Source organism: Marinobacterium sp. BA1, from assembly GCF_041155135.1.
Taxonomy (GTDB): domain Bacteria; phylum Pseudomonadota; class Gammaproteobacteria; order Pseudomonadales; family Balneatricaceae; genus Marinobacterium; species Marinobacterium iners.
This window is the reverse complement of the sequence record NZ_BAAFHC010000001.1, coordinates 3,263,255-3,377,935: the sequence shown is the minus strand read 5'-3', so window position 1 is coordinate 3,377,935 and position 114,681 is coordinate 3,263,255. Positions and strand designations below refer to the sequence as shown.

The 114,681-nt window shown below is 53.6% G+C and carries 110 protein-coding genes, 2 pseudogenes and 2 riboswitches (2 of these 114 only partly in view); of the genes and pseudogenes, 46 read left to right on the top strand and 66 right to left on the bottom strand.

Features of this window, described 5'->3' with window-relative positions; genetic code table 11:
• From ACAM29_RS16470 to ACAM29_RS16445, 6 genes are all read left to right on the top strand, one after another.
• Positions 1-142 carry the 3' portion of a response regulator gene (locus ACAM29_RS16470; RefSeq protein WP_369624763.1) on the top strand. It extends 557 nt beyond the left edge of the window, so only the last 142 of its 699 coding nucleotides appear in the window; its start codon lies beyond the left edge, outside the window; the stop codon is at positions 140-142.
• Positions 136-924, top strand: coding sequence for a PAS domain-containing protein (locus tag ACAM29_RS16465; RefSeq protein WP_369624762.1), 789 nt, complete (start codon positions 136-138; stop codon positions 922-924). The genes ACAM29_RS16470 and ACAM29_RS16465 overlap by 7 nt, the downstream gene beginning before the upstream one ends.
• Before the next feature lie 121 nt (positions 925-1,045).
• Positions 1,046-2,419 (top strand): NAD(P)-binding domain-containing protein, encoded by a 1,374-nt coding sequence (locus tag ACAM29_RS16460; RefSeq protein ID WP_369624761.1) that lies wholly within the window; start codon positions 1,046-1,048, stop codon positions 2,417-2,419.
• A 48-nt stretch (positions 2,420-2,467) separates the two neighbouring features.
• Entirely contained in the window at positions 2,468-2,824 is a 357-nt protein-coding gene (locus ACAM29_RS16455) for a cupin domain-containing protein (RefSeq protein WP_091827159.1), read from the top strand.
• Between the two features lie 544 nt (positions 2,825-3,368).
• Positions 3,369-3,701, top strand: a complete 333-nt coding sequence (locus ACAM29_RS16450; RefSeq protein ID WP_369624760.1) for a multidrug efflux SMR transporter — start codon at positions 3,369-3,371, stop codon at positions 3,699-3,701.
• Between the two features lie 134 nt (positions 3,702-3,835).
• Positions 3,836-4,876 carry an ATP-binding protein gene (locus ACAM29_RS16445; RefSeq protein ID WP_369624759.1) on the top strand — a complete coding sequence of 347 codons (1,041 nt, stop codon included), beginning with the start codon at positions 3,836-3,838 and terminating at the stop codon, positions 4,874-4,876.
• Between the two features lie 73 nt (positions 4,877-4,949).
• Here ACAM29_RS16445 and ACAM29_RS16440 read toward each other — a convergent pair.
• Both ACAM29_RS16440 and ACAM29_RS16435 read right to left on the bottom strand, forming a co-directional pair.
• Positions 4,950-5,929 (bottom strand): annotated as a pseudogene (locus tag ACAM29_RS16440) (IS5 family transposase).
• 136 nt (positions 5,930-6,065) lie between these two features.
• Entirely contained in the window at positions 6,066-6,593 is a 528-nt protein-coding gene (locus tag ACAM29_RS16435) for a transposase (protein WP_369624758.1), read from the bottom strand.
• A 213-nt stretch (positions 6,594-6,806) separates the two neighbouring features.
• Between ACAM29_RS16435 and ACAM29_RS16430 the strand changes: the two genes are divergently transcribed.
• Positions 6,807-8,014, top strand: a protein-coding gene (locus ACAM29_RS16430) for an IS3-like element ISMaq2 family transposase (RefSeq protein WP_369624422.1) whose coding sequence is annotated in 2 segments (ribosomal slippage) — positions 6,807-7,134 and positions 7,134-8,014 — 1,209 coding nt in all. Because the reading frame shifts where the segments join, the coding sequence is not laid out codon by codon here.
• Between the two features lie 13 nt (positions 8,015-8,027).
• Here ACAM29_RS16430 and ACAM29_RS16425 read toward each other — a convergent pair.
• Positions 8,028-8,345, bottom strand: coding sequence for a transposase (locus ACAM29_RS16425; RefSeq protein WP_369624757.1), 318 nt, complete (start codon positions 8,343-8,345; stop codon positions 8,028-8,030).
• Between the two features lie 280 nt (positions 8,346-8,625).
• Here ACAM29_RS16425 and ACAM29_RS16420 point away from each other — a divergent pair, with 280 nt between their 5' ends.
• Both ACAM29_RS16420 and ACAM29_RS16415 read left to right on the top strand, forming a co-directional pair.
• Positions 8,626-9,159 (top strand): hypothetical protein, encoded by a 534-nt coding sequence (locus ACAM29_RS16420; protein WP_369624756.1) that lies wholly within the window; start codon positions 8,626-8,628, stop codon positions 9,157-9,159.
• 99 nt (positions 9,160-9,258) lie between these two features.
• Complete coding sequence (locus ACAM29_RS16415; RefSeq protein ID WP_369624755.1) at positions 9,259-9,618, top strand: hypothetical protein; 360 nt, start codon at positions 9,259-9,261, stop codon at positions 9,616-9,618.
• A 104-nt stretch (positions 9,619-9,722) separates the two neighbouring features.
• Here ACAM29_RS16415 and ACAM29_RS16410 read toward each other — a convergent pair whose 3' ends face one another.
• A complete protein-coding gene (locus tag ACAM29_RS16410; RefSeq protein WP_369624754.1) occupies positions 9,723-10,217 on the bottom strand; it encodes a DUF2938 domain-containing protein in 495 nt (164 codons plus the stop codon).
• Positions 10,218-10,294: 77 nt separating this feature from the next.
• Between ACAM29_RS16410 and ACAM29_RS16405 the strand changes: the two genes are divergently transcribed.
• The 3 genes from ACAM29_RS16405 (at position 10,295) to ACAM29_RS16395 (ending at position 11,705) form a co-directional block, all read left to right on the top strand.
• The gene (locus ACAM29_RS16405; RefSeq protein ID WP_369624753.1) at positions 10,295-10,753 is read left to right on the top strand and encodes a helix-turn-helix domain-containing protein; all 459 of its coding nucleotides are present in this window, start codon (positions 10,295-10,297) and stop codon (positions 10,751-10,753) included.
• Positions 10,754-10,776: 23 nt separating this feature from the next.
• Positions 10,777-11,187, top strand: a complete 411-nt coding sequence (locus ACAM29_RS16400) for a hypothetical protein (RefSeq protein ID WP_369625151.1) — start codon at positions 10,777-10,779, stop codon at positions 11,185-11,187.
• 80 nt (positions 11,188-11,267) lie between these two features.
• Positions 11,268-11,705 carry a hypothetical protein gene (locus ACAM29_RS16395; protein ID WP_369624752.1) on the top strand — a complete coding sequence of 146 codons (438 nt, stop codon included), beginning with the start codon at positions 11,268-11,270 and terminating at the stop codon, positions 11,703-11,705.
• A 397-nt stretch (positions 11,706-12,102) separates the two neighbouring features.
• Here the strand turns inward: ACAM29_RS16395 and ribB are convergent, their stop codons facing one another.
• Entirely contained in the window at positions 12,103-12,759 is a 657-nt protein-coding gene (ribB, locus tag ACAM29_RS16390; RefSeq protein ID WP_369624751.1) for a 3,4-dihydroxy-2-butanone-4-phosphate synthase, read from the bottom strand.
• Between the two features lie 104 nt (positions 12,760-12,863).
• Positions 12,864-13,023: riboswitch (FMN riboswitch) on the bottom strand.
• Between the two features lie 373 nt (positions 13,024-13,396).
• On the opposite strand from ribB, the gene ACAM29_RS16385 reads away from it, so the two are divergent.
• The 4 genes from ACAM29_RS16385 (at position 13,397) to ACAM29_RS16370 (ending at position 15,848) form a co-directional block, all read left to right on the top strand.
• Positions 13,397-13,897: a GNAT family N-acetyltransferase gene (locus tag ACAM29_RS16385; protein WP_369624750.1), complete on the top strand. Its 501-nt coding sequence runs from the start codon at positions 13,397-13,399 to the stop codon at positions 13,895-13,897.
• Between the two features lie 29 nt (positions 13,898-13,926).
• Entirely contained in the window at positions 13,927-14,394 is a 468-nt protein-coding gene (locus tag ACAM29_RS16380; RefSeq protein ID WP_369624749.1) for a nucleotidyltransferase, read from the top strand.
• A 46-nt stretch (positions 14,395-14,440) separates the two neighbouring features.
• On the top strand, positions 14,441-14,809 hold the full coding sequence (locus ACAM29_RS16375) for a hypothetical protein (protein ID WP_369624748.1): 369 nt from the start codon (positions 14,441-14,443) through the stop codon (positions 14,807-14,809).
• 544 nt (positions 14,810-15,353) lie between these two features.
• The gene (locus ACAM29_RS16370) at positions 15,354-15,848 is read left to right on the top strand and encodes a hypothetical protein (RefSeq protein ID WP_369624747.1); all 495 of its coding nucleotides are present in this window, start codon (positions 15,354-15,356) and stop codon (positions 15,846-15,848) included.
• An 87-nt stretch (positions 15,849-15,935) separates the two neighbouring features.
• Here the strand turns inward: ACAM29_RS16370 and ACAM29_RS16365 are convergent, their stop codons facing one another.
• Positions 15,936-16,376, bottom strand: a complete 441-nt coding sequence (locus ACAM29_RS16365) for a helix-turn-helix domain-containing protein (RefSeq protein ID WP_369624746.1) — start codon at positions 16,374-16,376, stop codon at positions 15,936-15,938.
• Positions 16,377-16,444: 68 nt separating this feature from the next.
• On the opposite strand from ACAM29_RS16365, the gene ACAM29_RS16360 reads away from it, so the two are divergent.
• Together ACAM29_RS16360 and ACAM29_RS16355 are read left to right on the top strand one after the other, a co-directional pair.
• Positions 16,445-17,878, top strand: coding sequence for an MFS transporter (locus ACAM29_RS16360; protein ID WP_369624745.1), 1,434 nt, complete (start codon positions 16,445-16,447; stop codon positions 17,876-17,878).
• Positions 17,871-18,677, top strand: coding sequence for an SAM-dependent methyltransferase (locus ACAM29_RS16355; RefSeq protein ID WP_369624744.1), 807 nt, complete (start codon positions 17,871-17,873; stop codon positions 18,675-18,677). The genes ACAM29_RS16360 and ACAM29_RS16355 overlap by 8 nt, the downstream gene beginning before the upstream one ends.
• A 183-nt stretch (positions 18,678-18,860) precedes the next feature.
• Here the strand turns inward: ACAM29_RS16355 and ACAM29_RS16350 are convergent, their stop codons facing one another.
• The 8 genes from ACAM29_RS16350 to ACAM29_RS16315 form a co-directional block, all read right to left on the bottom strand.
• Positions 18,861-19,745, bottom strand: coding sequence for a hypothetical protein (locus ACAM29_RS16350; protein WP_369624743.1), 885 nt, complete (start codon positions 19,743-19,745; stop codon positions 18,861-18,863).
• Positions 19,742-20,581: a phosphonoacetaldehyde hydrolase gene (phnX, locus tag ACAM29_RS16345; RefSeq protein WP_369624742.1), complete on the bottom strand. Its 840-nt coding sequence runs from the start codon at positions 20,579-20,581 to the stop codon at positions 19,742-19,744. Before phnX ends, ACAM29_RS16350 begins: the two co-directional genes overlap by 4 nt.
• A gap of 28 nt (positions 20,582-20,609) precedes the next feature.
• Positions 20,610-21,755, bottom strand: a complete 1,146-nt coding sequence (locus tag ACAM29_RS16340) for a 2-aminoethylphosphonate--pyruvate transaminase (protein ID WP_369624741.1) — start codon at positions 21,753-21,755, stop codon at positions 20,610-20,612.
• Positions 21,756-21,845: 90 nt separating this feature from the next.
• Positions 21,846-23,540: a putative 2-aminoethylphosphonate ABC transporter permease subunit gene (locus tag ACAM29_RS16335; protein ID WP_369624740.1), complete on the bottom strand. Its 1,695-nt coding sequence runs from the start codon at positions 23,538-23,540 to the stop codon at positions 21,846-21,848.
• The gene (locus tag ACAM29_RS16330) at positions 23,540-24,709 is read right to left on the bottom strand and encodes a putative 2-aminoethylphosphonate ABC transporter ATP-binding protein (protein WP_369624739.1); all 1,170 of its coding nucleotides are present in this window, start codon (positions 24,707-24,709) and stop codon (positions 23,540-23,542) included. The genes ACAM29_RS16335 and ACAM29_RS16330 overlap by 1 nt, the downstream gene beginning before the upstream one ends.
• A gap of 60 nt (positions 24,710-24,769) precedes the next feature.
• Positions 24,770-25,792, bottom strand: coding sequence for a putative 2-aminoethylphosphonate ABC transporter substrate-binding protein (locus tag ACAM29_RS16325; protein WP_091828214.1), 1,023 nt, complete (start codon positions 25,790-25,792; stop codon positions 24,770-24,772).
• A 121-nt stretch (positions 25,793-25,913) separates the two neighbouring features.
• Positions 25,914-27,146: an NAD(P)/FAD-dependent oxidoreductase gene (locus ACAM29_RS16320; RefSeq protein ID WP_369624738.1), complete on the bottom strand. Its 1,233-nt coding sequence runs from the start codon at positions 27,144-27,146 to the stop codon at positions 25,914-25,916.
• 108 nt (positions 27,147-27,254) lie between these two features.
• Entirely contained in the window at positions 27,255-27,977 is a 723-nt protein-coding gene (locus ACAM29_RS16315; protein WP_091828212.1) for a UTRA domain-containing protein, read from the bottom strand.
• A gap of 273 nt (positions 27,978-28,250) precedes the next feature.
• Between ACAM29_RS16315 and ACAM29_RS16310 the strand changes: the two genes are divergently transcribed.
• The 3 genes from ACAM29_RS16310 to ACAM29_RS16300 all read left to right on the top strand — a co-directional run bounded on the left by ACAM29_RS16310 (position 28,251) and on the right by ACAM29_RS16300 (position 31,358).
• Positions 28,251-28,937 carry a DUF4336 domain-containing protein gene (locus ACAM29_RS16310; protein WP_369624737.1) on the top strand — a complete coding sequence of 229 codons (687 nt, stop codon included), beginning with the start codon at positions 28,251-28,253 and terminating at the stop codon, positions 28,935-28,937.
• A 386-nt stretch (positions 28,938-29,323) separates the two neighbouring features.
• On the top strand, positions 29,324-30,301 hold the full coding sequence (locus tag ACAM29_RS16305; RefSeq protein WP_369624736.1) for a putative oxygenase MesX: 978 nt from the start codon (positions 29,324-29,326) through the stop codon (positions 30,299-30,301).
• A 28-nt stretch (positions 30,302-30,329) separates the two neighbouring features.
• Positions 30,330-31,358: a methionine synthase gene (locus tag ACAM29_RS16300; protein ID WP_369624735.1), complete on the top strand. Its 1,029-nt coding sequence runs from the start codon at positions 30,330-30,332 to the stop codon at positions 31,356-31,358.
• Positions 31,359-31,554: 196 nt separating this feature from the next.
• Here the strand turns inward: ACAM29_RS16300 and ACAM29_RS16295 are convergent, their stop codons facing one another.
• Positions 31,555-32,166: a DNA-3-methyladenine glycosylase gene (locus tag ACAM29_RS16295; RefSeq protein ID WP_369624734.1), complete on the bottom strand. Its 612-nt coding sequence runs from the start codon at positions 32,164-32,166 to the stop codon at positions 31,555-31,557.
• Positions 32,167-32,303: 137 nt separating this feature from the next.
• On the bottom strand, positions 32,304-32,954 hold the full coding sequence (locus ACAM29_RS16290) for a DMT family transporter (RefSeq protein WP_369624733.1): 651 nt from the start codon (positions 32,952-32,954) through the stop codon (positions 32,304-32,306).
• Between the two features lie 184 nt (positions 32,955-33,138).
• Here ACAM29_RS16290 and ada point away from each other — a divergent pair, with 184 nt between their 5' ends.
• On the top strand, positions 33,139-34,203 hold the full coding sequence (gene ada, locus ACAM29_RS16285) for a bifunctional DNA-binding transcriptional regulator/O6-methylguanine-DNA methyltransferase Ada (protein WP_369624732.1): 1,065 nt from the start codon (positions 33,139-33,141) through the stop codon (positions 34,201-34,203).
• Positions 34,204-34,475: 272 nt separating this feature from the next.
• Here ada and fabG read toward each other — a convergent pair whose 3' ends face one another.
• From fabG to ACAM29_RS16260, 5 genes are read right to left on the bottom strand one after another with little or no spacing between them, the layout of a single operon-like run.
• Positions 34,476-35,234 carry a 3-oxoacyl-ACP reductase FabG gene (gene fabG / locus ACAM29_RS16280; protein WP_369624731.1) on the bottom strand — a complete coding sequence of 253 codons (759 nt, stop codon included), beginning with the start codon at positions 35,232-35,234 and terminating at the stop codon, positions 34,476-34,478.
• A 37-nt stretch (positions 35,235-35,271) separates the two neighbouring features.
• Positions 35,272-35,598 carry a multidrug efflux SMR transporter gene (locus ACAM29_RS16275; RefSeq protein WP_091827683.1) on the bottom strand — a complete coding sequence of 109 codons (327 nt, stop codon included), beginning with the start codon at positions 35,596-35,598 and terminating at the stop codon, positions 35,272-35,274.
• 13 nt (positions 35,599-35,611) lie between these two features.
• On the bottom strand, positions 35,612-36,631 hold the full coding sequence (locus tag ACAM29_RS16270) for a DUF3445 domain-containing protein (RefSeq protein ID WP_091827684.1): 1,020 nt from the start codon (positions 36,629-36,631) through the stop codon (positions 35,612-35,614).
• A gap of 11 nt (positions 36,632-36,642) precedes the next feature.
• Positions 36,643-37,593: a 2Fe-2S iron-sulfur cluster-binding protein gene (locus tag ACAM29_RS16265; RefSeq protein ID WP_369624730.1), complete on the bottom strand. Its 951-nt coding sequence runs from the start codon at positions 37,591-37,593 to the stop codon at positions 36,643-36,645.
• On the bottom strand, positions 37,593-38,138 hold the full coding sequence (locus ACAM29_RS16260; protein ID WP_369624729.1) for a dimethylamine monooxygenase subunit DmmA family protein: 546 nt from the start codon (positions 38,136-38,138) through the stop codon (positions 37,593-37,595). The genes ACAM29_RS16265 and ACAM29_RS16260 overlap by 1 nt, the downstream gene beginning before the upstream one ends.
• A 414-nt stretch (positions 38,139-38,552) precedes the next feature.
• On the opposite strand from ACAM29_RS16260, the gene ACAM29_RS16255 reads away from it, so the two are divergent.
• The gene (locus ACAM29_RS16255) at positions 38,553-39,692 is read left to right on the top strand and encodes an aminomethyltransferase family protein (RefSeq protein ID WP_091827687.1); all 1,140 of its coding nucleotides are present in this window, start codon (positions 38,553-38,555) and stop codon (positions 39,690-39,692) included.
• 78 nt (positions 39,693-39,770) lie between these two features.
• Here ACAM29_RS16255 and ACAM29_RS16250 read toward each other — a convergent pair whose 3' ends face one another.
• Positions 39,771-40,382, bottom strand: coding sequence for a TetR/AcrR family transcriptional regulator (locus tag ACAM29_RS16250; protein WP_369624728.1), 612 nt, complete (start codon positions 40,380-40,382; stop codon positions 39,771-39,773).
• A gap of 106 nt (positions 40,383-40,488) precedes the next feature.
• On the opposite strand from ACAM29_RS16250, the gene ACAM29_RS16245 reads away from it, so the two are divergent.
• Complete coding sequence (locus ACAM29_RS16245) at positions 40,489-41,598, top strand: efflux RND transporter periplasmic adaptor subunit (protein ID WP_369624727.1); 1,110 nt, start codon at positions 40,489-40,491, stop codon at positions 41,596-41,598.
• A complete protein-coding gene (locus ACAM29_RS16240; RefSeq protein ID WP_369624726.1) occupies positions 41,595-44,705 on the top strand; it encodes an efflux RND transporter permease subunit in 3,111 nt (1,036 codons plus the stop codon). The genes ACAM29_RS16245 and ACAM29_RS16240 overlap by 4 nt, the downstream gene beginning before the upstream one ends.
• A gap of 72 nt (positions 44,706-44,777) precedes the next feature.
• On the opposite strand, the gene ACAM29_RS16235 is transcribed toward ACAM29_RS16240, so the two are convergent.
• From ACAM29_RS16235 to purU, 14 genes are all read right to left on the bottom strand, one after another.
• Positions 44,778-46,043: an ammonium transporter gene (locus tag ACAM29_RS16235; protein ID WP_369624725.1), complete on the bottom strand. Its 1,266-nt coding sequence runs from the start codon at positions 46,041-46,043 to the stop codon at positions 44,778-44,780.
• 481 nt (positions 46,044-46,524) lie between these two features.
• Entirely contained in the window at positions 46,525-48,252 is a 1,728-nt protein-coding gene (locus ACAM29_RS16230; RefSeq protein ID WP_369624724.1) for a choice-of-anchor D domain-containing protein, read from the bottom strand.
• A 266-nt stretch (positions 48,253-48,518) separates the two neighbouring features.
• Positions 48,519-49,223: a response regulator transcription factor gene (locus ACAM29_RS16225; RefSeq protein WP_369624723.1), complete on the bottom strand. Its 705-nt coding sequence runs from the start codon at positions 49,221-49,223 to the stop codon at positions 48,519-48,521.
• A 94-nt stretch (positions 49,224-49,317) separates the two neighbouring features.
• The gene (locus ACAM29_RS16220) at positions 49,318-51,111 is read right to left on the bottom strand and encodes an EAL domain-containing protein (protein ID WP_369624722.1); all 1,794 of its coding nucleotides are present in this window, start codon (positions 51,109-51,111) and stop codon (positions 49,318-49,320) included.
• Positions 51,112-51,218: 107 nt separating this feature from the next.
• Positions 51,219-52,076 (bottom strand): bifunctional methylenetetrahydrofolate dehydrogenase/methenyltetrahydrofolate cyclohydrolase FolD, encoded by an 858-nt coding sequence (gene folD, locus ACAM29_RS16215; RefSeq protein WP_369624721.1) that lies wholly within the window; start codon positions 52,074-52,076, stop codon positions 51,219-51,221.
• A 114-nt stretch (positions 52,077-52,190) separates the two neighbouring features.
• A complete protein-coding gene (locus ACAM29_RS16210) occupies positions 52,191-53,519 on the bottom strand; it encodes an FMN-binding glutamate synthase family protein (protein ID WP_091827731.1) in 1,329 nt (442 codons plus the stop codon).
• Between the two features lie 76 nt (positions 53,520-53,595).
• Entirely contained in the window at positions 53,596-54,279 is a 684-nt protein-coding gene (locus tag ACAM29_RS16205) for a protein glxC (RefSeq protein ID WP_369624720.1), read from the bottom strand.
• Positions 54,280-54,303: 24 nt separating this feature from the next.
• A complete protein-coding gene (locus tag ACAM29_RS16200) occupies positions 54,304-55,203 on the bottom strand; it encodes a glutamine amidotransferase family protein (RefSeq protein WP_091827695.1) in 900 nt (299 codons plus the stop codon).
• A gap of 27 nt (positions 55,204-55,230) precedes the next feature.
• A complete protein-coding gene (gene glnT / locus ACAM29_RS16195) occupies positions 55,231-56,565 on the bottom strand; it encodes a type III glutamate--ammonia ligase (RefSeq protein ID WP_091827696.1) in 1,335 nt (444 codons plus the stop codon).
• Positions 56,562-57,062, bottom strand: a complete 501-nt coding sequence (locus ACAM29_RS16190; RefSeq protein ID WP_369624719.1) for a hypothetical protein — start codon at positions 57,060-57,062, stop codon at positions 56,562-56,564. The genes glnT and ACAM29_RS16190 overlap by 4 nt, the downstream gene beginning before the upstream one ends.
• A complete protein-coding gene (locus tag ACAM29_RS16185) occupies positions 57,062-59,971 on the bottom strand; it encodes a 2Fe-2S iron-sulfur cluster-binding protein (protein ID WP_369624718.1) in 2,910 nt (969 codons plus the stop codon). The genes ACAM29_RS16190 and ACAM29_RS16185 overlap by 1 nt, the downstream gene beginning before the upstream one ends.
• A complete protein-coding gene (locus ACAM29_RS16180; protein WP_091827699.1) occupies positions 59,955-60,221 on the bottom strand; it encodes a sarcosine oxidase subunit delta in 267 nt (88 codons plus the stop codon). Before ACAM29_RS16180 ends, ACAM29_RS16185 begins: the two co-directional genes overlap by 17 nt.
• Positions 60,222-60,231: 10 nt before the next feature.
• The gene (locus ACAM29_RS16175; RefSeq protein ID WP_091827700.1) at positions 60,232-61,473 is read right to left on the bottom strand and encodes an FAD-dependent oxidoreductase; all 1,242 of its coding nucleotides are present in this window, start codon (positions 61,471-61,473) and stop codon (positions 60,232-60,234) included.
• Between the two features lie 9 nt (positions 61,474-61,482).
• Positions 61,483-62,355 (bottom strand): formyltetrahydrofolate deformylase, encoded by an 873-nt coding sequence (purU, locus tag ACAM29_RS16170; protein ID WP_369624717.1) that lies wholly within the window; start codon positions 62,353-62,355, stop codon positions 61,483-61,485.
• 241 nt (positions 62,356-62,596) lie between these two features.
• Between purU and ACAM29_RS16165 the strand changes: the two genes are divergently transcribed.
• Positions 62,597-63,190 (top strand): helix-turn-helix domain-containing protein, encoded by a 594-nt coding sequence (locus tag ACAM29_RS16165; protein WP_091827702.1) that lies wholly within the window; start codon positions 62,597-62,599, stop codon positions 63,188-63,190.
• A gap of 36 nt (positions 63,191-63,226) precedes the next feature.
• Here the strand turns inward: ACAM29_RS16165 and ACAM29_RS16160 are convergent, their stop codons facing one another.
• The 16 genes from ACAM29_RS16160 to ACAM29_RS16085 form a co-directional block, all read right to left on the bottom strand.
• A complete protein-coding gene (locus tag ACAM29_RS16160; protein WP_369624716.1) occupies positions 63,227-64,507 on the bottom strand; it encodes a diguanylate cyclase in 1,281 nt (426 codons plus the stop codon).
• Positions 64,494-67,070 (bottom strand): EAL domain-containing protein, encoded by a 2,577-nt coding sequence (locus ACAM29_RS16155; RefSeq protein ID WP_369624715.1) that lies wholly within the window; start codon positions 67,068-67,070, stop codon positions 64,494-64,496. The genes ACAM29_RS16160 and ACAM29_RS16155 overlap by 14 nt, the downstream gene beginning before the upstream one ends.
• 56 nt (positions 67,071-67,126) lie before the next feature.
• Positions 67,127-67,876, bottom strand: coding sequence for an adenosylcobinamide-GDP ribazoletransferase (cobS, locus tag ACAM29_RS16150; RefSeq protein WP_369624714.1), 750 nt, complete (start codon positions 67,874-67,876; stop codon positions 67,127-67,129).
• Positions 67,873-68,427: a histidine phosphatase family protein gene (locus ACAM29_RS16145; RefSeq protein WP_354411073.1), complete on the bottom strand. Its 555-nt coding sequence runs from the start codon at positions 68,425-68,427 to the stop codon at positions 67,873-67,875. The genes cobS and ACAM29_RS16145 overlap by 4 nt, the downstream gene beginning before the upstream one ends.
• Positions 68,424-69,473 (bottom strand): nicotinate-nucleotide--dimethylbenzimidazole phosphoribosyltransferase, encoded by a 1,050-nt coding sequence (cobT, locus tag ACAM29_RS16140; RefSeq protein ID WP_369624713.1) that lies wholly within the window; start codon positions 69,471-69,473, stop codon positions 68,424-68,426. The genes ACAM29_RS16145 and cobT overlap by 4 nt, the downstream gene beginning before the upstream one ends.
• A complete protein-coding gene (gene cobU / locus ACAM29_RS16135) occupies positions 69,470-69,997 on the bottom strand; it encodes a bifunctional adenosylcobinamide kinase/adenosylcobinamide-phosphate guanylyltransferase (RefSeq protein ID WP_369624712.1) in 528 nt (175 codons plus the stop codon). Before cobU ends, cobT begins: the two co-directional genes overlap by 4 nt.
• A gap of 59 nt (positions 69,998-70,056) precedes the next feature.
• Positions 70,057-71,043, bottom strand: coding sequence for a patatin-like phospholipase family protein (locus ACAM29_RS16130; RefSeq protein WP_354411081.1), 987 nt, complete (start codon positions 71,041-71,043; stop codon positions 70,057-70,059).
• Between the two features lie 98 nt (positions 71,044-71,141).
• Positions 71,142-71,699, bottom strand: coding sequence for an ATP:cob(I)alamin adenosyltransferase (locus tag ACAM29_RS16125; protein ID WP_091827709.1), 558 nt, complete (start codon positions 71,697-71,699; stop codon positions 71,142-71,144).
• Complete coding sequence (locus ACAM29_RS16120) at positions 71,696-72,439, bottom strand: ABC transporter ATP-binding protein (RefSeq protein WP_369624711.1); 744 nt, start codon at positions 72,437-72,439, stop codon at positions 71,696-71,698. The genes ACAM29_RS16125 and ACAM29_RS16120 overlap by 4 nt, the downstream gene beginning before the upstream one ends.
• On the bottom strand, positions 72,430-73,404 hold the full coding sequence (locus ACAM29_RS16115) for an iron ABC transporter permease (RefSeq protein ID WP_091827711.1): 975 nt from the start codon (positions 73,402-73,404) through the stop codon (positions 72,430-72,432). The genes ACAM29_RS16120 and ACAM29_RS16115 overlap by 10 nt, the downstream gene beginning before the upstream one ends.
• Positions 73,401-74,198, bottom strand: coding sequence for an ABC transporter substrate-binding protein (locus tag ACAM29_RS16110; protein ID WP_369624710.1), 798 nt, complete (start codon positions 74,196-74,198; stop codon positions 73,401-73,403). The genes ACAM29_RS16115 and ACAM29_RS16110 overlap by 4 nt, the downstream gene beginning before the upstream one ends.
• Before the next feature lie 13 nt (positions 74,199-74,211).
• A complete protein-coding gene (locus tag ACAM29_RS16105; protein WP_369624709.1) occupies positions 74,212-76,089 on the bottom strand; it encodes a TonB-dependent receptor in 1,878 nt (625 codons plus the stop codon).
• Between the two features lie 21 nt (positions 76,090-76,110).
• A riboswitch (cobalamin riboswitch) is annotated at positions 76,111-76,342 on the bottom strand.
• 271 nt (positions 76,343-76,613) lie between these two features.
• Complete coding sequence (locus ACAM29_RS16100; protein ID WP_369624708.1) at positions 76,614-78,785, bottom strand: TonB-dependent receptor family protein; 2,172 nt, start codon at positions 78,783-78,785, stop codon at positions 76,614-76,616.
• 187 nt (positions 78,786-78,972) lie between these two features.
• Positions 78,973-79,776 (bottom strand): class III extradiol ring-cleavage dioxygenase, encoded by an 804-nt coding sequence (locus ACAM29_RS16095; protein ID WP_369624707.1) that lies wholly within the window; start codon positions 79,774-79,776, stop codon positions 78,973-78,975.
• A 22-nt stretch (positions 79,777-79,798) separates the two neighbouring features.
• On the bottom strand, positions 79,799-80,200 hold the full coding sequence (locus tag ACAM29_RS16090) for a hypothetical protein (protein WP_354411104.1): 402 nt from the start codon (positions 80,198-80,200) through the stop codon (positions 79,799-79,801).
• A 64-nt stretch (positions 80,201-80,264) separates the two neighbouring features.
• Positions 80,265-80,627 (bottom strand): gamma-glutamylcyclotransferase family protein, encoded by a 363-nt coding sequence (locus ACAM29_RS16085; protein WP_354411106.1) that lies wholly within the window; start codon positions 80,625-80,627, stop codon positions 80,265-80,267.
• A 70-nt stretch (positions 80,628-80,697) separates the two neighbouring features.
• Here ACAM29_RS16085 and ACAM29_RS16080 point away from each other — a divergent pair, with 70 nt between their 5' ends.
• From ACAM29_RS16080 to ACAM29_RS16070, 3 genes are all read left to right on the top strand, one after another.
• Positions 80,698-81,222, top strand: a complete 525-nt coding sequence (locus tag ACAM29_RS16080; RefSeq protein ID WP_369624706.1) for a lipocalin family protein — start codon at positions 80,698-80,700, stop codon at positions 81,220-81,222.
• 106 nt (positions 81,223-81,328) lie between these two features.
• On the top strand, positions 81,329-81,589 hold the full coding sequence (locus ACAM29_RS16075) for a type II toxin-antitoxin system prevent-host-death family antitoxin (protein WP_354411111.1): 261 nt from the start codon (positions 81,329-81,331) through the stop codon (positions 81,587-81,589).
• Positions 81,586-81,873: a type II toxin-antitoxin system RelE/ParE family toxin gene (locus ACAM29_RS16070; protein WP_354411113.1), complete on the top strand. Its 288-nt coding sequence runs from the start codon at positions 81,586-81,588 to the stop codon at positions 81,871-81,873. Before ACAM29_RS16075 ends, ACAM29_RS16070 begins: the two co-directional genes overlap by 4 nt.
• On the opposite strand, the gene metE is transcribed toward ACAM29_RS16070, so the two are convergent.
• Positions 81,870-84,200: a 5-methyltetrahydropteroyltriglutamate--homocysteine S-methyltransferase gene (gene metE, locus ACAM29_RS16065; RefSeq protein WP_369624705.1), complete on the bottom strand. Its 2,331-nt coding sequence runs from the start codon at positions 84,198-84,200 to the stop codon at positions 81,870-81,872. The genes ACAM29_RS16070 and metE overlap by 4 nt on opposite strands.
• A gap of 102 nt (positions 84,201-84,302) precedes the next feature.
• On the opposite strand from metE, the gene ACAM29_RS16060 reads away from it, so the two are divergent.
• On the top strand, positions 84,303-85,199 hold the full coding sequence (locus tag ACAM29_RS16060; RefSeq protein ID WP_354411119.1) for a LysR family transcriptional regulator: 897 nt from the start codon (positions 84,303-84,305) through the stop codon (positions 85,197-85,199).
• A 23-nt stretch (positions 85,200-85,222) separates the two neighbouring features.
• On the opposite strand, the gene ACAM29_RS16055 is transcribed toward ACAM29_RS16060, so the two are convergent.
• Together ACAM29_RS16055 and ACAM29_RS16050 are read right to left on the bottom strand one after the other, a co-directional pair.
• Positions 85,223-86,818: an alpha/beta hydrolase-fold protein gene (locus ACAM29_RS16055; RefSeq protein ID WP_369624704.1), complete on the bottom strand. Its 1,596-nt coding sequence runs from the start codon at positions 86,816-86,818 to the stop codon at positions 85,223-85,225.
• 66 nt (positions 86,819-86,884) lie between these two features.
• Positions 86,885-88,795 (bottom strand): TonB-dependent receptor plug domain-containing protein, encoded by a 1,911-nt coding sequence (locus ACAM29_RS16050; RefSeq protein ID WP_369624703.1) that lies wholly within the window; start codon positions 88,793-88,795, stop codon positions 86,885-86,887.
• A gap of 279 nt (positions 88,796-89,074) precedes the next feature.
• Between ACAM29_RS16050 and ACAM29_RS16045 the strand changes: the two genes are divergently transcribed.
• Together ACAM29_RS16045 and ACAM29_RS16040 are read left to right on the top strand one after the other, a co-directional pair.
• A complete protein-coding gene (locus tag ACAM29_RS16045) occupies positions 89,075-89,896 on the top strand; it encodes an NAD-dependent protein deacetylase (protein ID WP_091827722.1) in 822 nt (273 codons plus the stop codon).
• A gap of 125 nt (positions 89,897-90,021) precedes the next feature.
• On the top strand, positions 90,022-92,208 hold the full coding sequence (locus ACAM29_RS16040) for a diguanylate cyclase (RefSeq protein ID WP_369624702.1): 2,187 nt from the start codon (positions 90,022-90,024) through the stop codon (positions 92,206-92,208).
• Between the two features lie 17 nt (positions 92,209-92,225).
• On the opposite strand, the gene ACAM29_RS16035 is transcribed toward ACAM29_RS16040, so the two are convergent.
• The 4 genes from ACAM29_RS16035 to ACAM29_RS16020 form a co-directional block, all read right to left on the bottom strand.
• Positions 92,226-92,849, bottom strand: a complete 624-nt coding sequence (locus tag ACAM29_RS16035) for a 2'-5' RNA ligase family protein (RefSeq protein WP_369624701.1) — start codon at positions 92,847-92,849, stop codon at positions 92,226-92,228.
• A gap of 96 nt (positions 92,850-92,945) precedes the next feature.
• A complete protein-coding gene (locus ACAM29_RS16030; RefSeq protein WP_091827725.1) occupies positions 92,946-93,152 on the bottom strand; it encodes a cold-shock protein in 207 nt (68 codons plus the stop codon).
• 288 nt (positions 93,153-93,440) lie between these two features.
• The gene (locus ACAM29_RS16025; RefSeq protein WP_091827726.1) at positions 93,441-93,650 is read right to left on the bottom strand and encodes a cold-shock protein; all 210 of its coding nucleotides are present in this window, start codon (positions 93,648-93,650) and stop codon (positions 93,441-93,443) included.
• 271 nt (positions 93,651-93,921) lie between these two features.
• Complete coding sequence (locus ACAM29_RS16020) at positions 93,922-94,071, bottom strand: hypothetical protein (protein ID WP_175527703.1); 150 nt, start codon at positions 94,069-94,071, stop codon at positions 93,922-93,924.
• 539 nt (positions 94,072-94,610) lie between these two features.
• Here ACAM29_RS16020 and ACAM29_RS16015 point away from each other — a divergent pair.
• The 13 genes and pseudogenes from ACAM29_RS16015 to ACAM29_RS15955 all read left to right on the top strand — a co-directional run bounded on the left by ACAM29_RS16015 (position 94,611) and on the right by ACAM29_RS15955 (position 106,700).
• On the top strand, positions 94,611-95,387 hold the full coding sequence (locus ACAM29_RS16015) for an HNH endonuclease (protein WP_369624700.1): 777 nt from the start codon (positions 94,611-94,613) through the stop codon (positions 95,385-95,387).
• Positions 95,388-95,554: 167 nt separating this feature from the next.
• Positions 95,555-96,316: an ankyrin repeat domain-containing protein gene (locus tag ACAM29_RS16010; RefSeq protein ID WP_369624699.1), complete on the top strand. Its 762-nt coding sequence runs from the start codon at positions 95,555-95,557 to the stop codon at positions 96,314-96,316.
• Positions 96,317-96,446: 130 nt separating this feature from the next.
• Positions 96,447-97,126: pseudogene (locus tag ACAM29_RS16005) on the top strand (integrase core domain-containing protein).
• Between the two features lie 247 nt (positions 97,127-97,373).
• Positions 97,374-97,604 (top strand): DUF2798 domain-containing protein, encoded by a 231-nt coding sequence (locus ACAM29_RS16000; protein ID WP_242530050.1) that lies wholly within the window; start codon positions 97,374-97,376, stop codon positions 97,602-97,604.
• A 281-nt stretch (positions 97,605-97,885) separates the two neighbouring features.
• Positions 97,886-99,424, top strand: a complete 1,539-nt coding sequence (gene ahpF / locus ACAM29_RS15995; RefSeq protein ID WP_369624698.1) for an alkyl hydroperoxide reductase subunit F — start codon at positions 97,886-97,888, stop codon at positions 99,422-99,424.
• A 272-nt stretch (positions 99,425-99,696) separates the two neighbouring features.
• Positions 99,697-101,031: an acetamidase/formamidase family protein gene (locus ACAM29_RS15990; RefSeq protein WP_369624697.1), complete on the top strand. Its 1,335-nt coding sequence runs from the start codon at positions 99,697-99,699 to the stop codon at positions 101,029-101,031.
• Between the two features lie 13 nt (positions 101,032-101,044).
• Positions 101,045-102,253 carry an SRPBCC family protein gene (locus tag ACAM29_RS15985; RefSeq protein ID WP_206837212.1) on the top strand — a complete coding sequence of 403 codons (1,209 nt, stop codon included), beginning with the start codon at positions 101,045-101,047 and terminating at the stop codon, positions 102,251-102,253.
• 1 nt (position 102,254) lies between these two features.
• Entirely contained in the window at positions 102,255-102,599 is a 345-nt protein-coding gene (locus tag ACAM29_RS15980) for a hypothetical protein (RefSeq protein WP_206837215.1), read from the top strand.
• 18 nt (positions 102,600-102,617) lie between these two features.
• Positions 102,618-103,097, top strand: a complete 480-nt coding sequence (locus tag ACAM29_RS15975; protein WP_206837217.1) for a nuclear transport factor 2 family protein — start codon at positions 102,618-102,620, stop codon at positions 103,095-103,097.
• The gene (locus ACAM29_RS15970) at positions 103,094-103,432 is read left to right on the top strand and encodes a non-heme iron oxygenase ferredoxin subunit (RefSeq protein ID WP_206837220.1); all 339 of its coding nucleotides are present in this window, start codon (positions 103,094-103,096) and stop codon (positions 103,430-103,432) included. Before ACAM29_RS15975 ends, ACAM29_RS15970 begins: the two co-directional genes overlap by 4 nt.
• Complete coding sequence (locus tag ACAM29_RS15965) at positions 103,425-104,417, top strand: 2Fe-2S iron-sulfur cluster-binding protein (protein WP_369624696.1); 993 nt, start codon at positions 103,425-103,427, stop codon at positions 104,415-104,417. The genes ACAM29_RS15970 and ACAM29_RS15965 overlap by 8 nt, the downstream gene beginning before the upstream one ends.
• 170 nt (positions 104,418-104,587) lie before the next feature.
• Complete coding sequence (locus ACAM29_RS15960) at positions 104,588-105,202, top strand: response regulator transcription factor (RefSeq protein ID WP_369624695.1); 615 nt, start codon at positions 104,588-104,590, stop codon at positions 105,200-105,202.
• The gene (locus ACAM29_RS15955) at positions 105,195-106,700 is read left to right on the top strand and encodes a PAS domain S-box protein (protein ID WP_369624694.1); all 1,506 of its coding nucleotides are present in this window, start codon (positions 105,195-105,197) and stop codon (positions 106,698-106,700) included. Before ACAM29_RS15960 ends, ACAM29_RS15955 begins: the two co-directional genes overlap by 8 nt.
• A 39-nt stretch (positions 106,701-106,739) precedes the next feature.
• Here ACAM29_RS15955 and ACAM29_RS15950 read toward each other — a convergent pair whose 3' ends face one another.
• The 7 genes from ACAM29_RS15950 to ACAM29_RS15920 all read right to left on the bottom strand — a co-directional run bounded on the left by ACAM29_RS15950 (position 106,740) and on the right by ACAM29_RS15920 (position 113,948).
• Positions 106,740-107,663, bottom strand: a complete 924-nt coding sequence (locus ACAM29_RS15950; RefSeq protein ID WP_369624693.1) for a catechol 2,3-dioxygenase — start codon at positions 107,661-107,663, stop codon at positions 106,740-106,742.
• Positions 107,664-107,701: 38 nt separating this feature from the next.
• A complete protein-coding gene (locus ACAM29_RS15945; RefSeq protein ID WP_369624692.1) occupies positions 107,702-107,965 on the bottom strand; it encodes a SemiSWEET family sugar transporter in 264 nt (87 codons plus the stop codon).
• Between the two features lie 7 nt (positions 107,966-107,972).
• Positions 107,973-108,752, bottom strand: coding sequence for an SDR family oxidoreductase (locus ACAM29_RS15940; RefSeq protein WP_206837247.1), 780 nt, complete (start codon positions 108,750-108,752; stop codon positions 107,973-107,975).
• Positions 108,733-110,262: a flavin-containing monooxygenase gene (locus ACAM29_RS15935; RefSeq protein ID WP_369624691.1), complete on the bottom strand. Its 1,530-nt coding sequence runs from the start codon at positions 110,260-110,262 to the stop codon at positions 108,733-108,735. Before ACAM29_RS15935 ends, ACAM29_RS15940 begins: the two co-directional genes overlap by 20 nt.
• A 156-nt stretch (positions 110,263-110,418) precedes the next feature.
• A complete protein-coding gene (locus ACAM29_RS15930) occupies positions 110,419-111,489 on the bottom strand; it encodes a porin (protein WP_369624690.1) in 1,071 nt (356 codons plus the stop codon).
• A complete protein-coding gene (locus tag ACAM29_RS15925) occupies positions 111,486-112,904 on the bottom strand; it encodes a cytosine permease (RefSeq protein ID WP_206837257.1) in 1,419 nt (472 codons plus the stop codon). Before ACAM29_RS15925 ends, ACAM29_RS15930 begins: the two co-directional genes overlap by 4 nt.
• Before the next feature lie 147 nt (positions 112,905-113,051).
• Positions 113,052-113,948, bottom strand: a complete 897-nt coding sequence (locus ACAM29_RS15920; RefSeq protein ID WP_206837259.1) for a LysR family transcriptional regulator — start codon at positions 113,946-113,948, stop codon at positions 113,052-113,054.
• A gap of 160 nt (positions 113,949-114,108) precedes the next feature.
• On the opposite strand from ACAM29_RS15920, the gene ACAM29_RS15915 reads away from it, so the two are divergent.
• Positions 114,109-114,681, top strand: partial view of an S-(hydroxymethyl)glutathione dehydrogenase/class III alcohol dehydrogenase gene (locus ACAM29_RS15915; RefSeq protein WP_369624689.1) — the 5' portion only. Its footprint extends 543 nt past the window's final position; 573 of the gene's 1,116 nt are visible here — the first part of the coding sequence; the start codon lies at positions 114,109-114,111; its stop codon lies off the right edge, out of view.

Sequence of the window (114,681 nt, the reverse complement as noted above, 5' to 3'; positions counted from 1 at the left end):
GATCGCCCGCGAGATGGGCATTAGTGACAGCACCGTCAAGGTGTATGTCAAAAGTCTGCTGCGCAAGCTGCACCTGCATTCCCGACTCGAACTTGCCGCATGGGTGCACACTAATCCACTGCCGGATAACATCCTATGCTGAGCCAAATGCTGGATCTTATTCGCCCCTCGGGCCGATCTGCACAGGCGAGCGGATACGAGCCTGAGTACGTATTGAACAACCTTGAAACAGCCATTTTGGTCATCGATGCCAATGGCCGCATTCTGCAGGCCAATCGATGCTGGAAGGAACTGAGCCGTGGCAACCTCAGCATGCTCTTTCACGAGTACCTGCACCCGGGCGACCGTGCTCAGTGGCAACAAGCATTGATCCGGCTGGAGCGTTCGGTCTGCCTGCGACTGCTGACCACCGAACAGCGCACGAGCCGCTGGTTTGAGCTGAAACTCTCGGCCCTGAACCCGGAGACGGGCTGGCCGCTCACCATCACCTTGCTGGACATCAGCGAGCGCATGGACGAGTCACGCCAGCGGGAGGCGCACTGGCGCAGCCTGCATCAATTGCTGCAGCACCTGCCCGCGATGCTCTACCGAGGACGCAACAATCGTCACTGGACCATGGAGTATGTCAGCGCAGGCTGTCGTGAACTTACGGGGTACAGCCCGGAGGTACTGACCAACCAGTCTTGCCTCAACTACGGCGACCTGATCCATCCGGATGACTCCGGCCCTGTCTGGGAGCAGGTTCAGGAAGCCCTCAGCCGATGCAGCGAGTTTGAGCTGCACTATCGGTTGCAGCATGCGGATGGGCATTTTGTGCCGGTCAGCGAGAAAGGCTGTGGGCTGTATGCCGACAACGGCTCAATACTGGGGGTTGAGGGTATTGTCGTAGCCTTTGCCACCCCACTGGACTACCCCCGAATTTAACCCGACGGGGGTACCTTCAACGGGGAATTTTTCCCAACGGTTCACGCGGGTAATTTGGTTATCAAGGGTCACGCTGATGTGGCCGCTCTGATCCCGACAACAGGATTCTGTGGAGATAACCATGAAGAAACGCGTAGCCATTATTGGCGCAGGCCCGAGCGGTCTGGCCCAACTGCGAGCCTTCCAGTCAGCCGAAGCCAAGGGTGCCGACATACCCGAACTGGTCTGTTTCGAGAAGCAGTCCGACTGGGGTGGCATGTGGAACTACACCTGGCGTACCGGCCTAGACGAAAACGGCGAGCCGGTCCACGGCAGCATGTACCGTTACCTCTGGTCCAACGGTCCCAAGGAATGCCTGGAATTTGCCGACTACACCTTCGAGGAGCATTTCGGACGTCAGATCGCCTCCTATCCGCCGCGCGAAGTGCTCTGGGATTACATCAAGGGCCGCGTCGACAAGGCCGGCGTGCGCAAGTACATTCGCTTTAACACCCCGGTTCGTCACATCAGCTTCGATGCCGACAGCAAGATGTTCACCGTGGAAGTTCAGGACCACAGCACCGGCAACACGTACAGCGAAGAATTTGACCATGTAGTATGCGCCAGCGGTCACTTCTCCACCCCGAAAGTGCCTGAGTTTGACGGGTTCAAAACCTTCGGCGGCCGCATCCTGCACGCCCATGACTTCCGCGATGCGCTGGAATTCAAGGACAAGGACATTCTGCTCGTCGGCGCCAGCTACTCTGCTGAAGATATCGGCTCTCAGTGCTACAAGTACGGTGCCCGCTCCATCACCAGCTGCTACCGCACTGCACCCATGGGCTTCAAGTGGCCGGACAACTGGGAGGAGAAACCAAACCTGACCCACGTTGACGTGGACACGGCGTACTTCCAGGACGGCAGCAGCAAGAAGATCGACGCCATCATCCTGTGCACCGGTTACCTGCACCACTTCCCCTTCCTCGATGACGAACTGGCCCTGAAAACCGACAACCGCCTCTGGCCGCTGAACCTGTACAAAGGTGTGGTCTGGGAAGATAACCCGCAGTTCTTCTATATCGGCATGCAGGACCAGTGGTACTCGTTCAACATGTTCGACGCCCAGGCCTGGTACGTGCGCGACGTTATTCTAGGTCGCATCGCCTTGCCCGCCAAAGAGGACATGACTGCCGACAGTCTGGCGTGGCGCGAGCGGGAACTGGCACTGGAAACCGCTCAGGAGATGTACGAGTACCAGGGTGCCTACATCCTCCACCTGATCGAACAGACCGACTACCCCACGTTCGACATTGATGGCGTCAACCGTACCTTCCTCGAATGGAAGCAGCACAAGAAGGACAACATCATGACCTTCCGCGACCACTCCTATCGCTCGCTGATGACCGGCACCATGGCGCCCCCACACCATACCCCGTGGCTGGATGCACTGGACGACTCGATGGAAGCCTACCTGGCCGACGCTCCGTTGCAGGAAACCTCGCGCAAGGCCAGCTGATTATCCACCCGGTGCTGGCCTGGCCGGCACCGTATAGAGGACTCTGACATGAGCAACACCCCCGTTACCCGTTTGCCCAACCGCCAGGCCAAGTCGATCACCGACCCCTTGCCGGGTTGGACCGCCGTGGCCGGCGACCCCAGCATGACCACCTGGATCGAATACACCGCCGATGACGGCAGCATGATCAGCGGCTGGTGGGAAGCCACCCCCGGCACCTGGCATGCCAAATATGAAAGCTGGGAATTCATTCACCTGATGGAAGGCTCGGCGATCATCACGCCAGAAGGCGGCGAGCCCGTGGAAGTAGGCCCCGGCGACGCCTTCGTCATCGAAAAGGATTTTGTTGGTACCTGGGAAATTACCGCCCCGATCGTCAAGCACTTTGCGATCAAACTGAAATAAGCGCTCACCTGTTAAAGCCCGACCGCCCGGCAGCAGGACCACACACCTCTACCGGGCACCCTTACACTTCGTTGTTCCTCTCTTATGTGCCGCTTGGCTAATTGGCCAGTCATTCCGAGTACCACGGTACCTGTGGACAAGCTGCCTTAAGTTTCTGTGGTTACATACAGTGTATTGAAGGCCTTGAGCCGATGGTGCTTGTTTTGTCACGTGACTGTGCTTATTTGTGACTGGCAACAGGCGGGAAAATCGTTCAGTATCAGGAAACTATGGATCGGCCGTTGCAGGATACTGCGCACGGCATAGCTGCAAAACGCGCATGCTCGTTTTCACCGGAAGAGAATGACTGTGGTATCTCGACTTATCCTTTCTCTTCAGATAGTTACAACAGCTCTACAGTCTCCGGCTGAGAGCAAATATGCGCATGCGCAGTACTATAATGTTAAATTTCTCCGGATTTTGCTCATAGATAATAATACATAACAAGTCTGAAGATTTTATTATTTATGTAGTAGCATAATCCTTTATTGCTAGGAGGATTCAAATGAAAAATTGGTTATTTCTTTGTGTTGCAATTTCTTCTGAAGTAGTGGCAACCTCTAGTTTGAAAGCTAGTGAGGGCTTTACAAAGTTCTGGCCTAGCCTGCTAGTAATTTTAGGATATGCAGTTTCATTCTATTTTCTTTCTCTTTCACTAAAAGCTATACCTGTTGGTATTGCTTATGCCATATGGGGTGGTTTAGGAATTGTACTGATTTCTGTAGTAGGCTGGGCATTTCTTGGCCAAAAATTGGATTTTCCGAGCTTGATAGGCATTTTCCTAATTATTGCAGGAGTAGTAGTTATTAACGTATTCTCCAAGGTCAGCATGCATTAGTATTTAACAAACGGCTGTTGTCGCCCCTTCGGGGCTGGGACGGCCTTTCCGCCGCTTTGCGGCTACAAGGTCGCCCCAAAGCTGGGCGTTAACTCGATGCGAAAATTCTAGCTTAGATCAAATAAGGAAAGTTTATGGATTACTCAGTCACATACGAGGATGGGTTCCTTATACGAGAGATTGGTTCAATAGCTACTAAAGCAGATGTGGCAATTACAGAGCTAATAGCTAACGCTCATGATGCAGGTGCTTCTGAAGTTAAAATCATATTCCCTGAGGAAAAGGGAAGCATCATAACTGTAGAAGATGATGGTCTTGGCCTAACAGAAGCTCAGTTTGAAAATAGATGGTTGAAACTAAGGTATGACAGAAGAAAGCATCAAGGGGCTTTTGTAGAAATACCAGAAGATAATAAATTATCTCAAAAACGACTCGCATTTGGCCGGAATGGTGTAGGACGACACGCTGGGTTGTGTTTTGACGATACCTATGTAGTCGAAACATGGCGAGACTCTTTCAAAAATTCATACGAACTAGAACTTACCTCTGGAAAGCAGCCAATTAAAGTAAAAGAGCACAACAAAGACCCTTCTACTGGACATGGTACACGCATAAAAGTCATAGCAAATCGAAACCTGATGCCTATTGATGAGTTAAAGGAAATTATATCAGCTCGTTTTTTATTTAATCCTGAATTCAAGGTTTATATCAATGGAAAGTTAATAACGCTATCGGAGCATCCGGGTATAGTTAAGGAAACGGAAATAAACCCGGTAGGCAATATTAAGATAAAGTTAACGCTTGTTGACTCATCAACAGTATCAAGAACAGCAGGTCAGCATGGTGTTGCGTTCTGGCTGGGAGGGCGGCTTTTAGGCAATCCATCTTGGTCAATAAATGGAGAGCAGGTATTAGATGGAAGAAGGTCTTTTGCAAAGCGTTATACTCTGATAGCTCAATCTGATGATTTATTTGATTACATTGAGGCGGATTGGTCTGGATTTAAATCTGATTTTTCAGCTTTATCATTAATTACAAACGAGATATCTACTTTTGTTAAAGCATGCTATCTAGAACTTTCGAAAAGTGAGATAGAAAATGCGAAGCGCTATGTTATTGATACTCATAAGGCCGATATTAAGGAAGCTACGAATAAGTCCGATCCAAGGCTCTGAAATGTCGTTATTACCGCCTCAGAGGCGGAAATTCAACACTTTTAACCCTTTTTAACCGGCTGCAACCACCTTTTCAGGCAGTGCAGGCAGATTGCCCCTGTGCTCTCAACATCTGGTCCACTCGCATAACATTGGCCAGCGCGAACAGCATGGCCAACTTGCAGTCGTTTTTCTTCAGGCCACGGTAGCGGGCTTTTACAAAACCAAACTGGCACTTGATGATCCGGAACGGATGCTCAACTTTCGCACGGATACTGGCTTTCAGATACTCGGTGCGGATTCTGACCTTATTGATCCGAGGGTGTTTTTTGAGTGTCTTCAGCGTCCCTGGCTGTTCGGCGATGTACCAGTCTGCGCTGACATCTTTCAGCTCATCTCGCTTTTCGGCGCCCCGGTAACCCGCATCAGCAAAGATGAATGTTTCTTCACCGTGCAGAAGCTGGTCGGCCTGATTGAGGTCGTGTTCGTTTGCCGCAGTTGTCGTGAAACTGTGCGTGATGCCGGTGCGGGCATCAACCCCGATGTGAGCCTTCATCCCGAAGTGCCATTGATTCCCTTTTTTAGTCTGGTACATCTCGGGATCGCGTTCGCCCGTTTTGTTCTTGGTGGAGTTGGGAGCTTCGATGATGGTGGCATCGACCAGTGAGCCCTCTTTCAGCAGAACTCCGGCTTCAGACAGCCATTGGTTTACCTCTTCAAAAATCTGTCGAGCCAGACCGTGGCGCTCCAAAAGATGACGGAAGTTCAGGATAGTGGTGTGATCGGGGATGGCCTTGTCCAATGACAATCGAGCAAACAGCCGCATGGACGCGATCTCATACAGCGCCTCTTCCATGGCGGGGTATACCACTGCTGCATGCAGTGAATGCGCAACATGGTGGACAAGGGGTACGGTCGACGGCCGTTTCCAGCCTTGGGATAGTGAGGCTCGATAACGGCTTCGAGACGCGCCCATGGAATCAGCTTGTCCATTCGGCCCAGGAACTTCTCCTTGCGGGTCTGACGGCGCTTGTTGCTGAACTCGCTGTCGGCAAATGTAAGTTGCTGATCCATCGGTGCGTCCTCAATCGTGTGCAGCGGGCATTATCCCATGCGGCGGACTTATTCGCAGCTTCCCTAGGTGAATCCAATGTCAAAACCGCGAAGCTATTCCATCGCTAACAAGTGACTGTGGTGTCTAGTTAAATATTTAAGCCATATTTTCGCCCCATCGTGTCTCATTCTTGAGCATGGTGTTGAGCACCACGATCAGCTTGCGCATGCAGGCAATGATGGCCACTTTAGGCAGTTTGCCCTGGGCTTTCAGGTGCTCGTAGAAGCGTTTGAACACAGGGTTGCATTGGATCGATGACAGCATCGCCATGAACATGACCGTACGGATACGGTGCCGGCCTCCACGGATGCGCCGTTTGCCATTCCAGGAGCCGCTTTCTCGGTTCATGGGTGCCACACCGACGAGGGCGGCGATCTCTTTGCGGTTGAGCTTGCCGAGTTCAGGCAGTTCGCTGAGCAAAGTGTAGGCGAGCACTTTACCGACGCCCGGCACACTGGTCAGGATCTCGGTTTGGGTGCGCCAATGCTTGACCTGCATAACGGCTTCGTCGATCTGTTTGGTGATAGTCTTGATCTGCGTTTCCAGCGAGCGCAGCAATGTTTTGATAGAAGGGTGCAGGGCTTTGGGTAAGACCTGGAGGCGATTTTTCTCCATGGTCTGCATTTCGAGCAACTGAGTACGCCGAACAAGTAAGTCCTTGATCAAACGAGATTGTTTGTCCGCGATAGGTTTAATTTTAGGCTGGATAGTTGCTGCATAATGGCGATGAGATTAGCATCGACCTTATCTGTTTTGGTGTAGTAGCCCCCATTTAAACCGGACACCTTTGTAGAAGCAAAGGCCTAGGCATAGACCTAGTGCAAAGGAGTGTCCAAGGTGGAGAGAATCGAAGTCATAACCGGAGTGCAACGCCGTCGCCGCTATTCCGCGCAGGAGAAAGCATTCATGGTTGCAGAGTGTGAGCAGCCAGGCATGTCGGTGTCGCTTGTGGCCCGGCGTCATGGTATATCAGCTAGTCTGTTATTCCGTTGGAAGAAGCTGATGAAAGACGGTGGCATGTCCGCGATTGAATCCGGTGATGAGGTTGTCAGTGCATCCGAGTTGAAAGCTCTGAACAAGAAGGTTCGGGAGCTGGAGCGGATGTTGGGTCGCAAGACGATGGAAGCTGAAATACTCCGGGAAGCCCTGGAGGTGGCCCAGTCAAAAAAGTTGATCTCGCGCATGCCGTTGCTGCCACCGGACGATACCCTCTGAAGCGGGTTGCGGAAGTGCTGAAGGTATCGCGCTCCAATCTTCTGGATCGTCTTCATGGTCGCCAGAAAGGCCGAAGCCCGAGATACAACAAACAGGACGATGACCGGCATTTGCCGTTTATCCGTGAGCTGTGCGATGCTCGTGCTGCCAATGGCTATCGAAGGATCACGGCTCGACTGAATCGATTGCTCGCAGCCAACGATGAGCGAGTGAACCATAAGCGCGTGTACCGACTGATGAAGCAGGATGGGTTGCTGTTACCCCGGTATACGGGGCGACCTCAAGAGCGCTGCCACAACGGCCAGGTCATTACGTTGAAGCCTGACCTTCGCTGGTGCTCGGATGGCTTTGAGATCCGCTGCTGGAACAAGGAGGTCGTTCGTGTGGCCTTTAGCCTGGACTGCTGTGATCGCGAGCTGATGCGCTATGTAGCGACCACGGGTGGCATCACCGGTGAGATGGTTCAGGACTTACTGCTGGAAAGCCTGGAATACCGGTTCGGCCAGTCAGAGCGAGTGCCTCATCCGTTGGAATGGCTGACGGATAATGGCAGCTGCTACATTGCCAAGGAAACACGATCCTTCGCGTCTTCTTTAGGCTTTGTGGTGTGTACCACGCCCGTGAGAAGCCCTCAGAGCAACGGCATGGCTGAGGCCTTCGTAAAGACATTCAAGCGGGACTATGTGTACCTGAACGATCTTCCTGATGCTGCGACTGTTATGACCAGGTTGCCAGAATGGATCGAGGACTATAATCGCAGCCACCCACATAAGGGGCTGAAAATGAAATCGCCCTGGGAGTACCGGGCGGAACTGGCATCAAACGAATGAGGTGGTGTCCGGTTTAGCGGGGGCAACTACATTTGGCAAGTATACCGATGACCTGAGCGTAGCGTCTGACACTGATGGGGTTGACGACAACAATGGGAAGATTGGCCTGGTCACAGGCGAACACGAAGGCGTGCTCATAGCGCCCGATGGCTTCGACCACAATGCGTTTGATATTGCGCTTTTTCAGTACGTGAATGACCTTGAGAATGTTTTCCTCGTCGTTTGGAATTTGGAAATGGAGGTCCAGCGGATGCAGGACGATATCGAGTTTGGATTTGCCGACATCAACGCCGACGTTGATTTCAATTTGGCTTTCTGTGTGTATGGTCATAAGCTAACTCTGCCTTGCTATGCGGGCTCGGGGCCTGTGATGCCCTTTGGGTGCCGATGACTGTTCGAGTTATCGCTAACGAGTCATGCAGCGCTACACACTTGTTATCGGTCTCTCGAAAGAGGAGCCGGCGCTACACCGAGCTGCTGCATGAAGGCCCTCAATGGCCGTTGAGGGTGGGTCCCAATTTACCCGGAAAACACACGGAATTATCCATACAAATCGATTCAGCGGATGCTTCGCAGCGCCGCTCGAAGCGTTTATACCTCAAGGAGGTGAAATGAAAACAGGTGTTCTTTCAATAATACTATTGTTTTACCCTAGTATTTCACTTGCCTCATTTATTGGGCCTGATCAAAAGCCTTTGCCTGAAACCGAGTTTAGAAAGTGCACTCCAGATTTTTGTGTTGAGTTAGTTCTTACCAGTGACTCAGAGTTGGCATTAAGGAATTGGAATACACCCTCTAAAGGAGTTTATTTTCCAACAAAAAAGGATATTAAAAAGGGACAGATGATTTCAGTCTTTATAATATTTAAGGCTTGTACAACTACGGAGCAAGGTTATTGCCGGTTAACTCAAAAATTAACTATTTATCAACCTGACGGAAAGGTATATAGCAACATACCTGAAAGCGAGGTGTGGTACAACAAAAAATCTCCGGAAGGAGAATCAATTGGCCTCAGTGTTGACTATGTAAAATTGATAGTCGAACCAAATGAGCAAGTAGGTACCTACACCTTTAACGTTACAGTTAAGGATTATGTTTCAGACACTACTGCTTACTTGAGTAAATCAATTAATGTTACCGAGTAAGGTATAACAAAGCGTTGAAAATCGTTCGCTTTGATCGCTGGGACCTCAAAAGCTACGCTCTTTTCGGCCCTTTAACGCGGCGTTATGCATAAGGTTTCTATGACTGACGAAGAGTTGGAAATAATTGGCAATGAAGTTGTTGATCTTCTCAAAAGCAGAAGATTTGAAAAGATCGGCTCTATGTACGGTTACGCTCTCAGGGCGGACCGTTCTGCCGCAGAGGCTATAGAGGAAGACCTCGATATCGCCATCACTGAATGCTCCGGCAATATGGCACGCTCCAAACCAAAAATTACTGTTAGTCATTTTGAACCAAATGAAACTGGTCTCGGGTCACTGATCGAGTGTAATTTACCGTTGCGTACGTCCGTAGGGGTTCTGGTTGAACTAATTTTAAACGATAGTGGTTCAATATATTTGGAGCAAATATCAAGCTACGGAGAGACACTAAATGCATAACAAAAAACTCAAGCCACCCGCGAGCAGGCTGGGACCTCAAAAGCTACGCTTTTTCGGCCCCTTAATTGAGCGTTAGAGGCGCCTCCTACCTGACGTTGCAGCGATCATGATATTGGGTAAATCAGTTGTATTGCCCACCCTGATGCATATAAGCCGAGCCCAAAGACCGTATGGGTTATGAGGCTCTGCAGGCGTGCGGTGCCCGGTTGCTTTGTCCTGGAGGCTGCCACTCCAGCCCCCATGCCCGGCTGCATTAACAGAAAGGGGGCTGCAACCGTACCTATGCCAACTGTGAGTGCGGGGCCAATAGTCGGGCTCTGCATCCATGATGCTCCCCAGATGGCGATTAGTAAGGCAGCGAATGCGATGCCTATCAGGTAGTGAGCTGTCCATCCTATGATGCTCTCTCCTCGCATAGGGCTAGATACAGCAATGTCGTCATGACGAAACTGGCCGTGTGTCATGTGGGCTATCCAGCGTCCCACCATCCCGTAGTTTGGGAGAGGGACGCCGAGCATTGGCTTGCGCAAGATGCTCCATACATCCATCACTGCAGTTGCTCCAATGCCGATGGTTAATATGAGTAGTATGTCATTCATAACACTCTCCTTCGCTCGTCTTGATTGCCAAAGAATGATAGTGTGCAACTTAAAGTCGACTTGAGGTCAAGGGGGTTATGGACATCGCTGCAGTAGCCAAACATTCGGGGGTTCCAGCCTCAACGTTGCGCTTCTATGAGGAAAAAGGGTTAATCAGCTCTGTCGGCAGGCAAGGGTTACGCAGGGTTTTTAGTGACAATATATTGGAGCGGCTAGCGCTGATTGCACTGGGGCGTGCAGCAGGCTTTTCTCTAGATGAGATTGCCCACATGATAGGGTCTAAAGGAAATCCTAATATTGACAGAGATTTACTGGTAAATAAGGCAGATGAACTTGATCAAACCATTAAAACGCTGTCAGCGATGCGAGACGGTCTCCGGCATGCAGCCGTTTGTTCTGCCCCAAGCCACATGGAATGCCCAAAGTTTCGACGCCTGCTTGGGTTGGCAGCTTCTGGCGCTATTAGTAGCGAAGGCCTGAAGGTGGCTCCCCAGAAACAGCGCTCTAACCAAGCGTTGCACCGGACAAACCGGTGAACGCGGCGTTGATTGGTAGAGACATGGAACCAGTCATCCAGGAAGAAACAACGGGTTGTGGCATTGCAGCAAGCGCTGCTCTCGCGGGTGTCAGCTATGCTGAGGCCAAGCGGAAGGCCAACGCTCTGGGTATTTATGCCGCAGATACAGCGCTATGGTCAGAAACTGAGCACGTCCGAAAGCTTCTGCGGGAATTCGGTATCTCGGTATCGCCCAAAGAAGCTCCCTTCGAGTCTTGGGAGCGCCTCCCAAACAAGGCTCTCATGGCTATCAAATGGCACACGGAACGGAGTAAGCCATTCTGGCATTGGGTGGTGTTTATCCGAGAGGGCGGCGAGGCAAAGGTGCTGGATTCCAAAAAGGCTTTGAAATCAAACGTCCGCCGGGATTTCGGGCGCATTAAGCCCAAGTGGTACATTGAGGTATCCAATTAACAAGGCACAGCAGTACGCGGCCGATGGTCGCCGCTGTGCTCAGCATTATGCATCTTTAAGTTAAGGGAGTAACTAATCGAATGAACGTGATTATCGTTGCCGCTTCTGGCACAGTTTTGGTGGGCTTGTATAAAGCAGTGATGAAGCCCAATCCGCCCCAAAGTCCCGCTGCTTGCGGAGCTGGCTTTTTCGTTTCAACCGCGGGGGTTGCCTCCGTGCTTTATTTGCTGTCCCTCATTCCATCATCCTTAGTTTATCAATTCGCGAGTGTATTCGCGTTGCCCCTTCTGGCGCTTATTGCTGGATACACTGCGGCGAGAACTACAGAAGATACTTCGTCAATGAACGCTAAAATCGTCGCAGGTGTCGGATTCATTCCCTACATCATCATTTGCATGCTTTTCTTGTCGGGTCTTCCGGGCTGGGTCCTCATCTTTGCAGTACTATCTTTTGTGCCCAGTGTGTTAATCGGACTGAAGGTATATCAAAAACGGAGTCCCAAGTTTGAGAGTGCATAACAAGGCGCTTGAGTTTGTTCCGGCCTGCGGCCTCCACCGGACGCACTTGTCAGGGCGCCGCTCAGCTTCGCGTTATGTAAATCGGCCAGTTTGTGGTTTTATGGTTACCATAGCTGAATGATGCGGCAGCTGCGAAATCGTGCCAGCGTTCTCGGTGCGGTCTACGCCTTGTGAAGTAATCGAGGGCTTTGGGAGGTTCCGACCTTGAAAGCTTCGGTTCTGATTCAGCGGCTGCGTCTGCTTGATCATATTAACCCGGCGGCAATTTAGGTCTGCCAATCTTGGCTAGGAGCCCCGTCATAGCTGGGACTTCTCCGACAGAAACTGCCGCCGAGTTAATTGAACAGACAGAGGAAACACTTTGGCGTCCCTCTGTTCTCTGTCGTTTAGATACGTGTTAGGCCCGCTTCTGCTGGTACTGTTGGTGATACTGTGCAATATCTTCGATGGTAAGCACAGGCATCTGGTGAAGGTGGGCAAAAGCAACGATCTCAGGGGTTTTGGCCATGCTTCCATCGGGGTTGGTAAGTTCACAGAGAACCCCTGCGGGCACTAACCCCGCCATCTGCATCAGGTCTATTGTGCCTTCGGTATGGCCGCGGCGGGCTAAAACGCCACCGGGACGCGCCCGGAGTGGAAATATATGCCCGGGACGAGCAAGGTCACTGGGTTTGGCGTCGGCGTAAATTGCGGTTTGAATGGTGGTCACCCGATCTTGAGCGGAGACACCTGTGGTTACTCCTTCTCGTGCTTCAATTGAAACGGTAAAAGCGGTCTGATTTTGGCTATTGTTGACAGTTACCATCGGAGGCAGCTCTAGCTGATCGGCTTGGGCATCGGTTAAGCATAGGCAGACAATTCCACTGCATTCACGGATCATCAGCGCCATCTGAGAAGCGGTTAGGCTCTCTGCTGCATAAATAATATCCCCTTCATTCTCACGGTCTTCATCGTCTAAAAGCAGTACGCCTTGACCTTGTCGAAGGGCTTCAAGGGCACGTTCAACACGCAGAATAGGATCACCAAACTCGGCAAGTAGAGAAAACTGATTCATGGTATAGCTCCTAAAGTTTAACCAGAATCAGGGCTGTTTTTGAGGAATTCAAAGCGACACCAAGAATCGGGCAGACGTGACCGCCCACACTTCATATTTGATGTGTTCATTCTCTCTCATCCGGACTATTACCGTCGGCTCTGGCATTGGACCAGATCTGCTGACCTCGACGAATCGAGCGCTCGTGGGCTTACTTGGTGACTGCCTATAGGCAGTGCCATGTCTACCACCGGTGGGGAATTGCACCCCGCCCTGAGAATTTTAATCACAAATTTTTAAGCGGCAAAAATTGCCGACTGGGCGCTGTAACTAAACAAGCAACGATCATGTTAATTCTTTATGATACAGAGATGAAGTCGAATCTGGTGAGGTCGCTGTCGAGTACCTCGAATCCGGTCCAACAGCTCCCCTGATTGGTCACATCAACTCTGGTGCCCTTAGTTGGTGTATCAGGCTTAGCGATCACAAACTGGCCGGCGTGGGGCGGCTTGAAACAGGGAAAGACCGGTGATTTGGTTCCCCGTTCTTTTCCTCTATTTGTCGAACCTAGTATGGAACTTGATTTCCATACAAGTCGCAGCAGTACGCGGCCGATGGCTGCCGCTGTGCTCAGCGTTATATCGCAAGGAGAGTGAAGTTGTTTGAGGTAGTAAGAGCTGTTTTTCCTAATGATTTAAGAGATGTTCTTGATCTGTATTATGAGTATGTTAACAGCACCTCGGTAGATCTTTCTTTCCAAGGTAATGATCAGGAATTTAACCGTTTGCCTGAAAAGTACAGCTCTGAAGAATCAAAGATATTTTTGGTGAAGAAAGACAGCAAACCTGTTGGATGTGCTGCATTTCGGAGATTGGATGAGTCTGTCTGTGAAATGAAGCGAGTTTATATCCAACCATGTGTTCGTGGCCACAATATAGGTAAGCTGCTAGTTGATAGAGTTTTGCAAGAGGCTGTTATCAGTGGCTACAGTAAAATATGTTTAGATGTCCTTCCAGAGTTTAAAACTGCCTTGAAATTATACAGGTCGTATGGATTTGTTGAGCATCCACCCGTAACGAAAAATCCAGTTCCAGGAACACACTTTTTAGGTTTGGACTTAGAGCAGTATAACCAAGAATTGCAGCGGACAAACCGCTGAATACAGCATTATGCGCAAAAGGAGGAGGCATGCATCATTTAGCAGCCCAATGGATTGTGGGGCTACTGAAAGATAGGAATATCCCATTTCTGATCTGTGGGGGACTCGCTGCTAAGGGATATGGCTCTGAGCGTGACCTGAATGACCTCGACCTTTTCGTCCCTGGCAAACACTTCTCGTCAGTGGTTCAGGATGGTCAGGAATTTGTATCCAAGGCAGCCGCTCACCGTCAGGAGGAAGGCTGGGACCTAACCTACGTCCAGTTCAAGTATGAAGGCATTAAAGTGGAGGTAGGTAGCGCTGACGGTCCGCAAATATTTGATGCGGGCAGCGAGACGTGGGTTCCGCTCAATATAGATTTCTCTCGCTATAAAACAGTCAATTTGCTGGGCTTAGAGCTTCCCCTTATGCTGAAAGAAGATCTGGTCCGGTATAAATCTGCACTCTCACGGTCGGTGGATATCGAGGATATTCGTGCCATCCGAGAGAGCGCATAAGCAAGCCATCACCAGTGGCGGGCGTTAGCCAAATATGGAGGGAACCATGAAAAAATTTTCCATTCTATTAATCTTCTTTCTTTCGACTGAAGCCTCAGCTGAAAAAGATGACATATTGAAAATATATGAGCATTTCACGTTGTCTAGTGCCGCTGCTGGAAAATGTATAAACCCAAAAAAAGAAGAGCTAACATCTTTTTTAGCAAACTATCAGATGGTATCTGTTTCTGCGTTAACCGAGCTTAGAAAGCGAAAGCCTGATATTTCAAACGAAAAAGCCCAAGAAATACTAAAATTCGGTGGAGAAAAGCTTACAAAGGCAGTATATGAAGTTATTGAAACAGAAGGTTGTGAAAGCTCAAAAATCCAAGATTTAATAACCCGCTTTCATATGCAAGCTGAATGGAAGCCGTAATTATAGCTAGCAATGGTAGATCAATGAAATATTTAATAACCGCATTACTCCTATTTTTATCGCCTCTATGTGTGGCAGAAAACGAAATAGCCTATCTTAAGGGACTAGACGCTAAAGCATCTGAGTATCGTATGATGGCCATTGAGTGTGTTACTGACATGAAACTAACGAAAAGGAAAGCGCAGGAAATAAATTCTTGTAAGTCTTTTTTTCAGTTTGTTCAATAAGATTATCCCAAGCTGAAATCAGACCTGGAGTCAGCTGAATTAAAAGCTAAAGATCAAGGAAATTCTGAGGGGCTTCAATCAGAAAATCTTCGAGAGAGGCTTGTTTTGATCATGTCGGTTCGTTCCCACATGAATATTGCGGGTACAGTGTCCAAAGCGATAGGTGAATAAATGTATAATAGTCAGCAGTACGTATGTCCAGTAAAACGCACCGGGCCGGACGTTAGAAGCATAAAGTCATGAGATACAGGTTAATCATATTCTTACTACTCATTTCAGGAGCCGCATTCGCCAATCCGTATGATGGGGAGGTGTCTATGTTCGATAACGGCAAAGAAGTGACAAAGACTTACCATCAAATGCTACGCGAGAAATCACTTGAGGGATTGTCTCCATTATCAAAGCAGGTTCATGAACTGGCGCTTCAGGTATTCGACAATCCAAACTCGGCTGACGCAAAGAAACGTTACTTTGAAAGTTTCCCCAGGTCTTTTGGGTCATTTATGGATATATTTCAGCCTAACTCATTTGGTGAACTCTATGATGGGTATATTTATATACATCTAATTGACTCGCTCGCCAGTGAATACCCAGAGACGGTTGGCAGCATTTACCTAAAAATCGCGAGTAAAGCCTGTTTAGATGCTGATGCTCCAAGCTATTTAAGGCATAACCTTGTTGCTTTTGAGGGTCGTTATCCTGAGGTTTACAAGAAATACTACAACAACCTTACATCAGATCAGCAGCATAATGTTGAGCTCTTTAAAAAGGCTTCAATACATAGTGGTGGCAAAGGTGTATGCAACTTCTAACACAGCGCTCAAAATTAACGCCCATTAGCTGCTCTATGTATCGTGTGATGCCTGGTCCACGTGATGGCTCTGCCCTGAAGTGGAATATCAGGCGTCACTCCCAATGACAGCTTGACGCAATACGTCCCTGGCCGCTTCAGTGGGACAAGCAGCTCGCAGCAACTTCTGAAATTTGAAGCACTCCAGATGTGAAGGCGCGGGGCATTCTGCAACGTGCCGAAGCATGTTGCTCAAGGTCTTCAGTTTGCGTGCCTGGCGATCGAGTTCATCAGCACGCTCACTCAATGTTGGTCGAGGAAGGTTTGGCTTTCGATCCTTGTCGAACATGCTACCAATCTCTTCCAAAGAGAACCCTGCGCTCTTGCCCAATGAAATCAAGGCCAGCTGTACGAGCGTGTCCCTGTGGTATTGCCGGCGCAATCCGTTTCTGGCGACGGACTTGATCAGGCCAATTTCCTCATAGTAGCGAAGTGTCGATGTGGCGACACCACTGGCTTTCGCGAGGACGCCGATATCGATGAGATTCATGCTTGACCTCAAGTTGACTTGAAGTTGCATACTAGTTGGCAACCAAGCTTCGATCAAGGGTCAAACACATGAATGAACCTATCCTTCCACCCAGGTACAAGCTGGCTTTAGCCGCAATGGTGGGCTCCATCATGCTGGCTTCGCTCGGTATCAGCGTCACGACAGTGGCGCTCCCGACGCTGGTTTCGGCACTTTCTGCACCGGTACAGCAGGTGCAATGGGTCGTGCTTGCCTATCTGGTATCGCTGACGGTGGCCATCGTATCCGCAGGCCGCATGGGCGACCTGTACGGATGTCGCCGTGTGTTGCTATTGGCTCTGGGTCTCTTCACTTTGGCCTCGCTCGTCTGTGCTGTGGCACCGAACCTGAGCTGGCTGATAGCAGGCCGGGTTGGGCAAGGCCTGGCTGCCGCCGTCCTGATGTCATTGCCGATGTCGCTCGCCAAAAGCTTGATCGCCAAGGAGCGAATGGGGGTGGTGATGGGGTTGTTGGGTACCATGTCGGCTATCGGTACTGCACTGGGACCGTCTCTAGGTGGCGGTTTAATCGACCTACTGGGGTGGCGCTCGATCTTCGTTCTGTTGCTTTTGTGCGCACTTGGCATGATAGCCATTACTGTGATGGGAGTACCCAAGGAGAAAGGACAAGCAACCACGACAGCTCGCTTGGATTGGACGGGAAATCTTTGGTTGTGTCTGACCCTGTTGTTGTTCTCGATTGCCGCCACAGGCGGCAAGGGTGGAGTTGCCATCCCTGTTTGGATGCTACTTGCCTCGGCTACCGTCGCACTGGCGATGTTTGTTGTCACCGAGATGCGAGCGACTCACCCACTGGTGCCCTTGGCACTGCTTGGTAGTCGAGCCCTTGCACCATCATTGATCATGAACCTCATTGTCAGCGCCACCATGATGTCAACTCTGGTGGTTGGGCCCTTTTACCTGGCGTTTGGTCTTGGCCTGAGCGAACTGATGATGGGTACTGTAATGGCGGTAGGCCCTGCCACTGCCGCGCTGTTCGGTGTGCCCGCAGGCCAGCTCACGGACCGGTTCGGAACCGACCGCGTCTTGTTTGCAGGCCTGGTGTTTGCGACGGGAGGGTTGATCTGCTTCGCACTGCTGCCGGTCAGATTCGGAATTCCTGGCTACGTGGCTGCGCTAATACTTACAACACCGGGCTTTCAACTGTTCCTGGCCGCGAACAACACTGCCGCGATGACAAGTACACCTGACGCACAGCGTGGCATGGTCTCCGGGCTGATTGGACTATCGCGCAATTTAGGGTTCATGACCGGTGCATCACTTATACCGCTGCTGTTCGCTACATTGCTGGGTGATCAGTCTATAGCCTTGAGCTCCCCGTCAGTTGTCGGCGAAGCCTTCTCACACACGTTTCTATTGGCCGCAGCTTCGTTCGGACTTGCCATGGTGACCTTCTTCTTGGGTAAGAAACGCCAACCGTCAATGCCGATTTTATCTACTAATCAAGGAGTTAATCATGACTGATGCACACTCACATCCTCATGCCATTCAAACAGTTGGGGCACCTCTGCCGTCTTATCGCAGCAGTCGGTTCCATTTAGTCAGCACGGGCATCGGCGATGCAGGAAACATCACTGTGAACGCTCAGGAGATACTGCGAAGCGCCGACATCGTGTTCGGGACCTCAAGTTTGCTGGAGAAGTTCGCAGATCTTCTCAAGGGCAAGGAGCTCCATGATGCCGGACATGGTCTTTTCATGGATCTAATACGCAGGGACTATCCAGCTGAGAAAGCCGATGCGATGGAGGCTGAAGCCAGACAAATCATTCGGCACGCAGCTGAGCACGGCAAACGAATCGCCGTAATTGACTATGGCGACTCCATGATTTTCGGGCCGCAGGCGGGCTTCATCCAGGAATTCAGAGACCTCAATCCGGTAGTTATTCCAGGTGTATCGAGCTTTAATGCCGCAAATGCGGCTTTGGCATGCGATGTCATGAACGGAAGCACGAGCAGATCGGTCATCCTGGCAGCCGCTTATGATGCCCGTGAGGACTATGACGGCACCGATACCTTGGAGCGTCTGGCACAGACGGGCTCCACGCTGGTTTTCTTTGCGATGCGATCAAGGTTCGTGCAACTGACTGAGCAGTTGAAACGTGTTCTGCCTGGTTCAACCCCTCTCGCGGTTGTCTGTCACGCCGGTCGAAGTCAGCAGCACACGGTTGTGCTCGCGACACTCGACACCGCTGTCACAGCGCTACAAGGGCGTGAAGTGCCATTCGAGCATCTCGTCTATGTGGGTGACTTTCTTTCTTATTAGTGGCTTGTTCATATCAAGACGCCAACGAATGCCCAGCAAAGCCGGGCTGGGCTTCATATTGCTTCGCGGCTTATAGCCTGTTACTGCGCCGCTCCTTTGACCCATCTACTGTAATCCTGGTCATGGAGCAGCCGCGAAGCTTCGAGGATTGGAAAGTGGGAAGCAGGTCATTATCGCTGTTGCTCAAAGTGAAACGAGGAACAGGCCTGCCACCATCACCACAAGTCCCTGCAACCTCGGCAAGCTGACGGGCTCACGTAGCCAGATCACGCCGATCAGCACACCCAGGGGAATACTCACCTGACGTAACGCCACCACATAGCTGACTTCGCTCACCATCGACATGCTGACCAATATCAGCAGATAGGTGCCGATAATGAAGCTGCCCGCCAATAGCGTCCAGCCGAAGTCCGGCACGACCCTCAGTGACTCGCCAAAGCCCCATCGCACCAGTGGCAACATCCATATCAGACAGGCTGCTGCCTGTAATACGACAAAACTGCTGCCAGCGGCAAAAGCATCCATCCCCTGCTGCTTCATAAGCTGAATGGCGGCACTGTCGAGCACCGAGTATCCGGCCGTGGCGCACGCCGCCAAAAGTACCCAAGCGATAGCCGGGGTCCTGTAGTCGCGCCAGTGCCAGTCACGCCAACACACCAATGGCAGTGCCAACGAACCCAGTATGATCAGGCACATGCCGATCAGATCCGCCGCCTGGAGTTGACTTTGGCCATATGTAATCAGCACCACTGCCGGCACGATCAATACCGGCAGCGCCCGCGCCAGTGGGTAGACGATATTCAGGTTGCCGTGTCTGTAGGCTTTGGCCAGACCAGTCAGGTAGAGGGTTTGGCAAAGACCTGAGGCCAGCAGCAGCCACCAGAAAGCAGAGGGCAACGCAGTTACTTCCGGCCAGACGCGCAGCAGTAGTGGGCTGAAAATCAACATGCCCAGCCCCATGGCCCAAGCATAAAAACGCACCGTCTGAGCAGTGCGCTTGCCGATCAGGTTCCAACCCGCATGCAGCAGAGCCGAAACCAGGATCAATCCGATAGCGGCAGGTGTCACGGTTTCTCGCCCATCGCCAGTCGTGCCGCGATCTCTTCCAGGCAGGGAATGACATCGGCAATGCTGTCGATGACATAATGAGCGCCACTGCCGATCATGCGCTTGTAGGCCACCGCGCGACGGGTGTCCTGCTCCACTTCTCCCAATGCCTGCCAGGCGTCCAGGCTCATGCCCACTTCGTTGCCGCTAACGGCGACGCCGATGGTCCACATACCCGCGTTCAAGCCTTCTTCGATACCGGTGAGAGTGTCATCGATTTTTACGCAGGCACAGAGGTGCTGTACGCCCAGATCCATGGCATTTTTCAGGCTCATATGCGGATAGGGACGCCCCTTGGGCACTTCCGTGGCGCAAACATTGCTGTCCGGGGTGTAGCCCTGCTCGGCAGCTCGGGCCACCAGGCCTTCAATCATGCTGCCCGCATACCCGGTGTTGGCACCGATGCGGATTTCATTGGCACGCATCCAATCCAGCGCCTCGGTCAGGCCTGGGATAAGCTCGGCAGTTTGTGCAATGGCATCAATCTGCAGAGGTACGAAGTCGTCATACAAGCGGTCAATATCGGCTTCACCCGGGTACTCTCCTTTCACGTCTTTCCATGCATCACGAATACGGGGATGAGTACACAGCTGGCGGATATGTTCACGCTTTTCGGTGCCCATGGGGCCGCGCGCTTCAGCTTCGCTGATCGGCACGCCTTCATCGGTAAATAAACGTTGAAAAGCGCGGATCGGCGCCATGGAACCAAAATCCACGGTGGTGCCCGCCCAGTCCATGATCACGGCTTCAATTGGGCCTGTGTAACGGCGTTCAAACTGGTAAATCGGTGCAGTCATAACAATTTCTCCGTTGAATTCAGTTGGGTCAGGCGGTTGCCGCCGCGTTAAGAGCATGGATGGGCGCGCCGTTCGGTATCTGCAGCTCGTCCAGCACGGCGGCAACGGCAGCGAGGACAGCATCGATCTGCACATCATGCAGCTGGCCGATACAACCCAAGCGGAAGCTGTCAGCTTCGGTTAACTTTCCCGGATAGATGATGAAACCGCGGGCTTTCATACGATCGTAGAAGCCCTGGAAATCGAAGTTCGAGTGGCCCGGCGAAAAGAAGGTGATGATGATCGGGGACAGCCACTCATCGCTGAGCAGGGTTTCAAACCCCATGCGGCGCATGCCGGCGACCAGACGCTGCTGGTTGCGCTGATAGCGCGCATGACGACCGACGATCCCCCCTTCCGTTGCGTGTTCCTTCAGCGCCTGCAGGAATGCTGCTACCACGTGGGTGGGCGGGGTGTAGCGCCACTGGCCGGTTTTGGCCAAGTACTGCCACTGATCCAGCAAGTCCAGACTCAAAGAGTGTGCGTTACCTTTGGAAGCGTCCAGCGCACTCTGGCGGACCAGGCTAAAACCGAAGCCGGGCACACCTTCGAAGCATTTGTTGGCAGAAGAGATCAGTGCATCGAATTGAACGGTTTTGGCACTGATTGCTACAGCACCAAAGGCGCTCATTGAATCGAGGATCAGGCGTCGTCCCTGACGTGCTACTGCTTCGGCGATCTCTTCCACCGGGTTGAGAATGCCGGAGCTGGTTTCGCAATGAACCAGGGCAACGTGAGTGATTGCAGGATCAGCGACCAGTATCGCTTCCACTTCTTCACCACGGGGTGGCTCATAGTCACCCTTATCCAGGGCAACATAGTCACGACCCAAGTAATCCATGATCTTGCCCATACGCTGACCGTAGGCACCGTTCATGAGGATCAATAACTTGCCATCTTTTGGTACCAATGTCGCAAGCGTTGCTTCAACGGCAAAGGTGCCGGAGCCCTGCATCGGTACGCAAACGTGGCTGTCTTCACCGTCGATCAGGGCAACCAACTGCTGGCACAGCCGGGCAGTCATGGCACGGAAGTCACCATCCCATGAGCCCCAATCTTGCAGCATTGCCTGTTTAACGCTGAGGGTTGTATTGATGGGACCGGGAGTCAGCAGATAAGGCTGTTCTGTTTTCATGATCTCTCTCTTTCTGGTCTACACCAGTGTTTTTGAGCAAAAAAAATTGCTCCTTTTCTATCCAGGGCACCCCTCAGGTACCCGCCTGCATCAGCGCTGTCGCCAGCGCTGAGTGCGTTGCAGAATGCTATGGCTGATCAGCCAGTGAAGCCCTTTTGCCACCAGCGATGTCAACATCAGCAAGACAGCCATGGCTGCAGCCGGTGCTGTGTCCCCTGCCTCATCCATATGCATTACCGCTACAGAGGCCAGCGTGGTTTCTGCGGAGTAGAGGAAGATGACGGCCGAAACCGTGGTCATGGCGTTGACGAACAGGTAAACGGAGATATCAAGCACCGCAGGCAGTGCCAAAGGCAGGGTTACCCGGCGCAGAGTGGTATAAAAGGGAACTTTCAACGAAGCTGAAACCGCCTCGAATTCATTGTCGATCTGCTTCAGGCTGGTTACAGCGGTCAGATGACATACTGTGTAGAAATGTACCAATGTATTCAGGACTAGAATCGCCATGGTGCCGTACATCAGATTCAGAGGATTGTTTGGTTGGTTGAAGAAGAAGATATACGACAACCCCAGTACGATGCCTGGCACTGCCATCGGCAGCATGGCCAGCAGTTGTAAAAATTTACGCGCAGTTGGCATCGGCTTGATCTTCTCGCTCATGTACGCCACGAGGAAGACTACCGCGGTACCAATTAATGCCGTCCAGGCAGACATCTGTACCGAGTTGAAGTAGGACGCCCAGCCGCCTCCGTCCATCATGTCAAAATTGTAATTCTTGAGCGACAACCCCATGTTGTACGGCCAAAAGGTGATGAAGGAGGCATACACTGCCATACCCACCACCAACAGAAGAAAGCCGCACACGATAAAACAAAACAACGTCAGTAGAAGGTCACGCAACATCGATCTGTTGGGTTGCAGCGGCACGGCGCGGGCCGACAGCTGGGATGACTGATGGCGCTGCACCCGACGCTCGACGATAAAGGACACCAGCGCCGGCAGCAGCAGGATGACGCTGACCACCGCGCCCATCTGGAAGTTCTGCTGCCCCACCACCTGCTTGTAGATATCGGTAGCCAGCACGTTGTACTGCCCGCCAATCACCTTGGCAACGCCGAAATCGGTGATGGTCAGGGTGAAGATCACGAAGATGGTATTGATCAGGCCGTAGCGCACCGACGGCAGGGTCACGGTCAGGAACACGCGCCAGGGCGGTGTTTTCATCGACTTGGCTGCTTCGTATAGACGTGCATCGCTGTTGCTGAAGGCGGTGATAAGGATCATCAGTGCATGGGGAAAGGCCCAGAAGCTCAGCCCAATGACGATGCCCACCGGACCGTAGATGCTGTCCACCGGCAGCCAATCCTTGAGAATGCCCTGGTTGCCGAACAGGTAGATCATGCTCAGCGCCGGCAGCAGCGAGGGCGCAAACAGCGGCAGCATGGTCAGCAGACGGAAGCCTTTCTTGCCCACCATGCCGCTGCGAGTCAGGGCATAGGCGAAGACAAAGGCGGTCGAAACCACGATCAGCGTGGTCCAGACGGCGATATTAAGCGAGTTCAGAATCGACTCGGTCAGTGCCGGGTTGCTGAAATAGGCGATGAAGTTGCTAAGGCCAATATACTCGCCGGCCCCGTTCTGCAGGCTCTTGACCAGCATGGTCAGCAGCGGGAACAAAAGCGCCAGCAACAAAAACACCACACCGCCTACAACGATAGTGCGTTGCACCCAGATTTCGGTATCAAAGCCGCGTTTGGTGGCCAGACTTGGGATCGCGGACATCATCAGGCTCCAGCCACCTGCATGGCCGCGACACTCAGGTCCCTGCTATCGCTGCACCCCACTTTTGTGACAGGGTTTTGGCCTTGGTCTTCTTGCGGATAGAATTTGAGTGCCGCCGCCGGCACACTCAACCAGTACGATGCACCTACCGCCGGGTTCAGGCTATGCAGCTGCTCCACCGGCAGGTCTACATGGATCTGCGGCAACCCAATATCAAAGCTCATCTCAAGTCGTACGAATGCGCCCATGAAGTGAATGTGGTCCAGCCGAGCCTGGAACACGAACTGCTCATTGCGGTCCAGCCCCCAGGGAGCGGCATGCAGCTGCACGCTCTCGGGACGGAAGCCCAGCGTGCCTTCGTCACAGGGCGGTAGTATTAGAGGCACCTGTACATCCTTGTGTCCCAGCATCAGCTGGTTGTGGCCGAGAACACGAGCCGGCAGCAGGTTCATGCTGCCGACAAAGCGAGCAACAAATTCAGTGGCTGGCTGGAGGTAAATGTCTTCCGGGGTGCCAATCTGTGCGATGCGACCGTGATCCATCACCACGATGCGATCGGCCATGGTCAGCGCTTCATCCTGGTCATGGGTCACCATGATCGTGGTAATGCCCAGCTTGCGCTGCAGGCTGCAGATCTCATTTCGCAGATGCAGGCGCACGCGAGCATCCAGCGCAGACAGTGGTTCATCCAACAACAGCAAACCGGGTTCGGTCGCCAGCGCACGTGCCAGTGCCACCCGTTGCTGCTGACCACCCGAAAGCTGACCCGGAAACTTGTTGCCAATATCAGGCAGGTGAATCTGATCCAGCAACAACTGGACTCTCTGTTCCCGCTCACGGCGGGGTATCTTCATGTTGGCCAGGCCGTAAGCAATGTTCTCGTTCACAGTCAGGTTTGGAAAAAGAGCATAGGACTGAAACACAATACCGAAATCACGCTGCTGCGGAGGCAAAGTTGAAACATCGCACCCAGCCTGCACAATACGGCCCTCTTCCTGCTGCTCCAGACCGGCAATCGCTCTCAACAGTGTGGTTTTGCCACAGCCGGAGGGCCCCAGGAAGCAGATGAACTCACCCTCGTTGATTTCCAGGGAAATATCATCCAACGCAGTGAAGCTGCCAAAGGACTTGCGCAGGTGCTGAATCTGCAGGTAAGCGGGTGTGGTCTTCATGCTCTATCTCCATCAAAACTGTGAGGGCTGAATCTCAGCCCTCCGAGGTGGCGCAGCTGATCAGTTTTTAGCTTCGCTCTTGCCGTCGTAACGACGCTGCCACTCTTTGAGAATGCGCTCACGGTTTAGCGCAGCCCATTCAAAGTCGTTATCGATCATGCGATCGGCGATATCCGCAGGATAATTTTCTACTGGCTTAGCAACGCCCGGCATGGCAACAACTGCAAAGTTGTCGTTGTAGAGCGTGTTGGCATCACGTGTAACAGCCCAATCCATTAATTTCTGGGCCGCGTCCAGGTTTTTGGTGCCTTTAACGATGGCGGCCGCTTCCATGTCCCAACCCAGCCCCTCGGACGGGAATGCAAGATCAACAGGAGCCCCTTGGCTGATCAGCTTGGCACCACGGTAGGCAAAGGAAATGCCGATAGGCGTTTCACCGGAAGCAGCCATCTTGCAGGGTTTTGAGCCAGAGTGTGTATAGCGGTCGATGTTCTGATGCAGGTCGTCCATGAATGCCCACCCCTGCTCTTCACCAAAGGTCTGCAACCAGCTGGTGACATCCAGATAGCCTGTTCCGGAAGAGTTGGGGTTCGGCATGACTACATGGCCCTGATACACCGGCTTTGTCAGGTCTTTCCAGCTTGTCGGTAATGGCAGGCCATGTTTCTCGGCCTCGATGCGGTTATAGCAGATTGAAGCAACCCAGGCGTCCATGCCCACCCAAGAGGGGGTTGCATCCTTGTCTACAAACTGTTCACTCAATGCTTCAACACCCTTTGGTTTATAGGGCTGAAGCATCTGATGATCTTTCAATACCAACAGGCTTGTGGCGGCAACGCCCAGAATGGCATCGGCCTGAGGATTTTCTTTTTCCGCCAGCAAGCGCGCGGTGATGATGCCGGTTGAGTCACGTACCCAACGGATCTTGACATCGGGGTTGGCCGTTTCAAATCCTTTGGTGTAGGACTTGAGCTGGTCTGCTTCCAGGGCGGTATACACGGTCAACTCAGTGGCCGCGTTGACCGACGTGGCCGCTAAGGCGACAGCCGCCGCCAACAGGGTCTTTTTCAGGTTAAGCGTCATAGCGAGATCCTTATATCCGTTAAACAAGCGTTGAGATCCAGATTGCAATGCGTCTGGTATAGACCAGATGAAGTTTCACAGCATTCTGTTGCAAAAAAATGAAGATAAGATTGCATGTTGTTTAACCGGATATTTTTTGGCTGCGTGCCAGGGCACATTGAATACGAAAAGCTTCACTGAATGAGTCAACCTGGCCAAACCGATCAACCCTGAAGGGCTTCACATCAGTAAAAGGCTCTCTTCCAAGGGCAATTTCTGCCAGCATGCGGCCAATACCACCAGACAAAGCAATGCCACCTCCAGAGCAGCCACTTGCCACCAGGAGCCCCGGCAACTCTGTAGTGCCAAGCAAGGGTTTGCCATCCGGGGTGTAGCTGGAAATGCCACTGATATAATGCGCGATGCCCACCTGTTCCAATGCGGGAAAAATTCCAGCAAGCGAACTGTAGCCAGCTTCAAGGCAGTCCCAACCATCAGGATCACAGTTGAACAGATAGCCATGAATGTCTTCCGGCAAGTTTGACGCGTCACCGTAGACAGCCTGCTTATCACGCAGGCCGAACAACAAACCACCGACTTCCGGACGTGCATAGGCATTAATATCCGGCAGGATCACCATAGGGCTATTGACGGGGAAGAGTTTCGGATTCGCTTCGCTGATCCAGTAGTGGCTGCGAACGGGCGCCATTGCCATTGAAATGCCGTACTGTGCCAGCAGTGCAGCTGACCAGGGACCGGCACAACAGATGATTGTTTCAGCGTGCGTTTGGCCTTTTAGTGTCTCAACACCAACCGCGCGGCCTTGTTCAACCAGTAATCGTTCAACACGGCAGTTTTGTATGACCTCAACGCCAAGCCGTCGAGCTGCTGTGAGATAGCCTTGTGCCAGTTGCACGGGGTCCATGTAACCGTCCTCGGCAACAAACAGTGCAGTCCCGTCACTTCCTGGCTCCAGCCATGGTGACAAGGAGCGGATCTGGTCAGCAGAAAGACGGTCGGATGCCAGACCTAACTGACGTGCTGTGTTGGCTGTTTGCTGAAGATAATCACGTCCCGTTTCATCAGTCGCCAGATGCAGGCTACCCACCTGACGCAGTGGCAGGGGCTCATCGAGTACAGAATTTAATTCATCAATGGCTGCAAAGGTTTGAGCAACCATAGCCGCCATGGCTGGATCAGGACGAACTCTGGTAAGCAGTGCAGCCGCCTGACTCGTCGTGGCAGTTGAAACCATCCCGGCTTCAACCAGACGAATGCGAGCGCCTGCAGGAACCCTTTGTGCAAGTGCCCAGGCAGTCGCAGCACCAAGGATACCACCGCCGACAATGAGAAAGTCTGTAGAAGAATGATGCATATTGCTCAACCTTAATCTGGTATAGACCAGATTATCGAGCTACATCATGACATGTCGGTGACAGAAATGTTTCATCAGATTTGCTTTGCACCACAGCCTCGGCTGCGGTCAGTGACGATCGCCAATGCGTACCGAGATTTTCAACGCATCGTGCAGCCAGTATTCCCGGTCCAGTTCCAGAAACTCGCCACGCTGATCAAAACTTAGACGTTGAATGTACAACCCTGCAGCACCTGGATTGACGCTCAAGGAGTCCGCTTCAAGCCCCTTCAGGGCAAGCGGGTATATCTCAATGTCACGGTGCTCAGGTCTCAGGTCATATTTGTCACGCAGCATCTGCCATATCGACAGATCGGTACTTTCACCCAGCAAGCCCGGGCAATGGGCAGGATTAATATAGTTGTGCTCAACCAGCAACCCGCGTTCATCTACATAACGGCGACGGAATACGTGATACACCGGCGCTCCGACTTCAAGACCACTGGCCTCGCTCAGCCAGGGAGACACCTCGGTCAGCTGCTTGAAAAGGGTTTCAGTACGCGGTTTGAACCCCTGTTCTGTCACATATCGATTAAAACCCACATCTCGGCTGGGGTCATAGCGAAGGCGCTCGGGGGTGATGTACCAGCCACGACGGTTGGACCTGAAAATCAAACCTTCCGCTTCAAGCTGTGACAGCGCCTGACGAATTGTGACGCGCGTGGTGTGGAAGCGCTCAGAGAGTTCCCGTTCGGAGGGGAGCCGTTGTTGGCTACTGAGCTTCTCAGCTTCAATCCAGGACCATAACTGATCACGAAGCTGAAGGTACACTGGGTAATCAAATCGCGACATTATTTCTTCTCAATAAAAGCCAGTATTCCAACAAGTGAGTATGACGATTAGATTACCATCAGTTGCGGCGCGAAGCTTGAGGATAGATGGTGGCTATGAAGCCAAAGGCTTTGAGCGAGAACGAGCGGATTCGAACGCTTGAGAAACACGGATCTACCGCGCTTGAAGAGCAAATCGATGAGCACACTGGACATCCTGAACTCGTTATGGAATATCACTCGTAACAAGATGTAGCTCTACATTCGTTATGAACCAAAAGGATTGCAGATAAACATGAAAAAATTAGCGCATGATATATGGATATTTGATGGTGAACCCGTTCAGTTCTTAGGGTTGCCTTTTTCCACTCGAATGACGGTTGTCAGACTCTCCAGTGGAGATCTATGGGTTCATAGTCCAATCAAATTATCTGAATCAATTACAGAGCAAATTGAAAGTTTGGGCTGTGTTAAATATTTAATTGCCCCCAATCATTTACATCATTTGTTCTTATCTGCATGGATTGCAGCCTATCCAAACGCAGAAGTCTATGGCACAAATGAGGTGATCAAAAAGCGTAGCGATATCTCTTTTCATGCCTCACTCAATAACTCGAAAAGCTATGCTTGGAGCCCAGATATTGAGCAAGAACTGTTCTCTGGGTCTCCATTAATGGAAGAATGTGTGTTTTACCATAACAGTTCAAGTACGTTAATTGTTACTGATCTGGTTGAGAACTTTTCTGGCGAAGGCTTTAACCGCTTCCAACGGGTGGTGGCTAAAGGTGTTGGTATACTCGCCCCTAATGGAAAAATGCCTTTGGATTGGCGTCTAAGCTTCATGCTTGGTAAGGCGGATGCACGGAAGCACCTCAATAGGATGCTGTCTTGGAAACCGCAAATATTGGTTATGGCGCACGGTGAAATCGTCACTGAAAATGCAGAAAAATTCTTACAACAGTCATTCAAATGGTTGATATGAGAAGCCCTTGAGAAAATCACGCCAATACCGCTGAGTTTTCATTGGCACCAGTTATAGGCATCACCGCTAACACCCCGCGACCATACATGCTTCCTCATGCGCGAAATACCGGCGACGACGCTGCACTCCGGTTATGAGTTCGACTCTCTCCAGCTTGGACACTCCTCTGCAATAGGTCTACACCCAGGCCTGTTCTGACTGACACCGCAATCCATGAGAATAACTCATGGATTTATTATAAAAAATCAATATTTCTCATCTAAATACAGCTGTATAAATCTCACTTTATTTCATCTGCTCCTACTTCTCGGCTACGAACAAGCTCGAAAAGTGAACAGAGCGACAAAAGTCAGGCTTTATCTTAAGAATCGGAACACGAAATAATCATGAGTCATAATTTTACATACAGCATTAAAAACATTCGGTTTGATCAACATTATCAACCATCAAGTGACACGCGTCTTACCACTAACTTTGCCAACCTGGCTCGCGGCGAAAAGCGGCAAGAAAACTTATACAGAACCATCAGCATGATCAATAATAGTTTTAACTCGCGTGTACACTGGGATAATCCCGGCGGTGATAGGTATTCAGTCGAGCTTGAAATTATTCATATCGACGTTGATATCGAAGGAAATGGCAAAAGTTTTCCTACGATCGAGTTTTTGAAAACCTATATTGTCGATCATAAAAAGAATAGACGTATCGAAGGTATTGTTGGCAATAACTTCTCGTCCTATGTGCGCGACTATGATTTTAGTGTCTTACTTAAAAATCACAACAAAGGACGAAATCAGTTTTCCGTGCCTGATGGTTATGGTGATTTGCATGGGAAGATGTTTAAAGACTTTATTAAATCTTCTAATTACAAAGATAATTTTAATAAACTTCCGGTTATATGTTTAAGCGTATCAGATAATAAAACCTATTATCGAACCAGCAATCAACACCCTGTATTAGGTATTGAATACATACCTAATGAGCCATCTTTGACTGAAAGATATTTCAAGAAAATGGGCATGGACGTACGCTATTTTATGCCGCCAAATAGTGTTGCGCCTTTCGCTTTTTATTTCTTTGGCGACTTGCTGAACGACTATACCGATTTAGAGCTAATCAGTACCCTCAGCATTATGGAGACCTTCCAGAAAATTTATCGGCCGGAAATCTATAATGCACACTCCGTTGCAGGCGAAGAGTATAAGCCAAGCTTGAAAAACGAGGACTACTCATTGACGCAAGTGATTTATGATCGAGAGGAACGCAACCTTTTGGCGGTAAAACAAGGAAAATGGTGCGAAGATAACTTTATTCAACGTTATCAGCCTATCCTGGAAAAATGGGCTACAGAATTTGCCGCATAATTAATTACGCTACTGAATGGAATTTTTTATGAATAAACTACTTCCCACATCCACCGCTGGAAGTTTGCCTAAACCTTCATGGTTAGCAGAACCTGAAAAACTCTGGTCTCCCTGGAAATTAGAAGGTGATGAACTCGCTAAAGGAAAGCAGGATGCACTGCGTGTTACCCTGCAAGAGCAAATAAATGCTGGTATTGATATCGTCAGTGATGGTGAACAAACCCGTCAACATTTTGTAACAACATTTATCGAGAATTTGAGTGGCGTTGATTTCAAAAACAAAAAAACCGTCAGAATTCGAGATCGCTACGACGCTAGTGTTCCCGGTGTCATAGGCCCTGTCAGCCGTCAAAAACCTGTATTTGTCGAAGACGCAAAGTTTCTTCGATCTCAAACTAGCCAGCCCATTAAATGGGCACTTCCGGGCCCTATGACCATGGTAGATACACTCTACGATGATTTTTACCAGGACCGTAAGGAGCTGGCTTTCGAATTCGCCAAGGCTCTGAACGAAGAAGCTAAAGAACTCGAAGCCGCGGGTGTCAACATCATTCAGTTTGATGAGCCTGCTTTTAACGTATTCCTCGATGAGGTTAGTGAATGGGGTATAGAAGCGTTAGAAAAAGCGACTGAAGGACTTAAATGCGAAACGGCGGTTCATATTTGTTATGGTTATGGTATCAAAGCCAATACTGACTGGAAAAAGACCCTGGGAACAGAATGGCGTCAATATGAGCGGACCTTTCCTGCAATTCAGAAATCAAGCATCGATATTGTTTCTCTAGAGTGCCATAACGGCCGTGTGCCATTGGAAGTGCTGGCGCTGCTTAAGGGTAAGAAAATCATGGTCGGTGCTATCGATGTAGCAACTGACACCATCGAAACGCCTGAAGAGGTTGCTGCGACCATTCGCGAAGCTCTTAAATATGTAGATGCGGATAAGATTTACCCATGCACTAATTGTGGTATGGCACCACTTTCACGAGAGCTGGCCAGAGGTAAATTGAATGCACTGGCTGCTGGTGCAGAAATTGTTAGAAAAGAGCTATCTAAATAGTTTTCGGTAATACTCTAACAGAGAGCACATAATTGGGGCTTTAATAGCCCCATTATTTATTCAATATAAAGATATCAATTAATGAATGTCATATATTTTCCAACGAACAACATAGCGACCATTTTAGCACTAGCTGTAACTGGGGTATTAGCAGGTGTTTTGGCAGATTTGTTGGGTGTAGGTGGTTGTATATACGTCACGTAGGGGCACCTCGATAGTAGTGCCAAAGAAACAGAGACCCAACACTTCGCCAAGGTGACCAATGCTCGACCAGATCACGTGCTTGCTTGGGTGTGGGCCTAGCAGAAAGCCCCTTCAAGCGTCCCAGAGCAACTAGTAAAGCTAGATCGTCGGCAGGAAAAATATCGCTTCGTTTCAAAGAGAACATCAGATAAATCTCAGCGCTCCAGCGGCCAAAGCCTCGCAATTCCATTATTGCTTCAATTGCCTTTTCATCACTCAAATCAGCAAGCCCGTCAACATCAAAACGTCCCGAGTAAACAGCCTCAGCCAAGCCTTTGGCATATTCAATCTTTCGCCAGGATAACCCTGCATCACGTAACGCTTGGTCATCCACATGTAGCAATCCAGTGGCTGTCATATCGGGCATCAGAGCTGTTACTCGATCCATAATGACACGCGCGACTTCCGTCGAAATTTGCTGGCTTATAATGGTCGATAGAAACGTCTCAAAACCTTGTGGCCGATGGCGCGGAGGTGGCGGCCCCAGCTCTGTTAATGCATATTCAATATCCTTATCGATAAGGGCAAGAGCCTTCATTCCACAATCTATATCCTGTGCATTCATAAAGCTGCTCTTCACTTCAGGTTTTGAAAGACAAATTACTTGGCTGGCCAAGCAGTGGCAGCATAGCTCTATTCGTTCCCAAATAGCTCGCAGGTACCCGCGTTGCCAGCTTGCTTGAAAGCTCGGTGCAGCAGCCGTTAGGCTTTCGCTGTCACCCTGCGCCGCCAAAGCCGCCCATCGATGGCGGATAAACCCAGTGCTATCAGCGCCATTCCCACAAAATGGACAACCTCTAGTGTCTCGTTGAGGAGCAGCGAACCGAGCAATATTGCCGAGACAGGCACCAGCAATGTGACCAACAGCAGGTTGGTTGCTCCTGCCGATGCCAATATTTTGAAATAGAGGACATAAGCTACTGCCGTTGAAAGAACGGCCAAGCCAAAGATTGCTCCCCATGTCCCTGTATTTATCTCGGCCATGTCAGGCCTACCCTCTACAGCCAAGGCGATAGGTGCCAACACAAGCGCTGATGCTGTGACTTGGCCAGCCGCTGTAATGATCGGGTTTACAGCCATTGCCTTAAATCGGCGACCATATACACCCGCAAATGCGTAAGACAATGTTGCAGCAATGATAGCGACCTGCGCGAGTAAGCTGTTATCACCATCAATAGCGGGTAGACCGATCATCATAACTACCCCGATAAAGCCAATCATTACACCCACGATTTTTAATGGTGTAGCACGCTCGTCGTGCAACAGCATGCTTGCGACGACAACAGTGAAGATAGGGGTTGCAGCGTTAAGGATTGATGCCAGCCCCGAATAAATACAGGTTGGAACCATCATAACGAGTGATCAAAAGACGAAACATCCGATTCTTGCATTCTAATTCGCTTTCAATACCAAGCCGCATTCCGGGCTCCTGATACAACAATTCCATCGATTGAAAATTACTTAGCAATAATCGGATGGACGCGCTCCTCGAAATCGGCTCAACTAGTATTATCAACTTCGCAAAAAGTACTACGTCATGTCGATGCCATCAGAACAGCAAATGCGAGCCGCAATAGAAGCAAGGGATGAGTCCTACGATGGACGATTCTTCTACGGCGTCATCACGACTGGCGTATTCTGCAAACCGTCCTGCTCCGCTCGCTCTGCCAAGCCTGAAAACCTGAGGTTTTTTTCTACTATTGAAAGCGCCATGTTGGCAGGCTTCAGGCCCTGTAAGCGCTGCCAGGCCACAGCAAAGATTCCACGAATAGATCGACTGGTGGAGATCGCCCGCCATATTGAAAAGCATGCTGATGAACGGCTAACACTGTCTAGTTTGGCTGAGTTAGCCGAACTGTCTCCCTCAAGACTGCAAAGAATATTCAAGGAAGCCTTTGGTATTTCACCAAAAGCCTACCAAGACGCTGTTCGAATGCGGCACTTCAAGCAATTATTGAAGGAAGGTGACAGCGTGACCAATGCGATTTTTTCCTCAGGTTTTGGCTCCATTAGTCGTGTCTATGGCGAAGCAACCCGCAATATCGGAATGACGCCAAAGGCCTATCGATCAGGCGGTGCTGGTGAGACCATTGCCTACGCATGCCGAAACACTGCACTGGGTCAGATGGCTATGGCCGCGACTGATAAAGGCGTCTGTTTTGTCCAATTTGGTGAGGATAAAGCATCATTGGTTACCAATTTAAAAGCGGAGTTCCCCAATGCTGAGTTGAGCGCCTCACCTGCGCAAGACGCTCCCGAACTTGATGCCTGGATGGAAGCCTTGGATCAGCATATTAGTAAAGGGGCTCCCAGACCTGACCTGCCGCTTGATATGCGGGGCACAGCCTTTCAAATGAAGGTATGGCAGTTTCTGTTGAGCATCCAAGAAGGCAACGTTCTCAGTTATAGCGAGGTGGCTGAAAAAATCGACAAGCCCAAAGCGGTTCGGGCAGTGGCATCAGCGTGTGCAAAAAACCGTATAGGCGTGCTTATCCCTTGCCATCGGGTTTTGAGAGGAGACGGAAGCCTTGGCGGATACCGCTGGGGGCTGGAGCGAAAACGGGTCTTACTAGACGCGGAAAGAAAGCGGCGTTTTGGATAATCCTGCTGCCGCAAGCCGTCTGGTTCAGTAAATACTCGATAAGATCGAATGTTTGGTAAATTTCTTCCCCCAGTCCGAACGAACTCCACCAGAACTCCCTGACTCAGTTCATAGAGAAGTGAAGATGAGCGTCGGGAACTCATCCTCTATGCTATGCGAGAGAAGCGGCAGTTTCGTACGTACATGCTTGGGCATATCACCCCGTTATCTGGGTAACCGTAGCCCTCAAGGGACATGATCACTACAGACTGCGGTTCCGGGTGATACCAGCTTCAGCCGACCGCTTCAAGCGACTCCGGCAGTATCTGCCCGCCATCCACGATCAACGTCTGGCCGGTGATATAGCTCGCCTCGGGTGACGCAAAAAACACCGCCGCATGGCCGATATCCTCGACTCGACCCAGCCGTTTCAAGGGTATGGACGCTGCCATCTGGCGCAGGTAGTCCTCGCCCATGCCCTCCAGCCCTTCGGTAATGATGTTACCCGGCATGACCGCATTGACGGTGATGCCGTACTTGGCCAGCTCAATCGATGCGGTTCGCACGAATCCGAGCTGACCGGCCTTGCTGGCACCGTAATGCGACCAGCCCGGAAAACCGGTGACCGGCCCGGTGATGGACGAGGTCACCACGATGCGGCCACATTGGCTCGCTTTCAGCACCGGAAGGGCCGCCTGTACAGTATTGAACATGCCCTTGAGATTGGTATTGATGACCAGATCCCAGTCGTCTTCGGTCATGGTTTCAAGGTCTGCCGACGGGAAGATGCCCGCGTTTGCACACAACACGTCCAGTTGGCCAAACTGCGTCTGCACCGCGTTAACGGCGGTCTCCAGTGACCCACGATCTGTCACATCAGCAGCCAAGCCCAATGCTTCCGTCTCAAGGCTGTCCGCTGCCGCCTGAGCCTGTTCCAGATGTCGTGCCGCTATGGCAACTCTGTAACCCTTGTCCGCAAATACACGGGCAATCCCCAGCCCAATGCCCTTACTTGCTCCAGTCACAAGCACTACGGGTTTGCTGTCATTCATGCCTATACCTCGTTCAATTCAGCCATGCGCCTGACGATCAGACCGTCCCTTCACCAAACAGTTTGAGCCCCACCACACCGGCGATGATCATGCCGATACAACCCATCCGAATCAGACCACCCGGTTCCTGCATGAACAGGATACCGACAACCGCCAGTGCAGAGGCTCCAATCCCTGACCATACCGCATAGGCAGTTCCCACTGGAATGGTCCGCATGGCCAACGACAGCAATCCCAGACTGATCACGATCAGCGCCGCGGTAATCAACGAAGGCCACAGCCGGGTGAAGCCGTCACTGTATTTGAGGCCGAGCGCCCAGAGGCACTCCAGTACCCCGGCGATCAGCAGATAGATCCAGCCCATTCAACGCTCCGTTTCAGTTGGCCGGGTCGAAGCGCGACAGCCATTCGACAGCCAGGTCGTGATACCGCCCCAGTCCCTTGTATTCGATCAGCTCCGGCGGCAGGGTCTTGAGCACCCGATGCATGCGGCGCGCCCAGTCCGGGTTGGTCACCAGATCGTCAAAGCTGATCAGGAAAGTACGAATGCTGAACATCAGTGCATTGCTGCGCGGCATGCGATCCAGCACCTGCAGTTCCACTCGAAGGTGTACTTTCTCACCCACGTTATCAGCAGTAACGCTGGCCCGGTCGGTGCCCCAGTTCGGATAGGTTTCCGGCGAGGTATCCATGCGTGCGTTGACGGTCAGGGTCCAGTTCAGGCGACGCACTGGACGCCCGACCGGAATGGCGGTCAGATACTTCAGGGCACGATCAAACACGCCCATTTCGTGGGCCAGCGGGACCGGGCCGTGCCACTCGGAAAAGCTCATGCCGGCATCGAACGCCAGCGACCAGTCGGCTGGGCAGGTCACGATGCCCGCATCCAGGAACAGGTCACCATCACGCTGGTCCAACAGTGCGAAGTCGCCCTGTACCTGACGGCCCATGTACTCCATCGGTGGCAACGGCAAGGTGCTGCTGTCACCAAAGGTGAAGCTATCCTTGATATTGAGCAGCCGGTTTTCCCAGGTCCACTGGTCACCATCAACCTGCAGGCTGAAATGTTCGGGGTAATCCGCTGCCAGTGATGTCATGCATCGCTCGATCATATCCCAGCACGCGAGATCCATATGCGGCATCGCCAGACAGCGTTTGGGATTTTCTTCCAGCACGGTGGCACGCTCGGCCATCTCCGACAGATAGTGTTCGTCGATATCCAGCAGAAACTCAAACACTGACCCTTCCGGCCCCGGCGTCACGTGGGGCTCAATGTTGACCGAGTAGCGATACTCGTCCTCTGGAAACGGGAACGGAAAACGTGCAACGGCACCGGGGCTGTTGCTGTAGGTAAAGTCATCACGAAAGGTTTGTACGGGTTTGGGTGACATGCGCATAGCTGTCGCTCCTATAGGTCCAAAGTCAGGTGTTTGCCGGCGGCACGGGAGACGCAGGGCATGATGCAGCTGCCGCTGGAGCGCTCGTCGTTGGACAGGAAATCATCTCGATGCTCAACATCGCCCTCAAGAACAGCCGTGCGACATTGGCCACAGACGCCTGCACGGCACAGATTGGGAACCTTGACGCCTTCGCGCTCCAGCGCTTCAAGCAGGCTTTCATCGGCCGCTACGTCCACCGTTTTTCCGCTGTGGGTCAGCTGCGCCTTGAACGGCTCGCCCGGCTCGGGTGCGGCAAAGGCTTCGAAATGGATCAGGCTGTCTGGCCAGCCCAAAGCGGCTGCCGTGCTGCGAACACCGTCAATCAACGATTCAGGGCCACAGATATAGACATGGGTCCCCGGCCCCTGACCGCTCAACACGGCAGTCAGGTCACATTTATTACCCTGCACAGAGTCATAGCGATGGAGAGCCGATCCAAGTTGCTGCTGCAGTTGATCCAGATAGGCGCCGGTTTGACTACTTCGATACAGATAGTGCAACTCGAAATCAGTACCCTTCCGTTTGAGTTCCGGGATATACGACATGAAGGGGGTGATGCCAACGCCACCTGCAATCAGCAGGTGTTTGCGGGCAGTCATCACGGGAGCAAAGAGGTTGGCCGGTGGTGTGATCGCCAGCTGGTCCCCTACGTTCACCTGTCCATGCATGAAAGAAGAACCGCCACGGGAGGCATCCTGCAACCGCACGGCGATGCTGTAACGCCGCGGTGTGGCAGGGTCGCCACACAGCGAATAGGCATTACGGATCTCGCGGGATGCTCCCGGCATGATCACCTGAACATGACTGCCGGGCGAGAATGCCGGCAGCCGGCCTTCAATCGCTTCCAGTTTGAACTCTCGAATCATCGGTGCCACCTGCTCGATGGCCATCACACGCACCGGTATGCTGTCGATACTCATTACTGCAACACCTCCTGTTCCGGCTGTTCATCAGGATCTTCAGCATTGATCTGCACCCCTACGTAGGCACCATGCAGACGGGCAAAATGATCCCGTACCAACAACAAACGACCACACCCTGTGCAGGTGTGAGGACTGGCTGTCACCCCTTCCATAAGGGTGTAGCAATGGGTACAGAATAACCGGCGGGCAGAACTGATCGGAGGCGCCAATTGAATCTGCTCTTCGACCAGCCCGGCCGACAACGCTTGATTGCGTATGTCCCACAGAAAGCCTTCACTTCCGGCCACGTACAGCCGGGTGGTCACCGGCGCATCATTCAGAATGTGTTGCAGGTAGCCCGACAGGGAATCCGCCAGCGTGCCCGGGGCATTGCCCGGTTCCGCCACCAGCCATTGTGCACCTGATTCAGCACACTGACGGTACAGCGGTTCCAGCAGGTGCTCTGCGTCTGACTCACTGACAAACAACTGTAGTCCTGCTGTCGCGACCAGCTCGGGTGGCGTATAGGTCGGACGACTCTTGATGGATGGATCGATCTGCATCACTACTCCTTTTGGGTTACCCAAAATTTATTAGTGGTGTAATTTATTTCTCCTTAGGAAAAGCAATTTTTCTGCCAAAACATGAAACCAGATAAATTTCAATACCTTAGGATTATCAATCCAAAACATCTCCTCTATAAGGGCACAGCAACAGTGCATTTCCGTATCCGGATGACTCAGCACAGGGCAGATGATCATTACGGTGCAAAAGTACCCCGGTTGACCCAAAACGGGTCGCACTTCAGCTCCCCATACCCAAATATTGGCCAAGGCCCGAGCCAGTTTTGATTGGGATTATTTTTTCACTCTATAAATCATGACGTTGAGTCTTAATGGCCCGGAACTTGCTTTCCTATCAGGAATAATAGTTCCTCTTCAGGAATTAATTATGATCTGTTACCAATGGAGAGAAAAATGGCTAATTCATGGCGTATCGCCGCACTGGCTGAAAGACATCGTGCCCTGGGCTCAAACCTTGAAGACTGGAACGGCCTGCCTACGGCATGGACCTACAGCAAAAGCGGTTACACTCTGGCCGATGAGCACGAAGCAATCCGTACCAAGGCAGGCTTGATGGATGTATCAGGCTTGAAGAAGGTGCACTACGTGGGTCCACATGCCGAGAGCCTGCTGGAGTGGGCCACCACGCGTGACATCTCCAAGCTGTATCCGGGCAAGGCGGTCTACGCGACCATGCTGAATGAAGCCGGCAAGTTTATTGATGACTGTGTTATATACCGCATGGGCCCCAACGCTTTCATGGTTGTACATGGCACCGGCGCCGGCTATGAGCGCCTGACTCAGGCGGCACTGGGCAAACAGGTTGCCGTGCTGTTTGATGACGATATGCACGATCTTTCGCTGCAAGGCCCCACTGCAGTGGATTTCCTCGCTGAGCATATCCCCGGAATCCGGGATTTGGCCTACTTCCACCACACACACGCACGCCTGTTCGGTTGCCCGATCACCATTTCACGCACCGGCTATACCGGCGAGCGCGGTTACGAGATCTTCTGTAAGGCGGCCGACGCCACTACCATTTGGGACGGCATTCTGGAGCACGGCAAAGCGTTCGGCATTATTCCCTGCTCTTTCACCGCGCTCGACTGGCTGCGTACCGAAAGTTACCTGCTGTTCTATCCGTTCGATAACTCCGAGATGTACCCGTTCGAAAACGAACCGGCCGGCGATACGCTTTGGGAGCTGGGTCTGGACTTCACAGTGTCCAAGGACAAGACAGAATTCTGCGGTGCTTACGAGCACTTCCGCCTGCAGGGCAAAGAGCGATTCAAGATTTTCGGTGTTTTGCTGGAAGGAAAAGAGGCCGCTTCCGAGGGTGATGAACTCTGGGCCGATGGCAAAAAGGTGGGGGTTATCACCTGCGCCATGTATTCACGCCTGACCGACAGATCAATGGCAATCGCTCGTCTTGAAGTGCCCTACGCCGAGCAGGGCACCCCGCTTCAGGTCAAAGGTAGCCTTGAGGTATCGGCCATCGCCCATACCCTGCCATTTGATGATCCCGAGAAAATAAAGCGCACTGCAAAGGGCTGATCAGGCCTGACACACCGAGGGGGGCCTGTTTCCATAAACAGCCCTTTTCGGTTGGATCATCACACGTAGCTGCAGCGGTCACTGCCCCTCAGTATAGCCATAGCCGCGCAGAAACAGGTCAACACAACTCACAATGTAACGATCAATCTCTTCATCACTCAGCTGAGGAGTAATACCCAGCTCGGAGCGTAGCTTGGCCTCCCCCATCACCATCATCAGGAACTGAATGGCGGCATGGCGTGGCTGCTCCATGACAACCCGGCCCAACTCGGCTTCACGCCCCAGCATCTCGGTGAACCCCTGAATCATGACCTGAGGCCCGGCGGCAAAAAAAAGTGCTGCCGCTTGCGGTTGAGTATCGACCTGAGACACACAGGTTCGGTGCACGCAGCGCGCTTCTTCAGACAGTATTAACTGAATGAAGTGACGACCGATGTCGAGCAACCGTTCCCGCAAAGAGCCATCTTCACGCACCAGCAGATCAACCAGGTTATAGCGATCGCACTTGCACCGAATGGCAGCCGTAAAAAGATCATCCTTACAGCCAAAGTGACTGTACACCGTCTGCTTGGACACGCCCGCCTGCTGCGCCACCATTTCCATGCTGGTATCGGTAAAACCATGCTGCACAAACAGCGTCGAGGCAGCGTCCAGTATCTGCTCACGTTTGGCTGCACTGCTGGGTCTCAAAAGCACTCTCCTGATATTTGGAACAAAATCATACTATACAGTCCAGTCTATTGACTCTAAACTAAACTCATCAGTCCATTATTATAGCCCTTATGGCCCTACTCATATGAATCTTTTCCGCCCCTTGTGTGTTGCAACACTGTGTATTGTGATTCTTTCGGGCTGCAACAGCAGCGATGACACTGTCTTGGCCATTGCCGAACCGCTGACTGTTTCGGTGTTCACACTTGAGCCCCGGCAGGCCTACACCATTGAGCACCGCTATGCAGGGACCGTTGAGGTCAAACAGAACAGTGCGCTGGGCTTCGAAGCCGGTGGCAAACTGGCACTCATCAATGTCAACGAAGGTGCGAGCGTCAAGGCCGGTCAAGTGCTGGCCCGGCTTGATACCCAACTGCTGGAAGCCGAAACAGCTCAGCTACAGGCCCAGCGCAACGAGATCAAGGCCAGGCTCAAACTGGCCAAAGCCAGCCTGAACCGCTTCACGGCCCTGCAGCAGAAGGGATATGCCTCGGCCCAAAATCTGGATGAGCTGAACGCTGAAGTAGAAGCCCTGCAAGCCTCGGTGGCCGTCACTGACAGTGCCCTTGCGGCCAACCGCCTGCGATTGGAAAAGTCCGTCCTGCACGCTCCCTTCGAAGCCCGTATTGCAGAGCGTCTGGCCGATGAGGGCGAAGTTGTCGCGGCCGGCCAACCTGTTCTCCAACTGCTGTCTGTCTCCAACGCCGAGGTGAGTGTCGGCCTGCCGCCCGAACAGGCCAGTGCACTGCGTGAGGAAAGGCTCTACACCCTGCACGCTGGACAACGCACCCTGCAGGCGCGCCTGCTCAGTGTGGGTGCCGACCTGAATCCGGGGACACGTACTTTGCAGGCGCGACTGATGCCGCTTGACGATACTGGCCTGGTCAATGGCGAACTGGTGCAGCTGTCACTGCCGCAGGACTATGCGGCATCAGGCTTTTCGGTACCCCTGAGCGCACTGACCGAAGGTGTTCGCGGCCTGTGGAATCTCTACGCGCTCAAGCAAACTGACGCGGGCACGATTGTCGAGGCGCGTGATATCCGCGTACTGCACAGTGATCAGCAAACTGCCTATATAACCGGTGCCATCACAGGGGGTGAGCAGATCATCGTCAGCGGCTTGCACCGGGTTGTACCTGGACAAAAGGTCTCGCCTGCGAACCCGGCCCTTTCCACTGAAGGACGACCCGAATGAAGGCTGCTCTGTTCAACGGTCGTTTACTGGCACTGCTGGTGGCTCTGCTGATCGTGGCCGGCATGGCCGCCCTGCACAGCCTGCCGCGAATGGAAGACCCGCGTGTGCTTGCACGCATCGCAACCGTTATTACGCACCTCCCCGGAGCCAGTGCCGAACGGGTCGAAGCGCAAATTTCCGAGCCGATCGAGAATGCCCTGCGTGAACTGGCCGACATCAAACTGATCAGTTCTACCTCCCGCCCCGGCATCTCCTTTGTCAGTCTGGAGCTGGAGGATCGCGTCACCGATGTGGCGCCGATCTGGTCACGCGCCCGGGATCTGCTCAATGACCTTACTCCTCAACTGCCCACCGGCAGCTCGGCACCACAACTGGAAGATGACCGTGGCTATGCCTTCACCCTTCTGATCGGATTGCGCTGGTCAGACACCACACCACCGGATATGGCCACTCTGGGGCGCTATGCCAAAGAGCTTGAAAGCCGCATGCGAACCTTGAGCGGCACTGACTACGTTGAGGTGTATGGCGAGCAGCAGGAGGAGATACGCGTTGAAGTTGACCCGGAACAGGCAGGCGCTCGGGGCCTGACCATTCCTGCCATTGCAGGAGCCGTACAACGGGCGGATGCACGTATCGCCGCGGGTGAGATCACCAACGATGAGACACAGTTTCAGATCGAAATCACCGGTGCACTGGATACAGCCGAACGCATCCGCGCCATTCCGATTCAGACCGATGCCGATGGTCATCTCAGCCGAGTGGGTGACATCGCCCGCGTCGAACCCGCGCTGCGCTTCCCGACGCGGGAGCAGGTCAGCATTGATGCCGAACCGGGGGTTGTGATCGGTGTGCGCATGCTGCCGCATCTGCGTGTGGATCAGTGGACCGCTTCAGCCCGAGAGCGACTGGACCTGTTCAATGACAGCCTGCCCGCTAATATCGAAGCGCACATTCTGTTTGATCAAAGCGGCTATACCCAAACGCGACTGCAGGAACTGGTGCTCAATGTTGCCGAGGGGTTTGTCATTATCCTGTTGGTTTTGATGGTCACACTGGGGCTGCGCGCGGCCCTGATCACCGCTGTTGCACTGCCGCTGACCACGCTGTTCACGCTCGCCTGCATGAATGCGTACGGTTTGCCGATCCACCAGATGTCTGTCACCGGGCTGGTGGTTGCGTTGGGCATCATGATCGATAATGCCATTGTTATGGTCGACAGCATTCAGCATCGCCGACAGCAGGGTGCATCCGCCCAAGAGGCCGTAATCGAGTCGGTCAAACACTTCTGGTTGCCACTGCTGGGCTCGACCCTGACCACCATTCTCGCTTTCATGCCGATTGTGCTGATGCCAGGACCCGCCGGTGAGTTTGTTGGCGGTATCGCCATCAGTGTGATCTTTGCCTTGATTGGTTCATGGCTGCTGTCACATACACTGATCGCCGCCATGGCCGGCCGCTATCTTCGCCCGGTACCACGCGGTACCGACCACTGGTATCGCACCGGCCTGCACCTGCCAGCGCTGGCGCGCATGTTCACACAGAGTCTGCAACTGGCTCTGCGCCACCCCTGGCGTGCCGGAATACTGGTCATGATATTGCCGCTGACCGGTTTCTGGAGTGCTGGCCAGCTGACTGAGCAATTTTTTCCGCCGTCTGATCGGGATATGTTCCATATCGAACTGCATCTGCCGCCGCAATCCAGCCTCCAGCATACCGCTGCCGTCACCACCGATATCAGTGCCCTGTTGACGGAATATCCCGCCATCCAACAGGTCACATGGTTCATTGGCAACAGTGCCCCGCCCTTCTATTACAATCTGGTTCCCCTGAACGATGGCAAACCCAACTACGCCCAGGCAATGATCACCACCGCCGACGTTACCAGCGCCAACCGGTTAATTCCGCAGCTGCAGCAGCGCCTTGATCAGGCTCTGCCTGGCGCCCAGATTCTGGTACGCCAACTGGATCAGGGCCCTCCGTTCAACGCCCCGATCGAACTGCGCCTGTATGGCCCTTCACTGGATCGACTCAAGGTTCTGGGGGATGAAGCGCGGCGGATTCTTTCGACTGTGCCACAGGTTATTCACACCCGCGCCACATTGCAGTCCGGCATGCCCAAGGTCTGGCTGGATGTGAATGAAGCCTCGGCCCGGGTTGCCGGTCTGGGTTTGCGCGAGATTGCCCAGCAGTTACAAACCGCACTACAGGGTGTCGATGCCGGTGAACTCCTGGACGGCACCGAGTCCATTCCCGTCAGAGTCAGAATCGCCGATGAACGGCGCCAGTCTGCCGCCGCTCTGGAGCAGCTGCACATCAGCACACCGGCCGCGGGGAACATCCCGCTTAGTGCACTGGCATCGATCAGCCTGCAGCCGAGTCTGGGCGCCATTCCTCGCCGCAATGGTGAACGCGTCAACGTTATCGAGGGGTTTCTCGGTTTTGGCGTTCTGCCCGGTAGCGCCCTGCAGACATACAAACAGGCACTGGATGAGGCAGGGTTCGAACTCCCCGCAGGCTATCGGCTGGAGATCGGCGGTGAAGCGTCTGAGCGTGACCGTGCGGTCGGCAACCTGATGGCCAATGTGGGCATTATTGTTGTGCTGCTGATCGCGGTGGTGGTGCTTTCGTTCAACTCCTTCCGTATCAGCGGTCTGATCTTTGCGACCGCACTTCAAGCGGCCGGGTTGGGGTTGCTGACCGTTTGGCTGTTCGGCTACCCGTTCGGCTTTACCGTCATCATTGCCCTGCTGGGCTTAATGGGGCTGGCCATCAATGCGGCCATCGTCATTCTGGCAGAACTCAAGGCTGACCCGAATGCAGCCAGGGGGGATATTCACGCTATCACCCAAGCGGTTCAGAGCTGCACCCGCCACATCAGTTCAACCACCATCACCACCATCGGGGGCTTTATGCCGCTGATTCTGGCGGGTGGCGGTTTCTGGCCCCCCTTCGCGGTTGCCATCGCCGGAGGCACTCTGCTGACCACATTGCTCTCGTTCTATTTTGTACCGGCCTGTTTCCTCTTGATGACCCGCCACCGCCCTTTCGGAAGCACGTCCATGCAGGCAGATGACCTGCTGTTGATGAGTGACAACCGGCAAGCCTGATTGCAAGGCTTCGCCGGGCGCACAAAAAAAGGCCCCGAAGGGCCTTTGACTCTGGAGGAGTCCTTTTTGCCGTCACTTACTGCTCATGTGCTCCGGACCAAATTCCGGGTATGCCTGCATGCCACATTCATGCACATCCATGCCTTCCATTTCCTCTTCTTCGCTGACACGCAGCCCCATGATCACCTTGATCACCAGCAACACTGCCATACTGGCCAGGAACATCCAGGCGAAGGTTGCTGCGGTACCGATCAACTGCCCCATGAACGTTGCATCTTCGTTGCTCAGCAGCACCGCGAAGATACCCCAGATACCGGCAGAACCATGCACCGAGATCGCACCAACAGGGTCATCCAGCTTAAGCTTGTCCAGTGCCAGTACTGAGCCCACGACCACCAGACCACCTACAGCACCGATCAAGCTGGCCAGACCTGCAGAAGGCTGAAGCGGCTCGGCGGTAATAGCAACCAGACCGGCCAGTGCACCGTTGATGGTCATGGTCAGGTCGGTTTTGCCGAACAGGAAGCGGGCAAACAAAGCCGCGACGACCATACCTGCAGCAGCTGCCGCATTGGTGTTAACAAAGATCTTGGCCACGGCGTTGGCTTCTTCCACATTGGCGATCTTCAGCTCGGAGCCGCCGTTGAAGCCAAACCAGCCCATCCACAGGATGAACATGCCCAGCGTGGCCATCGGCAGGTTGGCACCCGGAATGGCGCGGACCTCACCGTTCTTGCCATACTTGCCCTTGCGTGGACCCACGAGGATGACCGCCGCCAGCGCTGCGGCTGCACCCGCCATGTGCACCACAACCGAGCCTGCGAAATCCTGGAAGCCAAGCTGGTCAAGGAAGCCACCGCCCCATTTCCAGTAACCTTCTACCGGATAGATCACCGCAACCATGAACACCGAGAAGATCAGAAACGGCCACAGTTTCATGCGCTCGGCAACCGCACCGGAGACAATCGACATGGTTGCAGCGGCAAACACAGCCTGGAAGATGAAGTCAGCCATGCTGGAGTAATAGGGCGCATCATCACCACCGGCTGTAACAGACTCGGTGCTATTGTCTCCGCCCAGCAGGAAGTCGATGCCCGGAATCACCGAGCTGATCGGGTTGGCGGGATACATGACGTTGTAACCCACGACGAGATAAACAATACAAGCCACGCCATACAACAGCGCGTTCTTGTTGAGGATTTCCACCGTATTCTTGGCACGCACCAAACCTGCTTCGAGCATGGCAAAACCGGCTGCCATCCACATCACCAGTGCGGTACACATCAAGAAATAGAAGGTGTCGAGGGCATAGCCCAGTTCCAGCACCATGCTGTCCATATCATTCTCCCAAAAGTGAGTGGGATTTCCTGTCAACTGCGCCTTGCAGGGGCATTGTTGACCTTTCCCATAAGGATATTTAGTTTCCTGATATGAATAAGCAAAAGCCGGGCCAGTTTCGCAACTCCATGTTTTAAATGAATAATCTTTGCCATCAACCTTATTCATACATCTGCGATGTACAAAAATGAAGCAGCACAGAGTGCACAAGTACTATAAGGGGGCATGCCTCTTTAAACTGAGCTGAACTGCACACAAAGCCCTGAAATCAGTACTGTCTTTGATCCGATGGCTGATCGGGCCATTTTCGGGCTTAAAGAAGAAGTGGTAGAGACATAAGCGTTTTGTTGGAAAGGCGCAGCCCCCTTACCAGCCAGAAAAAAGGGTTCTGTGTCACCACAGAACCCTTGAAATATTGTAACCCCGCACCAAACTGGTACTGGGCTGGTACTCCTACTCTGGTAATGTCAGTTCGACGATATCATGCTTCACGCCGCATGAAGCGTATTGCCACCAATCCCATCACAATAGACAGAAGCCCCAACCACACACCGGGCAATACTGGTATCGCTTTTACACCGGGGTTACCCACTGTATTGCCGCCACCGTTGTTGTTACCGCCGTTACCTGCGATATCCCCCGACCCAGACAAAGCAACACGGGGGGGCGCACCAGCCGTGTTGGAGTCAAGCGTTAAGCTGCTTGTGAACTCATGCTCTGAATAGGGTGTAAAGTTGATATCTATGCTACAGCTGGCAGATGCCGCCAACGATACGCCACAAGTGGTGCTGTTAACTGAAAAGGGAGCGGCCAGCGCAAAGCCGTTAATAAGAAGTGTATCAGTACCAGTGTTCTCAAGAGTCACTGATTGCGTCAGTGTTTGAGCAGGAACAACTGCGCCAAAGTTGATACTGGACGGTGAAAAGGATGCAACTGGAGCATTACTCACACCTTCGCCTACCAGCAAGACCTGGCGTGGATCAGTAAATACATTGGTATCAATCAGAAGCTCCCCTGTACGCGTCCCCAGAGCCGTCGGCGTAAAGGTCACATTGATCGGGCAACGCTCGCCAACCGCCAAAGTGCCCACACAATTACTGCTGTGGGTGTAGTCCCCAGTGCCGCTAATACCCAATATTTCCACATCAACCCCGCCGGAATTAATGATTTCGACCGTCTGAGTGTTACTGGCTTGGCCAAGCAATTGGGCACTGAAGACCAAAGAACTGCTGCTTAGCTCAGGTACGTAGCAGCCGCCCAACTCTTGAGAATATACATTGAGAAACACTTCCCCGTTGCTGCCATACAAGTACAACAGATCACCGTTGGTTTGATTAATGAATACGTTGGCAGCATCTGATGTTGCGACTGTGGTTTCGGCACCGAAAGTATCTCCCAGATCATTACTGACCCGGAAACGCACCTCACCACCAGAGACGAAGCCATCCACAACGTTGCCACAACGGTCTGCGGCAATTGAACGCCCCTGGTTGTTTGTATTATTGCCAAAGGTCAGACTTGTCTGCATACCGCTATCGAGATCCACCCGGTACGCTTGCGTGGCGGAGCCACTGATAAAGAAGTATCGACCATTACTGCCGCTTGATATGGCAGAAGTGGAGAACATGATCGACCCACCCGGTGTCTGCTGTGCCCCCCAGGTTTGGCCAAAATCGGTGCTGATGAGATACTTTACAGCCGGATTATCAACAATGGCGATCACGTCATTGGTTTGAGTATCGACCTGTATATCTGAATACACCTGTGAGCCAGCCAGTGATCCTGCACTGGTAAATGTTTGACCATTGTCGTCACTGACAAACACGTTGGTTGTAGAGCGGCCAATAATGTAGACCCTGTTGGCATCGGTGGCCATATGAAGGCTTGAATCTGTAGTTGCACCCACCGTTGCCGGTGCAGAAAAGGTCTGTCCCCCATCCAGGCTTCTACTGAGACGGGCACTGCCGGCTTCCGGCCAGGTCACGTAAATGATACCGGTTGTACTTACCGCAATTTCCGCTTCAAAGTTTCCGGGGGCTACCTGAACACTTGGCTGAAAGCTTATTCCGCGGTTTGTACTGCGAGCCACCCGAATACCGCCTGTTGTCCCACGATACACGGCGTAGATGGTGCCATCGGCTCCCACAGCCAGGTTACGAGACGTATTGCCAGAAGCGATACTGTTGTCGCCATTAGTGCCATCACTCACTGGTGTTGCTGACTGCAGAAGTGCAGACTGAGCATTGGTGCATACCAATATACTCATCGCGAATAATATATAACGAAAAAGAATAAATCGATTTTCGTTTAATATATTAAATAACACAGATATGGTTTGCGCACGCTCACCCAAAAACTGTCCTTTCATACACTCTTCCCGGCTGACTAAACGATAGTAATAGCCAACCAGTGTGCATATATCGGTTTTTTTCTGTCAGTCTCAAATCTCTCAATAGTCTCAAATCATCACATATTTCACGGATCGGCAATAAAAGCCATACCACGCCCAAAAATAGAGCGAATCGGCAATTTTATGCCGCGCTCTCGAGCCTTTTTCCGTAACCGACTCAGGATAACGTCTATACGGTGCAGGTTAAGCTCACCCTGAGCACCAAAAATTTCATCATGAAGTATTTCACGGGACAGTATTTCGTGTGAGCTATTGATTAAAATGAAAAGCAGGTTGAATTCCTGTTGGGAGAGTTTCAAGACCTTTCCTTCAGGAGTCATCAGGTTTTGATTGAAGTCATCCAGCTTCCAACAGCTTCTCTTTGCTGCTTGTTGATGATTGCTTTCGACTTTTTCTTGCAATTTCTCCCATAGCGATTCAATGCGGGAGGCAAGATGGGAGAAATCTACTGGCTTTACCAAATATGCATCGGCCCCCAGGGCCAAACCGCGCGCGCAATCCTCTTGCGTTCCGTACGCAGAAACAATAATCAAACCAAAGTTGCCCAAACGGCGCAGGTATTCAACAACACTGAATCCATTTTCACCCGGCAGACCAACATCCACTAATACAATGTCTGCAGGCCATGTGTGGAGCCGTTTCCAGAATTTCTCGGCACTATCGACCCCCCAGCTTCGGTAACCTTGCTCTTGCAGGTAAAACAGTAACTCTTCTCGCAGATCGGCATGATCTTCAATTATCGCAATGCACGGATGTGCGCCATGCTCCATATTCACTCCTTGATACATCCGCAAAGGTAACCAGTTGATCCACTTTGGCTTCTGGATCATGAGTAGCGGATATTACCTTATGGAGTAGATGTAATCACAGCAGTGAGCTTAGCGGCGAGGGCTCGCTGAACAGGTAGCCTTGAGATTCGTCAATACCCAGCTCCATGACAACTGCCTGTACTTCTTCACAATGAACAAACTCTGCAACCGTGCGAATGCCTGCATTGCGGGCGAAATAGACAATGGCGCGTACAATTTCATAACTGGTACGGTCAAGATGGATATTACGGATGTATTTAGCGTCAATTTTGATGATATCGACTTCAAGCTCAAGAATGCGTTCGAAGTTGGAATACTCGGTGCCAAAGTCATCAATCGCCAGCTGATAACCTCGCTGCTTGAGGGCATGCAACTGAGGTATGTGCGACTGTTTACCACCGCTGCTGGTGCCCTCAAGTATTTCCAGTGTGATGCGCTCAGGCGATACACCATGCAGCTGTGTCATCTGGTCCAGGTAGTCAGGCAGGTAACCCAACTCCAGATCGGTTTCGGTGATATTAATCGCCAACTCACCTTCAACCTGTGCCAGCATTGCCACGCCCTGTTCAACCACTATGCAGGTGATGGAACGCATCAACCCGGATAAAGCCGCGACCGGCAAGAAATGAACAGGACTGAAAATCTCTCCCTCATGTTCCAGTCGCACCAACGCTTCCCATTTCTGAATTTTGCCACTGCGGTTATCACGTATGCCTTGATACCACGCGCGGATGCCGCCGTTGCGAAGTGCCTCGTGCAAGCGGCCATTCCAACCGATGTAATCTTCCTTCTGCTGTCGTGCCGGAGCATCATATTTGGGATCGAATACGTGAGTAGCACTTTTGCCACTGCGTGCGGCACGCTTAAGTGCCACCATGGCACTGCGCAATAGATCTCTTCCTCCACACGCAAGCCCGGCATTGAAGGTCAGATAGAAGTTGAGACCATCCAGCTGCGCTGGTTCAGTAGAAAAGTGTTGCCGCAACCGCTGTACTTCGCCGACCGGATTTTCCAGCTGGTCATAAAGCAAGGCAAACTCATCTGCACTGCCTCGATAGACCTGCGCGCCTTTCGCGTTGCGATGCAGCTCATCTGCCAACGTCCGCAGCAGTTGGTCACCCACACCAAGACCATAGGCGGTGTTGATATAGCCCAGATTGTTGAGATTCAGTAATACCAGAACTGCCGTTTCGGGAGCACGCTTGAGGGCTTGCAGAAGGCTTTGAGTATTGGGAAGACCGGTTAATGCGTCATGCTCAAGGCTGAAAATCAGCTCTTCACGCTGTGCTTGCAGTTGCATTTGCTGCGCATGGCGAAGCAGAACAATCGAAATCAGGGAAGCGCCGACATCCAATAATCGCTTGTGAAAACCTGATGGGTTACGGTGTTCAAATGAAGACAGGGCAAATGAGCCGATGGCCTCCCCTTGCTCGTTGCGAACAGGAAACGACCAACAGGAGCAAAGGTTAAAGTCCTCTGCCACGCTACGCAAGTTACTCCAGCGGGGATCAGTGAAGGTGTTATATACGAACACTGGTGCATTACCGTAGACCGCATTACCACAGGAGCCGCTACCTGGCCCAGGTTTAAGCCCATCCAAGCGGCTGACGCCTTCAGATGAAATACTCGGGGCCGACACAACACTCATTCTTTCAGTGTGGCTGTCGAGCCGCATGAACGACGCCACAGCACCCGGCAACAGCTGCTCTGCCATTCGGCAGGTCTCGGTAATGACATCAAGATAAGGAGTGTCAGACGCTATCAAGCTGCATATCGTCCGCTGCAGAGCCAATATATGATCGAGTTCACTGAGGCTAAGCGACACTTCTTTTTTGTTGGACTGGAGCATCCTAGTTCCCCATACAGGTGCCCTGTTTCAAACGTCGCAAACAAAACAGGCCGTACATTTAATCACTAAACGCACGGCCTATTGTACAGTGGTATGGCTACAGAAATTCAGTTTTTTTCCATCGCCTCGCAGGCTTCCAGCGTGTTCTGCAACAGACAGGCTATGGTCATCGGCCCCACGCCACCGGGTACCGGTGTGATGGCAGACGCCTTTTCAGATGCACTGGCGAATTCAACGTCCCCGACCAGACGGCCATCGTCCAGACGGTTGATGCCCACATCGATCACCACGGCACCGGGCTTGAGCCACTCGCCCTTGATGAATTCGGGTATGCCCACGCCAGCAATCACGATATCGGCCGTGGCCAATTCACCGGGGAGGTCCTGAGTTTTGGAGTGACAGACCGTGACGGTGGCCCGGGCCATCAGCAGCTCCAGCGCCACCGGACGGCCCACGATGTTGGAGGCCCCCACCACAACAGCCTTTTTACCTTCCGGGTTGATGCCATAGGCAGCCAGCAGACGCATGCAGCCATAGGGTGTGCAGGGGCGAAGGGTTGGAGCCTTGCCCGCCAGACGCCCCAGATTATAGGGGTGGAATCCATCCACATCCTTGGAGGGATGTATACGCTCAATGACCGACTGCACGTCGATCTGACTCGGCAGTGGCAGTTGCACCAGAATCCCGTGGATCTGATCATCCGCGTTCAGAGTATCAATCAACTCAAGCAACTGCGCCTGCGTTGTGTCCATCGGCAAGCTGTGATTGCGTGACAGAAAGCCCACTTCTTCGCAGGCCCTGACTTTGCTGCGCACATAGACCTGTGACGCCGGGTCCTGCCCGACCAGTACTACGGCAAGTCCGGGCCGTGGCTTGTTGGCGGATACACGCTCGGCAACCTTGCCTGCAATCTCCATCCGTAATCCGGCCGCTACGGCTTTGCCATCGATCAGTTGAGTGTCCAAGATCGTCTCCTGAATCAAGGTTTTTAAAAGGGCGATACCCCCGCCACCCTATCATCAGGTGCAGGGCTTACTGTGGCCTGCGGACTCGTTTGCGAGTTAGCAGGCCATGGGTCCTCAGAATCCCTGGCCGGGGATCCAGCTGGTGCCCGCCAGCGGCACACGGGCCATGGCGGCGGATTCAACGGTCAGGGCAACCAGATCTTCCGGTTCCAGGTTGCGCAGATCGTTCTTGCCACAGGCTCGCGCCAGGGTCTGCGCTTCCAGTGTGAGCACTCGCAGGTAGTTGGCCAGACGGCGTCCCCCTTCGACCGGATCCAGTCGCTGCATCAGGTCCGGGTCCTGTGTGGAGATGCCCGCCGGGTCCTTGCCTTCCTGGTAGTCATCGTAGAAGCCGGCGGCGGAGCCGATTTTCTGGTAATCATCGCTCCATTTCGGGTCGTTGCAGCCCAGTGCCACCAGAGCAGCCGTGCCGATGGCAACGGCATCGGCGCCCAGCGCCATGCACTTGGCCACATCGGCACCGTTACGGATACCGCCGGAGACGATCAGCTGCACCTTGCGATGCATGCCCATCTCCTGCAGTGCCTGAACCGCCTGCGGAATGGCCGCCATTGTGGGGATGCCGACATGCTCGATGAACACGTCCTGAGTCGCGGCGGTACCGCCCTGCATGCCGTCCACAACAATCACGTCAGCACCGGCCTTGACCGCCAGCTTCACGTCATAATAGGTACGGGTTGCACCGACCTTGATGTAAATCGGCACCTGCCAGTCGGTGATCTCGCGCAGTTCCTGAATCTTGATGGCCAGATCGTCCGGGCCGGTCCAGTCCGGGTGACGGCAGGCCGAGCGCTGGTCGATGCCCTTGGGCAGGTTACGCATCTGGGCAACACGATCGGTAATTTTCTGACCCAGCAGCATGCCGCCACCACCGGGTTTGGCACCCTGGCCCAACACCACCTCGATGGCGTCCGCCTTGCGCAGGTCATCCGGGTTCATGCCGTAGCGAGACGGCAAATACTGATAGACCAGCTTGCTGGACTGGCCGCGCTCTTCCGGAGTCATACCGCCATCACCGGTGGTGGTTGAAGTGCCCACGATGGAAGCACCTCGCCCCAGCGCTTCCTTGGCGTTGGCCGACAGGGCACCGAAGCTCATGCCGGCAATGGTCACCGGGGTTTCAATCACGATCGGCTTCTTGGCAAAGCGGGTGCCCAGGGTTACCTGGGTATTGCACTTCTCGCGATAGCCTTCCAGCGGGTAGCGCGACATGGACGCACCCAAAAACAGCAGATCATCAAAGTGTGGCAGCTTGCGCTTGGCGCCAAAGCCGCGAATGTCATAGATACCGGTGTCCGCCGCGCGACGGATCTCGGCCATGGTGGTACGGTCAAAGGTCGCGGACTCACGCAGGCCCGGATTGACGTTGATATCGTTGCTCATAATCAAGTCCTCAAAAATCGGATTCAACGGCTGCCCGTCTCGGATATTGGGGGCAGCCATGATGGCCTGTTGATCATCAATACGCGGACGCGTTGTCCACCTTGAAGTTATACAGCTGGCGGGCAGACCCGTAGCGCTTGAAGCTGGACGGGTCTTCGTCCACTCCGGCACGGTTGAGCAGATCCGTCAGCTCTTCGATATGCTCGGAACGCATCTCTTTCTCGACGCAATCGGCACCCAGGGACTTCACTTCGCCCTTAACATAGATGTGCACCTCATAGAGGGAATCGCCCAGCGCTTCACCGGCATCTCCGCAGACAACCAGTGAGCCGGACTGACCCATGAAGCAGCTCATGTGGCCAACATCACCCTTGACGACAATATCGACCCCTTTCATGGAGATGCCGCAACGGGCACCGGCGTTGCCTTCGATCACCAGCAGTCCGCCCTGTGCCGTGGCACCTGCCGCCTGAGAGGCATCGCCCTTGACGCGAACCGTGCCGGACATCATGTTTTCCGCCACGCCCTGACCGGCGTTGCCGTGAATTACCACATGCGCCTTCTTGTTCATGCCGGCACAGAAGTAGCCGGCATGACCGCGAATATCCACGGACAGGTTCTGATCAATACCGCAGGCAATGTTGTGCTGGCCTTTGGGATTCAGTACTTCAAATTCACGCTCCAGACACCCTTGTGCCTGATCATGCAGCGCCTGATTCAATTCACGGATGCTGGATTCAGCCAGATCAATCGTTTTCATATTCAATACTCCTCAAACAGGCGCTTAGCTGCGTTCCCAAACATAGAAGGTGGCCGGCTCCGGTTCCCATACTCTGGCATTCTCGATGCCCGGCAGAGTGGTCAGGGCCTGGTACTCGGATGCCATCGCGACGTAGTCATCGGTTTCAGCCAGCACAGCAGGCTTGCAAGCAATCGGGTCACGCATGACCGCAAAACCGTTACGGGTGCCGATGGTGAAGGTGAAGAATCCGTCCAGGTCTTCCAGTGCATGTTCCAGCGCCTGCTTCAGACTGTCGCCTTCCTGCAGCCGCCAGGTCAGGTAACCCGCGGCGACTTCAGAATCGTTCTGGGTTTCAAATGTGATCCCTTCACGCTTGAGGTTTTCACGCAGGCGATTGTGGTTAGACAGGGAGCCGTTATGCACCAGGCACAGGTCCATGCCGGTAGAGAACGGGTGGCTGCCTTCCATGGTGACAGCCGACTCGGTCGCCATGCGGGTATGGCCGATGATATGGCTGCCTTTCATGCCTTCCAGGTTAAAGGTCTCAGCGATCTTCTCCGGCAGACCCACTTCCTTCAGGATTTCGATCGACTGGCCAACGCTCAAAATCAGCACATCCGACGCTTCTTCAGACAGCCACTCGCGCAGTGTCGCCTCCTCGGCATGCACCTTGAACACCGCCACACTGGCGTTCTGGAACCAGCTCAATTCCAGCTGGAGTTCGGTTTTCAGACGGGTGGCAAGTGCCTCCCAGTCATATTCTGCGTCCGGGTGACGCAGGGTCAGCTTGACCCAGCCTTCGCCCACTTCATCACCGTAGATGGCGAAGCCTGCGCTGTCCGGACCACGATCGGTCATTGCGATCAGCATCGGTTTGAACAGTTCACCAATCCGGCTTTCCAGCTCAGGATTTTTCAGATAAAGCCCGACAATTCCACACATAATCACATTCCTCGTAACAAATCCGGATCAGAAAAATTCGGCGTAGTGACTGACTTCCCAGTCCGATACATGACGGCTGTATTCAACCCACTCGGTCCGTTTCACCTTGAGGAACTCGGACACGATTTCCTGTCCCAACGCTTCGGTGAAAACGGTGTCCGCTTCCAGCGCATCCAGCGCCTCGTTCAGGTTCTGGGGCAGGATCTCGACACCTTTCTCCTTGATCTGATCCAGAGTCAGGCTGTACAGGTTGAGGTTCATCGGCTCACCCGGGTCCAGCTCGCGTTCGATACCATCCATGCCTGCGGCTATGATCGCTGCGGTGACCAGGTAGGGGTTACAACCGGAGTCCGGCAGTCGGAATTCCAGTCGGCCATAAGGGACTCGCACCATGGCTGAGCGGTTGTTGTCGCCGAAGCAAATGTAAGCCGGCGCCCAGGTGGCACCGGAGGCGTTGCCACCCACGACAAGACGCTTGTAAGAGTTGACCGTCGGTGCAGCGAAGGCACAGAGTGCCGGTGCGTGCGCCAGCAGGCCCGCCGTAAAGTGATAGGCCATTTTGGACAGCCCCATGCCACTCACATCGTCCGGGTCATGGAACAGATTGCGGCCATCCTTGTCTGTGATCGACAGGTGGAAGTGCATGCCGTTACCGGTGCGATCGGAAGACGGCTTGGGCATGAAGGAACACACCATATCCAGCTCGTTGGCGATCTCGCCCGCCGCCATGCGTACAAAGGTGAAACGGTCAGCCGATGTCAGTGCATCGCTGTAGGTGTAGTTGATCTCGAACTGGCCGTTGGCGTCTTCGTGGTCGATCTGATACACATCGAAATCAACCTGCTGCAGCGATTCAACCAGTTTTTCCAGAAACGCACGGGAACGTGACAGACCCTTGTAGTCATAGCAGGGCTTGTCCAGTACATCACTTTCATCCACTGGCATCAGGACACCCTTGTCATCACGGGTGAACAGCGAAAACTCGGGCTCCACACCGGTATTCAGCGTCCAGCCCCTGTCGGCCAGACGCGCCAACTGCTGTTTCAGAACCACACGGCTGCAATAGGGATGAGGCGCATTGCTCACATAACCGTCACAGGCAATGCGGGCATAACCCGGCTGCCAAGGTACGATGCTGAAGGTTTCCAGGTCACCGCGGGCCATGAAGTCAGGGCCATGTGGCTCCATCCCCAGTCCCCAGACAGCAAACCCGGCAAAACCGGCACCTTTTTCGACCACATCCATAAGGCAGCTGGCCGGCACCGACTTGGTCTTGGCCACGCCGTGGATATCAACAAACTGCGCCAGCACGTACTTGATGTTGTTCTGGCTGATAATGCGTTCGATCTCTGCGGGCATCATGATGCACCTCCTGTCGTTTTTCGGGTTGCGCTGAGGTCATCAAGGACCGCGCTGAATATTTCGCTGAGATAGTGTCGGTAACTCGGATCGGCACCGATCAGCAGACTGCCGCTTTCAATTTCGTGGTAGAGCCAGCAGTTGACGCCAGCCACTGAGGTCATTAGCCAGTTGCCGCGCTGAAGCTGGCGGAAATCGTACTGACACAGGTGTGCCATGAATGCGATCCAGTTACCCCCGGTCAATTCGAACACGCAGTCGTAGCGGCGGAAGCACCACTCTCCCTGTGGCACAGGAAGGGTGCCAGCAAGCATCGCCATGTACTCGTCACGTCCGGTTCGGGCCACCAGAGCGCCGGGGCGCTCTTCGGCACTCAAGACCGCCTCAGGCAACGGCAAGCCTGCCGCTGCCAGCACTGCCTTGCTGTCAGGTCCGGTCAGCAGATAGCTGTTCAGTTCACGTACACCGATCTGCAGCGTGTTCGGTTGTTGTGTGTTCATCAGGCCACCTCCGTCAGATCAACGGTCTGACGCGCACCTTCGGCGTCATAGAAGGGAGTTGCACAGGGTTCAAGCGATACCAGTTCACCGCTGTCGACACGCACCTTGAAATCGCCTTCAGTTGCAGCCAGCGGCATGTCCACCATGGCCAGACCGATATAGCGACCCAGGGAGGGGCTGTAGGCGATACTGGTAATGCGACCGGCGATATCACCGTTTTCGATCAGCAAGTGGCACTCTTTCGGCCGCTCTCCGCTGTACCCCTTGGGCAGCATGAAGCCGCACAGATGTCGGTTGCAGCGCTCTTTCAACAGCGCCAGTGAAGGCTTGCCGGTAAACCAGGGCTTGGTCTTCAGCGGCACAGCCCAGGGCATGTTGGCTTCGAAAGGGTTGGTCAGGCCATCGGTGTCCTGACCGACGATGATGTGTCCCTTTTCCAGTCGCAGTACACGCTGTGCTTCAACACCGAATGGACGAATACCGTACTCGGTGCCCTTTTCCATCAGGGTGTTCCAGATCCGTTCGGCGGCATCCACCGGCAGGTGGATCTCGTAACCCAGCTCACCGACAAAGCCGACCCGAATCAGGCGCACAGGCACACCGCACAGCGTGCCTTCTCGGCAACCCAGATAGGGAAAGTGCTCTTCGCTCAGGTCGATATCGGTCAGCGGCTTAATCAGCGTGCGAGCATGGGGGCCGGCCAGGTTCATCGCCGCCAGCGTTCCTGTGCGATTCACCAGACGAACATCCAGCCCCCACTCGATCACATGGCGTGACAGCGTACGGAACGTGGCATCGGCATGGCTGGTGGTGGCGGTAACATAGAAGCGATCTTCGGCGATGCGTCCTACAATGCCGTCGTCAACGATGACGCCGCTGTCATCCACCATCAGGGCATAACGGGTCATGCCCAGTTTGATGTTGGACATGCGCATGGTGTAAGTGCCATCCAGCAGTTTGCCAGCGTCCGGGCCCATCACTTCGATCTTGCCCAGTGTGGACACGTCGATCAGGCCCAGAGCCGTGCGCACCGCCTGCACTTCGCGCAGAATCGCCTGGGCACGCTCCTCGGGGCGGCCATAGAATTCAGGCCGCATCCATACCCCCGCTTCCATCATCTGAGCGCCATTGTCCAAATGCCACTGGTGCAGCGCCGTCAGACGCTCGGGACGGAAGCGACGACCGGCCAGTGCCTGTACCGGCACCGGATGGAACATGGGACGCGCTGTGGTGGAGCCGGTCTGATCGATGCTGCGACCCGTAACGGCGGCCAGCACACGAATGCCGTTCATGTTGGCATGCTTGCCCTGACTCGGGCCCATGCCTACCGTGGAGAAACGCTTCATCAGCTCGATGTTGTCGAAGCCTTCCTTCGCCGCGTTGATCAGATCCTTGAGCTGCAGATCTTCGTCGAAATCCACGAAGTTCTTGCCTTTCGGGTGCTTCACGATCGGCCAGGGGTGGGAGTGCGCCACGCTGTCGCGGAAGGCACTCAACGCCGCCGTAACCGGCTGGCCTTTGAGCCAGGCAGCCGCCTCGGTTGCTGCACGCTCTCCATCGGCCAGGCGCTGCTGCAGCGTAAACGCACCGTTCAGGCGACCGCAGGCGAAGATCCCGTTCGGCAGCTCCTGTGGCAGGAGCTGCTCCAGGGTAAAGTCATAGGCCAGACGGCCACCGGCCTGATACAACAACTGTGAAGCCGGTGCCCAGCCGACGCTCATCAACAGCAGGTCAACGTCAAACTCTCGCGCCTGCGTGGCATCACACTGTTCGCCATCAAAAGGCGCCACCACAACACGCTTAAGCTGGCCCTTGCCCTGCGCCTCATGGACCGCATGCCGTTCCAGCACCGGTACCTTGAGCGCCGCCAGCTCGTCTGCCCAGGCACCGCGACCGCTGGCGGAGCCCATGTCGATCACCGCCGACACCTGAACGCCGGCCTTGATCAGATCGAGCGCAGCGCGGTAGCCCTCGCTGTTGGCGGTCAGTACCGCCGCACGCTGCCCCGGCTTGACCGCGTAACGCGCGATCAAGCGCTGGGCACCCGACGCCATCATCACACCGGGCAGGTCGTTGTTGCGAAAGACCGCTGGCTGCTCCATCACACCAGTGGCGCTGATTACGGCACGTGCACGCATCTTGACGATGCCATTCGGGCCCACAAGCGGCACGTAGTGATCGGTGTACCAGCCGCAGGCCAAGTGCGCCGGCAACACCCGTATATTGGCGTGAGACTGGACCTTCTGTTTAAGACTGGACCGCACCGGCTCCGCTTCTACCTCGTTCACCAGCTGATAGTCCAGGCTGCCGCCGATCTGCGGGTTTTCATCCACCAGCACCACATCCAGCCCCTGTTCGGCTGCGCTCAGCGCAGCCTGCATGCCGGATGCACCGGCACCGATCACCAACAGATCGCAGAAACCGTAGGATTTGGGCTGACGGCGCACACTCCAGCCGGTATCAATCCGCCCCAGGCCCGCTTTTTCGCGAATCAGGCGCTCCCACATCGGGAACAGTTTTTTCGGTTTGTGAAATGCCTTGTAGTAGAAGCCCACCGGCAGAAAGCCCGACAGCTTCTCGATAATCCGGTCCCGGTCGTTCTCAAGGCTGCCGTTCACGTTGCAGGCGCTCAGCACCATACCCTCGGTCAAAGGCGTTACATCGCCGCGGATATTGGGCTCTTCACTGCTCTGGAACAGCGCGTTAACGTCATGGTTGGCCAGTGTTACGGCCCCACGCGGGCGGTGGTACTTGAAGCTGCGCCCCAGCAGGGTCTGGCCCGCCGCCAGCAGTGCGGAGGTGATGCTGTCGCCGCGGTAACCGGTATAACGACGGCCTTCAAATTCAAAGTCACAGAGCGCCGAGCGGTCGATCCACTCCAGCGGCTGCTGATCAAGCCGGGATGTCATAGCGCACCTCCTCCAGGTCGATAAACCGAAGCACTTCATCCTTCAGGGTGTCGCGCTCCATCACATACCAGCGCCCGGTCGGACGGTGGTACCACCATTCGCGCAGCAGGCCCGGTGCACCGTTTCTGTTGAATACATACTCGGCCCAGGTGATCTCATCCGCGTCCATCGGTGGCTTGCGAACCTCTCCGACATAGTCGAACTCGCTGATCGGCCGACGGCCTATTACGGGACAATCAAATACTTTCATCGCCCTCTCCTCAGTGCCCGACCGATGCTGCACCCTTCTCGCCGACCAGATCGAAGTCGGCGAAACGGGACAGTCGGAAGGGTTCAATCAGTTCATGGTTGCGGTCGTTGGCCAGCGTCCAGGCCATTGTTTTGCCGCTGACGGGAGTGGCCTTGAAGCCCCAGGTCCCCCAGCCGGCATCAAGGTAGAAACCCTCAATCGGGGTCTTACCCATGATCGGGGCAAAGTCGGGGGTGATATCACTCATTCCGGCCCACTGGCGCATCACTTTCATGCGGCTCATGAACGGGAACAGGTCGATCATTTTGTCGGTCAGCCCTTCAACGAAATCAAAGCTGGAGCGGGTGGAGTGCAACACCGATGGATCGACCGAAGCCCCCATCACCATTTCGCCACGCGAGGACTGGCTGACATAGACATGCAGGCTGCCGGACACGACGATGGTGTCCATGAACGGCTTCACCGGCTCGGACACACAGGCCTGCAGCGGGTAGATCTCGATCGGGGTCTGCAACCCCAACATGGAGGTGATGCGCGGGGTGGAACCGGCCACCATGGATACCACCTTGTTACAGCTGACAAAGCCGCGGTCGGTTTCAACACCGGTCACCCTGTCGCCCTGGGTACGGATGGCAGTGACACGGGTTTTCTGATGAATCTCCACACCGCGGTTGTAGGCGCCCCGGGCGTAGCCCCAGGCAACGGCATCATGACGTGCAACCGCGCCCGGCGCATGATAGAGCGCGCCCATCACCGGGTTGTGGCCGGCACAGTCGAGGTCCATGTAGGGCACCTCTTTGGCGATGAAATCGCGATCCACCACTTCGGAATCGATGCCGTGATGCTTGTTTACCTCGGCACGCCAGCGCATGGTGCGCAGAGCACTGTCAGTGTGCGCCAGCGTGAAGTGGCCTCGTGTTGAGTAGAAGATGTTGAGGTCAAAATCGTCAGACAGATCCTCAAACAGCTTCAGGCTGGTGTCGTAAAACTTCACCCCTTCAGGCGTGAGGTAGTTGGAACGCACGATGGTGGTGTTGCGGCCGGTATTGCCGCCACCGATGTACCCTTGTTCCAGCACCGCCACATCCGTGATGCCGTGCTCCTTGGCGAGGTAGTACGCACAGGCCATGCCGTGACCACCACCACCGATGATCACCACGTCATAATGTGATTTCAGTGGCCGGGTTTCCGGAAAGAACCGGGGCTCATTGTGAGACGACGTGAAGCCATGTTTAAGCAGGCGCCAGGGCATAATATTCTCCTAGGCAAAGACAACGGTTTTATTGCCGTGTACCAGTACACGGTCTTCGATGTGGTAGCGCAGGCCGCGTGCCAACACCGACTTCTCCACGTCCTTGCCCAACCGGACCATATCCGCAGTGGTGTTGTGGTGGGTAACGCGATGCACGTCCTGCTCAATGATCGGCCCGGCATCAAGCTCCGAGGTGACGTAGTGACAGGTGGCACCGATCTGTTTCACGCCGCGCGCGGCGGCCTGATGGTATGGGCGTGCGCCAATGAAGGAGGGCAGGAAGCTGTGGTGGATATTGATGATCCGGCCCGGATACAGCTCACACAGTTCTTCGGGAATGATCTGCATGTATTTAGCCAGCACAATGGCATCGGCTTCCGCCGCCGCGATCTGTTCACGCACGGCACGGAAATGCGGTTCCTTGTTGCTCATATCGACCGGGACGTGTACATAGGGAATACCGTGCCACTCGACATAGGAGCGCAGGTCGTCATGGTTGGAGATGACACAGGGAATATCGATGTTCATCTCCCCCGAACGCCAGCGGTACAACAGATCCGACAGTGCATGCGCTTCCTTTGATACCATCAGGACCACGCGCTTGCGCTGGGAGGAGTCAGTGATCTGCCAGTGCATGCCGAACGTCTCGCCCAGCGGAGCGAATTTGGCTTTCAGTTCTTCCAGCCCAAATGGAAGCGAATCGGCCAGTACTTCGTACCGCATGAAGAACTGGCAGCTCTCTGTATCAGCGAACTGATGTGCCTCGCTGATCCAGCCACTGTGAGAGGCGAAGAACTGGGTAACGGCTGCTACAATCCCGACCCGATCAGGGCAGGAGACGGTCAGACGGAATTTGCGTGCATGTTGGGTTTCGATTGCCATGACCTTGTCCCATATTTCTTTAAAGGAAAGTTTATTTCCTTAAGGTAAAAGCAATCTCTTTGCCAACTTTGCTCTTCAGGCAAAAAAATTGCTCACAGCAAGGCTAAGGCATTGTTTTAGCTTATTATGTGAAAATAAATATACTGTCAGGAATATTAAGCTGTTCAAGCCTCACTCATGGTTGCACGCAGAAAAACGCACCATTGGTGAACAGAACGCACAAGAAAGGAGCATGACGCCCATGAGCGATGCCGATAACCCGAAACTGAAGCTTGAGCAGTACATCGCCATGCGCGTGAAAAGCAAACGTACCGAGCAGAGCCTGAAGATCACCGATGTTGCCCGCATCGCAGGGCTTAGTCAGGGTATGGTGAGTAAGATCGAGAACGCGCAGGTTTCTACCAGCCTGGATACGCTGAGTCGATTGTGTGATGCCATTGGGCTGCCGATTTCACAGCTGTTTACCGACTATGACCGCCCCGAGGGTACGGCACAGCTGACCAAGGCAGGTGAAGGGATGGAGGTGGTGCGCCGCGGGACCGAGAAAGGCCACACTTACCAACTGCTCAGCTACCACCGCGGCAAGAAGAAAAGCTACGAGCCGTTTCTGATCACCATGGATGATGCCAGCGAGGTGTTCCCGACCTTTTCTCACCCCGGTCAGGAGTTCATCTACCTGCTGCAGGGACAGATTCGCTACCGGCACGGCAACCATCTGTACGACATGGAGCCCGGGGATGCACTTTCATTCGATGCAGAGATTCCCCACGGGCCTGAAGAGTTGCTGGAAGTTCCGATCCAGCTGTTGTCGATCATTCATTATGATGACCAGTAGATGTAAGCCTGCCGTTTTCGGATCAAGACTCTCAGCCTATCCTTCTACCCGGTTTCGCCCGGATGATTTGGCACGATACATGGCGCGGTCTGCGGCCCCCACCAGCTGACGGATACTGTTACCGTTTTCCGGAAAACCACTGATGCCCGCGCTGAAGGTCAGTTCCAGCGACGCCCCCCCTTGGGTAACAAAGGGTACGGCATTGAAGTGTTTCAGCAGGCGTTGCATCATGCCGTGAGCGGAGCTGCGATCCATCCCCGGGAACAGCAGCAGAAACTCTTCGCCTCCCCAGCGGAACAGCCACTCATCGGCGCGCAGGCAGCGGCGCAGTTCATCGGCTACATGACGAATGGCCCGATCACCTTCCAGATGACCATAATCGTCATTGAGCGGCTTGAAGTGGTCGATGTCGAGCATCACCACTTGCAGGGGCTGATTATCGCGTCGGCAGTCACGCAGAAAACGTTCAAACAGCTCATACCCCGTGCGCCGATTATAGAGCCCTGTCAGTTCATCGCGCTGGGATCGCTCGAGCAGCTCGGCGGCATAATGCTCGGATTCTGTGATATCCAGCACAAGGCCGATCATGCGCTGCGGACGACCGTCCAGATCGTGTTGTGCCACCATCCCTCGGTCATGTACCCAGAGATAGTGTCCGTCACGGCTGCGCAGGCGGTATTTAGCCTCATAGCGCGACGACTTGCCCTGCAGATGATCCTGCAGCAGCGTGATAACGCGCTCCAGGTCTTCCTGATGTACTGAGTTGCGCCATGTATCCAGAGTGGGTGAGCTGATCTCGTTCGGACCATAGCCCAGCATGCGGAACCACTGCGGACTCAGAAAGAGGCTATGGTCCTGCAGGTTCCAGTCCCACAGGCCGTCACTGGACTCATTCAGCAACAGCGCACGAATCAGCTCATCATCCGTCAGGTGTTCGCGATGTCGGTGGTGCTCGCTCAGGTCACGTGCCACCGAGACCAGATAGCCTCGTCCCTTATATTCCAGATAGTCTGTGACCACCTCAACCGGGAAATCGGTGCCATCCTTGCGCACATGCCGCCCCATGAAGGTGTAATTGCCCGCAGCGATAATGGCCGCCGATATTTCACGCCACTGGTTGGGGCCGGTCACATCCTGATTCAGACTCAGTACGCTCTGGTCAATCAGCTCCTCTGGGCTCATGCCCAACGCTCGACAGCCTGCTTCATTGGCCGCAAGAATCGATGAGCTGTCGGGGTCAATCACATAAATCGCATCACTCACACCATGAAACAGACGTGTGAAAAATGCATCCTGCAACGGGTTACCTCTGTCCATGTATACTGTGCTCCAGCTCCTGTGCCGAGCCCGGTCGGCTGTACAGGTAGCCCTGAAAACCCTGGCAGCCCGACGTCACAAGTGCCTGTCTTTGTTCATTCGTTTCGACCCCTTCTGCCACAACGGACAGATCCAGGCTTTGGCCCAGCGCCACAATGGTACGGATAATGGCGGCATCGTTGGGATCCGTCATCAGGTCACGCACAAAGCTTTGATCAATTTTCAATTTATCCAGCGGCAGGCGCTTGAGATAACTCATGGAGGAATAGCCGGTGCCAAAATCATCAAGGGCGAAATGAACGCCTCGCTGGCGAAGTACCTGCATTTTGTCGATGGTCTGCTCTATGCTCTGCACCAGCATGCTTTCGGTCAGCTCCAACTCAAGCGCACATGCATCGGCCCCGGTTTGATCCAGAATCGAACATATTTCGGCGACAAACCCCTCATCCTGCATCTGACGGGCACTGATATTCACGGCGATACGAACGTTCGCAAGCACAGGATGCTGTTGCCAGGCGACAAGCTGTTCACAGGCGGTCCGCAGGATCCAACGCCCGAGTGGCAGAATCAAACCGCTGGTTTCGGCAACCGGAATGAAATCGGCCGGCGAGACCATGCCCTGCTCGGGATGCTGCCAGCGGACCAGCGCTTCCATTCCGATCAATTTGCCCTCCAGGTTGAACTGGGGCTGATACCAGAGTCGAAACTCATCCTGTTCCAGCCCGCGGCGCAGGCCGGCTTCCAGCTCGGCTCTGAGCCGCACCTGCGCCTGCATGGAAGGATCGAAAAAGCTGAATCCACTGCGCCCGGCACTTTTGGCTGCATACATGGCCAACTCTGCCTTTTTGATCAATCCACGAATATCACCGGGCGCATCGGAGAACATGGCCACGCCGATACTTGCGGTTCCGGTATGGGTGTTGCCATCACTCAGCTCAAAGGGTTCACTCAGCGCCAGCAATGTCGTGTTTACATGCTGTTCCACCTGCATCAAAGCACGATCACGGAAGGGGCTGAGCCCTTCCAGCAGCAGAATGAATTCATCTCCGCCGAAACGGGCCTGCATGAAATGTTCCAGCGGCAACTGATTGAGCCGTGCCGCCACAGCCTGCAACAATTGGTCACCCACCTCATGGCCCTGATCATCGTTCAGGTCACGGAAGTTATCCAGGTCGATGAACAGGATCGCCCCTTCCTGACCATTGGGCTCTGCCGCCATAAGTGCCACCTTGAGCCGCTCCTGCAGCTGGCGCCGGTTGGGCAACCCGGTCAGCGGGTCAAAATGAGACAACTGGTGCAACTGCTGCTGATGCTTGCGCTGTTCAGTGATATCGGTGGATACGCCACACAACCCGCGCACCCTTCCCTTGGCATCACACAGCGGCATTTTGACCGTCATCAGCACACGGGGCTCGGTTGAGTCGACCGGCGTGATCACTTCCTCAACCACCACACGCTTGCCCTGTTCAATCACCTGTCGATCGGCCTGGCGGATATCCTGCAAGGTGTCCGGGTCGAAGAAATCGGCGTCACTGGCCCCGGTTAACTGCTCTTCAGTGCGGCCCAGGAAACGGCACAGAGCAGCATTTACATACTCGTAACGGTAGTCCCTGCCCTTGTGGTAAATAAATGCCTGAATATTGGACAGGATGTCATTCAAGTGCGCTTCGTTTGCCTCGAGGGCACGAGTACGTGCCTGTACCTGTCGCTGCAGCAGCCAGACAAATGCCAGCGCCAGCAACAGCAGCAGAGCAGAAACCGACAGCCCCCACACCAGAGCAGGAGGCACCAGTGCCGCTGGGGTTTCGCCACCCCAGCGTTTCATCAAGTTATAGTAGGGGGAGTTCGCATCATCACGCCAACGTTGCAGCCAGTAGTCGATTCGTGACTGCAACTCATACCCTTTCCCGAGTGGAGCCGCGTAGTAAAGCCGACTGGGCTGAAACACGATAGAGGTCGGGATGATGCCGTATTCAGCTGCGTGATAGTTGCCGTACAGATGGTTGCTGACCGCCAGATCCACATAGCCCTGCTGCAACTCCTGTAACGTTTCCTGCAGGGTGCTCACCGGCATGATGCGAGGACTGATATCAAATCCGTCCATCAACTGCTGCAGGTATTCATGCTGGACACCATCGGCCAGAATCGCGACCCGCTTCCGATCCAGATCCAGTGGCGAATGGATATTGCTGCCGGGCCGGCTGAACAGCTGAGACCAGCTGTGCAACGCCGGTACCTGATGAAAGTCGTAAAGCTCCTGCCGCGCCGGGCTGCTGGCCACATCCGGCATCAGGTCAATATCGCCCTGTGACAACAAGCTCAGGCAACGCTGCCATTCACACTGTACCGGTTCCAGTTGCCAACCTTCACGTTCAGCTATTGCCTGCAGCAAGTCACCCAACAGACCACTGGGCCGACCATCGGCTGCCGGCATGATTTTGGGTTCATTTTCATACACGCCGACCCGCACGACTCTGTCGGGTGTCGCCATACAGGCGCTGGACAGCGTCACAGCCAACAGCATCACGTACCGCAGCATCGGAGTGGACAAGGGTTTTCTCACTGCACCTTCCCTGCTTACTTGGGGGACCTCTACAAGACTATACGCCAGAGCATTAATTAACCACCAGTGTCGCTCTGGATAATCACGGCCAGCACCAGCAACAGGGTTTCGATCAACTCAATCGAGGCTCCGGCGGTGTCACCGGTGGTTCCACCCAGACGGCGCAGCATCAGGCACCTAAGCCCCGCACCGACAAGCAACAGGTATAGTGGCAACCACAGGCTGAACAGGCCCAACAGCAGTATTACGACAGCACACACCCAAAATGCATGCCGACGCTGCAACAGTGGCAGCATTTCACGCGCGATACCGTCAGGTCGGGCATAGGGGGTGGTGACCAGCAGCAACAGCGCAGCACCACGACCCGCTACAGGGGCCAGCAGCAGAGGCCACAGCGTGGCCGTACTTAACAGAGCGGCGAGCGCACTCCACTTCAGCAGCAACACCAGTATCAGCACCAGCGCTCCACTGGCCCCCAAGTGGGAATCTTTCATGATTTCAAGAGTACGCTCTCGGCTGCCCAGTCCGCCCATCCAGCCATCGGCACTGTCAGCCAGTCCGTCCAAATGCAGCCCTCCGGTCAGCCCGGCCCAGACAAGCAATAACAGTGCCGCGCTCAGCCCGGTCGGTACCCCCTGCAGAACGGTGGCCAGCAGCAGCAAACACAGCCCGATCAACCCACCGACCAGCGGGTAATACAACAGAGCCCGTGCCTGAGTTCGCTTATCGGGCGGTGCAGCCAAACGCACCGGGATCAGGGTAAGAAATTGCAACGCACAGAGAAACGCCTGCCACCCAGTTTTCATTGGCGTGCATCCTGCAGCCGATGCAAACTGCCATGCGCTACCGGAAAACTGAACATTTCACTGACCGGAAGCCCGTTCAGAATACAGTGCAAGGCACGAATGACACCGCCGTGACAGATCAGCAGCACGGCACTGGAATGTTCCTGCTGAAGTTGATCCACCAGAGCTTCAAGACGAACAAAAAAATCGGCCAGTGATTCGGCCTGTGGCGGTGGACAGTGCCAGGGATCCTGCCAGAAGCGACCCAGTGCAGCCGGATCGGTTGCGTGGATGTGGGCTGCAGTCTGCCCGTCCCATTGGCCAAAATCGTATTCTCTCAAGCGAGCGTCGGTCACAAAGCCTTCAGAGCCGGCCCACTGCTCGGTAAAAGCAGAACAGCGTTGCAGAGGTGAGCTGAATACCCCCTCATAATCCTCAGGCCTGACCCCTTCCAAACCTGCGTGCATCTGCTGCCAGCCTCTATCGGTCAGGGCCGCATCCGTACGGCCCAGAAAGCACTGACCGGCATCGGTTTCACCATGACGCAGCAGATCTATTCTGAATACGCTCAACTCGGTTTCTCCGACACTGCCGCTTCTGCGAAGGTGGCCATACCGGCATGCAGCTCACAGGACATGCGCAACAGGGGCACAGCCGCAGCGGCACCACTGCCCTCACCCAGGCGCAGCCCCAGATCCAGCAGGGGCGGTGATGGCAATGCAGGCCTCAAATGTCTATATCCCGGCTCTGCCGAATGATGGGAAAAGATCAGCCAGTCAGCAACAGCCGGGTTGATCCGGCAGGCCAAAAGCGCCGCAACGGTACAGATGAATCCGTCCACCAGTGCTGCCAGACCTTCCTGAGCGCAGGCAACGTAAGCCCCCGTCAGTGCTGCAATTTCAAACCCGCCCAGCGAGGCCAACAGGGCCATTGGCTCTTGCGTGTCTCCGTTGTTGCGGCCATGACGCAGCAGAGCCTGTTCTATGATTCGGCACTTGTGCGACATGCCCATCGAATCAAGCCCGGTGCCGGGGCCCACCAGCTCCGCCACCGGTTTTTCCAGCAACGCCGCCGCCAGGGCCGTGGCCGCCGTTGTATTGCCAATGCCCATTTCGCCGCCAATGAAAAGCTCGGCTGGGGTGTGCAACACCGCTTCTCGCCCTGCCGCCAGCGCCTGCTGCAACTGCACTGCCGTCATCGCAGGCTCATGTAGCAGATTGCCGCTCTGAGCTGCAATCACGCGGGACTCAACCGCCGGCAAAGGCTCAAGCTCCACCACGGTACCCAGATTCCAGACTCGCAGCTCGGCTTCCAGCACCCGGGCCGCCACACTGATGGCAGCTCCGCCACGGGAGAAGTTGCGAATCATCTCAGCGGTGACCGCCTGTGGATAAGCGGACACACCTTCCACTGCAACACCATGGTCGGCCGCAAATACGGCGATGCTGATCCGTTGCAGTTGCGGACAGGCCTTGCCCTGCATCCCTGCCAATCGAATCGCCAGCTGTTCCAGCTGGCCCAGCGAGCCGGCCGGTTTGGTCAACTGTTGCTGGCGTGCCTGTGCCGCCGCAACAGCCTGGGTGTCAATCGGCTTGGTCGCATGGGTTATCCAGCTCATGCGGACACCTCCAGTGCCGGTCCCTTCAGTCGCATCGATATTCCCGCCACCATCAACACGACCTGATCAGCCAGGGCCGCTGCAGACTGGTTGAGCCACCCCGCCTCGTCAGTAAAGCGGCGGTTCAACTCCCCCGTGGGGACAATACCCATGCCGGTTTCATTGCTGACCAGAATGATGTCGCCACGGGCATTGCGCAGGGCCGCACAGAGAGCTTCCCGCTCGGCGTACATATCAGCCTTGGCCAGCAACTGGTTGGTAACCCAAAGGGTCAGACAGTCGATCAATAGACAGCGGTGGGGCGCCTGGTGCGACAGAATTGCGTCCGCCAGCTGCAACGGCTCCTCAATAGTTGTCCAGTGACGGGGACGATCATCCCGGTGACGGTTGATGCGTTCTTGCATCTCGCGGTCTTGCGCCTGTGCGGTAGCAATATAGATCACCTCAAGGCCCGAGGCCTGTGCCAACTGCTCCGCCTGCCGACTTTTGCCGGAACGAGCGCCTCCGAGAATCAGTCTGATCATCTGCCTTGTATCTGCCTGTATTGCCGATAAAAAAGAGATTGTACCTGCCGCAGCGGGCGTCAGAGAAATTCGGCTTCAATATCGCAGCTGCTTCTGCGCCCCAGCGCCGAGCGGTTTTGCTGCAGCCAACGCTCCATCTGAGCCTGACCACGCTGCATCAGCTCAAGCAGAAAATCAGGCCGCACATCCAGCTTGCTGCTTCGGTGCAGCTGACTCAAGCCCTCATCAGGCCCCAGCACGTGCAGCCGCATCTGCCGTATCCGGCGCTCAGGCCGCCCCAGCCGCCAAGGCGAGCGGCGCGCCCGCTGATGCATGGCCGCCAGCGCCCGCATCTCGCGCATGAAGGTGGTCTGAAACCCCAGTTCAGCCACGCGGTCGGCAATGGCCTGGGCACTGACCGGCGGTGCAGCCGGCTGCTGCGGGTGCAGCAACAGCAGAAGCAGATCGCGTGCCTTGCAGTCGAACAGCAGCGGGTACACCACCGGATTGCCGGCAAAGCCACCATCCCAGTAATGCGCCCCCTCAATCTCCACCGCCTGATACAGCGCTGGCAGGCAGGCAGACGCCAGCAGGTGTTCAGTGCTCAGTTCGTATTCACGAAACAGTTTCAGTTTGGCGGTTTCGACCTCGGTGGCGGCAATGAACAACTGAAAGGGCGCATCACGCCTCAGCCGCTCAAAGTCAACCAGATCATTCAGCAGGTCTCGCAGTGGATTGATATCAAACGGGTTCAGGTCATAGGGTGAGAGGTGCCGGGTCACCCCACTCCACCAGGTTGGCCAGTGACGGCTCCATCCCGCCGGGTCAAAGCTGTCGGGCAGCATCAATCGATGCCAGAACTCCGACAGCAGTGCTCGCGCACCCGCCGCGCCACCCTGCTGCCAACCTGCCGTCAGCATTACGGCGTTCATGGCGCCTGCACTGGTACCGCTGATGCCGTCAAAGCGGATGTCATCTTCCTGCAACAGACGATCCAGCATCCCCCAGGTGAAGGCACCGTGAGCCCCTCCCCCCTGCAACGCCAGATTCAGTTTCACTTCAGACATGCGCAGCCCCTTGTATTGTGCACTGCAACAAGCATCGGTTCAGACTGTTCTGGTGTCAATGCCAATAACACCCGAAAACAGCCCGGGCTTCGGTCACTCTATACCTGACCGGATGCCGGTTTCACAGGCCCGTAACTGAGGCTGGCGAACGCCGTTTCCGCTTCGCCCCGGCGCTGGTTGATCACCAGCGTCAGGGTAAAACTGAAGTTGCACAACAAGTTCAAAAAGCGCGGCAGAATATCCGCCACCTCCCGCCCCTCTTCACTAACGCGCACGAGCGCCCGAATCGCCTTTTTACAGTTGGAGCGCACGATATGCAGTTGAGGCACCGGTGCTGAGCCCCGAGGCAACACAAACCCCTGTGGTGGCGTAACCAGCTGTTGGCGAAAGTGCTGCAGTCTCGACTTGAGCCAGACGAGGTCAGCCTCCTTTAGGGCCAGCCGGCCACGAATTGAGCCGTTGGCGTGCAACACCAGCGGCTGCAGCTGTTCAAGATCCTGGCGCAGGTCATCCCACTCATTCGGCAGCGCCGCCAGCACCGCCCCAATCTGGGCACAAAGTTCGTCGGTCAGCAGTTCATAATCACACAGCCAGGAGGTTTCATGGATGAAGGGGTAACAGAGTTCATCCAGATCGCGGCTGTTGGCAATGCTCATATGGGTTCTCTCCCCTGCATGCGCAGCAGTGGCACTGCGGCGCTGAAATCAATTTCGGCCTCAACGCGGAACACCTGACGCAGGTTTTCCGTTGTCAGTACCGCCTGTGGCGCACCCACGGCAATGACACGGCCGGCATCCATCAATACCAGCCGGTCACACCAGGCCGCCGCCAGTGACAGATCATGCAGCGACAGGATCACCGCGCGCTCCCTGCTGGTGTAGCGGCGCAAAAGTTTCAGAACCTGCTGCTGATAATACAGATCCAGACTGGCCAAAGGCTCGTCGGCCAGAATCACGCGCGGCTCCCCTGCCAGCAGTCGTGCCAGCCAGACCCGTGCCTGCTCGCCGCCGGAGAGCTGATCCACCGGTACGTTTAGCCATTCGTCTACGCCGGTACTGCGTGCCGCCTGATCAATAATCTGCGCTGACTCATCCCCCCAAGGCAGACGCCCCAGCGCGATCACATCACGCACACTCAAGGTCCAGGCCGCCATGGATCGCTGTGGCAGAAACGCGATCTTGCGCGCCCGTTCCAGCGGTTCAAACGTGCTCAGGTTATTGCCTTCGAAACTGATCACGCCGGAACAGGGCTGGATGCCGGCCAGTGACTCCAGCAGAGAGGATTTGCCGGCACCATTGGGGCCAATAATGCCCAGCAGCTCGCCCGGTTGCAGATCCAGACTGACCGATACCAGACGCTGTGCCAGCGACAGAGCTTCCACCCGAATCAGATCCATCGTCGGCGCTCCTTCCATACCAGCCAGATGAACAGGGGGGCGCCGATCAGAGAGGTCAGCACCCCCAGTTTCAGCTCCTGCCCCGGCGGCAGCAGACGCACCACGATATCCGCCAGACACACCAGCACCGCCCCCAGCAGGGCCGAGGGCAACAGCACTCTGTCGGGCCGGTGTTGCACCCAAGGCCGCACCAGATGCGGCACAATCAAGCCGACAAAACCGATGGCGCCCGCCACGGCTACCGAGGTGCCCACCAGCAACGCCGCGCCCAGCACAATCAGGCGGCTTCCGCGCCGGGGGGACAACCCCATGCTTTGTGCCACTTGTTCGCCCAAGCTGAGTCCGAGCAGCAGACGCCGCTGACTGCAGATCAGACCGCCACCGACCAGCAATGCGGGCAGCAGCAACCAGAGATGATCCAGCCCGCGCTCGGACACCGAGCCCAGCAGCCAGAACACCAGCTCCTGCATGGCGAAGGGATTGGGGGCAAAGTTGAGTACCGCAGCCAGCAGCGCGCCGGTCAGCGTCGAGATGGCCAGCCCCGCCATGATCACCATCGCCTGCCCGGCGGGGCCTGCCAGCAGCAGCATGATCAGCAGCGCCAGCCCTGCACCCACCAGCCCCGCCAGTGCCGGTGCTGCCACACCCAGGGCCGGAAACAGACCAAAATAGAACACGCAGGCCGCGCCCAGTGCCGCCCCCTGACTGGCACCGGTCAGCCCCGGATCTGCCAGCGGGTTGCGCAGCAGGCCCTGCAGCGCAGCACCACTGAGGCCCAGAGACGCCCCCACCAACAGTGCCAACAGGGTGCGTGGCAGGCGAATTTCACTGCTGACAATGGCATCAATGCTCTGCTCCCCTCGTGCCCAGTCAAGCAGGCCCGTCAAGGGGGCTATATCGGTGCTGCCGGTAGCCAGTGACAGCAGCGCCGTCAACAGTACCAGCAACGCCAGTATCCCGTTCATTGCACTCGCTTCCGTTTCAGTTGTTCGATCAGTTCCCAGGTCCAGGGGCCGGGACACTGCCAGCGCCAGTAGTCGGTGCTCAACCACCCGTCCTGTGTGACAACCTGCTGCAGGGCCGGATGCTCGGCAAACCGGCTCGCCAGCGATGGACTCGCCGGAGCCGACCAGAGGATCGCATCAGGCGGGTCGGCTACCAACTGCTCTAGATCAAGGCGGACATAACCGGCATCACGCAGATAGTTGTGCCAACCCGCCTGACGCAGAATCTGGTCTTCAAAGGTACCTGCGCCCGTACCGATGCCGTTGGCGCCCAGCAGCAACAGCCGAGGCGCATCACCCGCTGGCTGCGCAGGCGCTGGAGCCGGTCGTGCCCGCGAGGGCGGCTGGCCTATAAGCTCAAGAAACTGACGCTCATAGACCTCGATTTCAGCAAGGCTGGTCGGCAGGGACAGGTCCACCACCGGAAGGGACAGCGCCTCAAGACGGCGACGCAACAGCAATGCGTTGTACTCACCCACCAGAATCAGGTCTGGCTGCAATAGATAGATCTGCTCCAGCGAGCCATCGTGCAGCGGCCAGTCAGGCATATCAAAAGGCAGCTGATAGCGCCGATGAGTTGGCGACAGGGCGGCAACCTGCTCAGGTTTTGCATGCAACGCCAACAGCCAGTCCATGCACAGATCCAGCGACAGGATGCGCTGGGGGGCTGACTGGGCACTGGCGCTGGCAAGCAGCAGCCCCAGCAACAGAGACCGCCCGAAGCCCCGCAAGCAGCGGAGCATCAGGCCAGACATGCCGTTTCCAGAATCAGAGTGCAGGTGTCCATGTCAGTGACAACAATGCTGTACGTCCTGTTTCACGATAGGGGTGATAGGTTGAGGGCCAGCCCACACCGTACAGCGCGGTGGCGTACTCTTTATCGAACAGGTTATCAACTTTCAGCTTGAGCGCCAGTTCAGGGTTCAGCTGCCAGCGGCTGCGCAGATTCACCAGTCCATAGCCGGCGATTTCACGCGTATTGGCGGCATCATCCCAGCGGCTGTCGGCCAGCTGCCAGCTGCCGCCCACAGACAGATCTCCGAACGTGCGATCCAGGTCCAGGCTCAGGCTGCGCTTGGCACGCCGGGCCAGAGTCTTGTCGGTATCCCGATCAACAGGGTCGACCAGCTCCAGCGCCAATGCGGTCTGCCAGCCGAACAGTTCGTGCTGCAGGCGTGCCTCGAAACCATTGATACGTGCCGTGCCAATATTTTGCGGAGTGAAGGTCGAATCCAGCGTAATCGCATTATCGATATCGGTACGATAGATAGACGCCTGCAGCTCGGTGCTCTGCCCCAGTCGGCTGCGCCACTGCAGCTCATAACTCTTTGAGGTTTCGGGCTGCAGGGCAGGATTGTCATAGCCCGGGTAGTACAGATCCACGAACGTGGGTGCCCTGAAGCCTTCGCTGTAGGAGACGATCAAACCGTTGTCTTGATTGAGTCGCCAGGTCAGTGCCGCACTCAGCGTATTTTCACTGCCGTACAGTTCGTTATCGTCATGCCGTAGGCCAACTTCGGTACTGAAGCGTACATGATCATAGCGGTGCTGAACGAACGCCGCCCGATTCCAGCGGCTGGTTTCAGCGAAGCTGTCATTGCCGTTTAGACGCTCCTTATGTCCATCGAAACCAACCAATAACTGCTGTGCCGGGGTCAGCTGTAGGGTGTTGAGCCAGGCCAGGCTGTCACGATAGGTATTGAAGGCATCACTGCCGGCGTGATCGTCAAATCGCGTCCAGCTGCGGTTTTCTGCATGGCCCAATTCTAGACGGCTGTGCCACAGATCACTGACCTGCAGATTGGCATAAACGGACGCGGTGCTCAGCTGGAAATCATTATAGGGATAGTCACCGCCCCAGCTCAGATCGAATTCGCTTTCGCCCCGCTGATCCAGCAGACTGACGCCGGCGTCAAACCGGTCGCTGAAACGGTGGTTGAGGTTGAAGCTGGCAGCCGTATTGCGATAGGCATCACGGTCACTGTCCGGGCCGGTGGCTTCATAAGTGCGGTTAATGCCATTGGTCTCGTCATTACTGAGGGTCAGGTTGAAACGCGTATCAGCATTGCCACCTGACAGCCCGAGGCTGCGCTCCCAGGTTTGCTCTGTACCGTAGCCCAGATGTACACGGGCACGCAGGCCATCTCCTTCCCCACGACGGGTGAAGATCTGAACCACACCGCCAATGGCATCTGCCCCGTAAATGGCGGAACGGGCCCCTCGCAACACTTCGATGCGCTCGATCTGATCAACCGACAGTGCTTCCAGCGCGGCACTGCCGCTGTCGGCGCCGTTGATACGCACACCATCAATCAGTACCAGGCTCTGGGATGATTTTGTGCCACGGATGTACAGGCTGGTCATACTGCCGCGACCGCCGGATTGGGTCATCTGTACGCCGGGTACCCGATCAAGCAGCTCAACAACGGTTGAAGGCTGCAGGCGTTCAATGTCCGCACGAGTGAACACTTGGGTAGCGGCAGTTGTGTCCTGCTGCAGCTGTGGCTGGCGGGAAGAGGTCACCACGATGGTGGAGAGTTTCAGCTGCTCATCAAGCGAGGTTTCAGCAGCAAAGGCAATACTGGGCGCGAGCGTAATGGCCAGCGCCAACGTGGAACGTTTCGGCATGGGAAAGACCTTTCTCATGTGTGCCACCCGCACACTGATGGATGAATGATCACTTCTGGCCGGTCTCCGGGCTCAGGCGTCAGACTGTGCAGTCAGGAGGGATGACACCTTCCCATATCGGATCGATACAGTGGCCTGTCGTCATCGCCTCACGCCTCTACCGTTGCGGGGGCAGCGTTGGCATTGCATCGACTTTCATAAAACGATGCGCACCAACTTCCCGTTTAAGTCCTGAACAGCTGTTCAGTACACCGGAAGCAAGCCGCGGATAATAGGCACTCAGGAGGAAGAGGTCAAACGGAGGCTGTTCAAGTGAAGTTGAACGAAAACGAACAAAAAAATGCCGCTTCCCCCGGGGAGATGGAGGAAGCGGCGCCAATCACCTTCGGCACACATCTGCAGTGCCTACAGTGAGCTAGACCTGTCAATGAACGAGATTAATCTTAAATATAATCATTCTTATTTGCAACAAGAAATTAAGCCAATAATGAAAAAACCGCCAACCCCGGGGAAACAGAGTTGGCGGCTGAAGGCCCAGGGAGTTAAAACTCGTAGCGAATACCGGCAAAGAACTGACGCTGACGCCCCGCCACCTTGCCATCCACCCGGCTGACCAGATATTCGCGATCGGTCAGGTTGTACACACTGCCGAACAGGGTGATATCGCTGCCGGGCTTTCTGTAGTTGATGGAAGCGTTCCAGAGGCTGTAGCCGTCAATCATGCCCTCTTGACCATTGGCACTTTCGACACGCGTGTTCTCGCCATCCACAAACTGTCGGCTGATGTAGTCCACACCGATGCGGGTATCCAACCCGTAGGGATTTTCGTAACCCAGGCTGAGTGAGGCCATGTGACGGGGGGCATACGGCATGCGGTTACCCGCTGCAATATTCTCCGACGGTACGGCCTTGCTGAACTCGGCCTTGAACAGGTTGGTATAGGAACCCGTTAAATAGACGTTGTAAGCACTGTCATAGAAGGTGCCGAAATCGATTCGGCCCGCCAACTCGATACCTGCCTGCTCCGACTCACCGGCATTGAAGAAACGGCCGCTGTCCTGAATTACGATCTCCTGGAAATCGGTATAGAACAGCGTTCCCGCCAGGGAGACACCATCGAAGTAGTCACTGCGCAAACCCAGTTCCCAGTTGGTGCTTTTTTCGGGGCTGGTTTTGGACAGCACCACACCATCACCCACCTCTCCCAAATCACGATCCGGGCGCGGAGGGGCAATACCGCGGTGTACACCGGCAAAAACGGTTGTGTTGTCGATGCCATTCCAGGCGATACCGAAGCCTGGCAGAACATCGGTTGAACGGTTGGTCTGACGAATGTCCTGCGGGTCGCCTTCCGCCCAGACCACATCGGTCTTGATGCTCAGATCCTCGATTCGAACACCGGGAGTAAAGGACCAGTCACCGAGGTGGAACGTGTTTTGGGCGAAGTAGGAGATCGCTTCCACATCGATGCGAATATCTTCACGCAGATAGTCCGTGCCAAAGGACTTGAGCCAGTCCAGATCGCGAGCACGGGGGTCACCATCACGGAACTGACGACGACGAATGTCCTCTTCGTGGTACCGAACGCCGACGACAGCATCACTGTCGAGGCCAAACAGGGTGTGATTGAAGTCCAAACGGGATTCAATACCCCAGTATTCATAGTCGCGGGGACGGTGACGTCCGCCACAGGCGTCTGCATTGGCAGCGGTCGCCGCTGTGCCACAGCGATCCAACTCTGAATAGGCAGTACCGTCAATAATGTAGCTGCCATCGCCCGGCTCATTGACCTGCCGGAAAGACGAGCGATAGGCATCCGCATAATAGGCTTGGGTATTGAGCGTGGCACTGTCGTTGATATCAAAGATGTGCTTCAGCTGCACACTGTCGCGCTGATGCTCGAAACGGTCATGATCGGAGGTGGGTGCCTGAAATTTGTCCTGAGCGTACTCCAGCTGCCCCAGGCCGGTTTCGGTAATGGCCGAATCTTCTTCAAAGCGACTGACCTTGGCAATCAGCGTTTGCCGATCCGTCAGGTTGAGCTGCCCTTTGATGGAAAATTCGGTGACATCAAAGTCATGCCCACGACGAACGCCATCACCCTGCTTCTGCAGTGCATCAATCATGATACCGCCGGTGTCATTTCCGTAGCCCAGGCGCGTATGCGCACCTCGGAACCCCTGATTACCGGCGTCCATAGTGACAGCGCCTTCAAAGCCATCGGTCGGCACCGGGCGTGTCACGAAGTTGATCATGCCACCCACGGTTTGTGGCCCGTGCAGTATCTGCCCCGAGCCTTTTACCACCTCGATGCGCTCAACTCTGTCCAGCGGGGTCGAGTAGTGTGCTGATGGGTCGCCATAAGGGCCCAGAAACAGCGGCATGCCATCTTCCATCAACAGGGTGCGGGAAGTACGGCGGGGGTTGAGGCCACGCACCCCGATGTTGAGCGCCAGGCCATAGCTGTCTTCATCAACCGCATTGATACCGGGGACGGTTTTCAGTGCTTCCTTCACGGTAAACGGCCGACGACGTTCAAGGTCACGCTCGTCCACAATATCAAATGAACCGGGAACCGCTTCCAGTCGGTCGGGCAAAATGCCGGTAACCGTCAGTGTGTTTATGCTGTCCACCTGCTCCGCCTGCAAGGCGAATGGGACCAGCATCAGCGAAGAGGCGATGGCACTGCTGAGCAGTTTCTTGCGAAAAAACATGGGTCACTCCTGTTGCCGAGAGGACAGCCTCTGCCAATGAGAGGGCTGGCAAAATTGTTGCAGCAGTATGTGATGAGCAACAAAACGCTGTCGTCGGCAACAGGTAGCGGTACTGGCGTACTTTGGTACTACGCCCGCAACAGAGCGAAAAAATCCTGTATCTGACGGGAAAAATTCCCGGTTAATATTAGCCGAAACGGTACCCGGACAGGCTTGTCTCCAGTACCCGATCTACAAACACATGTTGTCCCTGATCATCACCGGCAGCCCCCGCCGCCAGCATCAGTGGCAGTAAGTGCTCCTCTTGCCGCTCCGGGTGGCATTCACGCGCCCTCGGGGCCTGATCCCAGTGCGCCAGCGCCTGCCAGCGCACTGCAGGGTCGGCCTCGACCGTCTGCGCCAGCCAGGCATCAAACTCATCCGAGATCGGGCCAAAACGCGGATCGCGATAGCCACGCATGTTGTGGAAACTCATGCCACTGCCCACGATCAATACGCCCTCATCCCGCAGCGATTGCAGTGCTCGGCCCGCCTGCAAATGCGCCTCAGCATCCAGATCCCGACGCAGTGACAGCTGTACCACCGGGATCTCCGCCTCCGGGAACATCAGCTTGAGCGGAATGAACATGCCATGGTCGAAGCCCCGGCCGGCATCGGTTGCAGCCGGCAGCCCGGCCTGCTGCAACAGCTCATTCACACGCTGTGCCAATGCCGGCTGGCCGGGAGCCGGGTAGGTCAGCTCGTAGGTGTGTGGTGGAAAATTGTAGTAGTCATAGATCAGATCCGGCTGTTCACCCGAGGTAGTGCTGAACACGGGCTCAAGCCAGTGGGCCGATACCAGCAGGATCGCCTTGGGCTGTTCCGGCAGGGTCTCGCGAATGCCACGCAGAAACGCTTCCATCCGATCCCAGGCATCGGGCGGATTCCAGTCCATGAAAAAACAGGGGCCTGCCCCGTGCGGCACAAAAAAGGTGGGCTGAGTGGATGACATGGGGATCACTCCTGTTGCGGATTTAAACGATATATTCACAGACCAGGGTGGCAGAGCTGTCCTGCAACGCCAGACTGATCAGAACACGGTCACATTCAAGTGCTCCGGCCGCCATGCGGTGGCGGTCAAAGGCGGCCTCAACGCCGGATACTCGGCAGTGCTCAAAGCGGGTGGGCGGCGCTGTGCTTGCACGCTCGCCGGCCGGCAGCTCGATGTACAGGGTTCGCAGATCGGGCGCGGTGTCGGCGGCCTTTTCCAGCCAGCGGACCAGCGCTCCCGGCTGCTCGATACGCGTGAGCGCAAAGTGATGATCCAGCAGTGAGAACTGCAGCACGTCGCCTTGCTGAACCAGCAGGCCGCCCAGCATTTCAAGCTGGTCTGCCAGATTGTGCTCGTTCAAGGGTTCAGACATTGAGCCAAACATTCAGCGCTCCTCGGTTATGCGAGACGAAAGTATAACAGCGCCAGCAGGATGCTCGTTTTTCATTTTACGGCTGAGGCCAATTGCCCGAGCTCAGCCTCTGCTCGGTACTGACCTCTGAGTTGTATAGATACAGCCAGGCACGGCCATGGGGCGTGTCCACCTGAATCCGGTCATACAGTCCGGTGTGCGGTGCATCGGCACAGTATTCTTCCAGCTCGTCCAGAGCGGCAAAGGTCGCCGCATTCACACGGTACACCTCGACCTGCGTCTGGCCCGGCTCCCGCTTCACCGCCGGCCAGGGGCCCAGGTCATAGAGCACGAAGCCATCCAGCCATGTTGAGCCAAGATATTCAGCCCCGCTGAGAAAGTGGTGGTTGCCTTGCCCCTGTTTAAGAGTGCCATATACGGCGACCCGAATCTGCTCCATTGCCAATCCTCTGCGTATAAACGGGTCACCTATTCTTAAATACCTTAAGGCCATTGAGCAAGGAGATCCCATGCGCACGTTTTTTCTCGGTCTGATACTGCTGACGCTGACCGCCTGCACCAGCCTGCCCGATCGAGTCGAGCCGGTGAGCAACTTCGAGTTGAACCGTTATCTGGGCACCTGGTATGAGATCGCCCGGCTGGATCATTCGTTCGAGCGCGGCCTGAGCCAGGTGCAGGCCGAGTACAGTCTGAGAGACGATGGCGGGGTGAAAGTGATCAACCGGGGTTTCGACGCCGCCCGAGGTGAGTGGCGCGAGGCCGAGGGCAAGGCGTATTTCGTTGAGGACAGTAACACCGGCTACCTGAAAGTGTCGTTCTTTGGTCCTTTCTATGGTGCCTATGTGATCATGGAACTGGACCACAAGGGCTATCAGTACTCACTGGTCAGCGGCCCGGACCGGGACTATCTGTGGATACTGTCGCGCACGCCGAAGATGGATGCCGATACGCTGGAGCGGCTGGTTGCCATCGCCCGCAAGGCAGGTTATCCGGTGGATGAGCTGATTTATGTGGAACAAGGTTCTGACCGCTAACCGGCTGCACCAACCTGTAGAACTTCTTGCTTGAAAGCTGGGTAGATTGCTTAGCCTCATGCCATAATGATTAAAATAATCAATTTGATCAGATTAAGGAATGTACATGGAACTCAATGCGACAGAAGCCAAAAGAGAGTTCGGCGATCTGCTGCTTAAAGCACAGAAAGAACCCGTTAACATTGTAAGAAACGGCAAAAGGGTCGCGGCCGTCATCTCAAATGATGAGTTTGAGCAGTACGAAGCCTACAAGCTTATGAAATTAAAGCAGGAAATTGATGCCGGCCTGGCCGACGTTGAAAAGGGTCAATTGCATGATGGTGCCGACGTCATGGCGGCGCTGATCAAGAAGGTGAATGAATCATGATCTATGTGCTCACGGAACGAGCAAAGCAGGATCTCGAAAGCATCACCGATTTCAGTCTAAAACATTTTGGCCGTTTGCAGACTCAGGCCTATCTGCTTCAACTCGAGTCCACCCTGAAATCACTGGCCACCATGCCATCGGCAGGCCGGTTACGCTCTGAGCTGGCCCCCAGCATCAGGAGCCAGCCTTGCAGTCGTCACAATATTTACTATCTGGCACAGGACAACGGCATCAAGGTGATCCGCATCCTGCACCAAAGCATGGAGCCAAGCGGAAGGCTTTAAGCCGCTGCCGCCCGATCCTCACGCAGCACTCTGGCGGCATCCACCATGTTCTGTAGTGCCGGGATTACCTCACTCCACTGGCGGGTTTTCAGGCCACAGTCGGGGTTCACCCAGAGGTGTTCTGCCGGGATGCGCTGCGCCGCGAGACGCATCAGTTTCACCATCTGTTCTACCGACGGGATATTGGGGCTGTGGATATCGTACACGCCCGGGCCGATCTCGTTGGGGTAGTGGAATTCGTCGAATACATCCAGCAGCTCCATGTCGGAACGGGAGGTCTCAATGGTGATCACGTCCGCATCCATGTACGCGATCGCCTCAATGATGTCGTTGAACTCCGAATAGCACATGTGGGTATGAATTTGAGTGCTGTCCGACACGCCGTTGGCACTGATGCGGAACGATTCCACCGCCCAGTTCAGATACTCGGCCCATTGGCTGCTGCGCAGTGGCAAACCTTCGCGCAACGCGGCTTCATCGATCTGGATGATATCGATACCGGCACGCTCCAAATCCTGCACCTCTTCGCGGATCGCCAGCGCCAGCTGGTAACAGCTGAGTGAGCGCGGTTGATCATCACGCACGAATGACCAGTTAAGAATGGTGACTGGGCCGGTCAGCATGCCCTTCATCTTTTTCTCCGTCAGCGACTGGGCATATTTGATCCACTCCACGGTCATTGCCTTCGGGCGGCTGATATCGCCGAACAGAATCGGCGGCTTGACGCAGCGGGAGCCGTAGGACTGCACCCAGCCGAACTGGCTGAAGGCATAGCCGTCGAGCTGCTCACCGAAGTACTCCACCATGTCATTGCGCTCAGCTTCACCGTGTACCAGCACGTCCAGCCCCAGAGCCTCCTGCTGTTTGACGGCAAATTTGATCTCCTGCTGCATGCGGACTGTATAGTCTCCAGCATCCAGCTCACCCTTCCTGAACGCCAACCGCGCCTGGCGGATCTCCTGCGTTTGCGGGAAGGAACCGATGGTAGTGGTCGGGTACAGCGGCAGGTTCAGCGTCTGGCGCTGCAGCGCTGCCCGCTGCGGATAGGCACTCTTGCGCTTGCCCAGGCCCGGATCGATGGCGGCAACGGCGTTCTGTACCTTGGGGTTGTGCACCCGCGGTGAGGTACGGCGGCTGTTCAGCGCTGCGAGATTCTCGGCCAGCTCAGCGGCAACAGATGCCCGACCATTGTTCAATGCGCTGTGGATAACCCAAATCTCATCCAGCTTCTGCTGCGCAAAGGCCAGCCAGGAACGAATCTCGGCATCCAGCTTTTGTTCGCTCGCAAGATCCACCGGCACATGCAACAGCGAGCAGGACGGTGCGATCCAGAGGCGACTCCCCAGCCTTGCCGCCACGGGTTCCAGCCAGTCCAGCAATGCACTCAGATCGGTTTTCCAGATATTACGACCATTGACCACACCCAATGACAGCACCTTATCCGTGCTCAGCTGCTCGATCACCGGCTCGACTTCATCGCGGGCATTGACCGCATCCAGGTGCAGTCCATCAACCGGCAGGCTGCAGGCCAGCGCCAGATTTTCTTTCAATTGACCGAAATAGGTGGTCAGCAGCAGCTTCACGCCCGTGTTGGTCAGCGCCCCATAGGCGGTACGGAACGCCTCCTGCCACTGCGGTGCCAGCTCAGTGACCAGTGTCGGCTCATCGATCTGCACCCACTCGATGCCGTTCTCGGCCAGCAGTCCAAGCAGTTCGGCATAAACCGGCAACAGCTGCGCCAGCAGGCTCAACGGATCGGTTGCGTCCTTGGTCTTGCCCAGCAGCAGGTAGGTAACCGGGCCGATCAGCACCGGCTTGGCGTTGTGACCCAGTGCCTGAGCTTCTTCAATCTGCGCCAGCAGGCGACTCGGGTTCAGGCTGAAGCGGGTCTCGGCGCTGAACTCCGGCACGATGTAGTGGTAGTTGGTATCGAACCACTTGGTCATCTCACCGGCATGCACACAGTTGCAGCCGCTGTCGTTGGCGGAGCGGCCACGGGCGACACGAAAATACTGATCCAGTTCCGAGCCTTGCAGCCCCTGCACTCGGGCCGGCAGGTTGCCGAGGGTAAAGCTCAGATCCAGTACCTGATCGTAGAGGGAAAAATCCCCCACCGGGATCAAATCGAGTCCCGCCTGACGCTTCCAGTTCTGCGCCCGCAGCTCTGAGGCGGTCTGCAGCAGCTCGGATTCGCTTTTCTCGCCTTTCCAAAAGGCTTCCTGGGCAAATTTGAGTTCGCGCCGTGCGCCGATGCGCGGAAAACCCAAGTTGTGTAAACGGCTTTTTGTCTGTGGCTGAAGGCTTTTGTTTTGTCGCTGAAGGCTCATAACACTCTCCAAAATTCAATTCGGAGTCGATGCTAGCCCTTATGAATGATGAAAAATAATGGCATTATCTCATCAACACATTAATTATGATCATGGATTAACATGCTTGACCGCCACCACCTGATGATACTGCGCGCCGTGGACCAACAAGGTTCGCTGACTGCCGCCGCCGATACCCTGTGCCTCACCCAATCCGCCCTGAGTCATTCAGTGCGCAAGCTGGAGCAGCAGTTGGGTACCCCCGTGTGGCAGAAGGAAGGCCGTCGCCTGCGCCTGACTCAGGCCGGCCGCTATCTGCTGCGACTGGCGGAACGGCTGCTGCCTCAGTTCGAGCACGCCGAAGCGGTGATGCAGCAGTTTGCCAGTGGCGAGCGCGGCACCCTGCGCATCGGCATGGAGTGCCATCCTTGCTACCAGTGGCTATTGAAGATAGTGAACCCTTACTTGCAGCAGTGGCCCGATGTGGATGTGGACGTGCGGCAGAAGTTTCAGTTTGGTGGCATGGGCGCCCTGTACGGCCACGAGATCGACCTGCTGGTTACACCGGACCCGCTGCACCGTAGTGGCCTCGTCTTCGAGCCGGTTTTCGATTACGAACAGGTGCTGGTGGTGGGTCCTGAGCACCCACTGTACGGGCAACCTCAGGTTGAACCGAAACAGCTGCTCAACGACACTCTGATCACCTACCCGGTTGAGCCGGAACGGCTGGATATCTTCAACAGCTTTCTGACCCCGGCAGGTTGTGCACCGCGCCGCCACAAGCAGATCGAGACCACCGACATCATGCTGCAGATGGTAGCTGCCGGGCGTGGTGTCGCAGCACTGCCGCGCTGGCTGGTCAGTGAGTACCAACAAAGGCTGCCTCTGCACCCGCTGCAATTGGGAAAATCAGGCGTCGCCAAACAGATTTTCCTTGGTCTGCGTAAAGAGGATGTGGAGACTGACTACCTGAACGCCTTTGTCGAACTGGCACGCCAGTACAATCAGCCTCCAGCCTGATACTGCAAACAACTGGCCGGTGCTCAGTCACCCAGCAGATGTACCAACCCCCGTCCCAGGGTGGCGCGCCAGTGGAAGAAGTCATGGCCAGCGCTGAACTCTTCCAGTTTCACCGGATAGCCTTTTATCTGCAGGATCTGCTCCAGCTGGCGGTTGGCATTGAGAATACCGCTTTCGCCAAAGTCGGTCTCGAAACGGCCGGCACTGAGGTAGAAGCGGATGGGCAAGCGTTCAGACTTGGCCAGCTGCGCATTGAGCCATTCAGGACGTTCCGCATCCGCCGGGCTCCACCAGAACGACCCTGACTGGCTCAGCACCAGGCCAAAGTGTTGTGGATAACGATAGGCCGTGCAGGCAGATGCCAAGCCGCCGAAACTGGCACCGGCCAAGAGGGTTTTATCCCCAGAGAAACGCAAACCGGTTTTATCCACAACAAATGGCAGCAGCTCCTCTGCCATGAAGTCGGCAAAGTCTGCGTTGCAGGGCAGCTCCGTACGCCGTGCTGCACGACTGGGATTGCTGACAAAAACCGCTGCCGTGGGCGGTATCTGACCCGATTCGATCAGATTCGACAAAATACGGGGCGTGGGTACTCGTGATTGGTACTCAGCACCATCAAAGAAAATGGCCAGCGGTACCTGCTCACCCGACCCCGCTTCAATGCCTTCGGGCAGCCAAATATCCACATCACGGGTGTTGCCCAAACGCTCACTGCTCAAACGGTAGTGCCAAGCGTCCGGCAGCCGACCATCACCTTTGAGCAACAGGTCAGAAGGCGCCTGATCCAGCTCCAGAATGGAGTTGAGGTTATAGCGATCATTCAGACCATCCGGCGACCACTGGTTCGGATTCAGGGGGTCTTTTTGTGCGGTAGCCATAATGGCGACCCGCTGCTCGCGTTCCGTTCCTGCGACCTGCGGCACATCCGGCGCCAGCTTGTAGCTCATGCGAGTATCACTGGGCAAACGATAGCTGCGAAACCAGATATCCGAACTCCCCAGGCGAAACAGCGGATCATGCTCATAACCCGGTGCGCCCAGCATCAGCACTCGCTCACGGGCACCGCGCCACAGGAAGGTGACTAGACGTTCATTCGCCGCCAATTCTGCCTCAGGCACATCCTGCGGCCATTCAATCAAGGGAGTGCCTGAGGCCGTCAATCCAGACCAGATCTCATCGACACTCTGCCCTGCTTGCAATGCAGCCAACGCCCGGTGCACCTGAGGGCTGTCCATCTCGGGAGCATTCACCTCCCCCGGTGCCAACAAGGGTGCCTTTTCCAGCGCCAGCGACAGTTGCACGGGTGTATCACCGGCACTCAATACCAGCTGATAGGCTTGCCCCTGAGGAGCACGAAAGGCCACCCGTGCATCCACATCACCCGCTCGGGTCAGATGGCGCACCGGCGCGCCTTCGGAATCGACCAGCAGTGCGTTGACCGGGCCGTTGCCACTGAGTTGCCCACGCAGGTAGTCCCCCTGTGCCAACTCCAGGTCCACCACCCGCGTTTCGCCGGCCGGCAGGGACAGCGTTTGCTGCAGCGGCAGCGCCCATGCAGCCGTTGTCACCAGCGCGGTGCTTGCCACGGCCAGTGCCAGCGTATTCATCCTTTTCAACATAGGTTCACTCATAAAAAAGGGCGGTGCTCAGGTAACAGGAACACCGCCCCGGGGAGAGACAAGTAATCAGAAGTCGTAGCTCAGACCCACGTAGACGCTGCGACCCACCACATTACTGTAGTAGTCATCATCGTCGTCATTCAGGTCCACGTTGGTGAGGTTGTTGATACCGCCACGCAGGGTCAGATCCGGTGCCACACGGGAGTTTGCTGTCAGGCTCACCAAGGTATAGGCGGACTGGGCCTCGTTATCCCAGTTTTTCTGCTCACCAAAGTAATCCACACCCAGACGCAGGCCGGTATCGGCAGTGGCCTGCCAGTTCAAGCCGGCATTCAGCTTGTGGCGTGGGCGGAAGGCCAGCTCGGCATCGCCGTTTTCTTCGGTATCCATGTAAGTGTAGGCCGCATCCAGGCTCAGAACGCGGTTCAGATCAACCTGACCTTCCACTTCCAGGCCGGTGACCTGAACCTCATTCAGGTTGACCCAGGCACGGGATTGGGTAGCAGCATCGTAGGTGGCGGTGATCATATCTTCCACATCATTGCGGAACACCACTGCACTCATGCGCCAGTTGCTGGCACGGGTTTCAACACCCAGCTCATAGTTGACGCTGGTTTCCGGCGTCAGGTCCGGGTTACCCGGGATAAAGCAGGAACCACCACAGCTGACGATCTGGTATTCCTCGATAATCTGGTGTGGCCGCGGTGCCTTGTACGCCTTACTGATACCACCCTTGATAGAGACAGCGTTGTTCAGCTCGTACACCAGGTAACCACGCGGGGTGAACTCACCGTCGAAGTCATCGTGATCCTCATAGCGGCCACCCAGGGTCAGGCGCAGCTTGTCAGTCAGCTGCATTTCGTCCTGCATGAACAGGGCCTGCTGGCTGGCGTCGCTGCTGCCAGATTGGGTAAAGGCGACCTTGTCGCTGACTTCCTGATTGCGATATTCGTAGCCCATACTCAGGCCGTGAATGCCCAGATTCATGCCGGCACTACCGGACAGCGTCAGGTTGGTCTCTTCCAGATTGCGCTGCTTGGGGTCCGGATAGCGGCTGTTGTAATCGTCGATTTCGCCGTCTTCATAATTGACGCTGAGCAGGGTACGGCCCCAGTCCCAGTCACCCTCATGGCTCAGAGCATAGGTGGTGCGCTCGATTTCCTGCTCGCGATATGAGCCACTGGCGTAATTATCATAAGGGCGCTCATCATGGTTGATCATCAGATCCGCATTCACGGTCTGACGTTCATCCAGATCCCAGCTCAGCGAGCCGGACAGGTTACGCGCTTTCTTCTCTTCACGCTCCGGCACCGTATCAACATCGTTAATATACCAGGCGTCACGGTTGTAGAACTCACCACTGAGACGCAGGTAGAGATTGTCTGTCAGGGAGCCGGCGGTGGACAGGTTGGTACGGAACTGGTCGCCTTCTTCACCCTCGGTGATGTGCTCATAGACCACGTCCACATTGGTGACCCAGTCCTGCGCACCCTTCTTGGTGATGATATTGATAACACCCCCCATGGCATCCGCACCATAGAGCGACGACATGGGACCACGCACAATTTCGATCCGCTCAATACTGGCGCGTGGAACCGCACTAAAGTCGAAATCACCGCCACGCCAAAGGGCATTGCCGGAGGAGATGCGGCGGCCATCCACCAGAATCAGGGTATAACCGGCATCCAAGCCACGCATGCGCACTTCGTCACGGCCCGCACTGTCGGTGGTGTTGATCACACCGGCGCTACGGCTGACCAGATCAGCCACACTTTCGGTCGGATTGTCACGCAGCGCATCAGCATCGATCACGGTAGTAAAGGCCGGTGCGGTCATCTGGGTATGTTCGGTACCCGATGCACTGATGACGACCGTGTCCATTTCCTGAGTGGCGGCAAATGCAGATTGATGCGCCAGCATCAACCCGGCTGAAAGCGTAGAAAGGGCAAACGCCCGAATCGGCTTTGATGGATACATTTTGTCTTATACCTGTAAGAATGTGTGTGAGCCCCTTGTTGGCCATGCGGCGGAGGGCTTCTTGAGTACAGTGAGAGCGTGTGGCGCCCTGGAAGGGGTCAGAGCACCAAACACTTAAGCTTAATGCTAATTGTTATCATTTAGGTAATCAATAGATTGTACTCGATGCGCGCTGCCCAGGCCGAATACTCTGTACTAACGCCCTGCCTGGCCCCGGCGATTCATTTCCCACACAATGACGTATCCTAGAAAGATTCTTTTTCCGCTTGAGACCCAATCATGTCCCACCAGGCATTGAGCGATTTTATCCACAACCACCCCCGCTTGCTGGTGTTGACCGGTGCCGGTATCAGCACCGACTCTGGCATCCCCGACTACCGCGACAGCAACGGTGACTGGAAGCGCAAGCAGCCGGTACAGCACCCGGAGTTCATGCGCTGCGAGCACACCCGTAAGCGTTACTGGGGTCGCAGTCTGGTCGGCTGGCCGGTGATGCGTGATGCACGGCCCAACGCGGCACATGCTGCCTTGGCACAACTGGAACGGCTGGGCCATATCGACCTGCTGGTAACGCAAAACGTGGACGGCCTGCATCAGCGGGCCGGCAGCGAGAGGGTTATCGACCTGCACGGCCGATCTGATCGGGTGATCTGCATGAGCTGTGATTTCAGCTGCAGCCGTGACGAGGTACACCATCAAAGCGCCGACCTGAACCCTGCCTTCACCCACTTCAGCGCCGAGACCGCCCCAGACGGCGATGCGGACCTGGAGGTGGATTTCAGTGACTTCCGCATACCCGACTGCCCTCACTGTGGCGGAATTTTGAAGCCTGATGTGGTGTTTTTCGGCGATAATGTACCCAAACAGCGGGTAGTGGATGCACTGGACGCCCTGCATCAAGCCGATGGTCTGCTGGTGATCGGCTCATCGCTGATGGTCTATTCCGGCTTTCGCTTTTGCCGCCGTGCCCATGAGTGGAATAAGCCGATCGCGGCACTGACCCTGGGCAAAACCCGCGCGGACGAACTGCTCAGTCTGAAAATCAACCAGCCCATCAGGCCGGTTCTGAGTGCTGCGCTGGAACAACTGAGTATCAAATGACATACACAATAGGTGATATAGTAGCCACTCTCCCTATATAATTGGCTCTATTAATACTGTTGACGGAGCCGCAGCTGATGAATTCAGCTATTTGTTCGGCCAGATCTGATCAATCAGCAGCCCTCATGCGATACCTGTGGCTGTGTCTGCTTTGCCTGTTGGCGCTTGGCCTGACGCGAGCACAGGCCGAAACCGTGCCACTGAACCAGCACTGGGAATACCGCTGGGGCGACTCACCGTTCAAGGATGACACTCCCGTTTGGACCATCGAGGCCGATGAGGCCCAATGGCACCCTATCAGCTTTCCGTCCAACCCACCCGGGCGGGAGGGGCGCGAAAACATCTGGTATCGCACCCAGATCCCTGAAGATGACTGGCGCGACCCGGTACTGTACATCTTCAGTGTTGATCTGATTGTCGAGGTATACCTTGAGGGTGAGCGCATCTACCACTACGGCGAATTTGATGCCCAGGGCAAGGGCCGTTTCGAGGGTTGGCCCTGGCACATGATCCCGCTGCCCGAGGATGCCGCAGGCAAGCCGATCCATTTTCGCGTCTACTCCAATTACATGGACATCGGTCTTTGGGGTGAGGTCAAAATCATGGACCGGCTTGAGCTTTATCAGCAAATTCTGAAGGAATCGATCGATAGCCTGATCATCACCCTGTTCAACCTGTTAATTGCCGCTCTGGCACTGCTGTTTGCACTTTTCAAATCCGGTCGTCTGACCCTGCTTGCTCTGGGGTTGTTCTCGTTGGCCAGCGCAGGTCTTGCCCTGAGTACAAGCCAGGCTAAACAGTTGCTGTTCAATCATGCTCTTATATGGGAATACATTGGAGCCGGCAGCTACTATCTGCTGCCCATCGCACTGGCGCTGATGCTACAGGCATGGTTTGGGCGACTGCGATGGCTTTACCGCTCACTGGTGGGGCTGTTTCTGGTCTACCTGATCGGCGCTCTGGGGCTCTCGCTCATGGGTGTGGTAAGCCTCGCCAATACCTACCCTCTGTTCGACTTGCTGTTCGCGGTGCTGGTACCGGTCATGCTGCTTTGCACTGTGTATCAATTGCCGCAAGCCAACAGCGACCAGCGTATCATGCTGCTGGCCACCACCACCCTGACGCTGCTGCTCCTGGTGGATATGGCGGTTGCCCATGGCTGGATCTCCTGGAGCCGGATTCCGGTCGGTTGGGGCTCACTGATGTTTTCACTGGCCATTGTGGCACTATCGTTACGGCACTTCATTCACACCCAGAACGCACTGGCACATCTGAATGCCACACTTGAAAACCGCGTGGTCGAGCGCACCTCAGAGTTGAAAATACTGGCCCGGCGCGAAGCCGATCGTGCGCGTGCTCTGGAGTTCGGCAATCGCAAACGCGCACTGCTGGATAAAATGATAAGCGCTATGGAGCAAAGCGAGACTGCTGAGCACGCCATCAAACGGATGGCGGCGCACCTTCCCGATCTGTGTGAACCGCTGCCCGGCGGACTTTATCGCAAGACTCAGCATCACTGGGAGCTGGAGTTACACTGGTGCCAGGAGACCCTGCCCTCGCGCTATGCGTTAACTGACACGCCCCGGCCTGAAGGGGATGAGTGGCACAGCTTCCGCATCGAATATGAAGACCCCCGCAACGGCAACCAGCTGATCGGCATGCTGGTGGTCAACCTCGACAGTCGCAATATCAATTTTGAGCAGCTGAACCCGTTAACACTGCAAAACCTGTTCCTGCGGGCTGTCGACCGGATCAACCTGACCCTGTCCAAAGTGGTACTGCAACAGGCGTTGAGTCGCTTCTCCTACGAGGATGCGCTGACCGGCCTCAATAACCGGCGCTTCCTTGATGAAATGTTGTCCCGCGAGGTCGCCCTGGCACATCGCAATCATAGTCCGTTGACCGTCATGATCTGTGATATTGACCATTTCAAGCGACTCAACGATACCTACGGGCATGCTGCCGGTGATGAGGTGCTGAAAAGCGTTGCCCGATTGTTGCGGACAACCTTCCGCGAAACCGACATTATCTGTCGCTTTGGTGGCGAGGAGTTTGTTGTGGTCATGCCTGCGGCAACGCTGCAGGACTGCCAGGATCGCGCTGAACAGCTACGCGCCAGCATGGCCAGCCAGACATTCACATATGGTACCGAAATAATCGGCCCCGTGACCCTCTCAGCCGGAATCAGCGCTCTGAACCCCGAAAGTGATACCGCTGATGACCTGTTGCGTCGGGCCGATAATGCGCTGTATCAGGCCAAGGCTGGCGGACGAAACCGTGTCATCAGCGCTAATACCGAGCTTCAGCCATAACCTGTTGACCCAAACGCCTAAAGCAGTGGCACGGATGCTATCCGTGCCAGCGGCCCGAACAGCTCACTGGCGCGGTAACAACTCAGCTCCAACTCACTCACCCGCAGCGTCAATGACTCGGCTCGGTTGAATGAACTGATCCTGGCCTGCAGCTGCGACCAAGACAACGCCTGTTGGAACAGCCCAACCGTCAGATGCGGCACATATTCGGCTTGCCGCACTTCCGAGCTGATTGTCTCAAGCCGCTCACGCAGCACTGCCAACACACCCTCGGGATCACTTACCTGCAAATAGGGTGCGCTGGCAAAACTGTCCAGCCCCCCGATCTGTAATGAAAAGGATGCCTGTGCCAGCATTTCCAGCGCCTCACATTGCAACTGTTGTGCCTGCCGCGTGAAATCATCATCCCTGTGCTGCACCAGCGCATCAAACCCACAGACAAACAAAGTGATATGGGCCTGCCGACGGTAGTCTTGATGCAACCAGGGCGAAAGGTGCTGCTGCGCGGCCTGCAGACGCTCAAGCACAAGCCTGTCACGCACCGGCAGCGTCCAGACACAATACATCTGGCGGCCATAATGCCACTCGGGATAGTCACGCAATTCGCAGGGGATGGTAAAGAGAGGGGAGGAATAAAGCATGGTACAGGATGTTAACGGGTGAGTGCCTGAACTTCAGCCCCCAAAACCAAAAACGGGCCACAAGGGCCCGTTTTTTACGCGTATCGAACTCGAGGTTCAGATCGCGACGATGTTCTCAGCCTGAGGACCTTTCTGGCCCTGAGTAACTGTGAACTGAACCTGCTGGCCTTCGGTCAGAGTTTTGAAGCCTGAACCGGAGATGGCGCTGAAATGGGCGAAAACGTCCGGGCCATTCTGCTGTTCGATGAAGCCGAAGCCTTTAGTTTCGTTGAACCATTTAACGGTGCCAGTAGTAGTAGACATAATAGTATTCTCGTTCGAAATATAATTTTTGGGCGTAACCAAATGCTGGTCATGCTCCGATAATGCTTTAGGTAATGCTGGTACTTATGAAAACAGAACGAGGTACATACGATTAGGCAGGACTTCGAAATGGTGCATAAATGCAGGTGTTACTCTCAAGCCATTGCAGTCTACGCTGATTCGGTAGGGAGTCAAAGCATTATTTCAACTATTTTCAGGCATTGCCAAAAGAAGTGAACAAAAAACGGGCCACAAGGGCCCGTTTTTTGCACTGACTGAACTCAAGGTTCAGATCGCGGCGATGTTCTCTGCCTGAGGACCTTTCTGGCCCTGAGTAACATTGAACTGTACCTGCTGGCCTTCGGTCAGGGTTTTGAAGCCTGAACCGGCAATGGCGCTGAAATGGGCGAAAACGTCCGGTCCACCGCTCTTCTGCTCGATGAAGCCAAAGCCTTTAGTTTCGTTGAACCATTTAACGGTGCCAGTAGTAGTAGACATAATAGTATTCTCGTTCGAAATATAATGTGTGAACACAGCCAGCAAAATACTGATCTGGTTCGGGTAATGCTTTTAATAATACAAGGACTTATGAAAACAGAACGAGGTACATACGATTAGGCAGGACGTCGAAATGGTGCATAAATGCAGGTGTTACTCTCAAGCCAGTTCAGAGTACGCCTATTATTGAGCCAGTGACAGTTTTATTTAACTTATTTCAATTAAAGACTGCAGCCTTATATTTAACTGCAGCCTTTTCAATCGCTTAACGTTATTTAGGCCGACACACCTGATCACCATAATAGTTATTGCTGTAATTGCAGTCAGGGCATGCCTGTTCGGTCACGGGTACGGCGGCAACCGCAGCCGGGCGTGATGAATGTTCAAAGGATGAAACGATGTAGCGGGCAACGTCAGTCATGTCGAGGGCTCCTTGGGTGTCAGTTGCAACCAGATTACCCGCTGACGATTGTTTGTTGAAATTTATTGTTTTTAGGATATCAATTGCCAAAAGCTATATAAGTAAATCCTGTCCCGCCACACCGTCTGATCGAAATTCACACAGTGGATAAAACAGATAACAGGATACTCCACAGGCACACACATCACTGTCCACAGCATTCCGAACCTCCGGTCAGAAACTCCGTCAGGGTTGACATCCATATTGTGCATCAAAAAGATCACCCCCTGATCAGTTTTACAGATCCCGTACTGCAAGGGCTTAAGGGCGATGTTTGGACCCGTTGTGCCGAGGTTTTCCACAGAACTGTTCAGGGGTTCTGGGGATGGTTTTCACAGAATTAATTTTTCTTCGACTGAGGCGGTGGGGAAAACTGAAAAGATATACACAGCAATGGATGGTTTAGTGGGTGTGCATAACTGGTGCTTTGGGAAGCCCTAGTGCGTAGCGACGATACATACTGGTAACATGATTTTCTGAGACTCGGATGGAGCCCTGCTATGCCAAGGAAAGACTGGACACCAGAACAGGTAAAACTGGCTTTTCATCTTTACTGCCAACTCCCTTACGGACGTCTGCACCGCAGCAACCCGGAGATCATCGCTCTGGCCAACCTGATGGGCCGCTCGGCGAACTCGGTCGCCATGAAACTGTGCAACCTGGCCAGTCTTGATCCGGCGATCACCGCATCAGGCCGCAAAGGTCTGACAGGTGCCTCAAAACTGGACCGAGCCATCTGGGACGAATTTCATGCCGATTGGGAGGGACTGGTAGTGGAAAGCAGCCGAATAAAAGCCGAACTGGAACAGACCTCAGGCGATACAACGGAAACTGAATCCGCCAGTGAGGAACTGATAGACGACTTTACAGGCGAAACCCGCAGTCAAATCGTGCAGCAACGCATCAAGCAGTCGTTTTTCCGCCGCGCTGTGCTGTCGAGTTATCACCACCGCTGCTGCGTCACCGGCCTCTCGGAACCACGCCTACTGATCGCTAGCCATATCGTCCCTTGGAGTCAAGACAAAACCAACCGACTCAACCCCAGCAATGGGCTTTGCCTATCTGCGCTATATGATCGGGCCTTTGATCAGGGATTGATGACGTTTGATGAGGATTGGCGGGTTGTGCTGTCCGCACAACTCAAACAGCCAGAGCCTGCCATGCAGCGCTTTTTCCAGGCGGTCGAAGGGCAAAAGATTGTGATGCCTGAGCGGTTTAGTCCTGATCCCGGATTGATGCAGCAGCATAGGGATCAGATTTTTGTGGGGGGAGGCTGATCTGATGGACGTGGGGTTTATTCTGCTTTGCGCTGTGGATTCAACCCAACGCCGCCGCTCACGAAACCAGCCCCAATAATTAGTTGACCGACAGCAACCAGTCATGCACATCAGAAATTTTACTCTGATCTCGTTATATAATCACTGTGAAAAGGAGAGCCATAAGTATGATAAACGCCATCCATGATGCTATTTTTGAAGGCGATATAGATCGAGTCAGATCTATTTTGAATAATGGTATAGATATTGAGGCAAAAAATTGCGACGGCGATACTCCTTTTTTGACTTGTTGTACGTATAGGCCTCTTATTGAGATAATGAATTTGCTTGTTGACTATGGTGCTGACATAGATGCGCGAAACATTAATGGAGAAAGTTCATTATCTATAGCAGTGAATCGTAAAAAAATAGCTGTTATAGATTTCCTTCTCAATAAAAATGCCGAGATAAATGTTGTTAGTGACGATGGTCAGACACCACTATTTCGGGCCATTTATAAAAATCAATTAGCATATGCTAAGGAGATGCTGCGGCGTGGAGCAGATCCTAGCCTTAATCCGAGCAACCCGGAAAGCGGGACTTCTTTACTTTGGGCGGCTGGCACTGGTGATCTTGAGCTGGTGAAGATGCTGGTAGATTGTGGAGCAGATATTAGTTCGCCGGGGATTTTACATTCAGCAATTAAACATATGCATATCATGAAATATTTGATTGATCAGGGGGTCGATGTTAATAAGAAAGGTGCATGGGGATCAACCGCATTGCATATAGCTGCATATAAATGTGAAAAAGATGCTGTTGAGTTGCTAATTAATAATGGTTCCGATATTGGAGTAAAAGACGATAAAGAAGATCAAACTCCCTACGAGTGGGCTCTTGAGGGGGACTGTCAGTGTGAAATCATCGGGAATCTTTTAAAAAGTGACTAAGTGTGGGTACTAAGGAGGTTGTTCACGCCGGTTAAGTTCGAGATGCTGGTTATTGCCAAACAAACAGCACAGAACAACCGACATGAACAACCCCCATAAAAATGCACGAACCACGCCCCATATTTGAGCCCTGATCGTTGATCACGCGATACGTCAGCAACAATCCATCATGGATATCGCCCACACATTCGGTATCAGTAGGCGTACGGTGTATAAGTTGCTTGCTCGCTATCGAGAGGCAGGTGAAGCAGGTCTTGAGTCAGCATCCAGCCGTCCCCACGCCCCACCGAGGCAGATGCCGAAACAATAATGGGTTGAGCTGATACAGAAGATGCGTCTGACGCTCAAATGGACCACCAAGCAAATCGCACAGGCACTGAGTCTGGCGTACTCCACCGTGACAGCGGTACTGCGTCGACTGAAGCTCAATCGCGCCTCACACCTGGAGCCGGTGCAACCTGTGCAGCGCTACGAGCACCCCAAGCCGGGTGACATGCTGCATATGGATATCAAGAAGCTGCCTCGCTTCGAGAGGCCTGGTCACCGCGTAACAAACGACCGTCGTCAGAACACGCTAGGTGCGGGTTATGAGTGCGTCCATACGCGCCCAGAACGAACGGCAAGGCGGAGCGTTTTATACAAACAATGATCCGGGAATGGGCATATGCGGTGCCCTACGCAAACGACATATTAAGGACTTGGGCACTGACAGACTGGATCAATCACTACAATAAACAACGTCCGCATGGCAGTATCGGAAATCTACCACCGGTGTCTCGAATACCGAAGCTGCGTGAACAACGTGTTTAGTATTCACAGGTAGCAGCACTAGGAACAAGGAGCCGGCAATCATGAGCGCCAGCCCATTAATATATCGAATATTAATGTCCCATAAACAACGTTAAACGAGCCCTATCGCGTTACGCCCTGCCCAGCTGTTTTGTGTTTGTCAGTCACTCACATTAGAATATGCATAACGACTAATAAGTAATCCAACGCAATAGTCACGCCGTAGCTAATCAAATCGGTTCATTACTTTACCAAGCAGGAGCTTACTGTGCTGTCACAACGCTACACCCGTCTGGTCACCACACTACTGATGTCGATGGTCATGGTTACCCTGATGACGTTTGTGATCACCGCCATCAACACCGGTTTCACCGAAGGCTTCTCGTCACGTTGGGGCATGGCGATTCTGATTGCCTGGCCGATCGCGTTTCCGCTGATTTATGTGCTGCCCAAGCGCATGCAGATGCTGGCCGGTCGGATTTGCAGCCTGCCTCATTAAATCAGTGTACTGAGTTTGCCCCTCGAGCCTGCACCTTGCAGGCTTTTGTCCCCTTGGCACAGCCTAACCTTCAATCCATCCAACTGCCTCTTCTTGTCATCTTGGCCAGGCCAGAGCCTGTAATATATAAAAGCTATCGAACCATTAATTACGATTAATTTCACACATTCATTGCCGCTCGATACCATAGCTCCATATTCGAAATGCGCCCAACGCCGAACGGGAGATCCACAGGACAGGCGGACGGTCGCAACATATAACTTTACCGAGAGATGACGCACATGTTGGATACCAATCTGAAGCAGCAGTTGAACACCTACCTGAAGAACATTGTTACCCCGATCGAGCTGACACTGACCACCAATGACAGCGACAAGTCCAAGGAACTGGCGGATCTGACACATGAGATCGCCGAGCTGTCTGACCAGATCAGTGTGAAGGCTGGCAGCGATCGTCGCGCACCGAGCATGGCCGTAGGCGCCGCCGGTCAGGCACCGCGCGTCAACTTCGCCGGCATCCCCATGGGCCATGAGTTCACCTCGCTAGTACTGGCGCTGCTGCAGGCCGGGGGCCACCCGTCCAAGGCTGATGCCGCGCTGCAGGAACAGATCCGCAACCTGAAAGGTGAGTTCCACTTCGAGACCTACATCTCGCTGTCATGCCAGAACTGCCCGGACGTGGTACAGGCATTGAACCTGATGGCGGTGCTGAACCCGAACATCACCCACACCATGATCGACGGTGCCCTGTTCCAGAAAGAAGTTGAAGAACGTCAGATCATGGCCGTTCCGTCCGTCTATCTGAACGGCGAACACTTTGGTCAGGGCCGCATGACGCTGCCGGAGATCGTCAACAAGCTGGATACCGGCGCCGCCGAAAAGAAAGCGGCTGAGCTGAACGAGCGCGAGCCTTACGAAGTGCTGGTGGTGGGCGGTGGCCCGGCCGGTGCCTCTGCTGCGATCTACGCCGCACGCAAGGGCATCCGTACCGGTGTGGTGGCCGAGCGCTTTGGCGGTCAGGTGATGGATACCGTCGGTATCGAAAACTTCATCTCCGTGCCCTACACAGAAGGCCCGAAACTGGTCGCCAGCCTGGAGCAGCACGTTAAAGAGTATGAAGTCGAGGTGATCACCGAGCAGTCCGCCGCCAAATTGCGCAAGGGCGAGCTGATCGAGGTGGAACTTGCCAGCGGTGCGACCCTTAAAAGCCGCAGCGTGATTCTGGCCACCGGCGCTCGCTGGCGTGAAATGAACGTACCGGGCGAGCAGGAATACCGTGGCAAGGGCGTGGCCTACTGTCCGCACTGCGACGGCCCGCTGTTCAAGGGCAAAAGCGTGGCGGTGATCGGTGGCGGCAACTCCGGCATCGAAGCGGCGATCGACCTGGCCGGCATCGTCAAGGACGTAACCGTACTGGAATTCTCCGACACCCTGCGCGCCGACAGCGTGCTGGTGAAGAAGGCAGAGTCTCTGCCCAACATCAAGATTATCAAGCAGGCGATGACCACCGAGGTTCTGGGTGACGGCAACAAGGTGATCGGCCTGAAATACAAGGACCGCAAGACCGATGAGTCTCATGTGGTGGATGTGGCCGGTATCTTCGTCCAGATCGGTCTGGTGCCGAACAGCGAGTGGCTGAAAAACAGCCTGGAGCTGACCGAGCGCGGCGAGATCGTCATCGACAGCCACGGCGCCACCTCCATGCCGGGTGTGTTCGCGGCGGGCGACGTGACCGCCACACCGTACAAGCAGATCATCATCTCGATGGGATCAGGTGCAACGGCTGCGCTGGGTGCCTTCGATCACCTGATCCGCAACTGATCGCCCCTTCAAAGCGAACTCTATCTCTCTTCAGCGTTTTGCTGACTTCCACCGCCCTTCGGGGCGGTTTTCTATCACTATACTGCGTCCTACCCAACGCACGATTGACCTCACCCTTGTCTTGCGAAGGCAAAATAAACTACTTGTGGCAGCCTAAATAGGTATTTACACCTAAATATTACAAGCTCACCCCAGTATCAAGCTTGGGCCAATTATGAAGAATGTATTCCTATGCCTTAGATGATAGAAGCTGAGAAAAAGGAATACTCCACATGAACAAACATAGCCTGACACAGGACAGCACGTCCTCAGAAGCACTTGATTCTGTATCCATCTACGAGTACTCCGGCGGCATTATTGGCCCAAGCAAAGAGATGCTTGGGCCCGTAAAAAACGGCGGCAAGATCCAAGCTGGCACTCCACCCGGTTGCTGGGGACCCATGATAACCCCCGCATTCCAGGGTGGGCATGAAGTTACCCTGCCGGTCGCCGTAGAAGGTGCCGACGTGGGCGATGCAGTGGCATTAACAATCGACCGAATCACAGTCACTTCCCTGGCGACCTCTTCCGGTGTTATGGAATTTGTTGAAGGTCGTTATCACGGAGACCCCTTTGTCGCTAAGTACTGCTCCAGCTGTGGCACTGAACAACCTGCCAGCCATGTTGAAGGCATTGGTGATGACGCGATTCATTGTGATGTGTGCGGCGCGGAGGTCAGTGCTTTCCGCTTCAGCAACGGTTACGTCATCGTCCTGGATGAGAAAAACAAGCTTAGCCTGACTGTCAATCAAGAGATCGCCAACAGGCTGGCTGGCAAGGCACCGGAGATCTCCAGACTGCCGGAAGCATCGGCCCAGCACTCCATTCTGTCATTAGCACGGGCCGACATGCCAGGTGTAGCGGCACGTATGATCCCTTTCTTGGGTAATATCGGCACGACCCCCTCTCGTGATCTGCCCGATTCCCATAACTGTGGCGATTTTGGCAAGTTCCTGATTGATGCGCCACATAAATATGGCTTGAGCAAAGAGGAATTGTACGCAGCCAAAACCGACGGACACATGGACACAAACTCGGTACGGGAAGGAGCGATCCTCATCTGCCCAGTCAAGATAAAAGGTGCCGGCATCTACTTGGGCGATATGCATGCACAGCAAGGCAACGGTGAAATTGCCGGACATGCCACAGATGTATCAGGTGAAACAGAGCTCAGTGTAGAGGTGATCAAAGGGCTGGAGCTGGAAGGCCCTATTTTGCTTCAAAATATTGAAGACCTGCCTCCCATGGCTGTTCCGTTAAATGCTGAAGAGCGCGAAAAGATCAAAACATTAGCCCAGCACTGGGGCCAGGATCATATCGAAAAAAGTGGCCCTGTCACGTTTATTGGTACCGGCGAAAACCTGAACGAAGCCACTGAGATCGGACTAAGACGGGCTTCAAAAGCAACGGGGATTCCTTACGAGGAAATTCTAAACCGCGCAACCATCAACGGTTCAATCGAGATTAGCCGTTTGCCGGGAGCTGTTCGAGTAACTTTCTTGTGCCCACTCGATATTCTCGACCGAATGGGAATCGGGCACCTGGTGCGTCAGAAATATAATTTATAAGGAGTAAGACGACATGAATCAAAAAGTATCTCTGCGTTGGGACGAGAAATTTCCGGAGCTGGGCGGTGGCCCTATTCCAATTGACCCGTGTATTTCACCGAAAATATATGATCAGGAGGTGGAAAAGGTCTTCAAAAAAACATGGCTTAAAGTAGGGCGTGTTGAAGAGATCCCAAACAAGGGTGACTACAAGGTCAAAAAACTCAGCTTTGCCAATACTTCCGTTATTTTGATCCGCGGTAAAGACGATCAAATTCGTGGATTCCACAATACGTGCTCCCATCGCGGGAACAAAGTGGTTGTTGAAACCGGTGGGGAAGAAACCTTTGGAAGCAGCCGTGCTGCAGTTGTGACCTGCCGATTCCACGGTTGGGTATATGACGCCAAGGGCGATCTGGTCAATGTACCTGAAGAGAACAAGTTTCATCCCTGTTTTGTTCGTGAAGAGAACGGCCTGGCAAAGATCCGCACAGAAGTGTGGGAAGGCTTTATCTTCGTCAATCTGGACGATACGGCAACCGAGCCCCTCGAACAGTATCTGGGTGACATGGGCAAGCACCTGAAAGGTTACCCATATGAGCAAATGTCGGACGTTTTCTCATACAACACCGTTCTTGAGTGCAACTGGAAAGTTGCTCACGATGCATTCGCTGAAGCCTATCATGTTGAAACAATCCATGCCGGCTCGTTCCCCAATGTGTTCGGCTCAGGTTTGCAGGACGTCGAACTGTTTGGAGACCACCGCACCGCTGCGGTTTGTCTGACCAACAATGCGTCACCCAAACCTGCGGCGGCTCTCTCAAACTCTATTACAGGCGCGTCTTTGGTCAACTTCAAAGCCCGCACCATGCTGCCTGAAACCGTGAATCCATCCAACCGTGATGACTTTGCATTCGAGTTATCGGTTCTGTTCCCGAACCTGCTGATCCATATCAGTGAAGGCGTGTGGTTTACCCACCAGTTCTGGCCGATGGGTCCAAATAAGACCCGTTGGGAAGGTAAGTACTACTTGCCGAAAGTGAACTCCTACGCCGAGCGCTGGGCACAACAATTTGCTGTCACCTTGCAGCGCAACGCCTGGCTGGAAGATACCGCCACGATGGAAGATACCCAGGCGGCACTCCTCTCCGGATCAAAGAAAGTGATGCATCTTCAGGATGAAGAAATTCTGTTGCGCCATGGCTACCACGTACTGGAAAAATATCTCAATAAAGAGGTTTGAAATGTCAAATACACTTCCCAATCAGTTCAGCAGCCTTGAGCCATTTAGCGCTAAATGGGCTTTAAGTACCGAAAGTAAGCGTCAGCAAGAAAGGGTTCATTCCACTCCAGAGGAGCTGACAGCCTTTTATGACGCCATCATGCCTCAGATGGAAGGGCTTCTTTCAACGCTTGACCAACACCCATATGGTCAGCTTCCAGAGGAGTTGCATCCACTCTATTGGATGTCACTCAGTCTGGCTGAAGTCGCGCCTCATGTTGAGTTGTATAAGGGCTCAAATCATGTTCCGTTTTCCTTTGAGGAAGCACGGTTCGAAGCAGAGCACGGCAACCAAATCAACGTCTGATTATTAACAGGCCATGGCATGACTGATCACAGCGCTACACTCGACTTTCTAATGTCGGCAGAACAGATACGAAACATAATCGCACAATATGGAATCGGCGCGGATCAGAGAAACAGCGCCGCCATCATGAAACCTCTGTTCTCATCTGACGCGGTTTGGTCCTGCGATGGGTTTGGTGAGTTTCATGGCGATGAGAATATTGCTCACGCTTTGTCAGCCATCGCTGAGCAGACCATCGTATGGAGCTTTCATGCCATGGCCACCCCCTGGATTCACATTCACCCTGATCGTAAAACTGCAGAGGCCCATTGGCCTTTGTGGGAACTGGCCCGTGTGGCAGAGCCTACACAGCAAGCTACCAAAGATAAAATGCTGGCCGGATTTTACCGTGCAGCACTGATCCGAGAACAGGGGCGCTGGCTGTTTAACCAGGTTGAACTTGACCTACAAGTGAGCTGTGAGTACACCCCGCTACCGATGAAGAAGGAATATGAATGACATCTACAGCCGCAAACGAGAATTACATTCTTCTCTGTGACATTACAGAGCCACAAGAGGATTCGGGCCTGCTGATCCCATTCGACGACCGCGCTAATGTTGCCGTCTTCAAGTACGAAGGCCAATTTTACGTAATGGATGACAAATGCTCACACGGCGATGCGTCTTTATGTGAAGGTGAGATCGATGGCGATGAAGTGGAATGTCCATTTCATGCCGGCGCCTTTAGCTTTGTGACAGGGGAGCCAACAGCCGCACCCTGTACGATACCAATGAAGGTTTACCGTACCAAAGTCATTGAAGATAAGCTGTATATGGTGAACGAACATGCATAAAGTATATTTACCAAGCGGTGAGCTGTTTCTATGCAATGAGGACGATACCCTGGTGCAGGGCGCTCTGCGTCAAGGTGTAGGTTTACCCTATGAATGCAACTCAGGCGGCTGTGGGACCTGCAAATTCATCCTCGAGGAGGGTGAGGTCGAGGAGCTGAACCCGGATGCCGCGGGTCTGTCAGATCGCGACAAACGCAAGGGGCGCAAGCTGGCGTGCCAATGCAGGCCCATGTCCGATCTTAAAATCAAGGTGTCGCCCGATCCTCTATACACCCCTTTACATAAGCCGGCCATACAGCAGGCCAAACTTGTATCGATCGAAACGCTCACTCATAACATCAGAGCGTTCAAATTCAAACCCGATACCCCGATGGATTTTCTACCGGGTCAATACACACTCCTCACACTGCCTGAAGGCGATGTACGTGCTTACTCGATGGCCAACCTGGCGGATGATCAGTCAGGCGTTGAATTTTTCATCAAACAGGTACCAGGTGGACACGTCACCCAGGCACTTTTTGATATACGTTACGATACCGATACCGAAGTCAGCCTTGATGGCCCCTATGGCATCGCCTACTGCAGAACCAGTCCGCGAGACATCATATGTGTGGCGGGAGGATCGGGTCTTGCGCCCATGATTTCAATTGCACGGGCTCATGTACAGGCCGGCATTAAGCGAAAACTGTACTTCTTCTTTGGCGGTCAACGACATGAAGATATATTGAAACTTGATCAGTTTCGCAGGCTTGTCGGAGATAGCACGGGGATTATTCAATATACCGCTGCTGTATCGGACGAAACCTCCTCGGGGTCAGCCGATAACGGTTTTGTCCACCAAGTCATGTTGGAGCGTATGGGGCAGCAGTTGTCTGAATATGATATTTACTGCGCAGGCCCTCCCGCCATGACCACTGCACTTGAGTCGACCTTGCACACAATCGGTTTCCCGATGGGACAACTATATTATGATCGTTTTTTCTAATTGAATGACCGGTAAAGCCGGTTTTTTCATCAATTTAAAAACTTTAAGATTTAGGGGTAATTATAAGTTTTTATACCACCGACCTATCGATAGTTTGACATCCACCTCAGTCATAGTATTATGAAAAAAATCAATCCATAATAATTATAATACTTTCTTTGGAACTATCCATGTCATATACAGTCTATGTTGTCGATGACGACGAGTCCGTATCGAAATCTCTGCAGTGGCTCCTTGAGCCACTGGGCTATACCGTCATAGTCTTCCATAATGGTCTGGAAGTAATCAATCACTTTGAAAAAATCGGTGTCGTGGATATAGGTTGTATGATTCTTGATCTTCGCATGCCTCTAATGAGTGGCTGTGAACTTCAAGATGAACTCAACGATCGTGGCATTGATCTACCTATCATTTTTCTTTCCGGCCACGGCGACATTCCCCAAGCGATATCGGTGATCAAAAGTGGTGCCGATGACTTTCTTCAAAAACCTGTAAATGACCAAATTTTACTTGACAAAATAAACCGTTCCATCAGAAGCCGAATCGACAGGCTTGACCGCGTTCAGTCTCAGCAAAAGGCAAGCACCATACATCTACTGACAGATCGAGAAACTGAAATCCTCCGATTCGTGGCAGAGGGTTTATCCAGTAAAGAGATTGCCCGCTCTCTGGAGATAAGTTACAAAACCGTTGAAGTGCATCGCACAAATATTAGAAAGAAACTGAATACAAAAAGTGTTGCTGAGCTCACCAAAATTTACTTCGACAGTTTAAAAAATGATTAATACAAAAGATCTTGAATTCTCATATAAGGAAATATTCGAATTCGCTAATGATGCAATGATCATTCATTGTGCCGAGACCGGTGACATATTAAAGGTTAACAAAAGGGCCTGCGAGCTCTATGGCATGACCTCAGATGAAATTGTTGGCATGAAGGTTGGTAATCTCGCAAAGGGTAACGAACATTATAACCATGACAATGCACTCAGAAAAATAAGGAAGGCGTTTGAGGAAAATATACTGCTAACATTTGAATGGGAAATTAGCACACATAAAAATGGGTATATCCCAGTTGAAGTAAACTTAAAAAGATTAGGCTCTAAGTCAAGCAAGCTCGTGCTTGCAATGACACGAGACATCACAGTTCGTAAAGTTGCCGAGCAGAAACTGAGGGAAAGAAATAAATACTTCAGGCGCCTGATGAGTATATCTTCTGATGGCATCGCTCTGATTGACCAAAAAGGCAGAATCGAATTCCTCAGCGAGTCCATCAAACTTATAACAGGTCGCACCGCTCGCTCATTGACAGGTAGAAATATCGTTGAATTTATTCACCCCCAAGACCTCATATATGTCAACAAAATGTTAGAACGCCTTTCAATAAAAGGCTCTCCCTTTCGCTCCGGCTCCATCTCAATTCGTGTTAAAAATAACAGCGGTCAGTGGCGCAATCATGAAGTCTATTTCAAGAACTTCCTTGGTAATCTCCGCTTTAACTACGTTCTGTTGAATTTCAGAGATGTCACCGAGCGCCTGCGTAGAGAGGAGGAAGATCGAGAGAAAGACCGCAACCTGAATCACCTTGCTAGGCTCTCGATAGCCGGAGAGGTAACCGCTGCTATTGCTCATGAGATCAACCAGCCCCTTTGCGCCGCCGTCAACTATTTTGCAGGTTGCCGCAACCGACTGTCTCGAGAAAACTTTTCCCGCAAGGATATTATCTATGGCCTGGAGATGGCACAGAACGAACTGGAGCGGGCCGGTAAAGTTGTGACTGTTATTAAGAATTTTACCAAAAATAGTGAGCAAAGCCCAAAACTCATCTCCATAAAAGAAGTTATAGAGAATGCAAAAGACATCATCAATGCGCAAATAAAGAACAGACTCGCCAGATGCGACATAAACATTACGACTGATAAAAAAGTCTTATGCGATGAGATCTTGATTCAGCAAGTAATCTCTAACCTGATCTCGAATGCGCTCGATTCGATGAAGGGGCTGGATGTTGCCAGCCAATCCATTGATATCCATGTCTTTGATCATGCATCCGACTGGGTCGAAGTCTCAATCTACGACCGCGGCATAGGCCCGCCAGAAGAGATGATATCACACAAAATTGAGAAGTCTTTCTATACAACCAAAGAAGGCGGCCTGGGTCTCGGTTTATCTCTATGCAGAAAAATCATGAAGTCGCACAGAGGAAAACTCACCATTACGGCACGAGAGGACGGCTACCGAGGTACACGAGCATCCTTCCTGATTCCGGTGGCACGGGCATAGTCCTCAACAGCGAGTACTATGCCCGTATCCATGACATGATTATGTCAATACGGTCAAAAACCGTTCATTGAGCTGACGATCATGATAAAAGATGGCTTTGCCAAGTTGCTCAGCATCCCAAGTGATCGGTTCATGATCAGGATAGTAGTAGTCCCCGCCACAGAACACCTCATTTCGATTGCCCGAGGGGTCAAAGAAATAGATGGTCTGCCCATGAGTAATGCCATGTCGTGTGGGACCTATATCCAATGATGTATCGGTCATGGATAGAAGATCTCCCGCACGCAGAACCTCCTCCCAGGTTTCCAACAGGAATGAGGCATGATGGAACTTGTTTTTCTCGGGGTGTTTGATGAACGCAATATCGTGTGCTTTCATCGATGTAGTCAGAAACATAGCCACCCGTGTGCCATCCGGTTCAACAACCTGCTCACACAAGTTAAAACCGAGCACATCCTTGAACAGCGCATACGTCGCTTCCAGTTCGTCACCATACAGTAAGCAATGATCGAACCGCTGTGCTTTCATCCCCTTTAGGCCTCGAGGCCAGGCTTCCGGGTTGTGGTTACCTACACCATAGCGGCCACTTTGCTTTTTGGATGCAAAAAGCTCGAAAGTATGTCCTGTTGGTGCCTGAAAACGAACTCGCCTTCCACAGTGCTTCAGTTCATCGGGAACAATATCTTCCACTGGATAGCCTTTGGCTTCCAAATCCAGCTTCAATCGATCCAACACTTCTTCGTTGAGAACCTTGAAACCCATGAAGTCCATCCCAGGAATCTCAGCCTCCCTGAGCACTACCGAGAAGTGATCAACCTCCGTCCAGGCCTTCAAGTAAACCCTGCCAGTATCATCTCGGTCCGTTTCAATTAACCCCAGAAGTTGAACATAATGTTCAAGCGCTTCACCCATATCCAAAACACGCAATTGCACATGCCCCGGACGTATGACACCTTTGTTCATATTCAAAATACCTCATTATTTTTGTTTATATCAGCATTTCAGTCTTTAATAATGAAATACTTCATATAGACGATCACCAATGCTGTGATCAATATAAAACTATTGGTGAAAACTAATGAAAGGGATGATTTTTCAATACCATATATTATCCAAAAAACATTACCCAATCCCAAAATACAATAGGTCAATAGCGAGATATCACGAGCATTTTTTGTCATCCAAATTCGCAATGCCTGAGGCAGAAATGCTGCTGTACTCAACCCCCCTGCCACCATACCGATCAACTCAGTGCTCATATTCATACGGGCATCACTCCGGTATCGTCAGCGGCCTATACTGCTCAGGACCAAGCGCACTGTAGCCACCATCAACCGCAATTTCGCTGCCAGTAATGTATGAGGCTTCTCTGGACGCCAGAAATGCAACCACTTGGGCTACCTCGGTGGGGTCGGCAACACGTGAGAAAAGGTTGTAAGGAGAAGCCATACGATCCGCTTTTTCTCGGTCTCCCGAGCATAGCTGGGCGATGGGATCTGACCAAATATGGCCCAGCATCGCAAGGTTCACCCGTATACCATCTGCGGCATATTCTACGGCCTGACTCTTTGTCAAATGTCTGAGAGCCGCCTTGGAAACAGGATAAGCCCAACGACCGATATGTGGAAAACGTCCAGAGACGGAGCCGACATTGACAATTGCGCCTTTACTTTTCTGCAAATGAGGCCGGGCCTGCTCTCCCAGGAGCGCATTTGAGACCACATTCACATTGAGTGTGTCCAACCATACCTCTCGGCTGGTTCCACTGCCCGCATCACCATAAGCACAAGCATTGTTGACAAGGACATCCAATCTGCCAAACCGTGATACCGTTTCCATCACCAAGCGAGCAATGTCGTCATCTTTTTTCAGGTCCGTAACGATGAAAGCAGCGTTTTCGCCAAGCTCTTCTATCATTGCCTCGCCTTTTGAACGGCTGCGCGCTGCAATTACAACCTTTGCACCCTGCCCATGAAGATGACGGGAGATTCCGGCACCAATCGAAGCAGCTCCACCCGTAACAATTACAACTTTACCGTCCAACTTCTTCATGCAAGCCAACCCCTTTTATTACTGTTTTATTAACCTCGTTTCGTTTTTCCAATTCTTTGTATAAAACACTGTATTTTGATGGATCAACAACAAAAAACCATTGCATAAACCGAGTGAACTTACTCAGTTTCAAGTTCATCATATCCAGAAGTTCATCCATCTGCCTTAATGAGAAAGGCACGATATAAGTTCCTTTGAAATAATTTCCATCCGTTCTTTCTTTCGCCCACTCAAGACGCTTTTCAACATATTTTTCTTGCTCTTGAGTAGACGGAAGATTAAGGCCGCCTCGCATATATTCTGAGACAAACATTGCTGCTGTCTCACAACTCAACTGACTGAAAAATGAAGAGTTATAGCCAACGAATGCCAGCCCTGGAACACCAACAGGTATTACCTGTTTGTATAGTTTGAAATCTCCATTTTCTTTCGTAACTTTCTGCATCAAATCCTTATTAAAGAATGGAATTTCTTGATGAAAACCTGTCCCTGCAATAATAATGTCTGCCTCTATCTTCTCACCGTTGGCAAGATATACAACACCATCAGACAGTTTAGATATCTGCGTATCTCGATGAACCGCTATGGATCCATTTTCAACTTTTTCAAAAAAACCATCCGTAGCCAGGCTGATAGAGGTTCTTGCTATGGTTTCCAAAGGTCCATATGGATAGAGACCACATTTTTTGAAGTTTAGTTGCCGGGAGATGATGCCACCTATAGCGGTAAGGAGCATTTTTCGTACTGGTTTGCCAACACCATGTATAACCTTATCGAAGCCTTTTAATTCTATATAGGGGAACAACCCTTCACCTAAACGCGTGAGAAAAAGGTGCTTGAAGTTAATTATTCCGCCAATTTTTTTAGGGACTTTCCAAATAATCTTTCTTGCTACAACATGGGTTTCTTTGGCTTTTTTTGCAATCGAGTTAGCTGCATCACATGATGATTTCCCATATCCTATAACAACGACTTTTTTATCCTTAACATCATTTATATCCAAGAAATCGGATGTATGCATGATCTTTCTGCCAGACTCAACCCACTCCTGACTGCCATCGAAATGAGGAATTTTAGGACTCGAAAATATACCGTTACATACAATGAGGAAGTCAAAATACTCCACATCCTCTTCGCCGTTTTTTCCGGATGAGGTCTCTCTCGTATTGATTGTCCAGGTCCCGTGATCATACTCAGCGTTTACCACTTCGGTTTTGAACCGGATGATGGCCCTGAATCCAAACCTATCCACGTACGACTCAAAATACGTCTGCATCTGTTCGCCAGATGGCCATTCAGGATACTTCTTTGGCATCGGATGCTCAGACAGTGCATAGGTGGAGCCTGGATTCTGAGTACCTAGCCCCGGATAACGACGAGATGAAGCCCAAACACCTCCGACCTCAGCGTCTTTTTCATAGATGGTTACATCATAGCCAAGGTTTTTAAGCAACTTTCCTGTTGATAATCCAGCAAACCCAGCACCAATAACAGCCACTCGTTTTGACATAAAAGTTCCAATTTTTATTTATAGTTTTATAGGATTTTTTATTATAATCTTATAGATAGAAATAAAAATTAATTGGTGAAAACAACTAACCAAATAGGTGTTAACACTTACGAAAAGCTAAGGCCTGAGTGCACAAGCACCCAAACCTTACTTTATTTAGAAAAGGATGAATCTCACCCCAATTCGAGTAAGCAGCTGGCTCTCATCACTGGAAGATCCTGGAACAGCTGTGATATTTGCATGTGTTGTTCCATCTCCGCTCGTATCCTGATACACAACAGTTCCATAAAAATCTATATTGGGACTATATTTGTACATCAGAGTACTGCCGATTTGCATTGCATCCCTATTGCCTATTGAAGCATTACCATCCATATACTGTAAGTTTGTGTATATAAAGTAATTCCCTCCCAACATGGAGTGCATTCCTACACCAAATACGTCAACTTCAGCATCGTTTAGCTCATTATGTGTCTTTGTATATATCGCATCATATGTATGGTTACCGACATCCATAGCGAACCCTATACCATAGTTTTCAACTTCACTGGGAGAACCAAGAAAACCATCCGATTTGGTATAAGCCATATTGATACGCAAATTTTCATTTGCGTAGTTCAACCCCGTACTCAACGTTTTTGCACCCGAACTCTCATCACCGTACATGATGCCCGCGCTCATCCCTTTATAGACAGGTGATACATATTTGACTGCACTTTCGACTCGGAAAGCGCCAGATGTTCTATTGAAGTCGATCGAAGGAAAACCAAAACTTTGATACGGCCCTTGTTGCATCTGATGCAATGAAACTGCACTCAGTTTTTGTCCCCATCTTTTTTCAGAAAGAGATTCGAACATGAATTCATACTGCTTTCCGCCAGTAATAGAGCCGTAAGGTGTTTTTAGCCCGATCCATGACTGTCTGCTAAATAGATCGTCGCCCACAGTCCGTCCATCTTCCAAGCTAAACTGGTTCTCGAGATTGAATATAATATCAATTTCTTTACCCGTATTATAACTGCCGCTTAACCCAATCAGGTTAGGAGACATCATACCGGATGTAAAGTCGGTTTCAGATTCTCCACTGATGTTATCAACATAAGTATAGCCAGCATCAACCATCAAAAAACCATTCAATGTTAATTCGTCCCTCTGCAATAAAAGCATCGGATTAGCCATCAACTGAATAGAATAAAATAAACTAATACCTGCTACTATCGCTCTCATGACACAGCCCTTTTAATAGATTCTTCTTTATTTTTTTTACTAAAAACAAAACTTAACATCGGATAAAGGATGAAACTTATTAGAACCGAGGATATAAACTCAATCTCTATATAGTCATCAAGAATTAAATGTGCAGAAACAAAGGATACAAAAGTAGTCGTAATACCAGGCCAATTGAAAGCCTTACTATCACGTATGTTTTTTCTCTCTCCTGATACCAAGTAATAATCAGCTATAATGATGGCTGCTATGGAAGTGGTCAGAACACCAAGAACCGTTATAAAATTGCTGAACCAGTCCAAAATTGAGAGTGCAATCATAAGGCAAGCAATCATATTGGCCACTACTACAAAAAAAAGTCGACCAGGCCTCCATCCGAAAATCACATCTGCAATATTTGTTAACGACAACGAAGCGCTATAGGTATTCAGCACTTGTGCTTTGCCTTGAGCCAGGAACAGTAGAATCGCTCCGAACACACCACCCAGAATGATGAATGCTGCAGCAACACTATGAGGGCTATTTAATACCTTGTGCTTCGCCTCATCGAGGCTAACACCCTGTCCCACATAGTAATCAATAAGATAGGAAGAGCCGGCATACATTACCGCCGCACCGACCACCAGCATGATGACGTTCATGAAAAGATTGCCCAGTCCAGCAGCAATACCGATATCTTTGCTCGACTTGGAATACCGTCCCAAGTCTGCATCGATAAGGGCCAAGGCACCTGCGGCACCAATCATGACATTAAAACAGAAAGCGTATTTTCCAAAAGTTGTATCAGCGCCCAGTGCCGCTAACGCATCAGGAGGTAACTGAGCCCCAAAGGTAAACACCTCTACCCATGACTGGCCTGAGCTCTGCACAATTCCTATCATCAGATAGATCAAGACGCCCAAGAAAGCTATCAACGTCAACGATGCAACAGCTGTGACCTCCTTGAAGCCAAATGCTGTTAAAAGTATCCATAAAATGGATAGAACGGCATAGAATGTCCACTCTGTTTCAGGATTATCTTCCAGTCCACTCCAGAATATAAAACCTTCGTATAGAAGAACATTTTCTAATGCTATAAAGCCGGTTATCATGAAGCCAAATGTTAGCGCAACAATAATGGACCCTTTGGTTCCGAACCCATGGAACCGTGCGAGCACTGAACTCGACAGCCCTGTTTTGTAGGCAACATTGCCGACAGCCCATCCCATTAAGCCGCCAACGATAGCCACTGATATCCCCGATATTAACCCTATCCAGAAGCCAGCGACAAAAGTCGCCAGTGCCCCTACGAATAGCTGCACAAGGGTCGTCACTATCCCTGTAGTACCCCATGAAAGCCTTAACCAAGTCTGTCGTTCTGACTCGGGTACCACTTCCAATGCATGGTCATCTGTATTTGTAGAAAGTTCGTTCATGTTTCTCGCCTTTTATTATTAGTGCGAGAAATTAGGATCTTTTATTACTACCTCTCATACAATTGGTATTATCTTTTATTGGGTGTAAGAAAACATACCTATTCGTTTAGTTGATAATATCTATTCTATCTAGATAAGTACGTATATTTATTCACATTCACACCACGGCAATCCGCCCTTGAAACGTTCAATCAGAAAATCACACAGCAACTGCAGTCGTGGCGAGCGCTGTCGCGCCTGTGGATACACCAGCCAGACGCCGCTATAGGGGTAACGGTACTGTTCCAGCATCGAGATCAGCTCACCACGCCTCAGGGCCGGCTCGACGTAATAGTCGGGCAGTTGGGCGATCCCCAACCCTTTGCTGACCGCATCCAGCAGCGCAGGGCCAGAATTGGAACGCCAGTTGCCGCTGGCTTTCAGCTCCTTGCGCTGGCCATTTTCACTGAACAGCCAGAAGCTGTTGGACCCCATCAGGCAGTTGTGTCGCCCCAGCTCTGACAGTGTATGTGGCATAGGGTGACGCTGCAGGTAACTGGCGCTGGCACAGAGGTATTCGCGCCGATCGCACAGGCGTCGCGCCAGTAAAGAGGAGTCTTTAAGCGTGCCCATGCGTACGGCCAGGTCATAGCCTTCGCTGATCAGATCGGTCTGACGGTTGGTCAGGTGCAGGTCGAGGCTAATTTTCGGGTACTGCAGCATGAAGTCGTTCAGCTGCGGCGCCAGAAAACGCTCACCGAAGGTGGTGGCACAGGTCACGCGAAGCGTACCGGAAGGCTCTGCCTGAAAACTGGACAGCTCTTCTTCCGCCGCGCTGAAGCCCTGCAGCAGTTCACGGCAGTGCTGAAAGTAGTGTTCGCCCGCTTCACTGAGGCGAAACTTGCGCGTGGTGCGATACAACAACGGCGTACTCAATTCAGCCTCCAGCCGGGCTACCAGCCGGCTGATATGCGATGGCGAGACCTTGAGCTTGCGTGCCGCCGCCGAAAAACTGCCCTGCTGTACTACCTCGACAAAGGCTTCGATTGCTTCCCAGTGCCGCATTCTGTGTTCCCCGCCCGTCTGATATAGACCCTGTATGCCAGAATTATTGCAGCTGAGCAAAAATACTTTTCGATTGCTGTCATTATCACGGAACAGATCTGGGGCTACACTTGAACCATCACGTTTATCTCAACATCTGTATTCGACTCGGGAGATCACCATGAAGTCACGCGCAGCCGTTGCCTGGGAAGCGGGCAAGCCCCTCACCATCGAAGAAGTGGACGTTCAGGGCCCCAAGGCCGGTGAAGTGCTGGTGCGCATTGTTGCCACCGGTGTTTGCCACACCGACGCTTTCACTCTGTCCGGTGCCGATCCCGAAGGGATCTTCCCGTCGATTCTGGGCCATGAAGGTGCCGGTGTGGTGGAAGAAGTGGGCCCGGGCGTCACCACGTTGAAGCCAGGTGATCACGTAATCCCGCTGTACACCGCCGAGTGCGGCAAGTGCAAGTTCTGCCTCTCCGGCAAGACCAACCTGTGTCAGGCAGTACGCGCCACTCAGGGCCAGGGCCTGATGCCGGATGGCACCAGCCGTTTCTCCATCGGCGGCAAAACGCTGTTCCATTACATGGGTACATCCACCTTTTCCGAGTACACCGTAGTACCGGAGATTTCATTGGCGAAAATCCATGTCGATGCGCCACTGGAGAAAGTCTGTCTGCTGGGTTGCGGCATTACTACCGGTATTGGTGCAGTGCTGAACACAGCGAAGGTTGAACCGGGCTCCACCGTCGCG

Excerpts from the sequence above, each read along its gene's own strand:
- ACAM29_RS16465 (WP_369624762.1), top strand. The coding sequence starts at position 136 with ATGCTGAGCCAAATGCTGGATCTTATTCGCCCCTCGGGCCGATCTGCA.
- ACAM29_RS16460 (WP_369624761.1), top strand. The coding sequence starts at position 1,046 with ATGAAGAAACGCGTAGCCATTATTGGCGCAGGCCCGAGCGGTCTGGCC.
- ACAM29_RS16455 (WP_091827159.1), top strand. The coding sequence starts at position 2,468 with ATGAGCAACACCCCCGTTACCCGTTTGCCCAACCGCCAGGCCAAGTCG.
- ACAM29_RS16450 (WP_369624760.1), top strand. The coding sequence starts at position 3,369 with ATGAAAAATTGGTTATTTCTTTGTGTTGCAATTTCTTCTGAAGTAGTG.
- ACAM29_RS16445 (WP_369624759.1), top strand. The coding sequence starts at position 3,836 with ATGGATTACTCAGTCACATACGAGGATGGGTTCCTTATACGAGAGATT.
- ACAM29_RS16435 (WP_369624758.1), bottom strand. The coding sequence starts at position 6,593 with ATGCAGACCATGGAGAAAAATCGCCTCCAGGTCTTACCCAAAGCCCTG.
- ACAM29_RS16425 (WP_369624757.1), bottom strand. The coding sequence starts at position 8,345 with ATGACCATACACACAGAAAGCCAAATTGAAATCAACGTCGGCGTTGAT.
- ACAM29_RS16420 (WP_369624756.1), top strand. The coding sequence starts at position 8,626 with ATGAAAACAGGTGTTCTTTCAATAATACTATTGTTTTACCCTAGTATT.
- ACAM29_RS16415 (WP_369624755.1), top strand. The coding sequence starts at position 9,259 with ATGACTGACGAAGAGTTGGAAATAATTGGCAATGAAGTTGTTGATCTT.
- ACAM29_RS16410 (WP_369624754.1), bottom strand. The coding sequence starts at position 10,217 with ATGAATGACATACTACTCATATTAACCATCGGCATTGGAGCAACTGCA.
- ACAM29_RS16405 (WP_369624753.1), top strand. The coding sequence starts at position 10,295 with ATGGACATCGCTGCAGTAGCCAAACATTCGGGGGTTCCAGCCTCAACG.
- ACAM29_RS16400 (WP_369625151.1), top strand. The coding sequence starts at position 10,777 with ATGGAACCAGTCATCCAGGAAGAAACAACGGGTTGTGGCATTGCAGCA.
- ACAM29_RS16395 (WP_369624752.1), top strand. The coding sequence starts at position 11,268 with ATGAACGTGATTATCGTTGCCGCTTCTGGCACAGTTTTGGTGGGCTTG.
- ribB (WP_369624751.1), bottom strand. The coding sequence starts at position 12,759 with ATGAATCAGTTTTCTCTACTTGCCGAGTTTGGTGATCCTATTCTGCGT.
- ACAM29_RS16380 (WP_369624749.1), top strand. The coding sequence starts at position 13,927 with ATGCATCATTTAGCAGCCCAATGGATTGTGGGGCTACTGAAAGATAGG.
- ACAM29_RS16375 (WP_369624748.1), top strand. The coding sequence starts at position 14,441 with ATGAAAAAATTTTCCATTCTATTAATCTTCTTTCTTTCGACTGAAGCC.
- ACAM29_RS16370 (WP_369624747.1), top strand. The coding sequence starts at position 15,354 with ATGTTCGATAACGGCAAAGAAGTGACAAAGACTTACCATCAAATGCTA.
- ACAM29_RS16365 (WP_369624746.1), bottom strand. The coding sequence starts at position 16,376 with ATGAATCTCATCGATATCGGCGTCCTCGCGAAAGCCAGTGGTGTCGCC.
- ACAM29_RS16360 (WP_369624745.1), top strand. The coding sequence starts at position 16,445 with ATGAATGAACCTATCCTTCCACCCAGGTACAAGCTGGCTTTAGCCGCA.
- ACAM29_RS16355 (WP_369624744.1), top strand. The coding sequence starts at position 17,871 with ATGACTGATGCACACTCACATCCTCATGCCATTCAAACAGTTGGGGCA.
- phnX (WP_369624742.1), bottom strand. The coding sequence starts at position 20,581 with ATGACTGCACCGATTTACCAGTTTGAACGCCGTTACACAGGCCCAATT.
- ACAM29_RS16340 (WP_369624741.1), bottom strand. The coding sequence starts at position 21,755 with ATGAAAACAGAACAGCCTTATCTGCTGACTCCCGGTCCCATCAATACA.
- ACAM29_RS16335 (WP_369624740.1), bottom strand. The coding sequence starts at position 23,540 with ATGATGTCCGCGATCCCAAGTCTGGCCACCAAACGCGGCTTTGATACC.
- ACAM29_RS16330 (WP_369624739.1), bottom strand. The coding sequence starts at position 24,709 with ATGAAGACCACACCCGCTTACCTGCAGATTCAGCACCTGCGCAAGTCC.
- ACAM29_RS16325 (WP_091828214.1), bottom strand. The coding sequence starts at position 25,792 with ATGACGCTTAACCTGAAAAAGACCCTGTTGGCGGCGGCTGTCGCCTTA.
- ACAM29_RS16320 (WP_369624738.1), bottom strand. The coding sequence starts at position 27,146 with ATGCATCATTCTTCTACAGACTTTCTCATTGTCGGCGGTGGTATCCTT.
- ACAM29_RS16315 (WP_091828212.1), bottom strand. The coding sequence starts at position 27,977 with ATGTCGCGATTTGATTACCCAGTGTACCTTCAGCTTCGTGATCAGTTA.
- ACAM29_RS16310 (WP_369624737.1), top strand. The coding sequence starts at position 28,251 with ATGAAAAAATTAGCGCATGATATATGGATATTTGATGGTGAACCCGTT.
- ACAM29_RS16305 (WP_369624736.1), top strand. The coding sequence starts at position 29,324 with ATGAGTCATAATTTTACATACAGCATTAAAAACATTCGGTTTGATCAA.
- ACAM29_RS16300 (WP_369624735.1), top strand. The coding sequence starts at position 30,330 with ATGAATAAACTACTTCCCACATCCACCGCTGGAAGTTTGCCTAAACCT.
- ACAM29_RS16295 (WP_369624734.1), bottom strand. The coding sequence starts at position 32,166 with ATGAATGCACAGGATATAGATTGTGGAATGAAGGCTCTTGCCCTTATC.
- ACAM29_RS16290 (WP_369624733.1), bottom strand. The coding sequence starts at position 32,954 with ATGATGGTTCCAACCTGTATTTATTCGGGGCTGGCATCAATCCTTAAC.
- ada (WP_369624732.1), top strand. The coding sequence starts at position 33,139 with ATGTCGATGCCATCAGAACAGCAAATGCGAGCCGCAATAGAAGCAAGG.
- fabG (WP_369624731.1), bottom strand. The coding sequence starts at position 35,234 with ATGAATGACAGCAAACCCGTAGTGCTTGTGACTGGAGCAAGTAAGGGC.
- ACAM29_RS16275 (WP_091827683.1), bottom strand. The coding sequence starts at position 35,598 with ATGGGCTGGATCTATCTGCTGATCGCCGGGGTACTGGAGTGCCTCTGG.
- ACAM29_RS16270 (WP_091827684.1), bottom strand. The coding sequence starts at position 36,631 with ATGCGCATGTCACCCAAACCCGTACAAACCTTTCGTGATGACTTTACC.
- ACAM29_RS16265 (WP_369624730.1), bottom strand. The coding sequence starts at position 37,593 with ATGAGTATCGACAGCATACCGGTGCGTGTGATGGCCATCGAGCAGGTG.
- ACAM29_RS16260 (WP_369624729.1), bottom strand. The coding sequence starts at position 38,138 with ATGCAGATCGATCCATCCATCAAGAGTCGTCCGACCTATACGCCACCC.
- ACAM29_RS16255 (WP_091827687.1), top strand. The coding sequence starts at position 38,553 with ATGGCTAATTCATGGCGTATCGCCGCACTGGCTGAAAGACATCGTGCC.
- ACAM29_RS16245 (WP_369624727.1), top strand. The coding sequence starts at position 40,489 with ATGAATCTTTTCCGCCCCTTGTGTGTTGCAACACTGTGTATTGTGATT.
- ACAM29_RS16240 (WP_369624726.1), top strand. The coding sequence starts at position 41,595 with ATGAAGGCTGCTCTGTTCAACGGTCGTTTACTGGCACTGCTGGTGGCT.
- ACAM29_RS16235 (WP_369624725.1), bottom strand. The coding sequence starts at position 46,043 with ATGGACAGCATGGTGCTGGAACTGGGCTATGCCCTCGACACCTTCTAT.
- ACAM29_RS16225 (WP_369624723.1), bottom strand. The coding sequence starts at position 49,223 with ATGGAGCATGGCGCACATCCGTGCATTGCGATAATTGAAGATCATGCC.
- ACAM29_RS16220 (WP_369624722.1), bottom strand. The coding sequence starts at position 51,111 with ATGCTCCAGTCCAACAAAAAAGAAGTGTCGCTTAGCCTCAGTGAACTC.
- ACAM29_RS16210 (WP_091827731.1), bottom strand. The coding sequence starts at position 53,519 with ATGAGCAACGATATCAACGTCAATCCGGGCCTGCGTGAGTCCGCGACC.
- ACAM29_RS16205 (WP_369624720.1), bottom strand. The coding sequence starts at position 54,279 with ATGAAAACGATTGATCTGGCTGAATCCAGCATCCGTGAATTGAATCAG.
- ACAM29_RS16200 (WP_091827695.1), bottom strand. The coding sequence starts at position 55,203 with ATGTGTGGAATTGTCGGGCTTTATCTGAAAAATCCTGAGCTGGAAAGC.
- glnT (WP_091827696.1), bottom strand. The coding sequence starts at position 56,565 with ATGATGCCCGCAGAGATCGAACGCATTATCAGCCAGAACAACATCAAG.
- ACAM29_RS16190 (WP_369624719.1), bottom strand. The coding sequence starts at position 57,062 with ATGAACACACAACAACCGAACACGCTGCAGATCGGTGTACGTGAACTG.
- ACAM29_RS16185 (WP_369624718.1), bottom strand. The coding sequence starts at position 59,971 with ATGACATCCCGGCTTGATCAGCAGCCGCTGGAGTGGATCGACCGCTCG.
- ACAM29_RS16180 (WP_091827699.1), bottom strand. The coding sequence starts at position 60,221 with ATGAAAGTATTTGATTGTCCCGTAATAGGCCGTCGGCCGATCAGCGAG.
- ACAM29_RS16175 (WP_091827700.1), bottom strand. The coding sequence starts at position 61,473 with ATGCCCTGGCGCCTGCTTAAACATGGCTTCACGTCGTCTCACAATGAG.
- purU (WP_369624717.1), bottom strand. The coding sequence starts at position 62,355 with ATGGCAATCGAAACCCAACATGCACGCAAATTCCGTCTGACCGTCTCC.
- ACAM29_RS16165 (WP_091827702.1), top strand. The coding sequence starts at position 62,597 with ATGAGCGATGCCGATAACCCGAAACTGAAGCTTGAGCAGTACATCGCC.
- ACAM29_RS16160 (WP_369624716.1), bottom strand. The coding sequence starts at position 64,507 with ATGGACAGAGGTAACCCGTTGCAGGATGCATTTTTCACACGTCTGTTT.
- cobS (WP_369624714.1), bottom strand. The coding sequence starts at position 67,876 with ATGAAAACTGGGTGGCAGGCGTTTCTCTGTGCGTTGCAATTTCTTACC.
- cobT (WP_369624713.1), bottom strand. The coding sequence starts at position 69,473 with ATGAGCTGGATAACCCATGCGACCAAGCCGATTGACACCCAGGCTGTT.
- cobU (WP_369624712.1), bottom strand. The coding sequence starts at position 69,997 with ATGATCAGACTGATTCTCGGAGGCGCTCGTTCCGGCAAAAGTCGGCAG.
- ACAM29_RS16130 (WP_354411081.1), bottom strand. The coding sequence starts at position 71,043 with ATGTCTGAAGTGAAACTGAATCTGGCGTTGCAGGGGGGAGGGGCTCAC.
- ACAM29_RS16125 (WP_091827709.1), bottom strand. The coding sequence starts at position 71,699 with ATGAGCATTGCCAACAGCCGCGATCTGGATGAACTCTGTTACCCCTTC.
- ACAM29_RS16120 (WP_369624711.1), bottom strand. The coding sequence starts at position 72,439 with ATGGATCTGATTCGGGTGGAAGCTCTGTCGCTGGCACAGCGTCTGGTA.
- ACAM29_RS16115 (WP_091827711.1), bottom strand. The coding sequence starts at position 73,404 with ATGAACGGGATACTGGCGTTGCTGGTACTGTTGACGGCGCTGCTGTCA.
- ACAM29_RS16110 (WP_369624710.1), bottom strand. The coding sequence starts at position 74,198 with ATGTCTGGCCTGATGCTCCGCTGCTTGCGGGGCTTCGGGCGGTCTCTG.
- ACAM29_RS16105 (WP_369624709.1), bottom strand. The coding sequence starts at position 76,089 with ATGAGAAAGGTCTTTCCCATGCCGAAACGTTCCACGTTGGCGCTGGCC.
- ACAM29_RS16100 (WP_369624708.1), bottom strand. The coding sequence starts at position 78,785 with ATGTTTTTTCGCAAGAAACTGCTCAGCAGTGCCATCGCCTCTTCGCTG.
- ACAM29_RS16095 (WP_369624707.1), bottom strand. The coding sequence starts at position 79,776 with ATGTCATCCACTCAGCCCACCTTTTTTGTGCCGCACGGGGCAGGCCCC.
- ACAM29_RS16090 (WP_354411104.1), bottom strand. The coding sequence starts at position 80,200 with ATGTTTGGCTCAATGTCTGAACCCTTGAACGAGCACAATCTGGCAGAC.
- ACAM29_RS16085 (WP_354411106.1), bottom strand. The coding sequence starts at position 80,627 with ATGGAGCAGATTCGGGTCGCCGTATATGGCACTCTTAAACAGGGGCAA.
- ACAM29_RS16080 (WP_369624706.1), top strand. The coding sequence starts at position 80,698 with ATGCGCACGTTTTTTCTCGGTCTGATACTGCTGACGCTGACCGCCTGC.
- ACAM29_RS16075 (WP_354411111.1), top strand. The coding sequence starts at position 81,329 with ATGGAACTCAATGCGACAGAAGCCAAAAGAGAGTTCGGCGATCTGCTG.
- ACAM29_RS16070 (WP_354411113.1), top strand. The coding sequence starts at position 81,586 with ATGATCTATGTGCTCACGGAACGAGCAAAGCAGGATCTCGAAAGCATC.
- metE (WP_369624705.1), bottom strand. The coding sequence starts at position 84,200 with ATGAGCCTTCAGCGACAAAACAAAAGCCTTCAGCCACAGACAAAAAGC.
- ACAM29_RS16060 (WP_354411119.1), top strand. The coding sequence starts at position 84,303 with ATGCTTGACCGCCACCACCTGATGATACTGCGCGCCGTGGACCAACAA.
- ACAM29_RS16055 (WP_369624704.1), bottom strand. The coding sequence starts at position 86,818 with ATGTTGAAAAGGATGAATACGCTGGCACTGGCCGTGGCAAGCACCGCG.
- ACAM29_RS16050 (WP_369624703.1), bottom strand. The coding sequence starts at position 88,795 with ATGTATCCATCAAAGCCGATTCGGGCGTTTGCCCTTTCTACGCTTTCA.
- ACAM29_RS16045 (WP_091827722.1), top strand. The coding sequence starts at position 89,075 with ATGTCCCACCAGGCATTGAGCGATTTTATCCACAACCACCCCCGCTTG.
- ACAM29_RS16040 (WP_369624702.1), top strand. The coding sequence starts at position 90,022 with ATGCGATACCTGTGGCTGTGTCTGCTTTGCCTGTTGGCGCTTGGCCTG.
- ACAM29_RS16035 (WP_369624701.1), bottom strand. The coding sequence starts at position 92,849 with ATGCTTTATTCCTCCCCTCTCTTTACCATCCCCTGCGAATTGCGTGAC.
- ACAM29_RS16030 (WP_091827725.1), bottom strand. The coding sequence starts at position 93,152 with ATGTCTACTACTACTGGCACCGTTAAATGGTTCAACGAAACTAAAGGC.
- ACAM29_RS16025 (WP_091827726.1), bottom strand. The coding sequence starts at position 93,650 with ATGTCTACTACTACTGGCACCGTTAAATGGTTCAACGAAACTAAAGGC.
- ACAM29_RS16020 (WP_175527703.1), bottom strand. The coding sequence starts at position 94,071 with ATGACTGACGTTGCCCGCTACATCGTTTCATCCTTTGAACATTCATCA.
- ACAM29_RS16015 (WP_369624700.1), top strand. The coding sequence starts at position 94,611 with ATGCCAAGGAAAGACTGGACACCAGAACAGGTAAAACTGGCTTTTCAT.
- ACAM29_RS16010 (WP_369624699.1), top strand. The coding sequence starts at position 95,555 with ATGATAAACGCCATCCATGATGCTATTTTTGAAGGCGATATAGATCGA.
- ahpF (WP_369624698.1), top strand. The coding sequence starts at position 97,886 with ATGTTGGATACCAATCTGAAGCAGCAGTTGAACACCTACCTGAAGAAC.
- ACAM29_RS15990 (WP_369624697.1), top strand. The coding sequence starts at position 99,697 with ATGAACAAACATAGCCTGACACAGGACAGCACGTCCTCAGAAGCACTT.
- ACAM29_RS15985 (WP_206837212.1), top strand. The coding sequence starts at position 101,045 with ATGAATCAAAAAGTATCTCTGCGTTGGGACGAGAAATTTCCGGAGCTG.
- ACAM29_RS15980 (WP_206837215.1), top strand. The coding sequence starts at position 102,255 with ATGTCAAATACACTTCCCAATCAGTTCAGCAGCCTTGAGCCATTTAGC.
- ACAM29_RS15975 (WP_206837217.1), top strand. The coding sequence starts at position 102,618 with ATGACTGATCACAGCGCTACACTCGACTTTCTAATGTCGGCAGAACAG.
- ACAM29_RS15970 (WP_206837220.1), top strand. The coding sequence starts at position 103,094 with ATGACATCTACAGCCGCAAACGAGAATTACATTCTTCTCTGTGACATT.
- ACAM29_RS15965 (WP_369624696.1), top strand. The coding sequence starts at position 103,425 with ATGCATAAAGTATATTTACCAAGCGGTGAGCTGTTTCTATGCAATGAG.
- ACAM29_RS15960 (WP_369624695.1), top strand. The coding sequence starts at position 104,588 with ATGTCATATACAGTCTATGTTGTCGATGACGACGAGTCCGTATCGAAA.
- ACAM29_RS15955 (WP_369624694.1), top strand. The coding sequence starts at position 105,195 with ATGATTAATACAAAAGATCTTGAATTCTCATATAAGGAAATATTCGAA.
- ACAM29_RS15950 (WP_369624693.1), bottom strand. The coding sequence starts at position 107,663 with ATGAACAAAGGTGTCATACGTCCGGGGCATGTGCAATTGCGTGTTTTG.
- ACAM29_RS15945 (WP_369624692.1), bottom strand. The coding sequence starts at position 107,965 with ATGAATATGAGCACTGAGTTGATCGGTATGGTGGCAGGGGGGTTGAGT.
- ACAM29_RS15940 (WP_206837247.1), bottom strand. The coding sequence starts at position 108,752 with ATGAAGAAGTTGGACGGTAAAGTTGTAATTGTTACGGGTGGAGCTGCT.
- ACAM29_RS15935 (WP_369624691.1), bottom strand. The coding sequence starts at position 110,262 with ATGTCAAAACGAGTGGCTGTTATTGGTGCTGGGTTTGCTGGATTATCA.
- ACAM29_RS15930 (WP_369624690.1), bottom strand. The coding sequence starts at position 111,489 with ATGAGAGCGATAGTAGCAGGTATTAGTTTATTTTATTCTATTCAGTTG.
- ACAM29_RS15925 (WP_206837257.1), bottom strand. The coding sequence starts at position 112,904 with ATGAACGAACTTTCTACAAATACAGATGACCATGCATTGGAAGTGGTA.
- ACAM29_RS15920 (WP_206837259.1), bottom strand. The coding sequence starts at position 113,948 with ATGCGGCACTGGGAAGCAATCGAAGCCTTTGTCGAGGTAGTACAGCAG.